The sequence below is a fragment of the Kribbella sp. VKM Ac-2569 genome (genome assembly GCF_004216905.1).
Classification (GTDB): Bacteria; Actinomycetota; Actinomycetes; order Propionibacteriales; family Kribbellaceae; genus Kribbella.
On the sequence record NZ_SGXJ01000006.1, the window covers coordinates 57,672 to 169,412 of the forward strand.

115 protein-coding genes, 7 tRNA genes and 1 pseudogene (2 of these 123 running past the window's edge) are annotated in these 111,741 nt (G+C 67.9%); 54 read left to right on the forward strand and 69 right to left on the reverse strand.

The window, feature by feature from the left end; all coding sequences use genetic code 11:
- From EV649_RS34280 to EV649_RS34290, 3 genes are all read right to left on the reverse strand, one after another.
- Positions 1-827: the 5' end (the start) of a 2Fe-2S iron-sulfur cluster-binding protein gene (locus EV649_RS34280; protein WP_130387854.1), read on the reverse strand. Its footprint begins 976 nt before the window's first position; 827 of the gene's 1,803 nt are visible here — the first part of the coding sequence; the start codon lies at positions 825-827; its stop codon lies off the left edge, out of view.
- On the reverse strand, positions 824-1,984 hold the full coding sequence (locus EV649_RS34285) for an FAD-dependent oxidoreductase (RefSeq protein WP_130387855.1): 1,161 nt from the start codon (positions 1,982-1,984) through the stop codon (positions 824-826). Before EV649_RS34285 ends, EV649_RS34280 begins: the two co-directional genes overlap by 4 nt.
- A 110-nt stretch (positions 1,985-2,094) precedes the next feature.
- A complete protein-coding gene (locus tag EV649_RS34290; protein WP_241999129.1) occupies positions 2,095-2,679 on the reverse strand; it encodes an XRE family transcriptional regulator in 585 nt (194 codons plus the stop codon).
- An 86-nt stretch (positions 2,680-2,765) separates the two neighbouring features.
- On the opposite strand from EV649_RS34290, the gene EV649_RS34295 reads away from it, so the two are divergent.
- Positions 2,766-3,653, forward strand: a complete 888-nt coding sequence (locus tag EV649_RS34295) for a hypothetical protein (RefSeq protein ID WP_130387857.1) — start codon at positions 2,766-2,768, stop codon at positions 3,651-3,653.
- On the opposite strand, the gene EV649_RS34300 is transcribed toward EV649_RS34295, so the two are convergent.
- Positions 3,654-4,706, reverse strand: a complete 1,053-nt coding sequence (locus EV649_RS34300) for an SDR family oxidoreductase (protein ID WP_130387858.1) — start codon at positions 4,704-4,706, stop codon at positions 3,654-3,656.
- Between the two features lie 70 nt (positions 4,707-4,776).
- Here EV649_RS34300 and EV649_RS34305 point away from each other — a divergent pair, with 70 nt between their 5' ends.
- On the forward strand, positions 4,777-5,673 hold the full coding sequence (locus EV649_RS34305) for a LysR family transcriptional regulator (protein ID WP_130387859.1): 897 nt from the start codon (positions 4,777-4,779) through the stop codon (positions 5,671-5,673).
- A complete protein-coding gene (locus tag EV649_RS34310; RefSeq protein ID WP_130387860.1) occupies positions 5,666-6,598 on the forward strand; it encodes a cation diffusion facilitator family transporter in 933 nt (310 codons plus the stop codon). The genes EV649_RS34305 and EV649_RS34310 overlap by 8 nt, the downstream gene beginning before the upstream one ends.
- Here EV649_RS34310 and EV649_RS34315 read toward each other — a convergent pair.
- Positions 6,583-6,771, reverse strand: a complete 189-nt coding sequence (locus EV649_RS34315) for a DUF3099 domain-containing protein (RefSeq protein WP_130387861.1) — start codon at positions 6,769-6,771, stop codon at positions 6,583-6,585. The genes EV649_RS34310 and EV649_RS34315 overlap by 16 nt on opposite strands.
- A gap of 1 nt (position 6,772) precedes the next feature.
- Entirely contained in the window at positions 6,773-7,222 is a 450-nt protein-coding gene (locus EV649_RS34320) for a MarR family transcriptional regulator (protein WP_130387862.1), read from the reverse strand.
- A gap of 118 nt (positions 7,223-7,340) precedes the next feature.
- Between EV649_RS34320 and EV649_RS34325 the strand changes: the two genes are divergently transcribed.
- Entirely contained in the window at positions 7,341-8,525 is a 1,185-nt protein-coding gene (locus tag EV649_RS34325) for an MFS transporter (RefSeq protein WP_130387863.1), read from the forward strand.
- Positions 8,525-9,352 (forward strand): aldo/keto reductase, encoded by an 828-nt coding sequence (locus tag EV649_RS34330; RefSeq protein ID WP_130387864.1) that lies wholly within the window; start codon positions 8,525-8,527, stop codon positions 9,350-9,352. The genes EV649_RS34325 and EV649_RS34330 overlap by 1 nt, the downstream gene beginning before the upstream one ends.
- 13 nt (positions 9,353-9,365) lie before the next feature.
- On the opposite strand, the gene EV649_RS34335 is transcribed toward EV649_RS34330, so the two are convergent.
- Positions 9,366-10,064, reverse strand: a complete 699-nt coding sequence (locus tag EV649_RS34335; protein ID WP_241999042.1) for a class F sortase — start codon at positions 10,062-10,064, stop codon at positions 9,366-9,368.
- Positions 10,065-10,110: 46 nt separating this feature from the next.
- Positions 10,111-11,031 carry a hypothetical protein gene (locus tag EV649_RS34340; protein WP_241999044.1) on the reverse strand — a complete coding sequence of 307 codons (921 nt, stop codon included), beginning with the start codon at positions 11,029-11,031 and terminating at the stop codon, positions 10,111-10,113.
- A 358-nt stretch (positions 11,032-11,389) separates the two neighbouring features.
- Between EV649_RS34340 and EV649_RS34345 the strand changes: the two genes are divergently transcribed.
- Positions 11,390-12,094 (forward strand): TetR/AcrR family transcriptional regulator C-terminal domain-containing protein, encoded by a 705-nt coding sequence (locus tag EV649_RS34345; RefSeq protein WP_130387866.1) that lies wholly within the window; start codon positions 11,390-11,392, stop codon positions 12,092-12,094.
- On the opposite strand, the gene EV649_RS34350 is transcribed toward EV649_RS34345, so the two are convergent.
- The 3 genes from EV649_RS34350 to EV649_RS34360 are packed head-to-tail and all read right to left on the reverse strand — an operon-like array spanning position 12,091 to position 15,448.
- Positions 12,091-13,377, reverse strand: a complete 1,287-nt coding sequence (locus EV649_RS34350; RefSeq protein WP_130387867.1) for a dihydrolipoamide acetyltransferase family protein — start codon at positions 13,375-13,377, stop codon at positions 12,091-12,093. The genes EV649_RS34345 and EV649_RS34350 overlap by 4 nt on opposite strands.
- Positions 13,374-14,360, reverse strand: coding sequence for an alpha-ketoacid dehydrogenase subunit beta (locus tag EV649_RS34355; protein ID WP_130387868.1), 987 nt, complete (start codon positions 14,358-14,360; stop codon positions 13,374-13,376). Before EV649_RS34355 ends, EV649_RS34350 begins: the two co-directional genes overlap by 4 nt.
- Positions 14,360-15,448: a thiamine pyrophosphate-dependent enzyme gene (locus EV649_RS34360; protein ID WP_130387869.1), complete on the reverse strand. Its 1,089-nt coding sequence runs from the start codon at positions 15,446-15,448 to the stop codon at positions 14,360-14,362. The genes EV649_RS34355 and EV649_RS34360 overlap by 1 nt, the downstream gene beginning before the upstream one ends.
- A 120-nt stretch (positions 15,449-15,568) precedes the next feature.
- Here EV649_RS34360 and EV649_RS34365 point away from each other — a divergent pair, with 120 nt between their 5' ends.
- Entirely contained in the window at positions 15,569-16,057 is a 489-nt protein-coding gene (locus EV649_RS34365; RefSeq protein WP_130387870.1) for an Lrp/AsnC family transcriptional regulator, read from the forward strand.
- Here the strand turns inward: EV649_RS34365 and EV649_RS34370 are convergent.
- On the reverse strand, positions 16,054-17,013 hold the full coding sequence (locus EV649_RS34370) for a LacI family DNA-binding transcriptional regulator (RefSeq protein ID WP_130387871.1): 960 nt from the start codon (positions 17,011-17,013) through the stop codon (positions 16,054-16,056). The genes EV649_RS34365 and EV649_RS34370 overlap by 4 nt on opposite strands.
- 78 nt (positions 17,014-17,091) lie before the next feature.
- On the opposite strand from EV649_RS34370, the gene EV649_RS34375 reads away from it, so the two are divergent.
- Entirely contained in the window at positions 17,092-18,408 is a 1,317-nt protein-coding gene (locus tag EV649_RS34375) for a Gfo/Idh/MocA family oxidoreductase (RefSeq protein WP_130387872.1), read from the forward strand.
- A gap of 84 nt (positions 18,409-18,492) precedes the next feature.
- Here EV649_RS34375 and EV649_RS34380 read toward each other — a convergent pair whose 3' ends face one another.
- Positions 18,493-19,497: a magnesium and cobalt transport protein CorA gene (locus EV649_RS34380; protein ID WP_130387873.1), complete on the reverse strand. Its 1,005-nt coding sequence runs from the start codon at positions 19,495-19,497 to the stop codon at positions 18,493-18,495.
- Between the two features lie 151 nt (positions 19,498-19,648).
- Here EV649_RS34380 and EV649_RS34385 point away from each other — a divergent pair, with 151 nt between their 5' ends.
- Complete coding sequence (locus EV649_RS34385; RefSeq protein WP_130387874.1) at positions 19,649-20,611, forward strand: 2-hydroxyacid dehydrogenase; 963 nt, start codon at positions 19,649-19,651, stop codon at positions 20,609-20,611.
- Positions 20,612-20,696: 85 nt separating this feature from the next.
- Here the strand turns inward: EV649_RS34385 and EV649_RS34390 are convergent, their stop codons facing one another.
- On the reverse strand, positions 20,697-21,353 hold the full coding sequence (locus EV649_RS34390) for a hypothetical protein (RefSeq protein WP_130387875.1): 657 nt from the start codon (positions 21,351-21,353) through the stop codon (positions 20,697-20,699).
- Positions 21,354-21,389: 36 nt separating this feature from the next.
- Between EV649_RS34390 and EV649_RS34395 the strand changes: the two genes are divergently transcribed.
- Positions 21,390-22,802, forward strand: coding sequence for a serine hydrolase domain-containing protein (locus EV649_RS34395; protein ID WP_130387876.1), 1,413 nt, complete (start codon positions 21,390-21,392; stop codon positions 22,800-22,802).
- On the opposite strand, the gene EV649_RS34400 is transcribed toward EV649_RS34395, so the two are convergent.
- Complete coding sequence (locus tag EV649_RS34400) at positions 22,799-23,683, reverse strand: RNA polymerase sigma-70 factor (protein ID WP_130387877.1); 885 nt, start codon at positions 23,681-23,683, stop codon at positions 22,799-22,801. The genes EV649_RS34395 and EV649_RS34400 overlap by 4 nt on opposite strands.
- A 167-nt stretch (positions 23,684-23,850) precedes the next feature.
- On the opposite strand from EV649_RS34400, the gene EV649_RS34405 reads away from it, so the two are divergent.
- Positions 23,851-24,339 carry a carboxymuconolactone decarboxylase family protein gene (locus EV649_RS34405; protein ID WP_130387878.1) on the forward strand — a complete coding sequence of 163 codons (489 nt, stop codon included), beginning with the start codon at positions 23,851-23,853 and terminating at the stop codon, positions 24,337-24,339.
- A 1-nt stretch (position 24,340) separates the two neighbouring features.
- Here the strand turns inward: EV649_RS34405 and EV649_RS34410 are convergent, their stop codons facing one another.
- Both EV649_RS34410 and EV649_RS34415 read right to left on the reverse strand, forming a co-directional pair.
- The gene (locus EV649_RS34410; RefSeq protein ID WP_130387879.1) at positions 24,341-24,862 is read right to left on the reverse strand and encodes a DinB family protein; all 522 of its coding nucleotides are present in this window, start codon (positions 24,860-24,862) and stop codon (positions 24,341-24,343) included.
- A gap of 63 nt (positions 24,863-24,925) precedes the next feature.
- On the reverse strand, positions 24,926-25,336 hold the full coding sequence (locus tag EV649_RS34415) for a VOC family protein (RefSeq protein WP_130387880.1): 411 nt from the start codon (positions 25,334-25,336) through the stop codon (positions 24,926-24,928).
- Between the two features lie 119 nt (positions 25,337-25,455).
- Between EV649_RS34415 and EV649_RS34420 the strand changes: the two genes are divergently transcribed.
- The 4 genes from EV649_RS34420 (at position 25,456) to EV649_RS34435 (ending at position 29,837) form a co-directional block, all read left to right on the forward strand.
- Positions 25,456-25,830: a VOC family protein gene (locus tag EV649_RS34420; protein WP_130387881.1), complete on the forward strand. Its 375-nt coding sequence runs from the start codon at positions 25,456-25,458 to the stop codon at positions 25,828-25,830.
- Between the two features lie 166 nt (positions 25,831-25,996).
- Positions 25,997-26,833, forward strand: a complete 837-nt coding sequence (locus EV649_RS34425) for a GDSL-type esterase/lipase family protein (protein WP_198682852.1) — start codon at positions 25,997-25,999, stop codon at positions 26,831-26,833.
- A 55-nt stretch (positions 26,834-26,888) separates the two neighbouring features.
- Positions 26,889-27,644 carry a hypothetical protein gene (locus EV649_RS34430; RefSeq protein WP_241999047.1) on the forward strand — a complete coding sequence of 252 codons (756 nt, stop codon included), beginning with the start codon at positions 26,889-26,891 and terminating at the stop codon, positions 27,642-27,644.
- 300 nt (positions 27,645-27,944) lie between these two features.
- Positions 27,945-29,837: a heparinase II/III family protein gene (locus EV649_RS34435; protein ID WP_130387882.1), complete on the forward strand. Its 1,893-nt coding sequence runs from the start codon at positions 27,945-27,947 to the stop codon at positions 29,835-29,837.
- Here the strand turns inward: EV649_RS34435 and EV649_RS34440 are convergent.
- On the reverse strand, positions 29,830-30,417 hold the full coding sequence (locus EV649_RS34440) for a DUF664 domain-containing protein (RefSeq protein ID WP_130387883.1): 588 nt from the start codon (positions 30,415-30,417) through the stop codon (positions 29,830-29,832). The two genes, EV649_RS34435 and EV649_RS34440, sit on opposite strands and share 8 nt — an antisense overlap.
- A gap of 59 nt (positions 30,418-30,476) precedes the next feature.
- Between EV649_RS34440 and EV649_RS34445 the strand changes: the two genes are divergently transcribed.
- Complete coding sequence (locus EV649_RS34445; protein ID WP_130387884.1) at positions 30,477-30,947, forward strand: NUDIX hydrolase; 471 nt, start codon at positions 30,477-30,479, stop codon at positions 30,945-30,947.
- On the opposite strand, the gene EV649_RS34450 is transcribed toward EV649_RS34445, so the two are convergent.
- A complete protein-coding gene (locus EV649_RS34450; protein ID WP_130387885.1) occupies positions 30,910-31,518 on the reverse strand; it encodes a hypothetical protein in 609 nt (202 codons plus the stop codon). The two genes, EV649_RS34445 and EV649_RS34450, sit on opposite strands and share 38 nt — an antisense overlap.
- Positions 31,515-32,069, reverse strand: a complete 555-nt coding sequence (locus EV649_RS34455) for a GNAT family N-acetyltransferase (RefSeq protein WP_130387886.1) — start codon at positions 32,067-32,069, stop codon at positions 31,515-31,517. Before EV649_RS34455 ends, EV649_RS34450 begins: the two co-directional genes overlap by 4 nt.
- A 129-nt stretch (positions 32,070-32,198) precedes the next feature.
- Here EV649_RS34455 and EV649_RS34460 point away from each other — a divergent pair, with 129 nt between their 5' ends.
- Genes EV649_RS34460 through EV649_RS34475 form a run of 4 tightly spaced genes read left to right on the forward strand, consistent with a single transcriptional unit; the run spans position 32,199 to position 33,970 of the window.
- Complete coding sequence (locus EV649_RS34460; RefSeq protein ID WP_130387887.1) at positions 32,199-32,558, forward strand: YciI family protein; 360 nt, start codon at positions 32,199-32,201, stop codon at positions 32,556-32,558.
- A 21-nt stretch (positions 32,559-32,579) separates the two neighbouring features.
- Positions 32,580-33,125: a GNAT family N-acetyltransferase gene (locus EV649_RS34465; RefSeq protein ID WP_130387888.1), complete on the forward strand. Its 546-nt coding sequence runs from the start codon at positions 32,580-32,582 to the stop codon at positions 33,123-33,125.
- A 49-nt stretch (positions 33,126-33,174) separates the two neighbouring features.
- Positions 33,175-33,723: an NUDIX hydrolase gene (locus tag EV649_RS34470; RefSeq protein WP_130387889.1), complete on the forward strand. Its 549-nt coding sequence runs from the start codon at positions 33,175-33,177 to the stop codon at positions 33,721-33,723.
- Entirely contained in the window at positions 33,683-33,970 is a 288-nt protein-coding gene (locus EV649_RS34475; protein WP_130387890.1) for a hypothetical protein, read from the forward strand. The genes EV649_RS34470 and EV649_RS34475 overlap by 41 nt, the downstream gene beginning before the upstream one ends.
- Positions 33,971-33,983: 13 nt before the next feature.
- On the opposite strand, the gene EV649_RS34480 is transcribed toward EV649_RS34475, so the two are convergent.
- Positions 33,984-34,451: a hypothetical protein gene (locus tag EV649_RS34480; RefSeq protein WP_130387891.1), complete on the reverse strand. Its 468-nt coding sequence runs from the start codon at positions 34,449-34,451 to the stop codon at positions 33,984-33,986.
- A 12-nt stretch (positions 34,452-34,463) separates the two neighbouring features.
- A complete protein-coding gene (locus tag EV649_RS34485; protein ID WP_130387892.1) occupies positions 34,464-34,739 on the reverse strand; it encodes a hypothetical protein in 276 nt (91 codons plus the stop codon).
- Positions 34,740-34,815: 76 nt separating this feature from the next.
- Here EV649_RS34485 and EV649_RS34490 point away from each other — a divergent pair, with 76 nt between their 5' ends.
- Entirely contained in the window at positions 34,816-35,406 is a 591-nt protein-coding gene (locus tag EV649_RS34490; protein ID WP_130387893.1) for an XRE family transcriptional regulator, read from the forward strand.
- A 10-nt stretch (positions 35,407-35,416) separates the two neighbouring features.
- Here the strand turns inward: EV649_RS34490 and EV649_RS34495 are convergent, their stop codons facing one another.
- Entirely contained in the window at positions 35,417-36,175 is a 759-nt protein-coding gene (locus tag EV649_RS34495) for a DUF4389 domain-containing protein (protein WP_130387894.1), read from the reverse strand.
- Between the two features lie 616 nt (positions 36,176-36,791).
- Between EV649_RS34495 and EV649_RS40970 the strand changes: the two genes are divergently transcribed.
- On the forward strand, positions 36,792-37,388 hold the full coding sequence (locus EV649_RS40970) for a hypothetical protein (protein ID WP_157996363.1): 597 nt from the start codon (positions 36,792-36,794) through the stop codon (positions 37,386-37,388).
- Positions 37,385-38,323, forward strand: a complete 939-nt coding sequence (locus tag EV649_RS34500; RefSeq protein ID WP_157996364.1) for an NAD-dependent epimerase/dehydratase family protein — start codon at positions 37,385-37,387, stop codon at positions 38,321-38,323. The genes EV649_RS40970 and EV649_RS34500 overlap by 4 nt, the downstream gene beginning before the upstream one ends.
- A gap of 217 nt (positions 38,324-38,540) precedes the next feature.
- Here EV649_RS34500 and EV649_RS34505 read toward each other — a convergent pair whose 3' ends face one another.
- Entirely contained in the window at positions 38,541-38,891 is a 351-nt protein-coding gene (locus EV649_RS34505) for a hypothetical protein (RefSeq protein WP_130387896.1), read from the reverse strand.
- A gap of 86 nt (positions 38,892-38,977) precedes the next feature.
- Between EV649_RS34505 and EV649_RS34510 the strand changes: the two genes are divergently transcribed.
- Positions 38,978-39,133, forward strand: coding sequence for a tyrosine-type recombinase/integrase (locus EV649_RS34510; RefSeq protein WP_130387897.1), 156 nt, complete (start codon positions 38,978-38,980; stop codon positions 39,131-39,133).
- Between the two features lie 413 nt (positions 39,134-39,546).
- Here EV649_RS34510 and EV649_RS34515 read toward each other — a convergent pair whose 3' ends face one another.
- From EV649_RS34515 to EV649_RS34530, 4 genes are all read right to left on the reverse strand, one after another.
- Positions 39,547-40,029, reverse strand: a complete 483-nt coding sequence (locus tag EV649_RS34515; RefSeq protein WP_157996365.1) for a GNAT family N-acetyltransferase — start codon at positions 40,027-40,029, stop codon at positions 39,547-39,549.
- A 223-nt stretch (positions 40,030-40,252) separates the two neighbouring features.
- Positions 40,253-40,612, reverse strand: coding sequence for a hypothetical protein (locus tag EV649_RS34520; RefSeq protein ID WP_130387899.1), 360 nt, complete (start codon positions 40,610-40,612; stop codon positions 40,253-40,255).
- 135 nt (positions 40,613-40,747) lie between these two features.
- Positions 40,748-41,635: a hypothetical protein gene (locus EV649_RS34525; RefSeq protein ID WP_130387900.1), complete on the reverse strand. Its 888-nt coding sequence runs from the start codon at positions 41,633-41,635 to the stop codon at positions 40,748-40,750.
- 215 nt (positions 41,636-41,850) lie between these two features.
- Positions 41,851-41,926, reverse strand: a tRNA-Thr gene (locus EV649_RS34530).
- Between the two features lie 671 nt (positions 41,927-42,597).
- On the opposite strand from EV649_RS34530, the gene EV649_RS34540 reads away from it, so the two are divergent.
- The 5 genes from EV649_RS34540 (at position 42,598) to EV649_RS34555 (ending at position 43,548) form a co-directional block, all read left to right on the forward strand.
- Positions 42,598-42,673, forward strand: a tRNA-Pro gene (locus EV649_RS34540).
- A gap of 92 nt (positions 42,674-42,765) precedes the next feature.
- Positions 42,766-42,839: transfer RNA gene (locus EV649_RS34545), tRNA-Arg, on the forward strand.
- A 2-nt stretch (positions 42,840-42,841) separates the two neighbouring features.
- Positions 42,842-42,915, forward strand: a tRNA-His gene (locus EV649_RS40975).
- Between the two features lie 40 nt (positions 42,916-42,955).
- Positions 42,956-43,029: transfer RNA gene (locus tag EV649_RS34550), tRNA-Leu, on the forward strand.
- Positions 43,030-43,101: 72 nt separating this feature from the next.
- Positions 43,102-43,548 carry an HNH endonuclease gene (locus EV649_RS34555; RefSeq protein WP_130387901.1) on the forward strand — a complete coding sequence of 149 codons (447 nt, stop codon included), beginning with the start codon at positions 43,102-43,104 and terminating at the stop codon, positions 43,546-43,548.
- Between the two features lie 119 nt (positions 43,549-43,667).
- Here EV649_RS34555 and EV649_RS34560 read toward each other — a convergent pair whose 3' ends face one another.
- Complete coding sequence (locus EV649_RS34560; protein WP_130387902.1) at positions 43,668-44,366, reverse strand: hypothetical protein; 699 nt, start codon at positions 44,364-44,366, stop codon at positions 43,668-43,670.
- A gap of 354 nt (positions 44,367-44,720) precedes the next feature.
- On the opposite strand from EV649_RS34560, the gene EV649_RS34565 reads away from it, so the two are divergent.
- The 6 genes from EV649_RS34565 (at position 44,721) to EV649_RS34595 (ending at position 49,726) form a co-directional block, all read left to right on the forward strand.
- Positions 44,721-45,866, forward strand: coding sequence for an RtcB family protein (locus EV649_RS34565; protein ID WP_347233164.1), 1,146 nt, complete (start codon positions 44,721-44,723; stop codon positions 45,864-45,866).
- A 41-nt stretch (positions 45,867-45,907) separates the two neighbouring features.
- Positions 45,908-45,998: transfer RNA gene (locus tag EV649_RS34570), tRNA-Ser, on the forward strand.
- Positions 45,999-46,121: 123 nt separating this feature from the next.
- Positions 46,122-46,949 carry an alpha/beta hydrolase gene (locus EV649_RS34575; protein ID WP_157996366.1) on the forward strand — a complete coding sequence of 276 codons (828 nt, stop codon included), beginning with the start codon at positions 46,122-46,124 and terminating at the stop codon, positions 46,947-46,949.
- A gap of 419 nt (positions 46,950-47,368) precedes the next feature.
- Positions 47,369-47,451: transfer RNA gene (locus tag EV649_RS34585), tRNA-Tyr, on the forward strand.
- A gap of 93 nt (positions 47,452-47,544) precedes the next feature.
- The gene (locus EV649_RS34590) at positions 47,545-47,685 is read left to right on the forward strand and encodes a hypothetical protein (RefSeq protein WP_241999057.1); all 141 of its coding nucleotides are present in this window, start codon (positions 47,545-47,547) and stop codon (positions 47,683-47,685) included.
- Between the two features lie 127 nt (positions 47,686-47,812).
- Positions 47,813-49,726 carry a heparinase II/III family protein gene (locus EV649_RS34595; RefSeq protein ID WP_130387906.1) on the forward strand — a complete coding sequence of 638 codons (1,914 nt, stop codon included), beginning with the start codon at positions 47,813-47,815 and terminating at the stop codon, positions 49,724-49,726.
- A gap of 72 nt (positions 49,727-49,798) precedes the next feature.
- Here EV649_RS34595 and EV649_RS34600 read toward each other — a convergent pair whose 3' ends face one another.
- Genes EV649_RS34600 through EV649_RS34635 form a run of 8 tightly spaced genes read right to left on the reverse strand, consistent with a single transcriptional unit; the run spans position 49,799 to position 61,493 of the window.
- Entirely contained in the window at positions 49,799-51,082 is a 1,284-nt protein-coding gene (locus tag EV649_RS34600; RefSeq protein ID WP_157996367.1) for an alpha-L-fucosidase, read from the reverse strand.
- A complete protein-coding gene (locus EV649_RS34605) occupies positions 51,079-52,452 on the reverse strand; it encodes an FAD-linked oxidase C-terminal domain-containing protein (RefSeq protein ID WP_130387908.1) in 1,374 nt (457 codons plus the stop codon). The genes EV649_RS34600 and EV649_RS34605 overlap by 4 nt, the downstream gene beginning before the upstream one ends.
- The gene (locus tag EV649_RS34610; RefSeq protein WP_130387909.1) at positions 52,442-53,308 is read right to left on the reverse strand and encodes a U32 family peptidase; all 867 of its coding nucleotides are present in this window, start codon (positions 53,306-53,308) and stop codon (positions 52,442-52,444) included. Before EV649_RS34610 ends, EV649_RS34605 begins: the two co-directional genes overlap by 11 nt.
- The gene (locus EV649_RS34615) at positions 53,305-54,609 is read right to left on the reverse strand and encodes a DUF2088 domain-containing protein (RefSeq protein WP_130387910.1); all 1,305 of its coding nucleotides are present in this window, start codon (positions 54,607-54,609) and stop codon (positions 53,305-53,307) included. The genes EV649_RS34610 and EV649_RS34615 overlap by 4 nt, the downstream gene beginning before the upstream one ends.
- Positions 54,609-56,429 carry an IlvD/Edd family dehydratase gene (locus EV649_RS34620; protein ID WP_130387911.1) on the reverse strand — a complete coding sequence of 607 codons (1,821 nt, stop codon included), beginning with the start codon at positions 56,427-56,429 and terminating at the stop codon, positions 54,609-54,611. Before EV649_RS34620 ends, EV649_RS34615 begins: the two co-directional genes overlap by 1 nt.
- The gene (locus tag EV649_RS34625) at positions 56,426-57,877 is read right to left on the reverse strand and encodes an aldehyde dehydrogenase (NADP(+)) (protein WP_130387912.1); all 1,452 of its coding nucleotides are present in this window, start codon (positions 57,875-57,877) and stop codon (positions 56,426-56,428) included. The genes EV649_RS34620 and EV649_RS34625 overlap by 4 nt, the downstream gene beginning before the upstream one ends.
- Positions 57,874-58,767 (reverse strand): fumarylacetoacetate hydrolase family protein, encoded by an 894-nt coding sequence (locus EV649_RS34630; RefSeq protein ID WP_130387913.1) that lies wholly within the window; start codon positions 58,765-58,767, stop codon positions 57,874-57,876. Before EV649_RS34630 ends, EV649_RS34625 begins: the two co-directional genes overlap by 4 nt.
- A gap of 11 nt (positions 58,768-58,778) precedes the next feature.
- The gene (locus EV649_RS34635) at positions 58,779-61,493 is read right to left on the reverse strand and encodes a UxaA family hydrolase (RefSeq protein ID WP_130387914.1); all 2,715 of its coding nucleotides are present in this window, start codon (positions 61,491-61,493) and stop codon (positions 58,779-58,781) included.
- Between the two features lie 120 nt (positions 61,494-61,613).
- On the opposite strand from EV649_RS34635, the gene EV649_RS34640 reads away from it, so the two are divergent.
- Positions 61,614-62,294, forward strand: a complete 681-nt coding sequence (locus tag EV649_RS34640) for a GntR family transcriptional regulator (RefSeq protein WP_130387915.1) — start codon at positions 61,614-61,616, stop codon at positions 62,292-62,294.
- Entirely contained in the window at positions 62,291-62,698 is a 408-nt protein-coding gene (locus EV649_RS34645; protein WP_130387916.1) for a hypothetical protein, read from the forward strand. The genes EV649_RS34640 and EV649_RS34645 overlap by 4 nt, the downstream gene beginning before the upstream one ends.
- A 2-nt stretch (positions 62,699-62,700) precedes the next feature.
- Here the strand turns inward: EV649_RS34645 and EV649_RS34650 are convergent, their stop codons facing one another.
- The 16 genes from EV649_RS34650 to EV649_RS34725 form a co-directional block, all read right to left on the reverse strand.
- Complete coding sequence (locus EV649_RS34650; RefSeq protein WP_130387917.1) at positions 62,701-63,039, reverse strand: VOC family protein; 339 nt, start codon at positions 63,037-63,039, stop codon at positions 62,701-62,703.
- Positions 63,040-63,061: 22 nt separating this feature from the next.
- The gene (locus tag EV649_RS34655; protein ID WP_130387918.1) at positions 63,062-64,258 is read right to left on the reverse strand and encodes a Gfo/Idh/MocA family oxidoreductase; all 1,197 of its coding nucleotides are present in this window, start codon (positions 64,256-64,258) and stop codon (positions 63,062-63,064) included.
- A 166-nt stretch (positions 64,259-64,424) separates the two neighbouring features.
- A complete protein-coding gene (locus tag EV649_RS34660; RefSeq protein WP_130387919.1) occupies positions 64,425-65,099 on the reverse strand; it encodes a glycerophosphodiester phosphodiesterase family protein in 675 nt (224 codons plus the stop codon).
- Positions 65,096-66,415 carry an ABC transporter substrate-binding protein gene (locus tag EV649_RS34665; protein ID WP_157996368.1) on the reverse strand — a complete coding sequence of 440 codons (1,320 nt, stop codon included), beginning with the start codon at positions 66,413-66,415 and terminating at the stop codon, positions 65,096-65,098. The genes EV649_RS34660 and EV649_RS34665 overlap by 4 nt, the downstream gene beginning before the upstream one ends.
- Before the next feature lie 2 nt (positions 66,416-66,417).
- Entirely contained in the window at positions 66,418-67,230 is an 813-nt protein-coding gene (locus EV649_RS34670; protein ID WP_130387921.1) for a carbohydrate ABC transporter permease, read from the reverse strand.
- Entirely contained in the window at positions 67,227-68,177 is a 951-nt protein-coding gene (locus EV649_RS34675; protein WP_241999066.1) for a sugar ABC transporter permease, read from the reverse strand. The genes EV649_RS34670 and EV649_RS34675 overlap by 4 nt, the downstream gene beginning before the upstream one ends.
- Positions 68,174-68,974, reverse strand: coding sequence for an inositol monophosphatase family protein (locus EV649_RS34680; protein ID WP_130387922.1), 801 nt, complete (start codon positions 68,972-68,974; stop codon positions 68,174-68,176). The genes EV649_RS34675 and EV649_RS34680 overlap by 4 nt, the downstream gene beginning before the upstream one ends.
- 77 nt (positions 68,975-69,051) lie before the next feature.
- A complete protein-coding gene (locus EV649_RS34685) occupies positions 69,052-69,747 on the reverse strand; it encodes an MgtC/SapB family protein (RefSeq protein ID WP_130387923.1) in 696 nt (231 codons plus the stop codon).
- Between the two features lie 21 nt (positions 69,748-69,768).
- A complete protein-coding gene (locus EV649_RS34690) occupies positions 69,769-70,788 on the reverse strand; it encodes a 2-hydroxyacid dehydrogenase (protein ID WP_130387924.1) in 1,020 nt (339 codons plus the stop codon).
- Positions 70,785-72,245: an FGGY family carbohydrate kinase gene (locus tag EV649_RS34695; protein ID WP_130387925.1), complete on the reverse strand. Its 1,461-nt coding sequence runs from the start codon at positions 72,243-72,245 to the stop codon at positions 70,785-70,787. The genes EV649_RS34690 and EV649_RS34695 overlap by 4 nt, the downstream gene beginning before the upstream one ends.
- A gap of 12 nt (positions 72,246-72,257) precedes the next feature.
- Positions 72,258-73,058 carry a DeoR/GlpR family DNA-binding transcription regulator gene (locus EV649_RS34700; protein ID WP_130387926.1) on the reverse strand — a complete coding sequence of 267 codons (801 nt, stop codon included), beginning with the start codon at positions 73,056-73,058 and terminating at the stop codon, positions 72,258-72,260.
- A complete protein-coding gene (locus tag EV649_RS34705) occupies positions 73,055-73,672 on the reverse strand; it encodes a histidine phosphatase family protein (protein WP_130387927.1) in 618 nt (205 codons plus the stop codon). Before EV649_RS34705 ends, EV649_RS34700 begins: the two co-directional genes overlap by 4 nt.
- A complete protein-coding gene (locus EV649_RS34710) occupies positions 73,669-75,003 on the reverse strand; it encodes an FGGY-family carbohydrate kinase (protein WP_130387928.1) in 1,335 nt (444 codons plus the stop codon). Before EV649_RS34710 ends, EV649_RS34705 begins: the two co-directional genes overlap by 4 nt.
- 140 nt (positions 75,004-75,143) lie before the next feature.
- A complete protein-coding gene (locus tag EV649_RS41345) occupies positions 75,144-75,377 on the reverse strand; it encodes a hypothetical protein (RefSeq protein WP_198682853.1) in 234 nt (77 codons plus the stop codon).
- A 298-nt stretch (positions 75,378-75,675) separates the two neighbouring features.
- On the reverse strand, positions 75,676-78,318 hold the full coding sequence (locus tag EV649_RS34720) for a hypothetical protein (protein WP_130387929.1): 2,643 nt from the start codon (positions 78,316-78,318) through the stop codon (positions 75,676-75,678).
- Between the two features lie 26 nt (positions 78,319-78,344).
- Positions 78,345-78,572 (reverse strand): hypothetical protein, encoded by a 228-nt coding sequence (locus EV649_RS34725; RefSeq protein WP_130387930.1) that lies wholly within the window; start codon positions 78,570-78,572, stop codon positions 78,345-78,347.
- A gap of 119 nt (positions 78,573-78,691) precedes the next feature.
- Between EV649_RS34725 and EV649_RS34730 the strand changes: the two genes are divergently transcribed.
- Positions 78,692-80,095, forward strand: a complete 1,404-nt coding sequence (locus EV649_RS34730; protein ID WP_130387931.1) for a glycoside hydrolase family 43 protein — start codon at positions 78,692-78,694, stop codon at positions 80,093-80,095.
- Here the strand turns inward: EV649_RS34730 and EV649_RS34735 are convergent.
- The 5 genes from EV649_RS34735 to EV649_RS34755 form a co-directional block, all read right to left on the reverse strand.
- The gene (locus EV649_RS34735; RefSeq protein WP_130387932.1) at positions 80,092-80,769 is read right to left on the reverse strand and encodes a hypothetical protein; all 678 of its coding nucleotides are present in this window, start codon (positions 80,767-80,769) and stop codon (positions 80,092-80,094) included. The genes EV649_RS34730 and EV649_RS34735 overlap by 4 nt on opposite strands.
- Positions 80,770-80,903: 134 nt before the next feature.
- A complete protein-coding gene (locus tag EV649_RS34740; protein WP_130387933.1) occupies positions 80,904-81,674 on the reverse strand; it encodes a hypothetical protein in 771 nt (256 codons plus the stop codon).
- 51 nt (positions 81,675-81,725) lie between these two features.
- Entirely contained in the window at positions 81,726-82,547 is an 822-nt protein-coding gene (locus EV649_RS34745; protein WP_130387934.1) for a carbohydrate ABC transporter permease, read from the reverse strand.
- A complete protein-coding gene (locus tag EV649_RS34750; RefSeq protein WP_130387935.1) occupies positions 82,544-83,476 on the reverse strand; it encodes a sugar ABC transporter permease in 933 nt (310 codons plus the stop codon). The genes EV649_RS34745 and EV649_RS34750 overlap by 4 nt, the downstream gene beginning before the upstream one ends.
- Positions 83,473-84,768 (reverse strand): extracellular solute-binding protein, encoded by a 1,296-nt coding sequence (locus EV649_RS34755; protein WP_130387936.1) that lies wholly within the window; start codon positions 84,766-84,768, stop codon positions 83,473-83,475. Before EV649_RS34755 ends, EV649_RS34750 begins: the two co-directional genes overlap by 4 nt.
- Positions 84,769-84,963: 195 nt before the next feature.
- On the opposite strand from EV649_RS34755, the gene EV649_RS34760 reads away from it, so the two are divergent.
- The gene (locus EV649_RS34760) at positions 84,964-85,686 is read left to right on the forward strand and encodes a hypothetical protein (protein ID WP_130387937.1); all 723 of its coding nucleotides are present in this window, start codon (positions 84,964-84,966) and stop codon (positions 85,684-85,686) included.
- Between the two features lie 87 nt (positions 85,687-85,773).
- A complete protein-coding gene (locus tag EV649_RS34765; RefSeq protein WP_130387938.1) occupies positions 85,774-86,496 on the forward strand; it encodes a hypothetical protein in 723 nt (240 codons plus the stop codon).
- Here EV649_RS34765 and EV649_RS34770 read toward each other — a convergent pair.
- Positions 86,493-87,230: a winged helix-turn-helix domain-containing protein gene (locus EV649_RS34770; protein WP_241999067.1), complete on the reverse strand. Its 738-nt coding sequence runs from the start codon at positions 87,228-87,230 to the stop codon at positions 86,493-86,495. The genes EV649_RS34765 and EV649_RS34770 overlap by 4 nt on opposite strands.
- A 57-nt stretch (positions 87,231-87,287) precedes the next feature.
- Here EV649_RS34770 and EV649_RS34775 point away from each other — a divergent pair, with 57 nt between their 5' ends.
- Complete coding sequence (locus tag EV649_RS34775; RefSeq protein WP_130388221.1) at positions 87,288-88,430, forward strand: MFS transporter; 1,143 nt, start codon at positions 87,288-87,290, stop codon at positions 88,428-88,430.
- A gap of 139 nt (positions 88,431-88,569) precedes the next feature.
- Here EV649_RS34775 and EV649_RS34780 read toward each other — a convergent pair whose 3' ends face one another.
- On the reverse strand, positions 88,570-90,075 hold the full coding sequence (locus EV649_RS34780) for a serine/threonine-protein kinase (protein ID WP_241999068.1): 1,506 nt from the start codon (positions 90,073-90,075) through the stop codon (positions 88,570-88,572).
- Between the two features lie 93 nt (positions 90,076-90,168).
- Here EV649_RS34780 and EV649_RS34785 point away from each other — a divergent pair, with 93 nt between their 5' ends.
- From EV649_RS34785 to ptsP, 6 genes and pseudogenes are all read left to right on the forward strand, one after another.
- Positions 90,169-90,729, forward strand: a complete 561-nt coding sequence (locus EV649_RS34785) for a sigma-70 family RNA polymerase sigma factor (protein WP_130387940.1) — start codon at positions 90,169-90,171, stop codon at positions 90,727-90,729.
- A gap of 38 nt (positions 90,730-90,767) precedes the next feature.
- Complete coding sequence (locus tag EV649_RS34790; RefSeq protein ID WP_130387941.1) at positions 90,768-91,997, forward strand: MFS transporter; 1,230 nt, start codon at positions 90,768-90,770, stop codon at positions 91,995-91,997.
- A 45-nt stretch (positions 91,998-92,042) separates the two neighbouring features.
- The gene (gene dhaK / locus EV649_RS34795; protein WP_130387942.1) at positions 92,043-93,047 is read left to right on the forward strand and encodes a dihydroxyacetone kinase subunit DhaK; all 1,005 of its coding nucleotides are present in this window, start codon (positions 92,043-92,045) and stop codon (positions 93,045-93,047) included.
- A gap of 2 nt (positions 93,048-93,049) precedes the next feature.
- On the forward strand, positions 93,050-93,670 hold the full coding sequence (gene dhaL / locus EV649_RS34800; protein WP_130388222.1) for a dihydroxyacetone kinase subunit DhaL: 621 nt from the start codon (positions 93,050-93,052) through the stop codon (positions 93,668-93,670).
- Positions 93,667-94,047: pseudogene (dhaM, locus tag EV649_RS42160) on the forward strand (dihydroxyacetone kinase phosphoryl donor subunit DhaM); the annotation flags it as partial. The gene dhaL and the pseudogene dhaM, both read left to right, overlap by 4 nt.
- Positions 94,048-94,122: 75 nt before the next feature.
- The gene (gene ptsP, locus EV649_RS34805; RefSeq protein WP_347233165.1) at positions 94,123-95,967 is read left to right on the forward strand and encodes a phosphoenolpyruvate--protein phosphotransferase; all 1,845 of its coding nucleotides are present in this window, start codon (positions 94,123-94,125) and stop codon (positions 95,965-95,967) included.
- On the opposite strand, the gene EV649_RS34810 is transcribed toward ptsP, so the two are convergent.
- From EV649_RS34810 to EV649_RS34820, 3 genes are read right to left on the reverse strand one after another with little or no spacing between them, the layout of a single operon-like run.
- On the reverse strand, positions 95,946-96,596 hold the full coding sequence (locus EV649_RS34810) for a hypothetical protein (protein WP_130387944.1): 651 nt from the start codon (positions 96,594-96,596) through the stop codon (positions 95,946-95,948). The two genes, ptsP and EV649_RS34810, sit on opposite strands and share 22 nt — an antisense overlap.
- A complete protein-coding gene (locus tag EV649_RS34815; RefSeq protein WP_130387945.1) occupies positions 96,593-97,135 on the reverse strand; it encodes a GNAT family N-acetyltransferase in 543 nt (180 codons plus the stop codon). Before EV649_RS34815 ends, EV649_RS34810 begins: the two co-directional genes overlap by 4 nt.
- Before the next feature lie 14 nt (positions 97,136-97,149).
- Entirely contained in the window at positions 97,150-97,635 is a 486-nt protein-coding gene (locus EV649_RS34820) for a hypothetical protein (RefSeq protein WP_130387946.1), read from the reverse strand.
- Positions 97,636-97,963: 328 nt separating this feature from the next.
- Here EV649_RS34820 and EV649_RS34825 point away from each other — a divergent pair, with 328 nt between their 5' ends.
- Entirely contained in the window at positions 97,964-98,554 is a 591-nt protein-coding gene (locus EV649_RS34825; protein WP_241999070.1) for a sigma-70 family RNA polymerase sigma factor, read from the forward strand.
- On the forward strand, positions 98,541-99,374 hold the full coding sequence (locus tag EV649_RS34830; RefSeq protein ID WP_130387947.1) for a hypothetical protein: 834 nt from the start codon (positions 98,541-98,543) through the stop codon (positions 99,372-99,374). The genes EV649_RS34825 and EV649_RS34830 overlap by 14 nt, the downstream gene beginning before the upstream one ends.
- Here EV649_RS34830 and EV649_RS34835 read toward each other — a convergent pair.
- Positions 99,367-101,682, reverse strand: a complete 2,316-nt coding sequence (locus tag EV649_RS34835) for a beta-L-arabinofuranosidase domain-containing protein (RefSeq protein ID WP_241999071.1) — start codon at positions 101,680-101,682, stop codon at positions 99,367-99,369. The two genes, EV649_RS34830 and EV649_RS34835, sit on opposite strands and share 8 nt — an antisense overlap.
- Before the next feature lie 183 nt (positions 101,683-101,865).
- Between EV649_RS34835 and EV649_RS34840 the strand changes: the two genes are divergently transcribed.
- Positions 101,866-102,837, forward strand: a complete 972-nt coding sequence (locus tag EV649_RS34840) for a LacI family DNA-binding transcriptional regulator (RefSeq protein ID WP_130387949.1) — start codon at positions 101,866-101,868, stop codon at positions 102,835-102,837.
- Here EV649_RS34840 and EV649_RS34845 read toward each other — a convergent pair.
- The gene (locus tag EV649_RS34845; RefSeq protein ID WP_130387950.1) at positions 102,826-103,308 is read right to left on the reverse strand and encodes a DUF1707 domain-containing protein; all 483 of its coding nucleotides are present in this window, start codon (positions 103,306-103,308) and stop codon (positions 102,826-102,828) included. The two genes, EV649_RS34840 and EV649_RS34845, sit on opposite strands and share 12 nt — an antisense overlap.
- A 196-nt stretch (positions 103,309-103,504) precedes the next feature.
- On the opposite strand from EV649_RS34845, the gene EV649_RS34850 reads away from it, so the two are divergent.
- A complete protein-coding gene (locus EV649_RS34850) occupies positions 103,505-104,137 on the forward strand; it encodes a hypothetical protein (protein ID WP_130387951.1) in 633 nt (210 codons plus the stop codon).
- 41 nt (positions 104,138-104,178) lie between these two features.
- On the opposite strand, the gene purL is transcribed toward EV649_RS34850, so the two are convergent.
- From purL to purS, 4 genes are read right to left on the reverse strand one after another with little or no spacing between them, the layout of a single operon-like run.
- Complete coding sequence (gene purL, locus EV649_RS34855; protein WP_130387952.1) at positions 104,179-106,440, reverse strand: phosphoribosylformylglycinamidine synthase subunit PurL; 2,262 nt, start codon at positions 106,438-106,440, stop codon at positions 104,179-104,181.
- Between the two features lie 10 nt (positions 106,441-106,450).
- On the reverse strand, positions 106,451-108,487 hold the full coding sequence (locus EV649_RS34860; protein ID WP_130387953.1) for a hypothetical protein: 2,037 nt from the start codon (positions 108,485-108,487) through the stop codon (positions 106,451-106,453).
- A 16-nt stretch (positions 108,488-108,503) separates the two neighbouring features.
- A complete protein-coding gene (purQ, locus tag EV649_RS34865; protein ID WP_130387954.1) occupies positions 108,504-109,172 on the reverse strand; it encodes a phosphoribosylformylglycinamidine synthase subunit PurQ in 669 nt (222 codons plus the stop codon).
- On the reverse strand, positions 109,169-109,420 hold the full coding sequence (purS, locus tag EV649_RS34870) for a phosphoribosylformylglycinamidine synthase subunit PurS (RefSeq protein WP_130387955.1): 252 nt from the start codon (positions 109,418-109,420) through the stop codon (positions 109,169-109,171). Before purS ends, purQ begins: the two co-directional genes overlap by 4 nt.
- Positions 109,421-109,532: 112 nt before the next feature.
- On the opposite strand from purS, the gene EV649_RS34875 reads away from it, so the two are divergent.
- The 3 genes in view from EV649_RS34875 to EV649_RS34885 are tightly spaced (each overlapping or abutting the next) and all read left to right on the forward strand, a layout consistent with a single transcriptional unit that may run on beyond the window.
- Entirely contained in the window at positions 109,533-110,051 is a 519-nt protein-coding gene (locus EV649_RS34875; protein ID WP_130387956.1) for a PadR family transcriptional regulator, read from the forward strand.
- Positions 110,051-110,725 (forward strand): ABC transporter ATP-binding protein, encoded by a 675-nt coding sequence (locus tag EV649_RS34880; protein ID WP_130387957.1) that lies wholly within the window; start codon positions 110,051-110,053, stop codon positions 110,723-110,725. The genes EV649_RS34875 and EV649_RS34880 overlap by 1 nt, the downstream gene beginning before the upstream one ends.
- Positions 110,725-111,741, forward strand: the 5' portion of a protein-coding gene (locus EV649_RS34885; protein ID WP_130387958.1) for an FtsX-like permease family protein. The gene runs 306 nt beyond the window's last position; only the first 1,017 of its 1,323 coding nucleotides appear in the window; the start codon lies at positions 110,725-110,727; its stop codon lies beyond the right edge, outside the window. Before EV649_RS34880 ends, EV649_RS34885 begins: the two co-directional genes overlap by 1 nt.

A 111,741-nucleotide genomic window follows, 5' to 3' on the forward strand; every position in this document is an offset into this window, starting at 1 on the left:
AGGACACGGTGGCCGACGGCGATCCGCTGCCCCTTGGCGAGGGCTTGCGCGGCACCGGCGGTGTAGACGCCCGGAAGATCCCAACCAGGAAAGGGAAGCACGCGATCGTACGCACCGGCAGCCAGCACGACGGACTGTGCGTCGATCGCGAACGGTTGCCGGCCACTGGCGTCTGCCGGACCGGTCTGAGCCCAGAGCCGGAGTCCTTCGATTGCCCACACCGAGGTGTCGGGCAGGTACGTGATCCGCGGATGGCTGACGAGCCGGTCCCGCTGCTCGGCGAACACCTTCCACTCATGCTGCAGCCGATCCGGCCGCCGAGCAGCAAACTCCACCGGCAACTGCCGGTTGTACTGCCCCCCGACCGCCCGCCCGCTGTCCACCACAAGCACTTCAGCGCCCGCATCCCCCGCCGCAACCGCAGCCGCAACCCCCGCCGGCCCAGCCCCCACCACCACAACCTCAACAACCCTGCGCGTCTGCTCCCCCGCAGTTGCTGCTGCGGACGAGGTTGTGGGTAGGACTGCCCCTGTCTGGGTTGCTATCGCGTCGCCGGGGGTGATGGTGCGTTGGCAGGCGCGGACGTCGGGGAGGCCGTTGACTGTGACCAGGCAGTCCTGGCAGGCGCCGATTCCGCAGAAGACTCCTCGAGGGCGGTCGTGCAAGCGGGTGGTCCGCCAGGTGTCGCGACCGTTGGCCAGGAGTACGGCGGCCACCGTCTGACCCGCCTGAGCCGCGACCGGATGCCCGTCGACGGTCACGTCCACGGCCGTCGGCGTACCGATCTCGGCCGGATCACCCGACCGCGGGCGGAGGTATGCGCTCATGCGGCGATCACCGCCGGACGGTCGACGCGGAACGGGGCTGGATCGACATGCGGGGTGAGGCCCAAGAACTGTTCCGTGATGAGGCGGCCGGTAGAAGGAGCCAGACCAATACCCGCACCCTCATGTCCCGTCGCGTGCCACAGCCCGTGCACGCGCGGATCCGCGCCGATAACCGGCAAATGATCCGGTGCATAAGGGCGAAACCCGCCGTACGTCCGCATCACCGGCACGTCGCCGAGGAACGGAAACAATCCGACAGCCTTCCGCGCCAACTCCCGCAGCACCCGGACGCGAACAGCATCATCGAACCCGATCCGCTCCCGGCTCGATCCGATCAGTACAGTCCCGGCCCGCGTCGACTCGACCACGGTGGACGTCTGCAGGTCGGCGTCCCCGCTGCCGACCGCGCCGACGTAGTCCGCGTCGTACACCTTGTGGCGCACGCACTCCGGCAGCGGCGCTGTCACGAGGATCATCCCGCGCCGGGGCAGCACCTCGATCGGCGCACCGGCCGCAGCACTGAACGCGCCCGCCCACGGCCCGCACGCGTTGAGCACCGCACCACAGGCAATGTCGCCGTCCGACGTGTCCACACCGACAACGCGACCACGCGACTGCCGGATCCCGAGCGCGGTGACCCCCGATCTCACTTCGCCACCGCGCTCGCGAACTGCTGCCAGCAACGCCGTTGCCGCCAGCACCGGCTGCACCTGCGCGTCATCCGGGTAATGCACCCCGACCGTCACCCGTGGCGTGACCAACGGCTCGAGCTCGAAGACCTCCGCGGGCGTGATCACCCGCGCGGTGACTCCGGCCGCGCGCTGCTTCGCCGCGAACGCGGTCAACGGCTCCGGGTCACCGGTCGCCACCACGACGCCGCCCTTCGCCTCCCACTCCACGTCGGCGACCCATTCGGGCAGCCGACCGCGGACGATCTCCCACTCGGCCCGGGATGCGATGGCGAGCTCCAACTCCGGCCCCGGCTCCTTGTCCGACACCAGCACGTTGCCCTCGCCGGATGCCGTCGTGCCCGCGGCCGGGCCGTCGCGGTCGATCACCAGCACCCGCACGCCGGCCGCCGACAGCGCCTCCGCGCACGCGGCCCCGACCATGCCTGCGCCGATCACGACCACGTCGGGTGTCGCGGACCGGTGCATGGCGGGCCTCCTCGGCAGGCGTTCGCTAAAATGAACGATACCGAGCGTACGCGTGCTCCGGGCGGCCGGTCAATGCACGCAACCGGACCTCATCCGGACCTTTCCCGGAACTATCCCGGCAGGTGCGGCCCGCCGGCCGCCGTCGGGTACACGTCCGGCGGGTACTCGAGCAGCAGCACCGACCGCACCGGCCCGTCCACAGCCTCGTACGAGTGCGGGCCGGCCGCGCGGAACGCCAGGTAGTCGCCGGGCCCGAGTTCCTCGATCTGCCCGTGAGCGTTGATCCGCAGGCATCCCGACTGGACGATGTGATGCTCGGTCCCCGGATGACCGTCGGACTGCTGGACCGCGTCCGGCCGGATCTCCTGGTTGTAGATCTCGAACAGCCCGCCCGGGTGCTCCAGCCGCCGCAGCATCCGCAGGTCGATCGCGTCGCCGGACAGTACGTCGACGTCCGCGGACCGCACGAGCACCACGTCGGAGGCCGGCGAATCGGCCAGCAGCGCAGACACCGGTACGCCGAGAGCGTTCGACAAACTGAACACTGTCTCGATCGTCGGGTTGCCCGCGCCGGACTCGAGCTGCGACAGCGTGCCCTTCGCGATCCCGGACCGCCGGGCGAGCTCGGACAACGAGATGCCCTGTTCGTCCCGCCGCGCCCGCAGGTTCGTCCCGAGAAGTTTTCCCGCACCCATCGCCGTCACAGCCCGGAGCATGCCACATGGAAGCGGTAACTTCGGATCCGTTGCGCGCATCAACCTCATCGAGAGGAATGGTGACGATGATCTACCCGAAGCTTCTGCGAGGCCTCGCGGCGCTCGCTTTGCCCTTGTCCCTGCTGATTTCCCCGAGCTCTGCGACGGCCACGCCGACCGCGACCGCCTGCACCATGGACCTCGGTTCCGTGACCAGCCAGGGTGTCGTTCAATACCGCACCGTGACCGCCACCCAGCCCCTGTCCGTCTCCGCGGTCCAGCGGCAGGTCAAAGTCTTCAGCCCCGGCGAGGCTCGGTTGAGCACGATCTGGAACTGGAGCAGCAACCTGCCGTCGCTCGAGTCCGGCATCGCGGTCAAGAACACAGGTGTCATCGGACAGGCGTCGTACAACTCCAACACCGCCGAGCCGGCGGACCCGACGTTCACCCAGATCAGCGCCGGCTGGGGCGGGTACTCGGCCATCGGCCTGTCGGTCGACGAGGACCGCCGTACGGCGCGGAACCAGTTCTACGGGCTCAGCAACGGGACGATCCGCCGTTGGGTCATCAACTCGTTCGGCTGGACCCCGACCGGGCAGACCGGTGGCTTCAGCGCCGTGAAGACGTGGGCGTTGCTCGGCCAGTCCACGACATACGACACGTTCCTGGCGACGACCCGCGGGGGCGCGCTGTACACGGTCCGGCTGCCGCTGACCAAGACGATGACGCCGGTGGTCAAGCAGGTCCGTTCGCGGACCTGGCAGGCGTTCGACTACCTGATCGCCCAGCGATGCGGCCAGATCAGCACGCTCCTGACCGCAATCGACAAAGACACGGGCGCCGCGTACCTGTACGCCATGAGCCACGCGAACGGCCCGTCGACGGTCATCAAACTGCTGGGCAAGCTCCCCGGCACGTACACCGACCCGATCTACTTCCTCCGCACCCACGGCACCTATCTACGCGGCGAGTGACTACGGGATGATGCGGCGGCTGCGCAGGTCGGCGAAGATGGCGTAGAACATCTGCTCGGTGTCGACGTACTCGTGGAAGCCGGCCCGGCGCGACTTCGAGGCGTCGGCGAAGAAGTCGTAGTCCCACCCGAACACGAAGTCGGCGAACGGCCAGGACGACACCTCGGCGAACGACGTCGAGGTCAGGTCGTGGGACGCCTGCAGCTGCTTCCAGACCGGCTCCTTGTCCGCCATCACGTCCTGCAGTGACAGCTGCAGCGGGGGCGCAACCTCCAGCCCGAACCACGCGCCGAGCTTGGGCCACAACTCGCTCCAGCGGAACAGGTCGCCGTTCGTGATGTTGAACGCCTGGTTCGCCGCCGCCGGCGCGGTCGCCGCCCAGACCGTTGCCTTCGCCAACAATCCGGCGTCGGTCAGCTCGAGCAACGAGTGGTACGCGCCGGGCTTGCCGGGGAAGCGCAGCGGTACGCCGAGTTCCTTCGACAGCGACGCGTAGACAGCGATCGCGACCGCGAGGTTCATCGGGTTGCCGAGCGCCGACCCACCCACTACGGACGGGCGGAGCGCCGACCACGTCCACGTCTTGCCCTGCTGACGTTCCTCCAGGAAGCGCTGCTGATCGACGTTGAACTCCGGCGGCAGGTGCGGCGGATCGTCCTCCCGGGCGGGTGTCTTGAACGGCCCGAGATGCGCGCCGTACACCTTGTAGCCCTGCATCAGGCTGACGTGCCGCAGTCCGCGTGCGACCGGCTCGATCGCGTCGACGACGTTGACCAGCATCGCGAGGTTCGGCGCGACGAGCTCGGCCCAGGTCGGCCGATCCTGGTAGGCGACGTAGAAGACGTGCGTCACGTCGGTCAGCCCGGACAGCTTGTCCCGGGTGTCGTCCGGGTCCAGCAGATCGACGGCGACCTGCCGCACCCGCCCGGGGACGTCGGTACCGCCGCGACGCGACAACCCGATCACCCGCCAGTCGGGCAGCGACGCCAGATGCTCGACCAGATTCGTCCCGATCACGCCTCGGGAACCGACCACCAACGCAACGTTCTCCATGCCAACAGCCTCGCTGACCTGCGAAGATAAAACCAACGCATAGTTTTCACCGAAGCCATAAGCTGAAGTCATGGCAACGCTCAGGCAGCTCGAGTACCTCGTCACCGTGGTCGACCAGGGCTCGTTCACGAAGGCAGCCGAGCTCCTCCACGTCACCCAGCCCGCGCTCTCACACCAGATCCGCACCCTCGAACGTTCGGCCGGCGGACCGCTGCTCGAGCGACTTCCTCGCAGTGTCCGCCTCACCCCGACGGGCCGCGCGATGCTTCCGCACGCGCGCGCCACACTGGCCGACGCAGAACGGGCTCGCTGCGCCGCCCGGCAAGCCGCCGGACTCGAGGTCGGCGAGCTGCAGATCGCGACGCTCTACTCGATCACCCTGGGCGTGCTGCCGGCCGCGCTCCGCGAGTGGCGACGGACCCGCCCGAACGTCGGCATCCGCCTGTTCGAGCACCGGCATACCGACGAACTCGTCGACGCGATGAACGCCGGCGAAGCAGATCTCGCCGTCGGCCCCGAGCCGCCGCACTGGCCCGGCGTCACGCGCGCGCTCGGCACCGAGGAACTCGTCGTCGTGGTCGCCGCCGACGATCCGGCCGCGACCGGAGGAGACACCGTCAAACTGCAGGACCTGGCGGACCGCTCCTGGGTCCACTACGCACCAGGTCACGGCCTCGCCGACGTCCTCGACAACGCTTGTGCACAAGCAGGATTCGAACCGCGCATCGCCGTACGGACCGAACAGACCGCCGCGGCGCCCGCGCTGGCTGCGGCAGGTCTCGGCCCCGCTTTGGTCCCCGACAACATCCTGCCGAAGGACTTCGACGGCCACATCCTGCACCCGGAGCCGGCGGTACGTCGGACGCTCACGGCGTACACGCGCGGCGAACCGGATCCGCTCGCCGCCGCCTTCATCGACGTACTGTTTCGATCCGCCGGCATCCGGGCACGCGAAGGTGATGGCTGACGAAGCGTCGGACGCCACAGTCCTCCTGGCCGGTACGGCGAATCTCGCGATCGCGATCGCGAAGGTCGTCGCCGGTCTGCTCTCCGGCTCGACCGCGCTGCTCGCCGAGGCGGCGCACTCGGTCGCCGACACAATGAATCAGGCGTTCCTGCTGACCGCGCTACATCGGAGCCGTAAGCCTGCCGATGCGCGGCATCCCTTCGGCTACGGGATGGAGCGGTACTTCTGGTCGTTGCTCGCCGCGGTCGGCATCCTCGTGCTCGGCGCCGGCTTCTCGATCACGGAAGGCGTTCGCTCGCTCCTCGACCCGCAGCCGATCGCGGCGCCGCAGGTGATCTACCCAGTGCTCGCTGTCTCGTTCCTGTTCGAGGGATCGTCCTGGCTGCGCGCCGTACTCCAGTTGCGGCGAGAGGCCCGCGAGGCAGGCATATCGCTCCGCCAGCAGCTGCGCATCGCCGAACCGGCCGTCAAGACGGTCGCCTTTGAGGACTCGGCCGCGCTGATCGGTCTGCTGATCGCCGCCGTCGGCGTCACCATGGCCTTGGTCACCGGCGAACATCTCTGGGACGGTGCGGCATCGATCGCGATCGGCGTTCTCCTGATGGTGGTCGCATTCACGCTCGGCCGCGACAACAAGGCGATGCTGATCGGGCGCGCGCTACCGGCCGAAACCCAGAGCGGGCTGCGCGAACTGATCGGCAGCAGGCCGGGCATCGACGCAGTCGTCGAGCTGCTCACGTTGCAGTTGGCGCCGGACCAGGTCCTGGTCGTCGCGACCGTCGACCTGAACGACTCCGAGACCACCGGCGCCGCCATCGAGCAGCTTGCCGAGCAGATCGACAGGGACGTGCGCGAGGCGTTCCCGATGGTGCGGCACCTCTACCTCGACCCGACCCCCGCGGACGTGCGTCAGCGTTTGTCGTGACCCCAGTTCGCGACGATGGCGGCGACCGGAGGGAGTACGGCGGCGACTGCGCTCATCCCGACGGCTGCCGGGATCGAGAACAGGCGCACGACGAACCAGGCCAGGATGATCAGCGTCAGGCAGCTGCCCATCAGCAGGATGTAGAGCTTGCGGTTGTCGTAGCGGCGCGCCATGTCACACCGTCAGCGCGAGCTTCCCCAGCGCGGTGACCAGCGGGGACAGCTCAGGTAGCTCGGCGGCACGCTCCAACGCAGACGTCAGTACGGCGTCGTGGGTCGGCTGCGCCTGGTCGAGCAGCTCGCGACCGGCCTCGGTGACCTCGGTGTAGATGCCACGCCGGTCCGTCGGGCACAGGTACCGCTGGAGCAGCTTGCGGTCCTCCAGCCGGTTCACCAGGCGGGTAGTGGCGGACTGGCTGAGCACCACCGCGTTCGACAGCTGGTTCATCCGCAGGTGGTAGTCGTCCTGCCGCGCCAGCACGTCCAGCACGCTGTACTCACTCACCGACAGCCCGTGCTGCTTCTGCAGCGCGCGCTCCAGCTCGTCCTCGATCCGGGCGTGCAGCGCCGCCAGGGTTCGCCACCCCTGCGCCCGCGCCTCCGCAGCGTCATCCGGTAGTCCCACGGCACCTCCACTTGAACTTCACACTTGCATGCGCAATCATAGCGCTTGTGCAATAGCCCGCGTGTGCAACTATCGCGCACGCCGGTAATAGTCATCAGCTTACCTTCGAAGGAGCGTTATGCCAGCGGCTCTGCTCGCACTCGCGATCGGTGCGTTCGGGATCGGCACCACCGAGTTCGTCATCATGGGGCTGCTGCCCGAGGTTGCCACCGACTTCGGCGTCAGCATCCCGTCCGCCGGACTGCTCATCTCCGGGTACGCGCTGGGGGTCGTGGTCGGCGCCCCGCTGCTCACCGCGATCGGCTCCAAGGTGTCCCGCAAGACCGTGCTGATCGCGCTGATGGGCGTCTTCATCGCCGGCAGCCTGGTCTCCGCGGTCGCTCCGTCGTACGGCGTTCTGATGACCGGACGGATCGTGGCGGCGCTTTCCCACGGGGCGTTCTTCGGCGTCGGGTCCGTGGTCGCGGCGTCGCTGGTTCCGAAGGCGAAGCAGGCGAGCGCGATCGCTTTGATGTTCACCGGGCTGACGGTCGCCAACGTGCTCGGCGTGCCGGGTGGGACCGCGCTCGGTCAGCAGTTCGGCTGGCGGTCGACGTTCTGGGCGGTGACTGCGCTTGGTGTGATCGGGCTGCTCGGTATCGTGCTCCTGGTGCCGCGGCAGGACACTGCGGAAGGTCCTGGGCTGCGCAGCGAGCTGGCGGTGTTCAAGAACCTGCAGGTGTGGCTGGCGTTGGCGATGACCGCACTGGGCTTCGCTGGGGTGTTCGCGTCGTTCACCTACATCGCACCGATGATGACCGAGGTCGCGGGCTTCTCCTCCGGTGCGGTGACCTGGCTGCTCGTGCTGTTCGGCGGTGGGCTTGTCGTAGGCAACCTGCTGGGCGGTCGAGCAGCGGACCGCTCGCTGATGCCGAGTCTGTACCTGATCCTCGCGCTACTGGCCGCCGTACTGGTCGTCTTCGTGTTCACCGCGCACGCCAAGCTCCCCTCTGCTGTGACGATCGCGCTCTTCGGTGCTGCTGGGTTCGCCACAGTCGCTCCGCTGCAGAAGCGGGTGATGGACAAGGCGCAGGGCGCTCCGGCGCTGGCGTCCGCGGCCAACATCGCCGCGTTCAATCTCGGCAACGCTGCCGGCGCGTACCTCGGTGGACTCACCATCGAGCGCGGCCTCGGCTACACCGCGCCCAACTGGGTCGGAGCTGCACTGGCTGTCGCCGGTCTGCTCGTCGCCCTCGCCTCCGGTCTGCTCGACCGCCGTCACACCAGCCAAGCTCCCGCACTAGTACTTGAAGGAAGCCACTGATGATCCCCACTGTGAAGCTCAACAACGACGTCGAGATGCCTCAGCTCGGGTACGGCGTCTTCCAGGTCCCGAGCGACGAAACGGCCGCTGCCGTGACACATGCACTCGAGGCCGGCTACCGCAGCATCGACACTGCAGCGGCGTACCAGAACGAGGCAGGTGTCGGGCAGGCGCTCGCTGCGTCCGGAATCGACCGGAGCGACCTGTTCATCACCACCAAGCTGTGGAACGCGGACCAGGGGTACGAGTCCACCCTGAAGGCGTTCGACCAGAGCCTGTCCCTGCTGGGCCTGCAGTACCTGGACCTGTACCTCATCCACTGGCCGACCCCAGCACGCGACCTGTACGTCGACAGCTGGCGCGCACTGGAGAAGCTGTACGCCGACGGTCGCGTCCGCGCGATCGGCGTGTCCAACTTCCAGCCGGAGCACCTGGATCGTCTCGCGCAGTCCTCCCGCATCACCCCGGCCGTCAACCAGGTCGAGCTGCATCCGTACCTGCGACAGGACGCGGTCCGCGCGTACGGCGGTGACTTCGGCATCCGTACCGAGGCCTGGAGCCCGCTGGCGAAGGGCGGCACACTGCTCGACGAGCCGGTGATCGCCAAGCTGGCAACGCTCTACGGCCGCACGCCGGCCCAGATCGTCATTCGCTGGCACCTGCAGCTCGGCAACATCGTCATCCCGAAGTCCGTCACCCCGTCCCGCATCCGCGAGAACCTCAACGTCTTCGACTTCACCCTCACCGAAGACGACGTCACCGCCGTCAGCAATCTCCACCGCAACGAACGCACCGGCCCCGACCCGGACACCTTCAACGTCGCTTAGTGGTCCAGTTTCGCTACGTCGTGGGGACGGCAATCACAACGGCGTTGCTGAGGTAGCCCGTGCCGTCCCAGTCCTCGCAGGTGACGAGCACGAGTCGCCCCGGGACACCCTGGCTGAAGACCTGCTGGGCCCGCTTGGCCAGGGTCTTCTTGCGATAGATGGCCACCGCCGTGACGACGTACTTGATCGTCCCGTGCCGAGTCGTCACGGAGACCGCGTCCCCCACGCCTAGCCGGTCCAGATCGTCGAACGCACCTCCACCGGTGTGCACGGTGTGACCGGTGATGACCGCGGAACCCTTGGTCGCTCCGGGCCGGGCGCCGTCGGACCACCAACCAACCACCCGCGGGTTCGACGGCGGGATGAGCGAACCACCACGGGCGCGGATCGACAGCACGCGCGCGGACACTCCGAGACTGGGCACCGACAGCGAGATCGGGTCCCCAGGCCGGACCGGGGCCGTGCTCAGGACCTCCGCCGGGGGTGTGTCCTGCGGCGTGGTCGGTTGCGTGGTCGGTTGCGTGACCTGCTTCGAGGTGGAGCCGGACGACGTCCGGCCCGGTACGACGGATGTCGTGCCGGGCCGTTGCGTCGCCGAGGACGGGCCGGCAGTGGTCTGCTGCCGACCCTCGTCAGAGTTGTTCATCCTGATCTGGACGTAACCGCCGACCAGGAGGAGTACGACGCCGACCGCCAGAGCCGAGATCGTCAACCACGACGACCGGGCACGACCCTGGCGGCGGCGTTTGCCGGATACCTCAGGCAGAGTGCTGCCCGCTACGCTGCCGGAACTTCAGAACACCGGCGAACACGAGCAGGCCGCCGAGGGTCAGCAACGCGATACCCCACGCGCTCTGGCTGCTGGTGGTCGCAGACGCGTTCTTCATCCCACCGGACAGACCAGCGTCGACATCGGTCGGAACCCCGACCGGGGCGCTGCTGGTGGTGCTGGTCGGGCTGACGGTCGGCGACTCCGACGGCGTCGCCGTCACAGTCGGGCTCTCCGAAGGCGTCTCGCTCGGGGTCTCGGACGGCGTCTCGGACGGAGTCTCCGAAGGCGTCTCGCTCGGCGTCTCCGAAGGAGTCTCCGACGGGGTCTCGCTCGGGGTCTCCGACGGCGTCTCGGACGGAGTCTCCGAAGGCGTCTCGCTCGGCGTCTCCGAAGGAGTCTCCGACGGCGTTTCGCTTGGGGTCTCCGAAGGAGTCGTGGTCGGGGTTTCCGTCGGAGTCGGAGTCGGAGTCGGCGTGGTGCCCGGCCCGACGCAGAAGCTCAGGTGGCTGAGGCCGTAGTACTTCACGCCGCCATTGCCGCTCTCGTTGACCGGCGTGTGCAGGCCGGCGCCGACGATCGTCCCGCCTGGACGGTAGTCGTAGAAGTTCGCGTTCGGGCCACCTTTGACGATGGCGCCGAGCACCGTGCCGCCGGTAGCGGTGAAGTTGATCAGGTCCCCGGTCTGGGACCAGATCACCGTCACGCCCGCGGCCGAACCCGAGCCCGAGGTGGGCATCGGCTTGTCCTCGAACTTGATCTCCGTCGAACCCGGGATCAACGTCGCGCACTTCGGGTTGCCCGAGATCGTCGTCACCGTCTCGGCCGACGAAGCCGACGGGGCCGTCGCGAGGGTCACACCTCCCACCGCGAGTGCGAGTGCTCCGGCGCCGCCGAGCAGGGCGATCACGCGTGAGTTCTTGAGGCGCCCGCTTGCGCCTACCGATGTGTCTTTCACAGTCTCCCCTAGGTTGAATCCGGTCTCTCGCGACCGGCAGCTCGCCGGCAAACCCCGAGCTTCATCTCCAGGGCTGCACCAGGCGGGTCCGTTCGTCGTCCTTCGATCCGGTCGGATCGGTCCCCCGACAGAACTCGACCTTGGCGATTGTGGTGATTCGGATCACCGGACGCAAGTCTCACGACCCCGACTCGCCGTGTTCATTACATTTCGCGACACACCGTTGCCGATGTGGACGAGGAGTAGTTGCCAGTCGCTACTAATACACCGTTTTAGGATCTGAAACGCCGTATTCGCTATGCTCCGGCGGATGGCGCGCGAAGCGGATCGACGGACCGCCCTGGGATCGGTGTGGCTGCGCGAGGAACCACCTCCGACGCGGGCGCGGCTGAGCCGGGAGGACATCGTCCTGACGGCGATCAAGGTGCTGGACCGCGAAGGTCTGAACACGTTCTCGATGCGGGTGATGGCGGCTGAGTTGGGTACCGCCGCGACGTCCGCGCTGTACTGGCGGATCGCGACCAAGAACGACCTGCTCGAGCTCGTCGTCGACACCGTGCTCGGCGACGCACTGATCCCGGCGGAGGGCGACTGGCGCGAGCAGGTGACTGCTGTCGTGCAGGCGGCGTACCGGGCGCTGTGGGAACACCCGTGGGCCGCGCAACTCCTGCCGACGCACGCGGGGCTCGGGCCGAACTACCAGGCGCTGACCGAACGCGTGCAGTCCATCCTCAACGACGCCGGCTTCAAGGGCACCCACCTGGACTCGGCGGTGTCGGCGATCTTCCACTACCTGATCGGGTCGGCGGTGACCGATTCAGCCTGGCTGTCGGTCGTACGGCGAAGCGGGCTGAACGAACTGCGCTGGGCAGACAGGTCGGCGGACCGGATGGGGGTCGATGCCGCGCACCTCGCCGCGTACCTCAACCGCGAGAGCACCGCCGGCCCGGAGGCACGCTTCGCCTCCGGGCTGCGGGTAATCCTCGTCGGCCTGCGGCCTCGCGAGATCTCCTAGAGGTCGGCGAAGGCGGACGCGGGGTTCTCGAAGGCGTCGGCGACGAAGCGGAGGAAGGCTGCTGCCGTACCGCCGTCGCAGACGCGGTGGTCGAACACCAGCGACAACTGGGTGAGCTTGCGGATGGCGAGCTCACCGTCGACCACCCACGGACGGTCGATGATCCGGCCGACGCCGAGGATCGCGACCTGGGGGTGGTTGATGATCGCCGCACTGCCGTCGACCCCGAAGCTGCCGTAGTTGTTCAACGTGAACGTCCCGCAGGTCAGCTCCTGCTGAGTCAGCCGACCGTCGCGCGCCGACGCGGTGAGGCGGCGGATCTCGGCGTCCAGACCGCGCGTCGTCAGCGCGTGAGCGCCCGCGACAGCCGGGACCATGAGCCCGCGATCCGTCTGCGCCGCGAGACCGAGGTTCACGCCGTCGTACTGGACGAGTTCCTCGCGTTCGGTGTCGACGTACCCGTTGAGCTCCGGATACTTCAGCAGTCCCGCGACCACGAACCGCGCCATCAGCGCGAGCAGCCCCGGCCCGGGGTCCGTTGCCGATCGCAACGATTCGCGGAGGTCGATCAGGGCGGTCGCGTCGACATCGACCCAGGTGGTCGCCTCGGGGATCTCGGCCCGGCTCCGGCTGAGCGTTGCGATCACGGCCTTACGGAACCCACTCATCGGAGTACGCCGCAACTCAGGCAGGCCGGTCCGCGACTCAGCCGACTGCACTACAGCAGGTTGGGGTAGGGCGGGCTGCGGCTCCGTTTGGAGGCGGCGGGCGATTTCCAGCTCGACGTCGCGGCGGACGATCAGGCCGTCGGGGCCGGAGCCCGTCAGCGCGCGCAGATCCACCTCGGCGTCGCGTGCCAACCGGCGTACCAGCGGGGAAACCACCAGGGGAACGCGGTTTTCCGGAACCTTTTCCGCAGCAGGCGCCATATTTCTTTCGGAAACCCGAGGCCGACGCCGGCGCCCAGCCCCGGAAGACTCGGACGTCCCATACCCGACCAGCACGTTCCCCGACCCGGCCCGCTCCTCAGCGCGGTACGCCGCACCATCCGGATCTCCCACCGTGATCAGCGGCTTCCCAACCGGGACCGTCGTACCAGCCTCGCCATGCAGCTCCTCGATCACCCCCGCATACGGACACGGCAGTTCGACGATCGACTTCGCGGTCTCGACCTCTGCGATCGGAGTGTCGACCGCGACCACATCGCCGACCTTCACGAGCCACCGGACGATCTCCGCCTCGGTCAGACCCTCGCCGAGATCCGGGAGAAGGAACGTGTTCACGAGTCCTCCCACTGCAGGTCGTCGACCGCGTCGAGGATCCGGTCGACGCTCGGGAGCTGGTACTTCTCCAGCTTCGGCGGCGGGAACGGGATGTCGAACGCGGTCACCCGCCGCACCGGAGCGGCCAGCGAGTGGAAGCACTTCTCGGTGACCCGGGCAACGATCTCCGACGACACGCTCGCGAACCCGCTCGCCTCGGCCACCACAACGGCCCGTCCGGTACGCCGTACCGCCGCGCACACCGTCTCGTCGTCGAACGGCACCACCGACCGCAGATCGACCACGGTCAGCTGCCGCCCCTCAGCTGCGGCAACCTCGGCCGCCTCCAACGCGACCGGAACGGCCGGACCATAAGCAATCAACGTCGCGTCCGCACCATCCCGCCGTACGACGGCCGTGCCGATCCCCGGCTGCGACTCGGTGAGGTCGACCTCTTCCTTGGCCCAATAGAGCTTCTTCGGCTCCATGAAAACAACAGGATCCGGAAACTCGATTGCCCTACGCAACAACCCGTAAGCGTCCGCGACGGTTGCCGGCGTCACCACAGTCAGCCCGGGCGTGTGCGCGAAGTAGCTCTCCGACGAGTCGCTGTGGTGCTCGACGCCGCCGATGCCGCCGCCGTACGGGATCCGGATCACCATCGGCAGCTGTACGCGGCCGCGGGTCCGGTTGCGCATCTTGGCGACGTGCGAGACGACCTGCTCGAACGCCGGGTACCCGAACGCGTCGAACTGCATCTCGACCACCGGGCGCATCCCGTTCATCGCCATCCCGACCGCCATGCCGACGATGCCGGCCTCGGCCAGCGGGGTGTCGAAGCACCGCTTGTCGCCGAACTCCGCGGTCAGCCCGTCGGTGATCCGGAAGACACCGCCGAGCGCGCCGACGTCCTCACCGAACATCACCACCGACTCGTCGGCCGTCATCGCGTCCCGCAGTGCCTGGTTGAGCGCCTGCGCCATCGAGATCTTCGTGTGCGTCATCAGGCCTCCTCGCGGGCGAGCTCGTCGCGGAGGAATGCAGCCTGCTGCTGCAGTTGCTGCGTCTCCGCGGCGTACAGGTGGGCGAACAGATCCGCCGGATCCACCTCCGGCTCCGGCATCAGCCCGTCACGCAACTGCGCGGCGACCTCCACTGCGCCGGCCTCAGCAGTCACCCGAACGTCGTCGTCCAGCCAGCCCTGCTGCTCGAGGTACGTCGTGAGGCGCTCGATCGGATCGCGGTCCAGCCACGGGGCGACCTCGTCGTCCTGGCGGTACCGGGACGCGTCGTCCGCGTTGGTGTGCGCCTGTACGCGATACGTGTGCGCCTCGATCAGCTGCGGGCCTTCGCCGGCGCGGGCCTTGTCGACGGCCTGTCCGAGTACGGCGAGGAGGCCGGCCAGGTCGTTCCCGTCGGCGCGTTCGCCCGGGACGCCGTACCCGATGCCCTTGTGCGCAAGGGACGGCGCGGCGCTCTGCCTCGAGAGCGGCACGGAGATCGCGTACTCGTTGTTCTGAATGAAGAACACGACCGGCGCCTGGAAGACCGCCGCGAAGTTGAGGGCTTCGTGGAAATCGCCCTCGCTGGTGCCGCCGTCGCCGACGAGCGCCATCACGACCGTGTCCTCGCCCTTCAGCCGGGCCGCATGCGCGACGCCGACCGCGTGCGGGAGCTGGGTCGCGAGTGGGGTCGCCTGCGGCGCCACCTTGTGCTCGTACGGGTCGTAGCCCGAGTGCCAGTCGCCGCGGAGCAGCGTCAGCGTCTCGATCGGGTCGACGCCACGGCTCATGATCGACACCGAGTCGCGGTACGTCGGGAACAGCCAGTCGCCGTCGCGCAGCACCATCGTCGCCGCGAGCTGACAGGCCTCCTGACCGAAGGACGACGGGTAGACCGCGAGGCGGCCCTGGCGGACCAGAGCGCTCGCCTGGTCGTTGAACCGGCGGCCCCGGATCAACTGTGTGTAGCCGTCGAGCAGGGCTTCCTTGGTGGGCAGCCGGTACGACGGGTGGTCGTGCGGTACGCCGTTCTGATCGATCAGACAGACGGGTTCCGCGGAGGGGAGCAATTGCTCCTCGACGGTGGTCATGAACCCTCCAGCGCAGGAGACGGACGGTAGCCACATCGTCGTCCCTCCTGGCCAAGTGGATCTATAGCTGGAATTATTGAGAGACGTTTGGCCCGCATCCGAGCCGAGGAGGTCGTGCGAATGTCCGACGAGGTGATGGTCCACCGGGCTGGTCCTGGACAGATTGTCGTCGCTCCAGCGCTCGACGAGATCGATCGACAGATCATCGAGGCGCTCGGCCGGGACGGACGGCTGTCGATCCGGGCCCTCGCCGACGAGGTGCACATCTCCCGGGCGAACGCCTACGCGCGGGTCGAGCGGCTCACGAACACCGGCGTGATCACCGGTTTCACGGTCACCGTCGACCCGCTCAGACTCGGTCTGGCAACGTCGGCGTACGTCACTCTCAGTCTCCGCCAGAGCTCCTGGCGCACCCTCCGCAAGCAGCTCCAGGCGATCCCGGAGATCAAGCACATGGCGCTGGTCGGCGGTGACTTCGATGCGATCCTGCTGGTCCGCGCCGCCGACAACGAGGGCCTCCGCCGCCTCGTTCTGGAGAAGCTTCAGGCGATCCCCGAGGTCCTCGCGACCCGTACGGCGCTGATCTTCGAGGACGTCGGGACGCTCTAGCAGCCGCAGGACCTGCGCAGGATCAGTTCGGTCGGCACGGTCAGGGCCTCCATCGACTCCTCACCGTCGATCAGCCGGCGGACGGCCTCGCGCGCCACCAGCTCGACCGGTTGGCGTACGACGGTCAGCGGCGGCCAGGTGTACTCCGTTTCAGGAGTCCCGTCGAAGGCCACGACCGCGATGTCATCCGGCACTCTCAGGCCCGCTTCATGGAGGGCTCGCAGTACACCGATCGCCTGCAGATCCGAGCTCGCGAAGATCGCGGTCGGCTCCGCCTCCAGCAAGGTCTGCGCTGCGCGGTACCCGCCTTCACGAGAGAACGTCGTACGCGCGATCGGACCCTCCTGCAGACCGGCGGCCGCCAGCGCGTCGCGCCAGCCGAGCTCGCGTTCGGGGTGGCCCGCGCCTCCGATCACCAGGCCGATCACGCGATGACCGTGCGAGATGAGGTGCTCGACACCCGCCCGGGCGCCGTCGCGGTACGCCGGCCGCACCGAGCTGACCGTCGGCAGCACGCGGTTGATCGCGATCACCGGAACCTCGACGTCGTCCAGCGACGGATCCGCGGTGGGCGCCACCAGCACGAGCCCACTGACCTGGCGCGTGAGCAACTCGGCGATCTTCGCCCGCTCGGTGACCGGGTCCCCGTCGGCGCTCGTCTGCAGTACGACGTACCCGCGCGCCGCCGCCTCGCGGTCGATCGCCTTCGCGAGCTCCGCGAACAACGGGTTTCCCCCGTCCGGCGTGATCAGCCCGAACGTCCGCGTCGTACCCATCCGCAACGCCCGCGCGGTCGCGTTCGGCCGGTACCCGAGCGCGCGGATCGCGTCGAGCACCCGCTCCCGGGTCTCCGGGGCGACCTTCCGCGGGCCCTCGTTCACGACGTAGCTGACGACGGCCGTACTGACTCCGGCGTACTCCGCCACGTCGTTGCGGGTCACCGGATCCTTGGGCATGCAGTGATGGTACGACGGTTGACCGGTCTGGAAAGCGATTGCTAGCGTCGGTGTCTACACGAGTAGAAGGAGTCCACCGTGGCCAGACGCTATGCAGTCGCCGGGACCGGTTCGCGAGCGCAGTCGTACATCCGCGCGATCCTCCAGGAGCACCCCGAGGAGGCGGAGCTGGTCGCCCTGCTCGACCCGAACCCGGGCCGGCTGGCGTTCCACCAGGGCAAGCTGACCGAGCTCGGCGGCCCCGAGCTCCCGCAGTACGGCGCCGACGACCTGGAGCGGATGGTCAAGGAGCAGGCCGTCGATCGTGTCGTCGTGACCAGCCCCGACTACACCCACGCGTCGGTCGTGTCGCGGCTGCTGCGGGCCGGTGCGGACGTGATCGTCGAGAAGCCGCTGACCATCGACGCGGACGGGACCCGGCAGATCGTCGACGCGATGAACGAGTCGGGCAAGTCCGTGGTCGTCACGTTCAACTACCGCTACTCACCGCGGAACAGTGCGCTGCGGCAGCTGATCCAGGACGGTGAGATCGGGCAGGTCACCAGCGTCGAGTTCCAGTGGGTGCTCGACACCCGGCACGGCGCGGACTACTTCCGCCGCTGGCACCGCGAGAAGAAGAACTCCGGCGGTCTGCTGGTCCACAAGGCGTCCCACCACTTCGACCTGGTGAACTGGTGGATCGCCTCGACGCCGACCCGCGTGTTCGCGTCTGGCGGGCTCGCGTTCTACGGCTCCGAGAACGCGGCGGCCCGCGGCCTCGGCGAGCGTCCGGCGCGCGGCACGATCGACGGTGCCGCCGACGACCCGTGGCTGCTCGATCTGCGCACCGACGACACGAACCGGCAGTTGTACTACGAGAGCGAGAAGTACGACGGGTACCTGCGCGACCAGGACGTGTTCGCTCCGGGGATCACGATCGAGGACAACATGTCCGTGATCGCGGAGTACGCGAACGGCGCGCGGCTGAGCTACTCGCTGAACGCGCACTCGCCGTGGGAGGGGTACCGCGTTTCCGTCAACGGCACCCTCGGCCGCGCCGAGCTGGAAGTGGTCGAACGGGCTGCGGTCGTCGACGACCAGATCGACCCGAGCTACCCGTCCGACCGCGTGATCGCCGGTGACGTTCGCACCAACGGCGAACGGCTCGTGCTGCAGAAGCACTGGGCACCGGCCGTCGAGGTCGAGATCCCCCGCGGCGAAGGCGGCCACGGTGGCGGCGACAAGCTGATCTACAACGACCTCTTTGTTGGCCCCGGCAACGATCCGCTGGGTCGCGCCGCCGACGTCAACGACGGCGTCCGCGCCGTCGCGGTCGGCATCGCAGCCAACCAGTCACTCGCCACCGGCCAGCCAGTCGTCGTCACCGACCTCAACCTCGGCGGCTGGGGCGCCTAACCCGGTCTCCCGAAGGATCTGCTGGACGGTCACGTCGATCACCGTCTCGCACGGCCACTCCAGCAGATCCCTCGGCCGGGTACCTCAGGCGGCTTCTCGCCTTGCTGCTCGTTGGCGGCGGAACCAGATCGCCAGGGCGATGCACGGGATCAGAAGTCCGCCGACGCCGAGGACGATGAAGTCCCATTCGGCTCCGATGTGGTCGACGAGCCAGCCGAAGTTCTGGCCGAAGAAGCCGGTGACGAAGGTCAGTGGGAGGAAGACCGTGGCGAGGATGGTGAGCTGCTCGATCGTCGCGTTCTGCCGGACGCTGACCTTGGTCTGCTCGACACCGATCACCGCCATGTTCGCCTCCAGGACGGTGGCGAGCAGGTCGCGCTGAGCGGCGACCTCCTCGTTCACGAGCACGAGGTGGTCGTGCACGTCCCGGAAGTAAGGCAGCAGGGCGGTGTCGCGGGCACCGCGCTCCAACGTGGCTAGCACTGCTAGCAGCGGGTGTACGGCGCGGTAGAAGTCGGTCACCTCGCGGCGCAGGAAATAGATCCGCTCGGTCGGGGCGACCGACCCGGCGAACACCGTCCGCTCGACCTCCTCGATGTCCCGCTCCAGTTCCGCGACGACCGGGCCGTAGCCGTCGACGACCTGGTCGAGGATCGCCCAGAGCACCGAACTCGTGCCGCACTCCAGCAGCTCGGGCCGCTGCTCGAGCCGGATCCGCGCGCCGTGCAGGTCACTGGCCACGCCCTGACGGACGGTGATCACGAACGCCGGCCCGACGAAGACGCTGACCTCGCCGAAGTCCACTTCCTCGCGCTCGTCGTCGTACCGGGCGGTGCGGAGGATGACGAGGCGGATGTCGCCCTCGTACGGCTCGACCTTGGGGCGGAGGTGAAACGTTTGCGCATCCTCGACGGCCAGCTCGTGCAGGCCGAAACTCTCCCGGACCTCGGTGAGTTCCTCGGCGGTGGGCTCGTACATGCCCAGCCAGACGAACCCGCCGGCCCGGCAGCTCGCGGCGGCGTCCGCGACCGACATCGCCTCGACGTGCTGGCGGCGTCCGTCCCGGTAGTAAGCGCAGTCGATGATCATGGTGGCCTCCTCCCCTGATCGTCGTCGCTTTGGGCGCCGAGGCAACAGTGGCTCGGGCGAAGCGGGGGTGAACATCGGGTTCCTGTCCAGGCCGTGAGAAATCCGGGTCGGGTTGCTGGTCCGGCCGCAGATGGTCGACAAGGATGAAGGCATGGGACTACCAGTCGTACTGATGCCAGGACCGATGCACGAGGCCGTCGCCCCCGGGTTGGACGGTCACTGCGAGCTGATCCGGCTCTGGGAGGAGAGCGACCCGGACGCCGTACTCGCGGCCCGCCGGGACGAGATCGTCGCCGTCGCCACGGGCGGTACGGCGATCGACGGCCCGTACCTCGACCGCCTGCCCGCGGTCCGCCTGGTCGCGAGCTTCGGCGTCGGCTACGACCGCATCGACGCGACCGCCGCTGCCGAGCGCGGGGTCATTGTCACCAACACTCCGGGCGTCCTGGACGACGAGGTCGCGGACACCGCACTAGGTCTGCTGCTGATGACCGTCCGCGAACTGGGCCAGGCCGAGCGGTACCTCCGCGACGGCAAGTGGGCCGGCGGCGGACCGTACCCGTTGACCCGCGCAACCATGCACGGACGCCGGATGGGCATCCTCGGCCTCGGCCGCATCGGCCAGGCGATCGCGGACCGCGTCCAGCCCTTCGGCATCACCGTTGCCTACCACAACCGCAACCCGAAGGACGTCTCGTACCAGTACTACCCGTCGCTGGTCGAGATGGCCGCCGACGTCGACGTACTGATGATCGTCATCCCCGGCGGCGACACCACCCGCCACCTCGTCAATGCCGAAGTACTGAAGGCCCTGGGCCCCGACGGCATCGTCATCAACGTCGCCCGCGGCACGGTCGTCGACGAACAGGCTCTCGTCGACGCCCTCCGCACCAACACCATCCACGCCGCCGGCCTGGACGTCTTCGAACACGAACCCAAGGTCCACCCCGACCTCCTCACCCTCCCCAACGCCGTTCTCCTCCCCCACGTAGGTTCCGCCACCATCCCGACCCGAACCGCGATGGCCAACCTCGTAGTCCAAAACCTCACCACCTACCTATCCAAAGGCACCCCCGTAACCCCCGTCCCCGAGTCCACCGCCCTACTCCCCTAACCGCAGTCGGGGTCCGGGTGGGGAATGCAGCGCACCTGGAACGTCCAGCAGGAGTCCCCGGTCATTGCTGCGCAAACAGCTGTAGTCACGGCGAGGTTGGGTGGCCGTACTGCGTGACGTACGACTGCTGGTTCGGGGTCAGCGGGGTTCGGTCGACTGCGGTTCGGTAGAAGATTTCGTTGTCCATCCACCAGCGCCAGGTGAACTCGGCGAACGAGTTGGCGACTACGACGTACTCGCTGGGTTCCTGCTGGTCGTCGTCAGGGTCGGGGGTGAAGCCGGCGGAGGACGTTGTGCCGACCACGGCGGAGGTGCCGTCGTCGCCGAGGTAGAGCAGCCAGTGGTAGACCCATTGGGAGTCCGAGATCAGGTGCAGGAGGCGGCCGCCGTCGACTGGGACGGTGAAGTCGCCGAGGTCGAAGTACGAGTCGGTGGCACTTCTCAGTCGGTCACGTAGCCCTTCGTCCAGGAACCGTGCGAAGTCGTCGGGCACGGTCGCGCGATCCCCGAGAAGATCAGCCACAGCCTGCACCGACAGATCCCGGACGGCATCTTCGGAGGCACCCGCCAGGTAGTCCTCGGGATGGCGGGGCGCGTCGCGCAGCCATCCGAGGTCGGCGACATCGATGGGCGTGGGCGGGAGCTCGTGGTAGCCGACGTACGTGGCGAGGATTCGCTCCGAGTACGTGCCGGGGACCTGGATGGTCACCCATCGACGCGGCAACTGGGCCAGAAAAAGCACAGGCCTACCGTCCCACAGCGTTGTTAGTGTTCCTGGATGCCTGCCCTGTTGCCGCGCTCGACGCCCACCGCGGCGGGCGTTTCGGCCCGTTCGATCGTCGAGCTGCTGGATCGGCTCGAAGCAGAGTCCGTCGAGTGTCACTCGATCATGGTCGTACGTCGCGGTCACGTCGTCGCGGAAGGCTGGTGGGCGCCGTACTCGGCCGAACGCCCGCACCTGCTCTACTCGCTGACCAAGTCGTTCACCTCGATCGCTGTCGGGCTCGCGATCGCCGACGGACTGCTCGCGCTGGACGATCGGTTGGTCGACGTACTGCCCGACCACGTTCCGGATGACGTCTCCGAGCAGGGCCGCCGGATCACCGTTCACCACCTGCTGTCCATGACGGCCGGCCACGCCGAGGACAGCCTCGAACAGGCCTGGCAACTGGAGCCGGGCGATCTGGTGAAGGGCTTCCTCCGTACGCCGTTCGCCGCGCCGGAGGGAACGCAGCACACCTACGACAACTCGACCACGTTCATCCTGGCCCGGATGGTGGAACGGGTCACGGGCCGCGACCTCCGGGAACTGCTCGACGAACGCATCTTCCAGCCGATGGGCATCGACCACGCCGAATGGGACCGGGTGGCGAGCGGCGCCGCGTTCGGATTCCACGGGCTGCACCTCACCACCGAGGCCGTCGCCGCCTTCGGTGAACTGCTGCTACGCGGCGGCCTCTGGCACGACCGCCAGCTCGTCCCGCGCGAGTGGGTGGAGCTGGCGACCAGCCGGCACATCGAGACCCTGCAATTGGCGGACGGCTCGCTCGACGCCGACTCGACTGCCGGATACGGGTACCAGTTCTGGATGTCGCGTGACGGGTACCGCGGCTACGGCTCCTTCGAGCAGCTTTGCATGGTCTATCCCGAGCAGGATCTGGTCGTCGCCGTGACGGCCGGCGATGGCCCGTCAGGGGCAACGCCCAACGCCGTTCGGGAGTGTCTGCTGCCCGGCCTGGATGACGCCGGAAGCACCCGGGACGACGAGATCCTCGCCGATCGGCTGCGGCAGTTGTCGTTCGCACCGGTGCCGGGTTCGGCCGCCCCGGAGCGTTCTGTCAAGGCGAGACTCGACGGCTCCGCAGCGGATTCGCCGCTGCCCGACGGCACCACCGTGACCGTCGATCCCGTGGGCGGTGGATGGCGACTGCGACTCGGGCCTCTCGACTTCGAGGTCGGTCACGGCGAATGGCGGGAGAGCTCGCCGCTCGGCCGTCCTGTGATCGCGACCGGCGCCTGGCAGGACGACACGTTCGTCGCCGAACTGTTCGTCATCACCACCCCGCACCGGGTCCGCCTGGCAGTAGAAGCGGGGACCGCGGTCGCGACCTGGAACACCGTGCCCCTGACCGGTCCCAACCTGGTGCTGCATGTGCAGTCGCCATTGATGACCCGGCCTGACGTCTCCTAGCGCGTCAGGAAGGTCTCTTCCGTGAGGTGGGCGAGCTTGGCCGGATTCCGTACGGCGTACAGCCCGGCGATCTTGCCGTCTTCCACGTGGAGAACGGTGACCGTGTCCACCTCGTCGGTGAAGCGGAGGATCAACGCGGGTTGCCCGTTGATCTGGGTGATTTCGAGGGAACCTTCGGCCAGACGTTCCACGGCCAGCGCGAGGAGGCGGGCGACCTTCTCGGCGCCGACGACCGGCCGCGGAAGGGCCTGGACCACGCCGCCGCCGTCGCCCAGGAAGACCACGTCAGGGGCGAGGATGTCGACCAGGCCCTGGATATCGCCGGTGTTCACAGCGCGCTGGAACGCTTCCAGGGCGTCGCGGGTCTCGTGGGCGGAGACAACGCCGCGCGGGCGGCGGGCGGCCACATGGGAACGGGCACGGTGGGCGACCTGGCGGACGGCTTCGGGGGTCTTGTCGACGGCCTTGGCGATCTCGTCGTAATCGAGGCCGAACACCTCGCGGAGCACGAACACGGCGCGTTCCGTCGGCTTGAGTGTTTCGAGGACCAGCAGCATCGCCATCGAGACGCTGTCCGCGAGTTCGACGTCCTCGGCGACGTCCGGGGCGGTGAGCAGCGGTTCGGGTAGCCAAGGGCCGACGTACGACTCCTTGCGGCGACCGAGGGTGCGGAGGCGTTGGAGGGCCTGGCGGCTGGCAATCCGGACCAGGTACGCGCGGTGGTCCTGCACCGTGTCGAGGTCCACCTTGACCCAGCGCAGCCAGGTCTCCTGCAGTACGTCCTCGGCGTCCGCGGCCGAGCCGAGGAGTTCGTAGGCGACGGTGAACAGGAGGTTGCGATGGGCAACGAAGGCCTCGGTGGCCCGGTCCGTACCGGTCATGGTCTGGTCTCCTCGTACGCGCGTGTGTCACCCATCAGATGCCGCTCGGCCGGATTCTGTGACATCTCCGGCGGTATGGCGCTCGTCACGTTGTCAGGTCGTCACGGGAGTCGCGCCGGCGGCATCTCGTGTTCGTCCAGTACATCCCATGAGTGAGGACGACGACGATGGAACCCCGTATCGACCTGATGCAGAACGCACTCGGCGGCAAGCTCGCGAAGCGGCTGTTCGCGGTCCACACCCTCCTGCAGGAGACCGGCCTGCCGACTGCGACCCAGAACCTGGTGATGCTGCGGGCCAGTCAGATCAACGGCTGCGGACACTGCATCGACATGCACGCGAAGGAGGCCGCGGCCGAGGGTGAGACCGCGACTCGCCTGAACCTGGTCGCCGGATGGCGCCACTCGACGGTGTTCACCGAGGAGGAGCAGGCTGCGTTGGCGATGACCGAAGAGGCGACCCGGCTCGCCGACGCGTCCGAGGGGGTCTCGGACGAGACCTGGGCCCGGGCCCAGAAGTACTACGACGAGAACCAGCTGATCGGGCTGGTCACGCTGATCGCCATGATCAACGCGACCAACCGGATGGCCGTCACCCTCAACCAGCTCGGCGGCTCCTACGAAGCCGGCCTGGCGGCAACCGTGATCAGCAGCTGACCTACTCCGCCGCGGCGGCCGCCGGAAGGTCCCAGATGCGCTCGGTCTCCCAGGCGTATTCCCAGGCTTGGATGTCGGGGGGCTCGATGCCCATGCCGGTGAGGATGGCGCAGACCTGTTCGCGGTGGTGGTTGGCGTGGTTGATCGCTTGGGCGACGAAGATGCCGGCGCGGGTGCCGCGGGTGTTGTCGTCGACGATGATCACGCGTTCGACGTCGAACGGCTGCGTCAGGAAGACCTCCCACAGTGCACCCAGGTCGGCATTCCAGCGACCGAGGGTTTCCAGGTCGGTCGCCGGTTCGCCGTCGACGAATTCGACCGGCCGGTCGACGATCCGGCGCAGGTAGCTGCCGTCGCAGCGGACGATGTGGTCCAGGGTCGCGAGAATGCCGCCGTACGTTCCGACGCCGGTCATCTCGAGTTGCTCAGCGGTCAGGTTCTGGGCGAGGCAGAACCTGATCAGGCTCCCGGTCGCCCAGTTGTTGTGCCGGATCGGGTCGTACAGCACGTCGTTGAGTCCCATACCCGACCAAGGTAGCCGCGCGACGCTCCCCGGGGACACCGAATTTCCCCGGGGAGGCGGGTGTCAGCTCGCCGCGATGTTGACCATCCAGTTGATGCCGAACCTGTCGGTGACCATGCCGAACTCGTCGCCCCACATCTGCTTCTCGAGCGGGACCGTCACCTTGCCGCCGTCGGCGGACAGCTTCTCGTAGTAGCCGCGCAGCTCGTCGCCGTCGCCGCTGAGGCTGATCACGATGTTCTCGCCCGGGTTGTACGGCATGCCCTGCGGCGTGTCGGCCGCCATCAGGGTGAACCCGCTCGGGGTCTCCAGCTGGCTGTGCATCAGCTTCTCGTCGTCGTCCGGTCCGTGACCGGCGCCGAACTCCTTGAAGGTGTTCGAGGACACCTCGCCGCCGAAGACCCCCTGGTAGAACTCCATCGCCGCACGCGCGTCGCCATCGAACTGGATGTACGGATTGAGCCGAGATGCCATCGAACTGTCCTTCCCCCAAACGGCCGGACCCTCTGGCCCGGCGCCCTGTTCCGCACAGTAGACCCGGCCGCCGACAGTTCGCGACCCCCTGAAACCCGCCGTCCGGTTAAGGTCTCGGCATGTTGCTGCGACACATCACGATCGATGCCGGAGACCCCTACAAGCTCGCGCAGTTCTGGAGTACCGTGACCGGCTGGCCGGTGGCCGACGGGGACGTGCCCGGAGATGACGAGGTACTCGTGCCGGCGCCGGCGCCGGTTCCCGGGCTGCTGTTCATCAAGGTCCCGGAAGGAAAGACCGTCAAGAACCGGGTGCACCTCGACTGGGGCCCGACGGAGCGTACGCGGGACGAAGAGGTCCAGCGGATCCTGTCGCTCGGCGGCACGATCTACGAGGACCACCGGGTCCCGGACGGCCGTGGCTGGGTCACGATGCACGACCCCGAGGGCAACGAGTTCTGCGTCGAACGCAGCGAGGCGGAGCGCGCAGGCTGACCTACTCGTCCCGCAATCTACCCAGGATTTGGGTCTTCGGGGATCCTGGTGTGGGGAACCGGGGGGTTCGCTCCGGGGTGTTGGGGGTAGGAGCATGCAGCGAATTCGGGGGTCACCGCGTCATGTGTGTATAGGGACACGGCGACGGAGGCTGGGGGGCGTCAGGATGTTGCATCAGGTACGGGAACAGCCGGGTCACGCACAACATGGGAAGCCGTCCGCGCTGCGGGCGTTCCTGGGGTCGGTCGTCGCGATCGTCGTGACGCTGCTCGTGGTGGCGTTGCTCGGCGGCGTGCTCGTCGTACTCGATCCGCGGTCGACGAGCGCCGACACCACGGTCGGCGGGTCGTACAGCGTTCCGTCGAGCGGGCCGGGGCGCTACGGATCGGGCACGCTCGGCCCGTGGCAGAAGCTGATCCACCGGATCAGTCCCGAGGACCAGATCCGCGAGGTGCTCGCGTTCGACGGGGTCTTCATGTTCGGCGACAGCATCGCCGTACAGGACAGCTCCGCGCTCGAGCGGTTGCTGGCCGATCGCACCGGCGACTCGATCGCCTTCCACGACTGGTCCGGGCAGTCGGCGTCGGCGGCGGTCGACGCACTCGAAGAGTGGTCGCGTAGCTACGGTCTGCCGCGGCGGATCGTGATGGCGGTCGGTACGAACGACATCTTCGACCCACCCGCGTTCGCGGCACAGGTCGAGCGCGCGCTGCGGATCGCGGGGCCGGACCGGACGGTGTACTGGGTGAACGTGTACGTGGACCGCACCAAGCATCCGGCCGCCGTACGGGATGCCGATCTCGCCAACAGCGCGTGGATCAATCAGCAGCTGCAGGACGCGGCGCTCCGGCACCCGAATCTGCGGATCATCGATTGGTCCGGGTTCCTCATGTCCCGGCCGAACCGCCCGGCGCAGTACCTGCGCGACGGCGTCCACACCAGTCAGCCGGTCGGCGGCTCCGCCCGCAACGAACTGATCGCGGACGCCATCCAAACTCGCTAGCCCGCGTGCCAACCGCAGGGCCGACCTCCGCGTGAACAGAGCTGAGGAGGTAGGCATGTTCATCAAACGCTGGTCGGCCTCGGCCGCCGTCATCGTGGTCCTGACCGCGTTCCTCCTGGCGCTGCTGCATCTCGAAGCCCCGTCCGCGCATGCGAAGGCCGCCGCACCGGTCGTCAGCTCGGGAACGTACGGATCCGGCGCGCTTGGATCCTGGCAGGCGAACAACCGCGTGATCTCGAGCAGCACGGAGGTCCGCCACGTCGTCGCCGCCGACGGCGTAGTCCTCTTCGGGGACAGCATCGCCGTACAGGACGGCGCGGCTCTCGGGCGGCTCCTCGGACAACAGCTGGGTACGTCGTTCGCGCAGTACAGCTGGGCCGGCCAGCCGACGTACGCCGCTGTCGACGCGATGGAAGCCTGGGCTCGCGAGTACGGCCTCCCGCGGCGGATCGTGATGGCGGTCGGGTCCAACGACATCTTCGACCCACCCGCGTTCGCGGCACAGGTCGAGCGCGGGCTCCGGATCGCCGGCCCGCAGCGGACGGTGTACTGGGTCGACGTACAGGTCTCCCGCACCGACGAACCGACCGCGGTCCAGCTCGCCGATCAACGCAACAGCGAGTGGATCAACCTGCAACTGGCGCAGGCGGCACTGCAGCACCCGAACCTGCGGATCGTCCATTGGGCCGAGTTCCTCGCAGCACGTCCCGACCGGCTGCACACCGACCTGCGCGACGGCCGGCACACGACCGTGCCGGACGGCCAGAACGCGCGGAACGCCCTGATTCTGCAGGCGATCCGGCCCAGCTGACGCTGCCCTTCCGGGCAATCGGGAACCGAAGTCGCCGATCCGCGCAACTTTTCGGACCACTCGCGACATCTATGAGGTAGAGGAATCAATCTGACCTCGGGGGGAACCGATGGCGACGTACCTGACAGGAGCTGACCGGCAGATTTGATGCCGGGTGCAACCTTCGACGACTCGCTCCGCGTTTTCCGAAGTACCGCGACTCAGCGACACAACCACCTGACTCTGTCCCGGGGATCGCCCCACCCGAATTCAGGTCTAGGCCAGAATAGTCATGCCTTCGGGTATAGGGGGAGGACCACGATGCCTGCGAGACATCTGCGCACGTCCAGTACGACGCTGCGACTCACGATCGCGTTGCTCGCGAGCGTCGCCGTGCTGGGCGCCGTACTGGTGATCCCGTGGGGCAGCTCCGAGCCGGAGGCCGCTCCGGACCCGACCGTGAGTCACACGCCCGAGCCGCCGACCGCCCCACCGGCGCCGGTGCGGCAGAACGTCTACACGTGCCCGGCGTACAGCGGAATCGACCACAAGAACCCGGTCGCCAACCTCTACAAGGACACATTCACGTGGGGTACGACGGCGCCGACCAAGGTCGGTGACGGCAAGGGGAACATCAACTGGCGGATGAACCCGCCCAACAACCCCAGCTGGTACATGTGGCTGCACTCGCTTCGTTGGCTGGGGCAAGGAATCGACGCCGCCGCGGCCGGCGACAAGGCCGCGCTGCAGCGGGTCAGCGCGATCACCCACGACTGGGTCAAGGACAACCCGTACTCATGGAAGTCCGACGTCGGCGCGTACGAGTCGACGATGCACCGCACCAACGTGCTGATCTGCCTGCGGCAGGCGGTTTTGTCGGGGCTGCACGTGGCGCGGCTGCCGCTGACGTACGCGTGGCTGGACAAGGCGCTGATGCAGCACGCGTGGTTCCTGCAGAAGAACTACAGCGGCGACTGGAACCACGGCACCGACGAGAGCCTGGCGTTGTTCGGGATCGGGTGCACGCTGCAGCGCGACGATCTGAAGAAGATCGCGTCCGACCGGCTGACGAGTGCGATCAAGACGTCGATCGACACGCAGGGTTCGACGAACGAGCAGTCGACGGCGTACGCGCAGTTCAACTACGTGCTGTGGGGACGGGCGATCGACGTACTGCGTAAGTGCGGAGTCGACCCCGGTACGACGATCACGGCACGCCGGCGGGAACTCGCGAAGTGGCTCGCGCTGGCGACCAACTCGCTCGGGAACCTGCCGCAGCTCGGCGACTCCGAGGTGGTGCGCACGGTGCCCGTCACCGGGACGGTCCTCGAGTACGCCGGTACGCTCGGCGCCCGCGGGATCCGGCCGACGCAGCGGATCGGGATCTTCGACGCCGGGTACATCTTCGGACGGACCGGATGGGGCGAGAAGCGGCCGTTCACGCAGGAATCGACGTACAGCATCCGGTTCGGGCCGTCGCAGAAGCTGCACGGGCACAACGACCACACGTCGATCACGTACACCTCGCGCGGGCGCGACATCCTGATCGACGGCGGGCACGCCGGGTACAAGGTGGACGACTGGCGGTTCTGGGCGAGGAGTCAGTTCGCGCACAACGAGATGGTCGTGAAGTCGGCGACCGGGCATCCGGAGACCAAGCTGGTGCGGTCGTCGATCAAGGCGACGTCGGAGTTCTACGAGCTGCACGACTCGCCGGGCGCCGGGATCGACCGGACGCGCGACGTGCTGGTACTGAAGGATCCCGATCTGATGGTGGTGCTGGATCGCGGTTCGTCGGCTGCGGAACAGGAGTACTCGACGCTGTGGCATCTGCCTGCGGACCAGAAGGTGGTTATCAGTGGCAACGATCGGGCGGTGGCCGCGCGGCCGGGTGACAAGGTGAAGACGACGCTGCTGCAGATCCCGTTCCAGCAGGAGACGACGCCGATCGAGGTGACGACCGGGCAGCAGGATCCCATCCAGGGCTGGCACTACACGACGATCGACAAGCGGCTGCCGTCGCCGGTGGTGAAGTTCAACCGGTCCGGGCAGAACGCGAGCATCCTGTCGGTGATCGCACCGACCCGCACCAACGCGACAGTGTCGTACACGACGTCCTTGCAGGGCTCGCGGATGATCGTGAACCTGACGGTCGACGGCGTGACGACGGTGATCGGCGTCGCGGCGAACGGGACTCTGCAGCGGATCAAGTAGTCGTCTTGGGGCCGACCGGCTTCCAGTCGCTTGGCGGGTCCTCGCCGACGCGGCCGTCGACGGCTTCGCGGATCAGGTCGGCGTGGCCCGTGTGGCGGCCGTACTCCTCGATCAGGTCGCAGACCAGGCGGCGGAGGCTCGCGTGCCGCCCGTCCGGCCAGGTGATGTCGGCCGGCTGGTCGAGCCCGCCGTCGGCGATCGCCGCCGTCAACGTCTCCCGGGACCGCGCGACCGCACCGTCCCACAGGGCGTACAGCTCGGCCGGCGAGTTGTCGGCGGCGGAGTTGAACTCCCAGTCGTTGTCGTCGCGCCAGCCGTTCTCCAGCCACGGCCCGCTCATCGGCTTCCCGCGGAACTTCACGTCGAACATGTAGTCCTCGTTCGCCGCCAGATGCTTCATCAACCCGCCGAGCGTGATCGACGACGCCCCGATGCGGGTGTTCAACCCGTCCGCGTCGAGCTCGTCGACCTTGTACCTGAACGTCGTACGCAACCGGTCCAAAGCCCCCACCAGGTGCTCGACGTCACTCCCCGCCAACGGCGGCTCCCACCACGGCGAAACCCACGCATTCTCACTCATGACAGCACGGTAGATCCGATTCCGGACGCTCCCCTTCCGGAACTGCAATACTCGCCCGCATGCAGCGATATGCCGGTGTGATCGCACGGTACGACGGGATGGTCGCGGTGGTCCGGGAGCGGTACGAGGCCTGGGATGCGCCGTACTGGAATCTCCCGAGCGGGGCCGTCGAGGACGGTGAGAGTCCAGCGGAGGGGGCGGTGCGGGAGCTGCGCGAGGAGTCGGGGCTGGTCGCCGCGGCGGGAGATCTCGAGCTGGTGTGGACGACCCGGACGACAGCTGAGGGTCGCGTGACGTCGCGGTCCTGGAACTACGTCGTGGACGTGAGCGATCCCGCGTTCGCGGTCGACGATCCGGACGGGTCGGTGATGGAGGTTCGGTGGGTCCCGGTCGAGGAGGCCGTGCTGCTGTTGGGCAAGATGCCGTACCCGCCGATCGCCGTACCTGCGGTCGACTACCTGGCGTACGGCGTCCGCGGGCGGGACTGGGGATTCACTCTCGACGGGGAGACGTGGAGCTGGAATCAGTGAGCCAGCCGGTGCGTTCGTAGATGTTGCGGTCGCCGAGCCAGTCGCGGTATTCGTCGTACGACGATGCGCCACCGTCCAGCACCGCCTGGTACAGCCAGTAGCCCCGTGCGCGCTCGCCTCGGGTCGCGGCCTCCTCTTTGATCGCGAGGATCGTGTCGCGGGTGGCCGGCGTGAGTACGTCTCGGAGCGCTTCGGCCAGCGGTCCGCCGCCGATCGCCTCGGGGCCGAACACCCAGATGTCCACTGTCCACGTGTCATCGGGCGTTTCGTATTCGAGCTTCCAGTACTGGCCTTGCTCGTGGCGGTCGCGCGCGTCGAGATAGGTGATCCGGCGTACCTGCGGGAGCTCCGCGAGGACGCTCATCACGGCGAACCCGTCCGCGACGCATGGCTCTTCCGAGCGGATCTCCAGGTCGATGTCCGGGTCCACGACTAGCTCGATCGCCACGGAGCCGACGACGGCCACCTCGCCGTACGCGCTCCACCGCTCGATCAGGTCCAGGTTCCGCAGCAGCTCGTGCGCCGCCTGCAGTCTTGCCTCCGCGCGGGCGGCGCGGGCTTGGGCGTTCACAGGCTTCGGCGTACGACGACGTTGCGTTTGGCCGACGTACGGTCCTCGGCGTACGTCGTGAAGCCGGCGGCGAGGAACGTGCTGAGTACGCCGCGGCCGGGATCACCGGGCAGCGCCTTCACCGGGTACGCCTCCACGATCCGCGCACCCGAGTTCCGCGCGTACTCGACGGCCGCGTCGACCATCGGCGAGGTCAGCCCTCGCCCGCGGTACCCAGCCTTCACGAACAGGCAGTTGATCGCCCAGATCGTCTCGTCGTCCGGCTCGTCGATCGGCAGCGTCCGCGAGTGGACGATCGCGTAGTACTCCGTCCGCGGGGCGACGGCGCACCAGACCGCCGGGCGTTCATCGACGTACCCGATGAGCCCGACCGGGACGCCCGCCTCGACGAAACCCTCAAGTGTGGCGCGGTTCTCGGCGTTCCCGTTCGCGGCAACTGTTGCTGCTGGCAGCCGACGGGCCATGCACCAGCATCCCCGCGTCCCGCCGCTCGGCCCGAACAACTCGACCAGGTCCTCCCACCGCGCCTGATCAACCGGGTGCGCCTCCATCCGCGCATTCAACCACGCACCACCGGCCTGCTTCGGGTGATTTGCGGCGTCGTGTCGGATCCTGGGTTCGCCGTTCGTTGCAGGGGTGAGCGGCGACCAAAGGAGGTCGCCGAGACGAGGAGTGACGAGATGCCGCGATACCTGATCTCGTTCGAGAAGGGCGCGATGGACCACATCCCGGAGGAAGACTTCCCCGAGGTGGGCAAGGCCTCTCGCGCGGTGTGTCAGGAGGCGAAGGACGCCGGCGTGTTCCGGTTCGGCGGCGGGCTGAGCTACGACGACGGCGACGTCGAACACGCGGTGGTCGGCACCGACGGACTGGTAACGGACGGCCCGGACCCGGAGAGCAAGGAACTCATCGGCGGCGTCCTGATCGTCGACGTCCCGACCCGCGAAGAGGCCCTGAACTGGGCCGCCAAGATCGCCACCGCCTGCCGCTGCCCCCAGGACGTCCGCAAATTCATGTACGACCCCGACCCGATCGAGTGACGCGCGGCTAGGGTGGCGGCGATGAAGAGCGAGCTCGAATCCGTCGCCTGGCCGCCCGACCCGATCAAGACCGCGCGCCTCGTGCTCCGCGAGCCCGAGGCGCGCGACCGTACGGCGATCATCGAGCTGCTCGCCTCGCCGGAGGCAGGCACGTACATCGGCGGCCCGCAGTCCCGCGACGATCTCGAGCGCACGATTCCGGAGGTACCGCGGCGACGTACCGGCCTGTTCGTGGTCGACCTCGACGGAGCGATGCTCGGCATGGTCACCCTCTACCAACGCGACCCGAACCACCCCGACCAGGTCCGCCCGGAACTCGCGTCGGTCGAACTCGGCTACCTCTTCCTACCGTCCTCCTGGGGCCACGGCTACGCCGCCGAATCCTGCGCCGCCACCCTCACCTGGTTCACCACCGCCCGCCCCGGCGAACCCGTGGTCCTAACCACCCAGTCCGCCAACCTCGCCTCAATGCGCTTCGCAACCAAACTCGGCTTCACCGAGGCAGCCCGCTACGAAGCCTGGGGCGCCGAACAGTGGCTCGGCCTCTGGACTCCGCCCAACAACTGACAGACCCCAGGTCAGGAGACGTCCACGCGAGTTGTGGTTGGCTGGCAGCGTGAGCGATGACGGTCATTTCACCGCGAGACTCCCAACCAAACGTATGGCTGCCGACTGCTTGATCACGGATCAAGCGAACCGGTTGCTCGTGCTCAAGCCGCCTTACAAGCCGACCTGGGATATCCCGGGCGGAGTTGTCGAACGCGATGAGTCGCCGCGCCTCGCCGCCCAGCGTGAGGTTGTGGAGGAGATCGGTCTCTTGGTCGAGCCAGGCAGGCTGCTCGCCGTCGATTGGATCCCGCAGTCAGGAGACTTCACGGAGATCGTCGCGTTCCTGTTCGACGGCGGGGTGCTGGCACCGGCCGACATCGAGCGGATCGTGCTCCAGCCGACGGAGGTCACGTCCTCCAGGTTCGTCACACTCGATGAGGCCGCGCATCTTCTCGACCCAGAACAGTTCGCACGCGTCGCGGCCGGCTTCAAGAACCGACGGACGCCGGACGCCGTGTACCTCGAGAACGGCGTTGCGAGTACCTCGGCAACCGTCGTACGCGAGGATTGTGGCCATGGAGATCAGTCCGCGGCTAACTCGCTGGATCAATCGTGAGTTCCTCGAGGGCACTGCGGAGATGGTGTTGGCGGAGCTTCGTGAGTTGCCCGAGCAGGTGATCGGCGGCCAGGACCCTGAACGAATCCACGCTGCACTCGTGATCCGCACAGCCGGCGACTGGTACCGGTTCCAGCAGTACGTCGCTCTCGCCAAGTCGGACTGGAGAGACCTCTTGATGGGCGCCGACCTGGGCCACGAAGACTGGCCGGATCGGCTCGACGCAGTGCTTGGAACCGACAAGTAGGCGCATCACCCTGTTAGCGCCAGGCGTCGCCAGGGGTCCGGGCGTAGCGCCGCCAGGTGTAGCGCCACGGGATGACGGCCACGATGAAGACGACGACGGTGCAGTTGATCAGGACGCCGCGTGCTTCGGTGCTCAGGTCGTTGGCGATCAGGTGCGGAATCCCGACCGTACCGACCCAGATGACCTTCCAGGCCACCTCGAACAGCAGGATCGGCAGCATCCGCACCGGGTACCTGAGCCCGAGGAAGGCCAGCAACGACATGCCCGTCAGCAGACAGGCGACAACTCCTTCCATCACCGGCAGCGATCGAACGTCCTGAACCACAATCGGCCACTTGACGATCGCCAGCCCCACCCCCATCAACGCGTACCCGAGCCGCATCACGTTCATCCGCCGGACAGTCAGTTCCTGGTCGCGAGGTGCGCCGGGCGCCCGTACGCGCGGTTCGCCGCTAACGGCGGTGTTGTCTCGTGCACTCATGACGTTCCCTTCCTAGTGATGGTTGCGGGTCAGCAGGCGCCGGCGCAGCCGGTGCAACTGCGGCATCAGCCCGTAGATCACGATCGGTACGGCGATGGTCGCCAGGACGAACGTCCGCACGACCGGCGTCAGCGTGCCGAGCCAGTCGCCGAGAACGAGGTTGAGAGCGGTAAGGGTCGGGAACACGGCCAGCCAGATCATCAGGGCCAACTGGTGCTTGGACGGCGGTCCAGGTGTGGCGGACTGCGACGTCGGAATGGGCTTCGAACCGAGCGATGGTGTGGTCATGGTCCAAGGCTGGCGCTGAGTCGGAGGTTCGGCTACGAAGGTTGCTGTTTGTGGGAAATGGGCGTCAGATGAGCTTGTGGAGGACACCTCAGCGGCGGAGATCGCCGCGGTGCTCGAGAGGGTCGGGGGACGGCTCAAGCGACTGCGCGCGCAGCGCAGGATGACCCTGGCCGAGGTTTCGACAGCGACGGGGATCTCGAAGAGCACGATGTCGCGGCTCGAGACCGGACAGCGGCGGCCGACCCTGGAACTGCTGCTGGCGTTGTCGCAGGTGTACAGAGTGCCGCTCGACGACCTCGTCGCCGCGCCGGTGCAGGGCGATCCGCGCATCCGCCTCAAGCCGGGTCGCGTCAAGGGCCGGACAGTGATCCCGCTGACGCAACAGGCAGAGGGCACGCAGGCGTGGAAGATCGTCATTCCGAGCAGCAAAGGCACCCCCGAGCTCAGGGCCCACGACGGCCACGAGTGGATCTACGTGCTGTCCGGCCACATGCGCCTCGTCGTCGGCGACGACGACTGGGTGCTCGGACCCGGCGAGGTCGCCGAGTTCAGCACCCAACAGCCGCACTGGTTCGGCAGCACCGGCCACGAACCCGCGGAGATCCTCAGTATCTTCAGCCGCCCCGGAGAACGGATGAGTGTCCGGGAAACGACACCGCACGCTTAGCGCAGGTGGCTCAGGGTGTGCCGCCCGGAGCCGCGTCAGCGTCCGACGCCCTGAGCATGTGCTCGGAGCTTGGGTCGCGTGATGGAGGCGGTACGGCGAGGATGGGATCGCTGCCGCCTTGGTCGAGGCGGAACGGCGGGTACACATCGGTCATCAGGGCCGCGTAGCCCGCGACCCGGAGAGCCCAGCGGTTCATTCCCAGGATCACGTCGTACAGGGATCGAGGGTAGGCGCCGGTGAAGGCCAGGATGACGGCGGCGATGATCACCAGGATTCCGACGAGGCCACCGCTGCCGCCGATGTTCCATTGCCAGTTGTCGGACCGGTTCGCAGCCCACATTCCACCGCCGACGAAGATGCCGACGATGATGTAGTGCGGTATCGCGAGCAGCCACCACTTCACCAGAACGAGGCCTCGGGACAGGTGTTCGGGGTAGTCGACCGACAGGTGCGCGGGATAGTCCTCGACCTCGGCCAGCGTGAACGGCGGGTACTGGTCGGTGCCGAGTGCTCCATAGGCGTAGTAGTTCACGCGCCACGACCACCGCATCACGCCGACGTTGTAGTTGAAGATGGCGCGTGGATAGCGGCCGGTGAACAGGATCGCGAAGAACGCCACGACCGAGCTGACCATGAAGCCGATCCACAGGAACAGCAGGACGACGTAGTGCGGGATCACAAGGATCCACTTGACCAGCCAGAGCCACCTGGACGATTTCGGATCCGGCGCGGCGTTCACATGCACCGGGTACACAACAGATGTTGTCATCAGAACCATTTCTCCAAAGGGCTTGCACAACGGATGAAGCGGGGTCGTCTGCTTCTCACCCCAGAGGTACCGGGGTGTGTCCTTCGACCTCAGGAGATCTCGTCGCTGTGACCGTTGACGGCTTGAAGCCCTTGGCGATGAGCCAGACGGCAAAGCTGACCTTCTGAGCTCCCTTGCAGGCAGCACAAGACCCCGGCGTCCGTGTCCGTCAACGACGAACACGCCCGACACCCCCACCCACATACGCCCCGTGTTGCTCACCATCCTCGGGAGAACCATCCCTGTCAACGTTGAGGTCAGCCGTCCGAGGGAGGGCTGGGCGGTGGGTTGACGCGTGCTGGTCACGGACAGAGTTGATGGTGGGGCCCATGCTGAGGTCAGCGCGGTCAGATCTTGCGCTGAGTGACCGTCAGGTCGCCACAGCCTCTTTGGCTCGGTCTGGTCGCGAGTGCTCTGTACTTCTTCAACCAGGGCGACATCTTCGCCACGGCCGTGTCCGGATTCCCTGTCCGGGGCAGCCTCTTCGGCAGCTACCTGTGGCTGATCCTGCTCGGTGTTACCGCGCCATACGCATCACAATCCAGCCGGCTATTGCCGAGCTCAGGAGTTGAGCACGATGAACGGAATCTCTACACCACAACCAAGCTTCCTACGTACCTGGCTGCTCTGGACCGCAGGCTTCCTCGCCTTCCCCATCGCAGGTATCGCCGGCGACCTGGCAGCGGGCCGCGTCAACGACGCCGTCGCCGCGTTGCTCGGTGGCGTGGTCACCGGCGCCGTACTCGGCACCGGACAGGTACTGGTCAGCCGCCGACGGCTCGACCCACGCCGGTGGATACCGGCCACCGCGATCGGCATGGGCCTCGGGCTCCTCCTCGGCGCGGTCGTGGTCGACTACGGCACATCGCTCGGCGACCTCGCTCTCATGGGCTTCCTCGCCGGCATCGTCCTGGGCGCGGCGCAGACATTCGCTCTACCGGCTCAGATCCACCGGCGGTGGGCATGGGCCGCCGCCCTGCCGCTCCTGTGGGCGCTGGGCTGGACCGTCACCACCCTCGGCGGCATCAGCGTCGAAGACCAGTTCACGATCTACGGCGCTTACGGAGCAGTCACCTTCTCCGCGCTGTCCGGCGTACTGCTCCACTACCTGCTGCCGTATCGCGCCGAGGCCGGCCCGACTCCGACACAGCCACGGATCGAGACCAAGGCATGAGCACACCCCAGCACGTCATCTTCGGCGCCGGCGCGATCGGCCTCGCACTGCTCGACGCGCTACGGCAACGCGGCGAGACCGCCCGGCTCGTCAACCGTTCCGGACACGCACGCGTACCCGACGAGGTCGAAGTCGTCGGCGGTGACGCCCGCGACCCCGACTTCACCACAGCCGTCGCCAAGGGTGCGCGTGTCGTCTATCAGACCCTCAACCCGCCGTACCCCGAGTGGACCGCGCAATTCCCTGCCCTGCAGGCCGGTGTGCTCGCCGCAGCCCAAGCCTCCGGCGCGCGGATGGTCAGCATGGAGAACGTCTACATGTACGGGCGTCCCGACGGTCGCATCCTCACCGAAGATCGCGCGTACGACGCACACACCAAGAAAGGCCAACTCCGGGGACGCATGGCACACGAACTCCTCGCCGCCCACACAGCCGGCCGCGTCGAGGTCGCTATCGGCCGCGCATCCGACTACTTCGGACCCCGCGGCGGAGCGCAATCCAATCTCGGTGACCGCGTCTTCCCTGCCGCCCTGGCCGGCAAGACCGCCACGGTCCTCGGCGACCCCGACCAGCCGCACACGTACACCTACATCCCCGACATCGGCGAAGCGCTCGCCGTACTCGGCGAACACCCCGACGCCCCCGGTCAGGTGTGGCACATCCCGAACGACCCTGACACCCGCAGCACCCGACAGTTGGTCGACCTCGCCTACCAGCACGCCGGACAACCCCGCACGAAGCTTCGCTCCATGCCACCGCTGATGCTCCGCGCTCTCGGCCTGTTCAATCCAACAGTCCGGGAACTCACCGAGATGCAGTACCAGTTCGACGAACCCTTCATCGTCGACAGCACCAAGATCACCAACAAACTCGGCGCCCACGCCGCACCGATAGACCAAGCCCTGATCAACACCCTCGCGACCTACCGAGCCTGACGACGCCCGTCACAGCGATCGGGGCTGGGAACGACGAACCCCCAGCCTCAGAGAGTGCCCTCTGACCTGGGGGTTCGTGTGGAGCCGCCTGTCGGAATCGAATCGACGACCGGTACTGCAACTGCATCGTGGACGGTCCGGTGGCCTGCCGACTCCTCTTTCCCCGTTGCTCGCTGTGGCTCGGGCCACGGTCTGGAGCGGTGGGCCGCCGGACGTGCTATCGCACCGGCGGCACGGGCGCCCGTACCACGGTGGCGGTGCCGTCCGGGTCCGTCACCGTGCAGCTGACCGCGTTCGAGGCAAGGCCAGTCTTCTTGCCAAATGTCTTGGCGACGATTTCTACGCCCCCGGTAGGCGTAAAGGTGATTAATAGCAAGACCATGTGCTGGTCGTCGATCCACCGGCTCGCCGAGTCGCCGGGCGTGCCGACGACGGTGATCGCGCCCTCTGCGCAGGCGACGGTGAACGTCTCCAGACCATGTCCGGGCGGGGCGTCGGCGACGGCTGGCAACGCGGGCAACGCGACCGCGGCGGCCGTTAACGCGCCAAGTGCGAGAAGTCGCGTCATGTGTGTTCCCCTCCGGTGAGTGTGGCTTAGGCATCCACTATCCCGCGGGCAACGTGTTCCAGTCGGTCAAGTCTCGGGTTTGAGCGGTGCTGATTGAGCTCGGCGTACACGTCCGGATCGTGCAGGAGATCCTCGGCCACTCGGACATCCGACTGACGCAGCGGTACACACACGTTGCGTCACCGATGGCGGTTGACGCAGCCCAGCAGATGGGCCGCGCGCTCTGGGGCGGTACACGGTGAGAGTGACCGAACTGCAACTCGAACTGCAACCGGGCCGGCTGCCCGGTCCCGCGTCGAACCGGGTTTGCGCAGGTCAGCGCGTACTTCTAGTGGAGCCGCCTGTCGGAATCGAACCGACGACCTTATTACGAGTCCGTTGCCGTAAGCACCAACCATGCGACGACTCCCGGCCTGGGGCTGTGATCGTGCCTAGTGGCCAGGGGTCGTTGACGGCTGTTTAGGGCAGTCCGGGGGCATCTCGGGGGCACCGCTCCCCCTCGGCGTAGCCAGTTTGGAAGTGCGGCCGCCCGCCCGCGTAGCGGTAATCTCGGCGCCTGAAACCGATGCCTACAGCACCCCCTGAGTGACCGCCACTGACCACCGGTTAGGGCACGATGCACGCCCTGGTCGTCATTGCGAACTCAAAGGACCAGTCACGGTGTCTTCGTTGGAAGCGGCATCCACAATCGGACCTCATCGAAGACGAGACCATCGTGATCGTGGTAGCCGCCGGGCAACTGACCCCACACCTGGAATCCGAGTCCGATGTAGGCCTTCTCGGCATGAGTGCCGCCGCGACAGCTGACCTCAAGGATCGAGCAACCCCAGTTACTGGCGTGACTGCCCGCAGCGTCCACAATCCTTCGAGCGAGACCTGTCCCACGAGCGACGGGAAGAATGACAAGGCCGCCCAGCTCGGCCCGATGCCTGCACAACCGATGCTCCAGGCGCTTTACCGTGGTCATCCCCACCACGCCGCCGTCCTTTTCGGTCGCGACGAGAAAGCGGAATTCGCGCCCGTGTTCCTCGTCGATCGCCGACAGGACCAGTGTGGGGGTCTCGTCGATGGTGAGCCCGCACAGACGGTTTTGGTGAAGGCTCTCAATGTCGCTCTCACGAACGGGGCGAATGATCACTTGGCCGACGATAGTTGCGCTGCCCCGAGCGTGGCCAAGGACTTTCGTCCGTCAGCGTCTCCACACCTGCCCCGTCCCCCTCATAGCTGCCAAACCCAGGCCAGCGCGGCGCATGTCAAGAGTCGGCGGCGAGCTCGACTGTCCTCCGTAAGGTGATGGGCGACACTTGTCCGCCAGGTGATCTGCGACTGTCGAAAGCACGGATTGCGGCATGTCCGTGCGTTCAGCCGAGCGCGACCCGTTCTGCGTCGATCTGATCCGCAGGCCAGACGGTGTCGGCAGAATCGACGAACCAGATGGGCGCATCAATACCTCGGGCCAGGATCTCCCCCACCTCTGCCACCCAAGCGGCGGAGCGACACTCAAGCACCAAGGTCGACATGGTTCGCGGGTCAGGCATTCCACCTGTCGAGTCCCAGTCCTCCCATTCGGCGGGGTTCACGTCGACGGCATAGATGTTCGTCAGTGGTGCGGCTGCGCCGTCACAGTGGATGGTGTCGCCGGCGTCGATGAACCGACTGTCAGCCAAGAGGGTCCGTCGCACGTCGCCGAACAGGTCGGCGTTGCTGCCGAGGACGATCACGTATCGGGACACGCACGGAGGATATCGAGCCGGACCCGCATGTGATCGGCATAAGCACGATCCGCGGCATGTGCGGACGATTCGTGGAGCGAACGGATGCAGCCCCGGCGAGTTCTCGAGAGGCCCCCGGCGAGGTCAACCTAGCGGCCGCATCATCCAATGCCACGCACTGTGCGGGGTGTAGCCGAGTTGGTCATTGACGTGACGGATGCCCGCGTTGCTCTCCTCGTTCTCGGTGAGTGCCATCCGGATGCCCAGGCCGTGCGCGTGGGTATGCAGGAACGCCTTGGTCCAGCGGGCCAGGGCTCGACCCCGCTGGCTCGGATCGACTCCGGTGTACATCAGGTGCATCTGGTCGCCGTCGGCCAGGGCAAAGGAGATCGCGCCAGGTCGCCCCTCGACCCGGGTGAGCACCGCCAGGGGCCGTTGTCCGGGCGCCGCGGTCCCACGCAGGCCAGACAACGTGAGGACCAGCCCGAGATCGGCCTCGGGGTTCGTCTGGCTGGCGAGAAGCATGGCCTCAACGGCCTCCTCGTCGTCGAAGACCAGGTCGTCGCACACCTCGACGGTCACACCACCGGGCGGCGCGACGGACACCGCGTCGTCGAGGACACACGCGCTGGTGATCGACGTCTGTTGGCGCTCGAATCCCCAATGCAGCGCCACGTCCATGGAGACCTGGTCTCCGTCGAGAACGCACCCCACCAGACGAGTCACGTCGTCGCCCGGCTCCGCCCGCGCGGCCGCGAACAAGCGCGCGCCGAGACCTCGCCCGCCGCGGTCGGCCCGGGTGCTCACCATGACGAAGAGCGCACCCGCCGGCAGGGTGGCAGCGGTCTTCGCGACAGCCACGCCTGCCAGCGCACGGTCGGGTTCACGGGCCACCATCACACGGAGGCTTCGTGCGGTGCCCTGGTCCAGATCCGAGCGGAGGATCGCCCGGTCCTGTTTCGGGGTTCGCTTCACCACGAATTCGACGATCTCGTCGACGTCAACCGGAAGACGAGCCTCGGTGATCTCCATGTGTGCATCCTGACGGACTCGGCTGACCGCGATCCACCAAGCCGCGCAACACATGACGCTACGAGGCATCTGCTCATCGGCAGATCCGTGCGCTCGCCGGGTCCTTCAGGGGGCGCCCGGAAGATCGGGGGGACCTCGGGGGCACGGCGGGCGCTTGAGGCTGGAACGACAGAACCCCCAGCCGAGGAGAGTGCCCTCTGACCTGGGGGTTCGTGTGGAGCCGCCTGTCGGAATCGAACCGACGACCTTCTCATTACGAGTGAGACGCTCTGCCGACTGAGCTAAGGCGGCGGGTGCCGAGGCAAGAGTGTAGCGGGAGGAGGGGGAGGATTCCGAATCGGATCCTTGGGGAGGGGTACGGCGGGGTGCGGGGTGTGGTCGCGGTCACCCCGGGAGGACGGGCGGGCGATCGCGCCGTACGCCGGAACCCGGGGTGGGCCGGCGTGCCGGAACCAGTATGGGGCGGCGTACGTCGGAGGGGCGTTGGAATAGCGGGGGAATGATTGTTTTGGGAAATGCGTTGACTTAGTTGTCGGTGTTGGGTCAGACTATTTCCCGCAAGACCAAAGACCTTGAGGAGAAGATCGTGTACGGAACGGACATCCTGAACGAAGCCTGGCGGCCCGGCCGCATGGCTTTGTCGGCGTGCCTGCGATCCGTGGGCGACGAGGCCTTCTACCACCAGCTCAGCCCGAGCATGGGCGGTTCATCTGGGTGATCTCCTACTGGGGAGACCTCCAGAAGCCGTCTGAGCCGGGCACCGGCAGCAGGCGGCTCTTTTCTTTTGCCCGAACCACGGGCCATCGCCGATGTGCAATGGTTGCGGACCGGACTCCAAACCCGCGTCATGAGGGTTCGATTCCCTCCATCGGTGCTTTCCGGTATTCACGGATATCGGCACGAACAATGACAACTGGACATTCATCGCATTTCTCCCGGCCCTTCGCGGAGCCGGGAGAGGACCAGTTGTAGGCCAGCGGCCAGGCCACCTCATTTGGGTTGAGGGGATCGGGGGTTCGAGTCCCTCCAACTGGACCAGGCGCCCGCAGGATGCTCAGCTACCGGCCGAGCGGGCGCCACAAGCGTGCCCTGCGACGGAAATCCGCAGTACATCCGGCGCAGGGCACCGGACGCCCGTGGCTCAACCGGACAGAGCGCCTGCCTACGAAGCAGGAGGGTGCAGGTTCGAATCCTGCCGGGCGTGCTGTGTCCGAAGCAGAAGCGGGCGATGCGCCGGGACGTGACCCCGGAGAAAGCGGGTTCGAGCCCCGCCGGACACCCTCGAGTACGACGTGCTCACGCAGCGTACGTCGTACGCCCGCGGCTCTGGCCCAACTGGGAGAGGCACCTGGCTTAGAACCAGGAGGTTCAGGGTTCGAATCCCTGGGGCCGCACCGACTGACCGACACCGAGATCGCCGACCTGCTGACCGCGGGTCGGGCACACTGGAAGGGAGGAGGAACCAGATGAGCGGTGTGATCGTTCTGAACGCCTCGTACGAGCAGCTGCACGTCGTGTCGATCCCGCACGCCATCCGGATGCTCGTCCGGGAGGTCGCCGTCGTCGAGGAAGCGCACGACGGCGCCAGCATCGGACCGTTCCCCCTCCCCCGCGTCCTGCGTCTCGTCCGGTACGTCGTGATGAAGTGGCGCTACGCCTCCGGCCGGCTGCAGTACACGCGGGCCGGCGTACTGAAGCGCGACAAGTACACCTGCGCGTACTGCGGCCAGCTCGGCGCCACCACGATGGACCATGTGATCCCACGATCACGCGGCGGTCGAGGTGAGTGGCTGAACGCCGTCGCCGCGCACGCGGGGTGCAACGAGAGGAAAGGCTCGCGAACACCGGAAGAGGCCGGCATGCCGCTGCTCTGGCAGCCGTGGGTCCCTTCCCGTGCCGAGATAGCGCTCTGACGCGACACCCACCGGTGCCGCCGACGAGCGCGATGCCAGGTGGGCGCCGGTGACCCACCCTCGGTTCTGACCCGAGGCCCCGCAGGTTCGACCCCTGCCCTGGCAGCCGTACGCCGTACTCAATGACCTGAACCGGGGATCGCGGGATCTCCAGCGTCAGCGAGCCAGCGGGAGCTCTTGGACCACTCGTAGATGGGCCACGCTCGCGCCCCTCGGCGCTGCAGCAGCCAGGGAAGGATCTCTGGTAGTACGCGTCGAAGGTTGCCGCGGCCACGGATCGCCAAGAGTGTCGCCGGCTTCCAGTGCTCCTTGCGCGCGGCCTGGTGGTATAGGTCGCCACCGGTCAGGTCGTGCACTCGCTCGACGATGTAAGCATCCGTCGAGCTCTGATCAATCCGTCCACCATGACGCCTCGTCAAGCTGAAGCAGCCTTCACCCTCCAGAATGCCCGCAACCCACGCCGCAGCGGGACCAGACAGCTCGATGGGAGGTACGGAGATCTCCGGCCATGAGACCTGCCGGAGTGTCTTGCAGGACGCCATCTGGTCCCGGCGACGCGACCCCATCAGCGGCCACAGCAGTTTGGCGAGTGGCTCGAGATGCTCTCGTCGTTTCACCTGCCACCCATAGGCCTGCTTGTGGTGCGGCTTCCTGCTGGCGATGGACCGGATGTACCCGACGCCGGTGATCCGCTCGATCCTCTCGAGTACGTCCAGATCGGTCATGACCACTCGCAGAACCGACGAGGAGGTCGAGTTGGTGAAGGTCCCCTCGCCCTCAACCAGGCCTGCAAGCCAGGCCAGCGCCGACGGGGACATCTCCCGCACCGGTGGTTGCGGGCCGCCGTTGGCACAGGTGCGGCACCGCGCGGCGGTACGGGATCTGCGGCCGCCACAGTCGGGACATGACGCGTGCCCCAGGGACGACTCGCGGCATGGCCAGCACATCCAACGTGACCAATTTGTCACGAAGACATCGCCGCACAGACGGCAGGTTCGAGACTCTGGAGCGGGGAGGCGAGAACTCATGGTCAAGTACTACCGATCGCCACCGACAGTTTCTGTGTTTCAGATCCCTTGAAAACAAGGCAGGAACGGACGATTCAGAAGGAGAGTGGGGAGATGAACGTGGAGCTTCCTGTTGAGTTGAGTGGGGCCAAGAGCTCCACGCTCATGTGGGCGCAGGAGTACGACGTGGATGCGAAGGCGCTGCAGCAGCTGCGGAACATTGCGGCGCTGCCGTGGGTACACGGGGTCCGGGTGATGCCGGACGTGCACCTCGGTAAGGGTGCGACCGTCGGGTCGGTGATCGCGATGAACCAAGCCGTGTCGCCGGCCGCGGTCGGGGTCGACATCGGGTGTGGGATGGAAGGTGTCCTGACCTCGCTGACGGCTTCTGACCTTCCGGACGACCTGTCGGCGATCCGTTCGCGGATCGAGGCCGCCGTACCTGTGGGCTTCCGGGCTCACGAGAACCAGATCGGCGTACGACGGCTTGGGCTGGACCCACGTCCGTGGGACAAGCTGTGGGGCGAGTTCACGAGTCTGCACGACGGGGTGCAGGACCGGGAACGCAAGGCCAAGCAGCAGATGGGTTCGCTAGGCTCCGGCAACCACTTCATAGAGGTCTGCCTCGACGACGAGGACCGCGTGTGGCTGATGCTGCACTCCGGTAGCCGGAACATCGGCAAGGAGCTCGCGGAGCGGCACATGCGGATCGCCCGGGACCTGCCGCACAACGCGGACCTCCCGGACCGTGATCTGGCGGTGTTCCTGTCCGGTACGCCGGAGATGGACGCGTACCGTCGCGACCTCACGTGGGCCCAGGAGTACGCCGCCCGGAACCGGGCCGTCATGCTCGCGCTGGTGATGCAGGCGGTGCGGGAGTCGTTCGAGGTCGACGTACGGTTCGAGCAGCCGATCTCGTGCCACCACAACTACGTGGCCGAGGAGCACATCGACGGGCTCGACCTGCTCGTCACCCGCAAGGGTGCGATCCGGGCGGGGCGCGGGGACCTCGGGCTGATCCCGGGGTCGATGGGCACGGGTTCGTACGTCGTCCGTGGGCTCGGCTCGGAGCGCTCGTTCTACTCGGCCTCACACGGGGCAGGCCGGCGGATGAGCCGCAACGAGGCGAAGCGCCGGTTCACCGTCGACGACCTGGTCGCTCAGACGACCGGCGTCGAGTCCCGCAAGGACGCCGGCGTCATCGACGAGATTCCGGCAGCGTACAAGGACATCGACTCGGTCATCGCCGCCCAGTCCGACCTGGTCGAGGTAGTGGCCCACCTCAAGCAGGTCATCTGCGTCAAGGGCTGAACAGGTTTCTGCCGTGGTCAGGGAACGCGGCAGGAACCTGTGGTGAGGTCCGCCTGTTGGTAGGGGCAGCGGTTTGCTAAACCGTCGGTCGGCTGACATGTCGGCTCGCGAGTTCGAATCTCGCTCTCACCGCTGGGCGGCCGGGAAAGACCGGCCGCCCTGCCAGCTGGTACGTGGTTGTTCGCAGTTCCGCGCACAGTGGTTTGGGTAGTTCTTCCGAAGCGGATGTACGTCAACGAGTCCTACGTTGATCTCATGATCGAGCGTGAGCGGCTGCTCCAAGGCCTGCCGGTCGACGAACGGCGGATCGACGTCAACGACGTGTCGACAGTCGTTCTCGAGGGCGGGGACGGACCGCCGCTCGTTCTCCTGCACGGCGGTATCGAGTGTGGCGGAGCGTATTGGGCGCCGGTGATTCCACGGCTCGCGGAGCAGCACCAGCTCGTCGTACCTGATGTGCCAGGGCTGGGCCAGTCCGATCCGGTCGCTCGGTTGGACCAGGCGACGTTCGACAGCTGGCTGAGCGCGCTGCTCGAACTGACCTGCGATCAGCCGCCGACCTTGATCGCGCACTCGCTCGTCGGGACCTTGGCCGCACGGTTCGCGGCGACTCACGGCGAGCAACTGCAGCGGTTGGTGCTCTACGGCGTACCTGGGGTCGGGCCGTACCGGTTGCCGATCGGGCTGCAAGTGATCGCTGTCCGGTTCGCGCTGCGTCCGTCCGAGGCGAACATGGAGCGCTTCGAACGGTGGGCGTTCCACGATCTCGATTCCGTACGACGCCGCAACCCGGACTGGATGCACGCCTTCAGCACCTATACGCGGAGCCGCGCCCGCGTACCGCACGTCAAGCGGACGATGCGCTACCTGGTCACCACCTGCACCAAACAGGTCCACGACCAGATCGATGTCCCCACGACGCTGCTCTGGGGTGCGAAGGACCGATTCGTACCGCTGCGCCTCGCCGAGGAGGCACGCACCAGGCTCGGCTGGCCGCTCAAGGTGATCGGCGACGCCGGGCACGTCCCGCACATCGAGCGACCCGCCGCATTCCTCGAGGAAGTCACACGAACCGCCAGCTGACGAACATCCCGATCCCCGAAGCCAGTCTGGCCGGGATCGCGGCCGGCCTCGCGCTCGAGCAGGTACGCCCGTGGCGAGTCGGAAAACACCCCGCCGGATGGTCGCTCATCGCCGCCGGAAGCCTGGTCATCGCGACCGCGGTGCGAGCAGCACGAACCACTGACCTCTCCAGCCCCGAAAGGCTCGTCACCAGCGGGCCGTATGCACTGAGCCGAAATCCGATGTACGTCGGATGGGCGCTGGCGTACCTGGGCATCGGACTGGCGACCGGGTCGGGGTGGACGTTGGCGACCCTGCCTGCCGCTGGCCTGTGGATCCACCGGGATGTTGTCCGGGAGGAACACCGGCTGCAAGAGAGTTTCGGGGACGAGTACGAGCGCTACTCGGAAAGGGTCGGTCGCTACCTCCCCAGGCGATGAGCAGAAGCGCCGTCGTTGGAGAGGCGGGGCGGGCTGTAAACCCGTTGCCACGCGCTGAGCAGGTTCGAATCCTGCCTTCTGCACGCAAGACCAACAGATATGACAAGAGAGGAGGACCGGCCATGGCCGACCTCAGGAACAGGAAGAGAGTGCCTGGCGGCAGGACCGGTGCTCCAGTGAAGCAGGGTCATGCGCTGCGCCGGGTACGGCTTGCCTGCGGGCATGTGCAGCGAGACCGGATCGCCCACGCCGGCGATCACGTGTGGTGCGAAGCCGACTGCTCCGACTGGACCCGCGTCGTCGCCGTCGAGGAGTAGTCACTCGGTCACGCCCCCCAGCAAAAAGAAGCCCACCGCAACTTTCTCCGCCCTCTGACCATCGTGGCGGGTGTACAGGTTGTCACCGCCGGCTGGGGGGCCGCGGGCGAGCGGGTGGGGAAAACGCATGATCAGATGGTTGTCGGTGTTCGGGCTGGTCGCCGCGGGGCTGGCAGGCGCCGGCGGAGCCGCAGCGGCCGGGCCCGAGCCCGGGATCGCGATCGCCGCGGATCTACCGGAGCCGGAGGCAGCGCAATTCGTGCCGGGGGCAACGAACGTGATCCCGGCGACCGGCGTGTCGGCGAAGAGCGCCCAAGCGGCAACTGCCGGGGCAGGCGGTACGTACACCTGCCCCGGCTTCAGCACCGTCGACGACGCGACACCGCTGTCGTACGTCCTGCAGGACACCTACTCGTGGGGCGGATTCAAGCCTTACAAGGTTGGTGACGGCGCCGGCAACATCAACTGGAAACTCAACCCGTACAAGAACCCCAGCTGGTACATGTGGTTCCACTCGCTTCGTTGGCTCGGCCAAGGAATCACCGCCGCAGGACAGGGTGACGCCGCCGCGATCGACCACGTGACGACGATCGTCAAGGACTGGGTCCGCGACAACCCGTACTCCTGGAAGGCAGACATCGGCGCCTGGGAGTCGACGATGCACCGCACGAACGTGATCATCTGCACCCGGCAGGCGGTCCTCGCCGGTTTGCACATGACCACGCTCCCGCCACAGTACGGCTGGCTCGACACGGCGCTGCTCGACCACGCCAGGTTCCTGGTCAACAACTGGAGCGGCGCCTGGAACCACGGCACCGACGAGAGCGTCGCGCTGTTCGGCGTCGGCTGCACGCTCGACCGCTCCGACTACATGACGCTCGCACAGCAGCGCCTGAACGCCGGCATCACGACCTCGATCGACAGCGAGGGTTCGACCAACGAGCAGTCGACCGCCTACGCGCAGTTCAACTACTCCCTCTGGGGCCGTGCCGTCGACGTACTGCGAGCCTGTGGCGCCGACCCCGGTACGACGATCCCCGCACGCCGCGCCCTGCTGGCGAACTGGCTCGCCCTGGCCACGAACTCGCTGGGCAACCTGCACCAACTCGGCGACTCCGAGGTCGTCCGTACGACGGCTGTCGCCGGAACACCTCTCGAGTACGCCGGAAGCCTCGGCGCGACCGGGATCGCGCCGACCCAGCGCGTCGGCATGTTCTCGGCGGGCTACGTCTTCGGCCGATCCGGGTGGGGCAAGTTCGCGGACCAAGCGTCGTACAGCATCCGGTACGGGCCGGCGCGGCAACTGCACGGTCACAGTGACCACACGTCGCTCACCTATACCGCCCGCGGGCGGGACATCCTGATCGACGGCGGTCACGCCGGCTACCAGAACGACGTCTGGCGGACCTGGGCGAAGAGCCCGTTCGCGAGCAGTGCGATGACGACGCCGCTGTCGGCCGACCTACTGCCGGCGACGAAGCTGACCCGGTCCCAGCTGAAGCCGAACGCCGACTTCTTCGAGTTCTCCGACGTACCCGGGACCGGCATCAGCCGCGTCCGCGGCGTCCTCGTGCTCAACAATCCGGACCTGGTCGTCACGCTCGACCGCGCATCCTCCAAGACCGCCCAGCAGTTCCAGACGTTGTGGCACCTGCCGGCGGACCAGCAGGCGACGGTCTACTCGCGGACGACTGCCCTGGCGAGGAAGCCGGGTGAGGACACCCGGACGATCCTGTTCCAGGTGCCGTATCGGCAGGCGCTGCCGCCGGGGGCGATCCTGCTCAAGCAGGCGCAGACGCAGCCGATCCAGGGCTGGACGTATCCGAACATCAACACCCGGCTGTCGGCGCCGACGCTGATGTTCGCGCGGTCCGGCACCACGGCGTCGATCCTGTCGTTCATCGCACCGGTCAAGGCCTCTGGTGCTGTCACGTACGCGACCCGCTGGTCCGGTACGACGTACGTGGTCGACCTGAGCGTCGCCGGCGTACGCACTTCGATCGGCATCACCGCAGGCGGCGCGCTCGTCCGCCTGACCTGAACCCCCCTGGTGACGGAATCTCGCCGGGCCCTCCGAAGGCTCGGTTCCTGGTTCGACTCCAGGCAGGGGGACTCAGCGGTCGGACAGCAGCGGGTCGAAGTGGACCGCCAGGGAGACGGCGGTCTCGGCGCGGGCGGACAGGACGCGCACCCGTACGTCGTCCGGCGTGATTGGTGAGTCCAGCGTGAGCAGCCGCCGATGGCCGATCGTCGTACCGCGGGCGATCTCGGTCCACGCACCATCAACCAAAGCGTCCACGGCGAACGATTCGACCTGCTGACCGGCCGTGATGTCCTCGCGCAGGTCAAGCACGTTCACCTCGCCCGGCAGCGCGACCGGGGTGTTGTAGTACTGCCGCACCGCCACACCGAACGCGGCCAGCGCCTCCACATCCGGATCCGCGAACAACCCACGGCGATCAGGCGGGATGTTCAGCAGCAGTGCGGCGTTCCGCCCGACCGACTTGCGATAGATGTCCAGGAGCTCCGGCAACGACTTCACCGCCGCGTCCTCGGACGCGTGGTAGAACCACCCGGGCCGGATCGACACGTCGACTTCAGCCGGATACCACCGCAGCTCGTCAGCCTGAGCCAACTCATCAGGCCCGGCCACAGAACGCGCCGTCTGATCAGCCACCATCTGCCCGTTCAGGAACGGTACGACGCTCCACTCCGTCTCCCGCGCGAACCCGTCCTCGTTGCCGACCCACCGCACGTCCGGCCCACCGATCGCGATCGTCGCGTCGGGCGCGAGCCGCCGGATCAGATCGAACCACGCCTCGTACGAATAGCTCTGCGCACTGCTCGTCGGATTCGCCCCGTCCAGCCAGACCTCGGCGATCGGCCCGTACGACGTGAGCAGTTCGTGCAACTGCTGAAGATAGAACCGGTTGTAGTCGTCCACGACGTACGAGAATTCGCCGATCTGCGAAGCGACAGCAGGACTGCCGTTGCCGTAGTACCCACCAGGCGCCTTCTCCTGATAGAGGTCCGCCGGCGACAGATACACCCCGAACCCGAGCCCACCAGCCTGGCAAGCGGCCGACAGCTCCGCGACGACATCGCCCTGATACGGCGACGCGGCAACGGTATGCGGCAGGTACTTGCTCGGCCACAAACAGAACCCGTCATGGTGCTTGGCCGTCAGGATCACGCTCTTGAACCCCGCGGACACCAACGCAGCAACCCACTGCGAACAGTCCAGCGACGAAGGATCGAACACCGCCGGATCGTCGACGCCGGTCCCCCACTCCAGGTCCGTGAAGGTGTTCGGCCCGAAGTGCACGAACGCGGTCTGCACCTGCCGCTGCCATGCGAGCTGCCGCGGCGACGGGCGTACGGCGGAAGCATCGATCACAGCAGCACCTTTCCAGGATTGAACAAGTTCCCGGGATCGAACGCAGCCTTGATCCGCCGATGCAGTTCGAGGCCGACCGGCCCGAGCTCGGTCTCCAGCCAGCGCGCCTTCAGAGTCCCGATCCCGTGCTCGCCGGTGATCGTCCCGCCGAGCCGCAGCCCCAGCTGCATCACCGCGCCGAACGCCTCCAGCGCCCGCGCCTCAGCCGCCGCGTCGGCGGGGTCGAAGACCACGGTCGGGTGCATGTTCCCGTCACCTACATGCCCCGGGCAACAAATCAGTACGTCGTACTTCGCGCCGATCTCCGCGATCCCGCGCAGCAGCGTGATCAGCTGCGACCGCGGTACGGCGACGTCGTCGATCAGCGTCGTACCCAACGGCTCCAGCGCGGAGTTCACCAGCCGGCGCGCCTCGAGCAGCATGCCGGACTCTTCCGCGTCGGACGCCTCGGCGACGTCGATCGCGCCGTGCGCCGTGCAGATCTCCGCGATCCGCCCGACGTCCTCGGCAGCACGCGACCCACGGTCGGACTGGGCAAGCAACATCGAGCCGACATCCTCCGGGAGGCCCATGTCCCGGTAGTCCTGGATCGCCCGCAGCGTCGGCTGATCCAGGAACTCGAGCAACGACGGACGCAGACCCGAGGCCATCACGGCCGCAGCGGCCGCGATCCCGTCCTCGACGGAACGGAACGTCGCCGCCGCGGTCAACGCCGCCTCGGGCGCCGGGCGCAACGCCAGCGTCGCCTCGGTCACCACCCCGAGAGTGCCCTCGGACCCGACGATCAGCCGCGTGAGGTCGTACCCGGCGACGCCCTTCGCCGACCGCCGCCCGGTGCGCACCACCTCACCGGACGCCAGCACCACTTCGAGGCCGCGCACGAAGTCCGCGGTCACGCCGTACTTCACGCAACACAACCCGCCCGCATTCGTCGCGATGTTCCCGCCGACCGTCGACATCTCCCACGACGACGGATCGGGCGGATAGAACAGGTCCTGGTCCAGCACAGCGCGCGACAACTGAGCGTTCACCACGCCCGGCTGGACCACCGCAACCTGGTCCTCGGCCGAGATCTCCAGGATCTGCGCCATACGCGACGTCGACAGCAGCAAACACCCGTCGATCGCATTCGCCGCACCCGAAAGCCCGGTACGCGCGCCCTGCGTCACGATCGGGACGCCGAGCTCACCAGCAGCCCGAACCACCTCGACGACCTCCGCGGTCGACGACGGACGCACGAGCGCCCGCGGTACCCCGGCGGTGCAGAACTTCGCGTGATCGTTGCGATGACTGTCCAGTACGTCGGGATCGTCGACGACAGCGTCATCTCCGAGGACCGACCGCAGCCGGTCCACGAGCTCATCCCTCATCTTGCTCCGCGAGCAACCGCAGGATCAGCTCCGCTCGCCGGACACGTTCCCGTCCGAGTGCTTCCGCAGTACCGATCAAATGCGCCCCGACCGGGTAGATGTTCGGTGCGTTCCGCAGCCCCATCTTCAGATAAACGGGCGCCGCGGTCCGGACGATCTCCGGTACGTCGTAGAAGCGGACGTGGCCGCCCTGGTCGTCGGGGACCTCGATGTACATGTCGATCGGGACCGTCGTCACCGACCGGATCTCCGCGAGCACCGGCACCGGCAGGTCGGTCGATACGTTCAGGCTGGTCGCGCCAAGACGCTCGTACAGCCGAGCAGTAGGTGCATTGGGCAACGGCATCAACACCGAGGTCTTCAGCACCAAGTCCGCAGGCAGCTCACCCTCGATCTTCAACTGCCCCAGGATCTCGAGTACGCCGATATCGCCGACCAGCAAGCTCCGTACGCCGAGCTCGACCGCGCGGAACGCGTCACACAACGATGCCGCCACCTGCTCGTTGCCCCGCGCAACACCACCGACCGCGGCCGACACCTTCGCCTGACCGCCGATATCCCAAGAACCCCGCGGCCCGAGGAACAGACACACCTCGACGCCCGACGAGGCGCCGAGCGACAGCATCTCCTCGATCTCGCCGTCGGTCAGCATCATCACGCCGCTGCCCTGCGACACCCGGTCGATCGTGATGCCGCGAGACTTGGCCTCCTCCAGCACCGCAGTCATCACCCGCGGCCCTTCACAGGAAGGGATCTCGACCTTGTACGGCGACCCGTCGGGGAACGTACGGGTCGACGTCTCGCCCGGCCGGAAACCACGATCGGCAAGCAGGGCACGTGCTTCGCGAAGATTCATGTCTCGCTCCAAGGTCCGAGTCGCCCGGCCGACGTCAGGTCCCGCGCCGTACCGGTGATCTCCAGGTCGAATCGTTCGGCCGCCTCGGTCAGCAGCGCCGGCGTCACCATCAACTCGTTCGGCGACAGCGTGTCCTTGATCCGGGCCAGCCGGAGCTCGGACCAGTCCCGCCGTCCGCACATCGTCACAGCCGCGAGTACGGCGGCCTCGTCGTCCTCCATCACCATCGGCAACCGCGAACGGCGCGCACCGCCGGCGCCCGACGTCAGCGCGTTCACGTAGCTCGCCCGCAGGTCGATCTGTTCCAGCAACCGGGCCGGGATCGCGTCGGCGAGGCCGAGCCCGGAGGCGTTGCCGTGCGAGGCCGGCGACAGCGAATGCACGCTGATCGCGGCGATGGTCGGCGACTCGAACTCGGGGATCCCGTGCACCCAGCACCGGCCGATCACGTTGGTGTCCATGCCGGCGCCGGACTTGTCCTTGCCCAGTTCGTCGACGACCAGGACGTCGAGCTCGTCGAACGGCAGCCGTCCGAGCAGGCTGGAAGCCCTTTGCAGCAACGCGTTCTCGGCCGCTTCGGCAATCCCGTCGGCCGCGAGCAGCTCGACCGACGCGGTCTGCTCGCGCGCGTTCTCGAGGATCGCGAGGCCGCCGAGGATCTTGCCTTGTGCAACCACCATCCGGGCAGCGGCCTCGATGTTGGCGCCGAGCGACGGGATGCCGCCGGCGTGCAGGGAGGCCGCGCCGAGATGGTTGCCAAGTCCGATCGCGAGGATCTTCGCGATCCCGCTCTCGATCGGGCCCCGGAAGTCGGTGTGCGGTTTGACCCGGTTCACCAGCAGTACGCCGTCCGCCTTGGCGGCGATCGCGTCGTGGTGGACCTCGGTGCCGTCCGGCAGCGCGCCGACGACCACGGTCTCCATCGTGGCTTCGATGGGACAGCCAACGGTCTCCGGGGTGATGCCGAGGCCTTCGAGCATCTCCCGCTGGCCGTCGGCGGTCGCGCCACCGTGTGAACCCATCGCGGGGATCACGAACGGCGCAGCGCCGACGTCCCGCAGCCAATCCACGGCCGCCTTCACCACCGGTACCAGATCGTGAATCCCCCGGCTGCCCGCGGTCACCGCGATCCGGGCGTCCGGCACGATCCGTCCCCGGAGCGGTTCGAGCGCCGCACGCGCGTCGGCGTACGGGTCGGCCGACACCGGCAGATCCGAGAGAATCCGCCGGATCGGCGTCACCTGCGGGAGAGTCCCCGACGGCCGCAACCCTCGGATCGCCTCGAACGGTCCCCAGCTCATCAGTGGCTCTGGCGGGCGACTGCGGAGCCGGTGCGGCCTACTAGGAAGTCGAGGTCGCAGCCCTGGTTCGCCTGGGTCACGTGGTCGACGTACAGGCGGGCCCAGCCGCGATCCGTCGGCGGCGCGGGCGGCTGCCAGTCGGCGCGCCGCTTCTCCAACTCCTCGTCCGGTACGTCGAGATGCAGCCGCCGCGCCGGTACGTCGAGCTCGATCCAGTCCCCCGTCCGCACCAGCGCCAACGGCCCACCAACGGCAGCCTCCGGCGTGACGTGCAGTACGACGGTGCCGTACGCCGTACCGCTCATCCGCGCGTCCGAGATCCGCACCATGTCGTCGACGCCGATCTCGGCGAGCTTGCGCGGGATCGTCATGTTGCCGACCTCGGGCATCCCCGGGTACCCGCGCGGCCCCGCGTTCTGCAGGACCAGCACAGTGTCCTCGTCGACGTCGAGATCCGGATCCTCGACCGCCTTGTCGTAGTCCTCGATGCTGCTGAACACAAGCGCCTTGCCACGGTGCCGCGACAACCGCTCGGACGCCGCCGACTGCTTGATGACCGCACCGTCCGGGGCGAGATTCCCCTTCAGTACGGCGGTTCCCGCGCCACTGCCGAGCGGATCGCCGACCGGGCGGATCACGGCGTACGTCTCGCTGCCGGGAGCGGCACCGGGGTACGTCGCCTCGATCCGCTCCGCGTTGGCGACGTTCTCGCCGATCGTCTTGCCGGTGACCGTGATCGCGTCGGTCTTGAGCAGCGGCAGGATCTCCTTCAGCACCGCGGGCAGGCCGCCGGCGTAGTAGAAGTCCTCCATCAGGTACTTGCCCGACGGCTGCAGGTCGACCAGCCACGGGACGCCGCGCGCCCACTCGTCGATGTCGTCCAGCGTCACGTCGACGCCGACCCGGCCGGCGATCGCGAGCAGGTGGATGACGAAGTTCGTCGAGCCGCCGATCGCCGCGTTCGCCCGGACCGCGTTCGCGAACGCGTCGCGGGTGAGGATGTCGCTGATCTTCAGGTCTTCCTTGACCATCTCGACGATCCGCTGCCCGGACTTCTGCGCGATCACATACCGGCGGGAGTCGACCGCCGGGATCGCCGCGGACCCGGTCAGCTGCAGGCCGAGCGCCTCGGCCATGCAGGCCATCGTGGACGCCGTGCCCATCGTCATGCAGTGGCCGTTGCTGCGCGACTGGCCGGCCTCGGCCGCCGCGAAGTCCTCGGCCGACATCCGGCCGGCGTTGAGGTCCTGCGTGAAGCGCCAGACCGCCGTACCGGAGCCGATGTCGCAGCCGCGGAATTTACCGTTCAACATGGGACCGCCGGTGACGACGACGGTCGGCAGATCGACGCTGGCCGCGCCCATGATCGAGCCGGGCGTCGTCTTGTCACAGCCGGTCAGCAGGACGACGCCGTCGATCGGGTTGCCGCGCAACGACTCCTCGACGTCCATGCTGAGCAGGTTGCGGAACAGCATCGCGGTCGGCCGCAGCAGCGTCTCGCCGAGCGACATGACCGGGAACTCCAGCGGGAACCCGCCGGCCTGCCAGACGCCGCGCTTCACCGAGTCGGCGAGCCGGCGCAGGTGCGCGTTGCACGGGGTGAGCTCGGACCAGGTGTTGCAGATGCCGATCACCGGGCGCCCGTCGAACGCCTCCTCGGAGAAGCCCTGCGACTTCATCCACGACCGGTGGATGAAGCCGTTGCGACCGTGCTCACCGAACCAGTGGTCGAAACTCCGCCGTCCGGTCGACGCCGGAGCCCCTTCACCGGCCAGGACGTCACCCTCGGCCGGGTCGTTGGTCGGAGGTACATCAGTCATCGCGACACCTCACCTGTGGTCACGGTTCCGTTCACCCGGCGCGTGATCCCGGCCGGGTTCGAGTCCTTCAGTACGTCGGGCAGCACCGCATCGGGAGCGTCCTGGTACACGACCGGACGCTGGAACCGCCGCGCCGCGGTCACCCCGACGCTGGTGTGGATCGAGCCGACCGTCGACGGGAACGGCCCGCCGTGATGCTGGGCCCACGACACTGCGACCCCGGTCGGCCAGCCGTTCCACAGAACGCGGCCCGCACGAGCGGTCAGCAGCGGGAGCAGGTCGCGCGCGAGCTCGGCGTCCGCGTCCTCCGCGTGCAGCGTCGCGGTCAGGTTGCCGTCGAAAGCCTCGATGGCTGCGCGCAGCTCGTCGGGCGAGGAGTACTCGACGACGACCGAGACGGGGCCGAAGCACTCCTCGAGGATCTCTTCACGGCGGGCGAGCAGCTCGGTCACCGTGGTCTGCAGGAGGGTCGCGCCGCCGGAGGCCCAGACGCGTACGCCGTCGACCTTCTCCAGCCGGTCGAGGCCCGAGGTGAAGCCGTGCTTGATGCGGTCGTTCAGCATCGGCGCCTCGGCGACGGCACCGGCCGCCTCGGACAGTTGTTCCTGCAGACCGTGGCCGGCCGGGAGGAAGAGCAGGCCGGGCTTGGTGCAGAACTGTCCGACGCCAAGCGTGAACGAACCGACGTACCCGCTCGCGATATCCTTGCCGCGGGCATCAATCGCTGCCTGGGTGACGAAGACCGGGTTCAGGCTGCCGAGCTCGCCGTAGAACGGGATCGGCTCCGGGCGCGTCACGGCGATCTGGTGCAGTGCCTTGCCGGCCGGGACGGAACCGGTGAAGCCGGCTGCGGTGATCCGCGGGTCCTTGAGGGCCGTGACGCCGACGTCGAAGCCCGCGATCAGGCCGAACGTCCCGTCCGGCGCACCGGCTGCCTTCAGCGCCTCGATCATCACCTCGGCGGTCCGGGCGGACAGCTCCGGGTGACCCGGGTGCGCCTTGACGATCACCGGGCAACCGGCCGCGAGCGCGGACGCGGTGTCTCCACCGCAGACGCTGAACGCGAACGGGAAGTTGCTGGCGGCAAACACCAGCACCGGGCCGAGGGGGACGAGGACGCGGCGGAGGTCCGGGCGCGGGACCGGCTTGGCCTGCGGGTCCAGGGTGTCGATGGTGACTTCCAGCAGGGAACCTTCTTCGAGCGCGTCTGCGAACATCCGCAGCTGGCCGGTGCTGCGGGCGACCTCGCCGGTCAGACGCGCCTGCGGCAGCGAGCTCTCACGCATCGCGATCGGCACCAGTTCGTCGGAGGCCGCGTCGAGCGCGTCCGCAACGGCGCGGATCCACCCGGCCCGGACGGCCGGCTCCGACGTACCAAAGGCAGGTGCCGCCGCAGTCGCCGCTGCCAGGACATGCTCGAGCTCGGCGGGGGTGGTGTCCTGCGTCATCGGATTCCCTCCAGGTTGTCGGTTGCCAGGAACGCGAACGGTTCCCGGCCTGCGGCCACGGTATTCGTGAGGGTGCCGACCTCGTCGATGGTGATCGTGATGACATCGCCCTCGGCCAGTGCGAAGTCCAGCTCGGGGACGATCCCGGTGCCGGTCGCGAGGATCACGCCGTCGGGGAAGTCGTTCGGCAGGAACAGTGCGTCGATCAGGTCCTGGAGCTCGCGGACCAGCTTCTCGGTGGACGTCGTACCGGTGAACACCTCGTCGCCGCCACGACGGATCACCAGGTTGATGCCGAGCTTCTTGGGGTCCGCGACCTCCCAGACCGGCCGGATCCCCGACGCCAGCGCACAACCGCCGGCGAACAGCTTCGCCTGCGGCACGTACAGCGGGTTGACGCCTTCGATCGACCGCGAGCTCATGTCGTTGCAGACCGTGAACCCGACGATCTCACCGTGACTGTTGGCAACGACCGCCAGCTCCGGCTCGGGTACGTCGTGACCGGAGTCGGACCGGATCCCGACCGGCTCGCCGTCGACGACCACCCGCCAGGCCGGCGCCTTCTGGAACAGCTCGGGCCGGTCGGCGGTGTAGACCTTGTCGTAGACCGACTGCTCGCTGCTCTCCTCCATCCGGGCACCGCGCGAGCGCTCGTACGTCACGCCCGCGCACCACACCTCGCCGCGACCGTCGATCGGCGGGAGGAACGTCAGCCCTTCGACGGGCACCGCCTCACCGGCCTTGTCGACCTCCGCCTGCAGCTCCTCGCGGGTGAGCCGGAGCAGTTCGGCGAAACTGTTCACGCCCGGCAGCGAAGCCACCGTGTCCCCGGTGCGCACACCAGGGGTCGGGCGGCCGTCGACTGGGGACAGATAGCGGACCAAATGCATGGACAGGCCTTTCACATTGACGTACCGAGCAGACCACGGGTGATCTGGAAACCGACGTTGCCGGAGGCAACCGCCTTGGGAACGAGCCGGCGACCGGCGACCGCAGCCACGATGTCCAGCCCGATCCGCGCCTGTTCGGACGCGTCACCGGTGGCCACCGCGTCCAGGTCGTCGCCGTACGTCGCGACCGTCTCCGGGTCGTTGCTGAACTCGACCACCGGAACGAACCGCTGCGCGGACAAGGTGCCGCCCGCGACATGCGCCAGAATCTGCTGGACACCCGTCGCGCCGAAGCCGGTCGCGGTCTCCATCCAGTCCGTCCCCGGCATCCGCATCACGTGCCACCCCGGCTCCGCGAACCGCTGCCCGTGCGCGACCGTCGGGCCCACCGGGTCCGCCGATCCGAACGCCGCAGTACGGAATCCGTCGTGCGCCAGCAACGCGCCACGTGACGACAGTACGACGGAACCGCCGGAGCCGACGATCTCGCGGCCGATCAGCGCGAGCGCCTCGGCGGTCTCGTCCGAGAACGGGCCGCGGGCCTCTAGGCCGATCGTCAGCGCCCCGAGATCACCGGACTGCGCGACCGGAGCCGACAGGTCGAAGCTGCTGAACCAGTCCCGAACCCTGCCGCCGACCGCTTCGAGACCGCCGTCCGCCTGGATGCTCGCCCAGCCGAACCGGGACGGATCCTTGCCCGCCTCGACGAGCCGGGACCGGAAGTAGTCGTTGTGCGTCTTCTCGCAGCCGTGCTCGAGAAGCAGGGCCATCCGCGTGTTCGGGTGCAGAAGGTAGCCGAGCATGATGCGCGCGAACGTCTCCTCGGACGCGCCGCCGCTGCTGCCACAACCCTCGGTGTGCGGGAGCGCCACCATCCGCGTGACGGCGTCACCGGCCCACTTCTCCAACTCCGCCTGAGCCGCGATCCGCAGGGCCACCTGGCCGGAGCAGAGGCTGGTCGGCAGGATCAGACCAACTGCCTCAGGCACCAACCGGTCGTCGACCTTTAGCAGCTCGGCGAGCGTGCGGCCGTCGGAGGTCAGGCCGCGGTGCGGGAGCCCGTCGAGCGGGGCGTCGCGGTCCTCGCCCGGGAGGTCGGAGAGCTTTCGGCTCATTCGGCCGTCGGTGGTGATCGAGATGCCCTCGCGCGGGCCGGTCTGCTTCCAGTTCCGCCAGATCGACACCTGGCTGTGGCCGGCCCGCTCGCCCGCGCTCTTCTCACCGGACGCGACACGCACCACGAGATCGAAGGTCTCCGCGGTCAGGTCCGCCATCGACGTACCGGTCAGGTACTTGCCGGCGTCGACGTCCATCTCGGCGTGCAACCGCTCGTACCGCGCGCTCGTGGTGACGAACTTCAGCGTCGGGACGAACGGGAAGTTGGTGATCGACCCGTTGCCGGTGGTGAAGAAGATCAGGTTGCAGCCGCTTCCGATCTGGCCGGCGACCGACTCGAGGTCGTTGCCAGGGCTGTCCATGAAAATGTAGCCGTCGCCGGGCAGCGGCTCGCCGTAGTCGATCACGTGGTCGAGCCGGACCTCGCGCGGCAGTTTGCGCGCGGCGCCGATCGACTTCAGCACGATGTTGTAGAGCCCGCGGTACACGTTGCCGCCGGACGGGTTGCCCTCGGCCGTGTGCCCGTGCCAGCCGACGCGTTCCTTGAACGACTTGATCGTGGCCAGGAAGCGCTTGGCGGTCGCGAGGTCGCGGACGTTCTTCAGCACGTACGGCTCGGCGCCGATCAGTTCGTCGGTCTCCGCGAGCACCGCCGTACCGCCGTGCCGGATGACCTCCGCGCTGACCTGACCGGCGAGCGGGTTGGCCGAGATACCGGAGAAGGCGTCGGATCCGCCGCATTGCAAGGCGATCTTGAGGTCCGCGAGCGGGACCTCCTCGCGCTGCTGCGCGTCGACGACCGGCAGCCACGGCTCGATCAGCGCGCCGGCGGCCGTCAGGTCGTGCTCGAAGCCTGCGCTGCGGGTGAAGTAGGCGTGCGGCACCTTGATCGACGGGTAGCCGTTCTCGGCCAGGAAGTTCTTGATCGCCTCGCCGGAGACGACATCACCCTCGGTGTCGACGATCAGGACGGCGCCGACGTTCGGGTTCAGCGTGAAGCCGCCGAGCGTGGCGAGCAGGAAGTGCAGATTGTTCGGGACCTCGTCCTCGCCGCCTTCGGTGTGCGCCACCGGTACGACACCGTCGCCCGCGGCCGCACCGTCGAAACGCCGGGCCAACTCGGTGACGAACCCGCTGCTCCGCGAACTGGTCGCCAGCAGTACGACGTGATTTCGCGTCCCGGCCGGGCCCTGCTCACGGGGGTAGCCGAGGAACGTGCCGGACTGCTCGACGCTCGTCACCTGGGCGCCGAAGTGCAGCGCCGACTCGTCCAGCTCGAACGGGTCGAGCGGCTCGTTGGTCGCACTCGGCGCCTCGGGCAGGCCGTCCACACCGCGAGCGGTAACCGCTGCGAGGCTGGTCGGCGTACAGACGTAGTCGCCTGGGATCAGGTCACGGGAGGCGCGCGCGAACGCGGTGTTCCACGAGGTCAGCGCGTCGCCGGTCGCAACCGGAACGACCACGAAGCGGTGCCCTTCGAGCACGGTGTGCGGCAGCGTGATCGTCGTACCGTCGAGCTCAACCTCCGTGCCGGCGTCCAGCCGCCGGGAGGCGATCGCGACGTTGTCGCCGGGCTCGGGCAGGACGCCGATCTGTTCGAACCTCACCATCGTTCGTGCCTTCCCATAGCTTGCTCTCGCCCGAATCGTGCATGATGCATGATTACCAGTGTTACCCTGCCGAAACCGAACGGTGGGGTCAACCCCGCGACCAGATTCCGGAGACACCAGATGAGCGAGCCAGTGGCACCGGTGGACCGGCGGCTGCTCCGGCGGCAGATGCTCGCCGACGACGTGTACGAGGCCATCAAGACGATGCTGATGGACCACGTCATCCGGCCCGGGGCGCGGATCTCGATCGACGGGCTCGCGCGGGAGTTCCAGGTGTCGTCGACACCGGTGCGGGAGGCTCTGGCCCGGTTGGAGTCGGAAGGACTGGCGGTCAAGGAGCCCCTGAAGGGTTATCGCGCCACTCCGCTCCTCTCGCTCGAGGAGTTCGACGATCTCTACCGGTTCCGGCTCCTGCTCGAGCCGTGGGCGGCGCGGCGGGCGGCCGAGCTGATCTCCCCCGAAGGCGTGGAACGGTTGCGCGCCGAGCTGGCGAACGCGGTCGAGCCGACCTCGATCGACTACGCCGGGTACAAGTCGCTGACCGTGCACGACAACCGGTTCCACTCGCTGATCGCGTCGCTGTCCGGGAGCGAGCAGGTTCGATCGGCCTTCGAGCGGACCCACTGCCACCTGCACATCTTCCGGTTGCACTACGACCGCGACATCGGCCCCGAGGTCCTCACCGAGCACCGCGTGCTGGTCGAGGCGATCACCTCGGGCGATCCGGCCGCGGCCGAGTCGGCGATGACCCGGCACATCGAGAACTCGATGACCCTGCGGTTGCGCCGCCTCTACGAATGACCCGTCGCCCTTTCCCGCTGGCAGTGCCGCCGGAGCTCACGGCGTACATCCTCGACTTCCACTGGGACGTCGAACGGCTGCACGCCCTCGACCTGCCGACGGTTGATCTGCGGGTTGCCGGCCTGGCTCACCATCTCGACCTGCCGTTCTGGGCGTACGACGACCGGCCCTTCCAGGTCACGCCCCGCCAGGTCGCCGCGGATCCGGTCACCTACCGGGCGCAGTACGAACGCACCCTCGCCGCCGACCTCCGCCACCCCATCGACGTCGTCCACCGCCCCGACGACCGCATCACCATCCTGGACGGCGTCCACCGACTACTCCGGGCAGAACTCGAACACCACCCGAGCATCACCGCGCGAGTCCTGCAGTGGTCCGAGCTGGACCACATCGCCGTACCGTAACGTCACTCCACCGGCGCGCCGCCGTACGAGACCTCGTTGCCGTCCGGATCGTAGAAGGTCGCATGCCGTACGCCGTTCTCGTATGTCTCCCGTACGGCGGGCTCCAGGCCGCGCTCGGCGATCGCACCGAGCGCGGCGTCGAAGTCCTCGACGAACAACGTGTGCTGCGCATGGCCGGCATGCTCCGGAACGACCTCGATGTAGAGGTACCGGTGCTCCCCGACCTCCCACACCGCCTCGATGTCGTTCGGCAGAAAACTCGGCGGCGCCCCGAGAAGCTTCTCGTACCAGGCGACCGCGACGTCGTAGTCCCGAACAGAAATCCCGGCGAACAGATCCATACCGGATCTTATCGGCAGGAGATCACTCCGGGGCGTCGCCGTGGTCGGGGATCTCGAGTTGTACGCCGCCTTGCAGGGCGGACTGGTGGGCGTAGATGCCGGGGAGGGTGTAGCGGGCGGAGACCCAGGCGTTGATCGGCGGGAGGGTCTTGTCGGCGACCGCGCGGACGAAGTCGTCGGCGAGGAAGTGGTGCGAGCCCTCGTGACCGTTGTGCAGGCCGGCGAACTCCTCCGGGAGGCGGGAGCGGTCGTGGACCGGGGACAGCCCGGATCGGAACGCGTCCCGCAGCGCCGGGTCGACGTTCGCCAGGTCGGCGTCGTCCCCGGAACCGCTCGGCTTCGTCTCCATCAGGTGGCTGACGTCCTCGACGCCTTGCTTGTTCTGCCACAGCGTCGTGGTGGCGAGCTGCTCGAAGCTGCCCTCGGTGCCGAACACCCGCAGCCGCGACTCCCGGATGTGCGACGGGTACCCGACGCGGCGCATCTCGTTCGTCCGCATGATCCCGCCGTCGGCGAGCTTGAACAGCGCGGTCGCGTTCGAGAAGTCGTTGTCGAACTGGCTGATCTCCTTGTCGAAGACGCCGTCGCCGCGGTCGTCCTTGACGCCGATCGCCGACACGTGGGTGGCGTGCTGACCGGTCACCGAGAGAACGTTGCCGACGGCGTGCGTCGGGTAGAGCAGCGGCGGGAACGACGCGGTCTTCTTCCAGTCGTCGCCGCCGGAGTACTGGTACGCCGCGTAGAACCCGAGGTCCATGTCGTGGACGTAGTCGCCCTCGGTGTAGAACACCCGGCCGAACTCGCCGTCCGCCAGCTTCTTCCGGCAGTACACCGACGACGGGTAGTAGTAGCTCGTCTCACCCATCATGTAGGTGAGGCCGGTCTCCTTCACCAGCTCGATGATGCGCGCGATCTGGTCCGCCTCGATCGCCATCGGGACCGTGGAGTACACGTGCTTGCCGGCCTCGAGCGCCTTGATCGCCATCTCGCCGTGCAGCCACCGCTGCGTGAAGATCGCGACCGCGTCCACGTCCGACTCGAGCATCTCCTCGAACGACGCATGCGTCACCGTGATCCCCTGCTTGGCGGCCATCTCCGCCGTCCGCTCCGGGACGACGTCGGTCAGTCGCACATCGGACACGTCCGGATGCGCGGACCACAGCCGCAGGAACGAAGGGGCGAACTGGCCGGCTCCGACCACACCGATGCTGATTCCCATGCGGAAGAGCCAATCACACATTTATGTTCCACGGAAGAACATATTCACACGTTGAAACGTGTGACCGCGACCACGCCGCCCACCCGCCCGAGGCACCTTGAGCACCCACCAACCATTCTCACGGCGTCAAAACGGTTGGTGGGTGCCCAAAGTTGGGCGGGGTGGGTTAGGGGTGTGGGAGCAGGTGGGGGTTGTCGGTGGTGATGCCGTTTACGGCTAGGGCGGTGGCCTTGGTGAGGGTGTCGGCGTCGGGGACGGGCCAGGCGGTGACGGAGAGGCCGGCGGCGTGGAGGTCGGCGACGGCTTCTGGGGTGAGGCCGGCGATGCCGCAGAGGGACCAGCTCGCGCCGGCTGCGCGGGTACGGGTGATGACCTCGGCGGTGTCCGGCGTACGGCCGAAGATGTGGCCGGTCGTCACGTCCGGGAACGCCTCACGGACGGCGAGCAGGATCTCCGGGTGGAACGACGTCACCAGGGTCCGCTCGGCCAACGCCGGGTCCGACTTCAGCGACTGGGCGAGCAGCGGTACGGCGGCCTCCGCCTTGACCTCCGCCTGGAACCGTACGTCGATCGCCGCGACCGTCTCGGCCCACGTCGGGACCTGCTCCCGAAGACCGGCATCCAAGGCCCGCAGCTCGGCGAGCGTCAGCTCCTCGACCGCACCCGAACCCGACGTGGTGCGGTCGACGGTGGCGTCGTGCATGATCACGAGTTCGCCGTCCGCGCTGACACGGAGGTCGAGCTCGATCTCGTCGCAGCCGTCCGCGACCGCCCGGCGGAACGAGCGCAGCGTGTTCTCCGGTTCGGTCCCGAGTGCGCCCCGGTGGCCGGTGATGATCACAGCACCTTCTCCTCGTAGAGACGTTTCACCTCGTCGCCGATCACGTCGAGCCGGCGCGCGACGGAGGCGAAAACCTTCTTCGGCTGCGCGTTGTCGGCGTAGATCTGCTGCAGCCCGGTGTAGATCTGCACGTTCGCGTTCCGCCCGTACAGCCGGATCGCATCCTGCTGCCGCGCGTTCTCCAGCTGCGCGATCGCGACGCCGTAGTTCGGCTGCTCCGCGATCAGCTTCTTCAGCTCGGCGTCCTCGCGGGCCTTGTTCACGACCGGAAGGTAGCCGGTCTGCGTCGTCCACCACGCCGAGTTCTCCGGCAGGGCGAGGAACTGCAGGAACGTCGCCGCGGCCTGTTTCCGCTCGGTCGAGATGTTCCGCAGCATCCCGATCCCGCCGCCGCCGGTGGCGATCCCGGCCGCGACCTCGGACGGGATGAACCCGGCGCCGACCTTGAACTTCGCCTTGGAACCGATGGTCTTCATCGCACCGGTCGACTCCTGGATCACGCCGACCAGCCCGTTCGCGAAGTCCGTACTCGGGCTGCTCGCCATGTACGCCGCCCCGAGGTCGTGCACCATCTCCCGCTGCCAGTCGCCCGCGGCGACCGCACCGGCCTCGTCGATGGTGACGTCGAGGCCCTTGGAGTACGCGCCGCCGAACTGCCACACGTTGCCCTGGAACTGCCAGTCGCCGTCGATCTTCGCGAAGGCGATCGTCCGCAACGACCGCCCGCCGGACTGCACCTTCGCGAGTTCGGGCACCCACGACCGCAGCTCGCTCCAGGTCCGCGGCACCCGGTCCGGCAGCCCGGCCTTCGCGAACGCGTCCCGGTTGTAGTACATGATCGGCGTACTGCGGGCGAACGGAACGGCCCAGCTCTGCCCCTTCACGACGTACTCCCCGAACAGCTTCTCCTGGAACACCCCAGGCCCGAAACCGTCGGTGAAGTAGCCGTTCAGCGGTTCGAGCGCGTCGTTCAGGAAGAACCGTTCCCAGGTGACGTCGGACAGTACGGCGAGATCGGGCGCCTGCTTCGCGACCAGCGCGGCCGCGACCTTCTGCGCCACGTCGTCGTAGCTGCCCTGGAACTGCACCTCGACGTACACGTCCTGCTGCGAGTCGTTGAACTTGGCAACGAGCTTGTCGACCGCCTTGCCGTTCACGCCGCCGTACGGCGACCAGAACACGACCCGCGTGCGGTTCGCGTACTGCTTCGGAACGGACCCGGCCGGCTGCGAGTAGATCGCGTCCACCGAACGGTAGCCGCAGCCCGCCAGCGTGGCGCCGGCCGCGAGCCCCAGGAACATCCTGCGCTTGAGCATGCTCATCCCTTCAGAGCTCCGGCCGTGATCCCACCGACGATGTAGCGCTGGGCGATCAGGAAGATCAGCAGCATCGGTGCGAGCACCAGCAGCGTGCCGGCCATGATCGTTCCCCAGGCCGCGAGGCCTTCCTCGTCCTTGAGGATCAGCAGCCCGACGGGCAGCGTCCGCATCGAGGCGGTGTTGGTGACGATCAGCGGCCAGACGAAGTTGTTCCACTCCTCGACCGCGGTGATCACCACGACGGTGATCAGCATCGGCCGCGACATCGGCAGGACGACGCGCCACAACGTGCGCAGGTGTCCGGCGCCGTCGACAGCGGCCGCGTCCGTCACCTCTGTGGGCAGGGTGAGGAAGTGCTGCCGCATCAGGAACGTCGCGAAGGCGGACCCGATACCGGGGATGATCAGGCCGGCGTAGGTGTTGATCCAGCCGAGGGTCGCGACGGTCAGGTAATTCGGCAGCAGCGTCACGTGGCCGGGCACCATCATCGCGCCGAGCACCGCGAAGAACAGGATCTTCTTGAACGGGAACCGCAGGTAGGCGAAGGCGTACGCCGTCAGCACGGCGTTCACCACCTTCAACGCGGTCCCGATCACGGTGATGATCGTGGAGTTCAGGAAGAACCGGTCGAACGGCGCGGCCTTCCAGGCCAGGCTGAAGTTCTCCCAGGTCAGGTGCGGCCACCAGGCGGGCGGCCACTGGTAGATCTGGGTCGGCTGCTTGAACGCCGTGGACAGCAACCAGTACAGCGGTCCGAGGAACACGGCCGCCACACCGATCAGTACGACGTACTGGATCGCGCGTGTCTTCATCGGTAGTGCACCCGCCTCTCCATCACCCGGGCCTGCACCGTGGTGACGACCAGCAGGATGACGAACATGATGATCGACAGCGTCGCCGCGCGGCCCGCGTTGAACGCCTGGAAGCCCTCGTTGTAGATCGACCAGCTCAGCGTGGTGGTGGCATCACCAGGGCCGCCACCGGTCATCACCGCGATCACGTCGAACGCCTGGAACGTGCCGATCACCGTGGTGATCAGCAGGAAGAAAGTGATCGGGGCAAGCAACGGGAGCTTGATCGACCGGAACCGCGTCCAGGTCGACGCGCCGTCGATCGCGGCCGCCTCGTCGAGCTCCTTCGGCAGACTCTGCAGGCCGGCCAGGTAGATCAGCGCGGCGAACCCGACGTTCTTCCACAGGTAGACGATGACCAGACCCGGCAGGGCCCAGTCGGAGCTGTTCATCCAGTCCGGCGGCTCGGCGCCGAACGGCTCGATCAGCGCCCGCATCAGGCCGTACCCGGGGTCGAAGATGAACGCCCAGATGGTCGCGACCGCGGCACCGGACAGGATGTGCGGCGCGAACGCGATCGTCCGGACCGCACCGCGGCCCTTCAGCGGCAGGTTGAACAGGAACGCCAGCGCGAGCCCGATCACGAGGCTGCCGACCACGATCAGCCCGGTGAACACGACCGTGATCCACAGCGTCTTGTGGAACGCGGGGTCGGTCAGCGTCCGGCCGTAGTTGGCCAGGCCCACGAACTTCGGGCGGGCCGCGATCATGTTCCAGTCGGTCAGGCTGAGGAACGCGTTGTAGATGATCGGCCAGTACGCGAAGACCGCGATCACCAGCAGGTTCGGCGCGACCAGCAACGCGAACAGCCCGTACTCGCGGCGTCGTCGGCGCTTCCGCTGATCATTGCCGTCAGCAATCGTTCGTTCGTCCGGATGGGTCCGGGCCGGCAGGTCAACTACCGTCACACCGACCTCCTCGTCAGTAGCTCGAGCAACGCGGCGGCCACTGGGGGCGTGGACGCCAGGATGCCTTGTGGGAAAGCAGTTTCAGGTCCGCGGACGACGGTGGCGCCGGCCTCGCGGGCGATCAGCGCACCGGCGGCGACGTCCCAGGGCTGGATCAGGTGCTCGTAGTACGCGTCCGCCGTACCGTCGGAGACCGAGCACAGGTCGAGGGCGGCCGATCCGCCGCGGCGGATGTCGCGGACGACCGGCAGCAAGTCTTGCAGAAGCGCTGCCTGCTCGGCCCGGCGATTCGGGAGGTACGAGAAGCCGGTAGCCACCAGAGCCGACTCCAGTGGAGCCCGTCGCAACGGCCCGAGCCGCTGGTCGTCCCGGAAGGCGCCGGCATCGCGTACGGCGGACCACGTCGTACCGGTGCGCGGTTGGTGAACAACGCCTACGACTGCACCGTTCTCGTCCTCGACGGCGATCGACACGCTCCAGTCGAGGCGGCCGTAGAGGTAGTTGACCGTGCCGTCCAGGGGATCGATCACCCACGTCAGGCCGGTGCGCGAGCGGCGCGAAGCACCTTCTTCACCGAGGAGTCCGTCGCCGGGACGGGCCGCGGTCAGACCGTCGACGATCAGCTTCTCGGACGCGCGGTCGGCCGCGCTGACCGGGTCGTTGGCCGAGCTTTTGGTCTCGACACCGGCCGCGTCGATCGACAGACTCCGCTGACGGGCCAGGAGTTCCTCGCCCGCCGCGATCGCCAACCGGACGGCCAGCTCTCGCAGGTCAACGAGGTTCGGAGCAGCGAACATGCCGGTGAAATTATCACCGAACGATGGTTAGGTATAGAGAATGAGTGTGATTTTCTCACCGAAATCACATTCGTAGCTCAATCGTCATCGTCATTGCGCAGCCGTACGCCGGTGACGCCGTCGAGGTCGTCCAGCGCGAGCACGAGGTTCTGCAGCGGTGCGCGCCCGGAGAACCGCATCGCCGCTCGGACCTGCGGGCGTGCTCCGTCCCGGTGTACCTCGGTCCCGAGCACCGACGCCTCGAATCCCATCGACGTAGCGGTCGCCAGGATCGCCCGCAGTACGCCGGCTCCGTCGTCGTACCGCACCGTGACGATGCGGCGGCGGTCCGGCGAGGGCAGGAACCGGCCGAGCCGCGCGAACGGGCCGACGGCAACCAGATGGAGCACGGTGGCCGCAAGCGCGAGGACCGGCATCCCAGCACCGCAGGCCATGCCGATCGCGGCGGTCATCCAGATCGTGGCCGCTGTGGTCAGCCCGCGGACGACGTCCCGGCGCATGAAGATCACGCCGGCGCCGAGGAAGCCGACACCGGACACGATCTGCGCCGCGATCCGGGACGGGTCGAGATTGACGTCGGTCCCGAGGACGGCGCTGAAGCCGAACCCGGACACCAAGGTGAACAGTGCCGCCCCGGTGCCGACCAGCGTATGCGTACGCATGCCGGCGCTCTTCTGCCGCACCTGACGCTCGATGCCGATCACCATCGACAGCACGAACGCGATCAGCAGCAGAAGCAGCTCGGTCCAAGTAGTAGAGGTCGCTAGCTTCATGATCCCTGCCCTGTGCCCCGCCTACGCGGAGACCAGTCCAGCGGGGTCCTTTCCGGTCAGGAAGGCGGCGACGGCCTCCGCCGCGATCGAGCCGGCACGGTGGGCGGTCTGTCGCGTGGCGCCGGCGAGGTGCGGGGTCATCACGATGTTCGGCGCGGTCAGTAGCCGCGATCCCGCGGGCACCGGCTCCGACGGGAACACGTCGAACGCCGCCGCTCCCAGCTGCCCCGACTCCAACGCGTCCACCGTCGCGTCGTAGTCGAGCAAACCACCACGAGCTGTGTTCACCAGTACGGCGCCGCGCGGCATCGCAGCGATCTGCTTCGCACCGATCATCCCGCGAGTCTGATCGGTCAGACGCGCATGCAGACTGACCACGTCCGACTGCCGCAGCAACTCGCCGAGCTCGACGAGTTCGATGCCCTCGGGCGCTTGTTCGACGTACGGATCGGCGACCAGGACGCGGGAGCCGAACGCGAGCATCACTCGGGCGACCCGCTGCCCGATCGCGCCGTACCCGACCAGGCCTACGGTCGATCCGTCGAGCTCCAGCCCGCACTCGTCGTACGCGTAGAGATCGGAGCGCCACTCACCCTGTTCCAGTGTCCGCTGCAACCGTGGAAGGTTGCGCAAGGCACCCATCATCAACGCGACCGCATGCTCGGCGGCGGCGACCGCGTTCCGGCCGGGCGTCGACGCCACGGCGATCCCCCGCTCGGCCGCCGCGGCCACGTTCACGTTCACCGGACCGCCACGGCACACGACCAGGAAGCGCAGATCGTGCGCGGCGTCCAGCACCCGCTCGGTGAACGGCCCCATCTGCGTCACCGCGAGCTCGACCCCGGCCAGCGCCTCGATCAGCTGGTCCTCCGCGTCACTCGCCTCGTCCACCTCGGCAACCCGTCCGTACGGCGTCAGCGGCCAGGGCAGCGTGACCTCACGGAACTCGAACGCGACGTCCGGAATCGTGGTGAGCGCCGCGGCCAGCAGGTCGTTCCGCACGAAATGGTCGCCGGCGAGCAGCGTCTTGACGGTTCTCATCGATCTCCTGTGAACGTAGGTGCTGGGTCGGACCAGCGTGGGCGGGCCGACTCGATGCGGCGCAGGTAGTGGGCGTAGCCCTCGGCGTAGAACGCGGCGCGGGCCGGGTCCGGGTCGACCTGGCGGGTCTCCGCGATCCACTCGGCGCCGGCGCTGTCCGGGTCGATCGCGCGCCGCGCGCAGATCACCGCACCCCGCGCGGCGACCTGCTCGGCCTCGGCGGTGTGCAACGGCGCGTTCAGTACGTCGGCGAGGATCTGGGTCCACTCGCTGCTCCGGGCGCCGCCCCCGCACACGGTGACGCGACCGGTCCAGCCGGCCGCGTCGAGGCAGTGGCGTGCGGCGTACGCGATGCCTTCGCAGGTCGCGCGGACCAGGTCGGCCGTCGTCGTGGACAGCGAGATGCCGTCGATCGTGCCGCGGGCGCGGGTGTCCACGAACGGGGCACGTTCGCCCGCCTCCGACAGATAGGGCAGGACCGTGACGCCGGACGCGCCGGACGGGCTGTCCGCGAGCAGCGACGGCAGCTGGTCGGTGGTGACGCCAACGAGCGCGAGCACCCGGTCGAGAGCCGCCGTACCGACCATCGCGGGCATCGCGCGGAGCCAGACTCCTGGCGTCCAGGTGCCGAGGAACAGGCCGGCGGGCTCGTCGTCGACGGGCAGGTCACGGGTGATGACTTGGCAGGCCAACGTCGTACCGACGGTCAGCAGGGCGTCGCCTGGTTCGGTCACGCCGGCGCCCGCCGCAGCGGCCGGGAGGTCGTACGGGCCGGCGGAGACGCGGGTCCCGGGCGCCATACCGGTCGAGTCGTCGCGCAGCTCACCGATTGGTCCGGCAGCGGCGACCGGCGCGAGTAGATGGCGCACGTCGGACAGGCCCGTGGCCGCCAGTGCCTGATCGTCGTAGCTCCCGGTCCTCGGGTCGAGGAACGGCGCCGACGCGTCCGACACGTCCGTCGCGCGGACACCGGTGAGCGCCTGCATCACGACGTCCTTGCAGTACGCCGCCGTACCGGCCCGCTCGATCACGTCGGGTTCTTCCGCGAGTACGGCGGACAGCAGCGGGCCCGATGCCCCGGGGAACATGCGGTTGCCGGAACGCCGGAACACGTGTTCCGCGACCCCGTCCGCGGTCCACCGCTCGAGGATCGCGCTGCTGCGCGCGTCCAGCCACGAGATCGCCGGGCGGACCGCCGTACCGTCCGGATCGACCAGCCACAGGCCGTCGCCCTGCGCGGTGATCGCGAGGACATCGGGACGCGTTCCGACGACGGCCGCCAGCTCCCCGACCACCTCGTTGACCGAAGCAACGATCTCGGCGGTCTCGTGCTCGAACCGTCCCGCACCGGGACGGACCAGGCGCGTCGGTCGAGATGCCTCGGCCACCGGACGGCCGTCGCCGTCGAACGCGACGGCCTTCGTGACGGTTGTCCCTACGTCAACGCCGACGTCCATGCACTACCCCTCCTAGAGTTTGGCGACCTCCACCGTGGCGCCGTGGTCGCGCAGCGGTTCGATCAGGTCCTTCGGGGTCTTCTCGTCGACGATCACGAGGTCGAAGTCGGTCAGCGGAGCGAGCCGGTGCAGAGCGGTACGCTGCAGCTTGGCGTGATCGACCAGCAGCACCTTCGTCCTCGCCGAGCGCAGCATCGCCCGCTTGACCAGGACGATCTCCTCCTCCTGGTGGAACGCGTGCGTCGACGACACCGCGGACACCGAGCAGAACAGCAGGTCGGCGTGCAGCGCCTCGACGGCCTCGGCACACGGCATACCGCCGAACGAGTCGTGGGTCGCCGAGTAGATTCCGCCGAGCGCCAGCAGCGTGACGTCCCGCAGTTGCGCCAGCTTGGTGATCGCCGGCAGGAAGTTCGTTGCCACCGTCAACGGAGCGATGTCCTCGAACAGGTCGACCAGGGCCAGCGCGCTGGTCGAGTCGTCGAGCATCACCGACATCCCCGGCTCGATCATCGCCCGCGCGTGCCGGGCGATCGCGGCCTTCTCCGCGTGCGCGGTGTTCAGCCGGTACGCGACGTTGCTCTCGAACACGCTGGTCGGCTGCGCGCTGACCCCGCCGCGGTACTTCCGGACCACGCCTTGCCGCTCGAGCTCGTCCAGGTCGCGGTGCACGGTCATCACGCTCACGCCGAACGCCTCGACCAGGTCGTTCGCCGAGACCGAGCCGTGCTTCACGACGTACGCCGCGATCTCGGCCTGCCGGCGCGCGGGACGACTCAGTTCGGTGGTGTCGCCATCGACATCCGTTGTCATGCCAGGGTCTCCAAACGCAGAGGAGGAACGTTGTACGCCTCGAGACCCACTGTGCCGTCCTGCCGGCGCAAACGCACCAGCGCCGCGGGACCGAGCGCAGGTAGCAGTCTGCGGTAGTCGTTCAGTCGCAGTCCGAGCACCCTGCACACGAGCAGCCGGATGAGCGTGTTGTGCGCGACCACGAGGACCTTCTGGCCCTGATGCCGCTGCCCGATCTCGTCGAAGACCTCGCGGACCCGATCGGCCGCCGCGGCCGGGTCCTCGCCGCCCGGGAGGTGGTCCCGCACGGGGTCGAGCTCGAACGCCTTGCCCACCGCCGGCGGCAGCTCACTCAGCATCTTGCCCTCGGCCGAACCGAAGTCGACCTCGCGCAACCGGGCATCCAGCGTGGGCGTCAGGCCGAGCATCTCCGCGGTCGGCGTGATCGTCTGCCGCGCACGCAGCATCGGCGACGCCCACAACGCATCCGGCTCATAGTCCGCGGCCCAGTCCTTGAGTTGCTGCGCCTGCCGGACGCCGACCTCGTCGATCGGGAGGTCCGTGGAACCGGTGTACCGGTTGCCCTGGTGCCATTCGGTCCGGCCGTGGCGGGCCAGCACGATCGTCGTTCTCATCCCCGGTACCCCCGCCGGTCGAGTTCGGCGACGAACTCGCCGTACAGATCGTCAAGTCGTTCGCCGCGCGGCTCCAGGACGTGGTCGACGCGGACCATCCGTCGCGCTGTCCCGGTGAGATCGGTCCCACCGGACGCGGCCAGGATCGCCATCCCGTACGCCGGGTCCGGGACGGCGGGAAGCTCTACGGGTACACCGAGGACGTCGGCGCGGAGCTGGTTCCAGTAGCCGGCCCGGGTGGCGCCGCCCGTGAGCGAGACCGAGCGGACCGGGTCGGCGCCGAGCGCCTCCAGGTGCTCGAACGCGAGTCGCTCGATGAACGCGACACCTTGCAGCACAGCGGCGTACGTCTGCAGGTCGTCGGAGGTGCTGCCGAGCGTGAACCGTTCGGCCTGCGGTGCGACGAAGGGGAATCGCTCGCCGGTTTTGGTGAGGGGGTAGATGACCGCATCGATCGGGTGGGCGGCACGATCCAGCGCGTCGAGGTCGGCGCCGGGAAGCAGTTCGGTGAGTACGCCGGCGCCGGTGCTGGACGCGCCGCCCGGAAGCCAGCCACCGTCGGGATGACGGTGGCTGTAGACAGCTCCGGTCGGGTCGGTCAGCAGCTCGGTGCTGACGCCTTTGAGGACGAGTGTCGTGCCGAGGACCGAGTTCCACGCGCCAGGAGCGAGGGCGCCGGCGGCGATCTGGGCCGCGCAGCCGTCGGTCATACCGGCGTACAGGGGGACGCCGTCCGGCGTGCGGCCGAGCTCGGTACCGGGGCGGACGACCTCGGGGAACGCGGCGAGCGGGAGACCGAGTTTGTCGAACGCGGCGGCCGGCCAGGCGTCGGCGATCAGGTCGTAGCCGGTCTTGAGTGCGTGGCTGGTGTCGGTCGCGACCGGGTGGCCGACCAGGTGCGCCGCGACGAAGTCGGCGCTGTGGACGACGCGGCGGTCGGTGAGGTCGAGATCGAGGATCTTCGGGAGCGCCCAGGTGGGTTGCATGCTGGTCGCCCAGCGATCCGGGTCGGCGTCCACGATGTGGTCGCGACGGGCGGCCGCGCGCGCGTCGTCGTACATCAGGGCCGGTGTGACGGGGCGGCCGGCGCGGTCGGTCAGCAGGAAGGTGCCGGAGGTCGAGCAGATCGCGATGCCGTCGAGATCGGTGGCCCCGACGTCCGCGAGGACCGCGTCGACGGCGGTCAGCCAGGACTGTGGATCCTGCTCGTGACGGTCGCCGTCACGGTGGCTGACGAGCGGACGCGTTGCACGGGACAGAACCTGGCCCTTGGCATCGGCCAGCACGGCACGCACACTTTGCGTGCCGAGGTCGAGCCCGATCCAGCCCACGAGGCGCCTCCCGGATGAGTGTTATCTACATTGATAACATAACACCAGAAGACGATAAGAACGCACCAGCCTCTGACCGAAGACGGACACAAAACAGCTCCCGCACACCAGTCGGCCGCGGGAGCTGTAAAGGATCAGTGTCAGGAGTGCATCAGGACCAGGGCGGGGTCGGCCGTGGCCAGCTCGAGCCGGCCGGCGTCGACAGCGCCGTACGCGCCGATCGGGCCGCTGCTGCGGCGACCGTTCCGGTTGAGCCAGAAGCGCCAGCCCGCGGGAGCCTCGGGCCAGGTCGGGTCGGGCGTCCAGCCGAGCGGCGGGCGCCAGCCGGCCGTCGGCGGCTGCGGCCACTCCGGCGGCGGGTTGAACTTGTGCACGGCGGTCCCTCCGGATTCCCCAGCGATCCGCTGAGCGCGAACTGTCTGACAGATCAACGATCTGGCGCACCGAATGTCACGGATAAATCTTCGTAAAGTTTCATCGGCGTACGGGGACCCATCTCAGCACCGAAACAGCGTCTCGGCAACCGTTCTCTCAGCTACCGGACTGCACGTGCATCGGCAGAGGCTTTTGTTGCCTCCTCCACAGCAAACACCCCAGTTGTCCACAGCAACCGCCTACCTATCCACAGCTCAAGCCTGTTATCCACAGGCGAACTTGTGGACATCCCGCCTGTTACTCGTCGTACAGGCGGTCGTGCACGCGGTGATGGTCGGTGAGGGACTGGGCGAGCGCGTGGCCGAGGGAGCGGTACGCCTCGAAGTCCCACTCGTCGTAGAACTGGTCGCCGGTCGTACGGCGCGGGAAGTCGGCGTGCTCGACGGCGTACTGCTCGAGGTCCCAATCGAGGTGGCCGGCGAGGACAGCCTTCACGAAGAAGATCTCGGTCTTGTAGGGCTTCTCCTCGCCCTCTTCCAGCGGGTGCGTCGCGATGCCGTAGGCCCAGGCGCGGTCGGCGCGGGACTTACCGCCGCGGAGCATCGGGGACGGGTCGAGGGTGATCTCGATCCCGTGGTCCATCCGGGCCGTGGCGATCGCCTCGGCGAGCGCGGTGAACCGGTCCTCGGCGTCGTTCGAGGCGTCGATCGTGATCACCTGCGCGGGTTTGCGGCGGAGCGCCTCGACCAGACCGAGGTTGTCGTAGTGCCCGCCGTCGGTCACGTAGATCCGGCGTTCGTACATGGACGGCGACCCGACCGCCTCGTGCAGCAGCCGGTACGGTCCGGGCTTGTCGATCACGCTGCCGAAGTACCGCCGTACCTTCGGGACGAAGCCGGTCCGGTCCGGGAAGGCTGGCTCGGCGCGGTTGTTCCAGTAGGGGTTGGGCAGCCACACACCGAGCCGTGCGTTGAGTACGGCGAGCAGCAGGCGCACCGGCCGCGTCCGGGCATTCACCCGTCCAGTCAGCGGGCTGAACGCGGCGCCGCTGATCGCCATCGCCGCGGCCACCGTGACCTCGCGCTTGAGTACGTCGGCCTCGCGTTCGTAGTCAGCCGTCTCACGCCGCCCGCCGTCCGGCAGCGAGCGGTCCCCGACGATCCCGATCTGCTCGGCGTCGAAGACGAACGGCACGCAGTCGCGCTGCGTCGGCACGAAGTCCGGGTCGTCGACGTTCGCGACACCAGCGATGACGAGCTGCGGGCCGCCGTCGTTCGGCTTCGCCCAGTCCGAGTACCGCAGCCGCAGGTGGTAGTCGAGCCCGACCGCGGCGCCGTTGTCCTGCCGCTTCACCAGGAACGCGCGCGACAGCCGCTCCCGGTAGAAGGAGTGCAGCGAGGTCCGGTTCGCGTCGGTGAGCACCTTGATGGCGAGTGCGATCGCAACCAGGATCAGCGCGACGTTCCAGTCCTCCTGGTACGACGTGTCGGTCGCATAGCCGCCCGTCCAGCGCAGCAGCACGATGACGGCGGCGATCACGATGATCGCGCTCCCCGTCCATGGTGCGAGCTTGGTCCGCGCGAACACCAGCAATCGGGCACGCAGTCCGGTCGCTGCCTTGCCCTCGACGGTCAGTCCGTTCCAGACCGATTTGCCCAGGCCGATCAGTACGACGACCAGCGCGCTGAACGACGCCACGCCCTGCTTCGTTGGGTCGACCAACGCCAGGAGCGCCGACGGCAGACTCGGTTGGTCGATGGATTCGCCGGGGACTTTCCCCAACAGATAAAGGCCTCCCGGCACACCGAGCAAGAGGATGGCCACCGGTACGCCGTACCGCAGGGTCACGTTGCCGACCGTGGTGAGGATCGTGCGGACGAGATCCGGCATCCGCGCCCAGCGATCCCAGACCTTCTCGATCAGGAACATCATCGCGCTCACCGCGAGCAGCAACACGGACATGCCGACGAAGAACCAGGAATCGTTCGGGCGCCAATCCACCTGCAGGCCGGTCGTGATCACCTTCTGATCCGCGAGGAACCATCCGAGGACCCAGGCGATCGCGCGCAGCGTGATGCCAATCAGCAGCAGGTTGACCACCAGGCCGAACAGCACCGACAACGCCGCGCGGAACATCGCGCGGCCGCCGGACAGGAGGTAGCGGGTCTGGCGACGCAGGCGGGCCAGCTCGGGTGACCCCGGCGAGAACGGGTCGGCGCAGGTACGACGAAGTACGTGGAAGGCCGCGGCCATGTACCCGCCGCCGCTGACGCCGATGACGGTCGACGCCTTGTCGTACAGACCGCGCTCGCGCAGCAGCTGCAGTGCGCCGAGGCAGAACGACGCCGAGCGGATCCCGCCGCCCGAACAGGTGATGACGAGGCGGCCGGTGTCCTTGCCGTCACGCTTCGCCCGGCGGAACGTCGCGGGCGGCGTCGGCTCCACGCCGTACCACATCCGCTGACCGAAGCGGCTCGTCGCGGTCAGGCTGACGGCGAGGATCAGTACGCCGGCGACGAGGACGACCCACACCAACCAGGTCAACCAGCCCGTGGAGAGGTCGGCGCACGCGGCGGACGCGAAGTCGCCCCAGAGGGTCAGATTCTCGGCGATGTCGAGGACGGCGGCGACCAGGACGAACCAGGACCCGACGCCCGCGACCCGCTGCCAGGACTGGAGATTCAGGAACTTGACGTACTTGTACGCCCGGTACGCCGCGTACACGCCGGCCAGCACGAACGCCGAGTCGACGAGGATCGAGAGCCGCCCCGGCGCCTCGCAGCCGGCCGCGGAACCGGCCGCTTCGTGGACCGCGACCCGCATCGGCACCTGCACGATCGCGAGGACGACGGCGAGTTGGAGCGTCTTGGTGAAGGTCCGTCGGCGGCCGATCTGCTCGATCGTGGCTTCGCCCTTGGTGCCGTCCGAGTCCCCGAGCATCGCCCCATCATGCCGGGGGCGAGGGTCTAGGCGACCCGAGTGAGGGTCTCGCTGATTCGGGGCGGTACGTCGCCGTCGGCGACCGCTTGGTCGAGTGCGGCGAGCTCGGTGCAGGCGAGGGCGATGGCCTCGGCCTGAGTGCGGCAGCCGTCGGCGTACCAGAACGGGTCGTCGGGCTGCCGATCGTCGGCGTCGTCGATGTCGGCGTACCAGCAATCGTGCCGGTAGTGCACGACCCGAACCTTGAGCTTCATGTCTGGTGAGACGCCGGCTGGAGGGCATTGGTTCCTGCTCTGAAGGGTTTACAACGTTGGAAGTAGCCGGTACAACCGAGAGCGAGACTGGTCCGCCCCCAGGTTTCGAGAGGTGTGTCATGAGGATCTTCCGTGCCGCCCTGGTCGCCGTACTGCTCTGCGGCCTACTCGCTCCGACCGCGTCCGCAGCCGAGAAGCAGGAGAAGGCAGTGGCCTCCCAGACGTTCCGGAACCCGGTGAATCCTTCCGCGGATCCGTCGCTGATGTTCTACAACGGCAGGTACTACGTCGCGACGACGCGCGGCGACCGGATCGGGATCTGGTCGTCGACCAGCCTCGCGACGCTGCTCGTGCAATCCGAGCAGGTGGTGTGGCGGGACTCGGACACCAGCCGCAACACGCAGATGTGGGCGCCGGCGTTCCGGCATGTCGGAAACCGCTGGTACATCTACTACACGGCCTCCGACGGCGTCGACGCCAACCACCGGATGTACGTGCTCGAGTCGGCCGGCGACGACCCGCTCGGCCCGTACAGCTTCAAGGCGAAGATCGCGGACTTCGGTGAGTACGCGATCGACGGCGAGCCGATCACGGTCAACGGGCAGCAGTACTTCGTCTGGACCGGCCCGGGCCGCGGGCAGGGCGGACCGGCGCAGCTGTACATCGTCCGGATGAGCAACCCGTGGACCGCGACCGGCGACCGCGTCGCGATCCCGGCCGACGGAGGGTGCACCGAAGTACGGGAAGGGCCGACCCCGCTGTACGGCGCGACGCGCACCTTCCTGACCTACTCGACGTGCGACACCGGCAAACCGGACTACCAGCTGTGGACGAAGAGCATCGCGAACGGGGCCGACCCGATGGTCGCGGCGAACTGGGTGCAGCACCCCGGCCCGATCTTCTCCCGCAACGACGAGACCGGCGTGTGGGGTCCCGGGCACCACTCGTTCTTCAAGTCACCGGACGGGACCGAGGACTGGATCGCCTACCACGGCAAGAACACCAGCACCTACACGTACTCGTACCGCACGACGCGGGTCCAGAAGATCACCTGGAACGCCGACGGTACGCCGAACCTCGGCCGGCCGCTCGCGGCGGGCGCGACGCAGAACCTGCCGTCGGGCGACCCGGGTTCGCCGAACTACTGGATCAACGACACCGACGCGGCCGTCGCCTACACCGGCGCGTGGAGCTCCGGGTCCGGTTGCGGCAACCAGTGCTTCTGGGGCAACGACCACTGGAGCGGGGAGACCAACGCGACCGCGACGATCCAGTTCACCGGCACCCGTGTGGCTTTGCTGAGCGTGGCGGACGTCGGCAACGGGATCGCCGCGATCTCGGTCGACGGCGGACCCGAGCAGCGGATCGACTACTACAGCTCGATCCGCGTCGGCGAGCAACTGATGTACATCAGCCCGGCCTTACCGTCCGGCCCGCACACCCTGAAGGTGCGCGTGACCGGCGACAAGAACCCCGCGTCGACCAGTGCGGTCATCAGCCTCGACCGCATCGAGGTCTATTAGACGAACGTCTTGACGACCGTGCGGCCGTTGACCATGCGGAGATGGCCGTCGTCGGTGAGCTGGAGGACGCTGCCGGCGCGGCGGGTCTCGTACATCCAGCTGATGTCGCCGAAGTTGTTGAACGTGTAGAACGTGCCGTCCGGTCCGACCGACCCGTACGACTCCGGTGCGTTCTTCTTCCCGGTGCTCCACAGGACGGTGGTGCCGTTCTTGAACAGCACCAGATTGCCGGTGGTCAGGAACTTGAGCGTGTAGATCCGGTTGACGGAGTACATGATCACTTCACGTCCGGCCGGGTCCGGGGCATGGAGCTGGCTCTGCGGCATCAGCGTGCCGATCACCATGTGCCGGTTCCAGTTGGCCTTACCGCGGGTGTTGTAGATCGCGAGATTCCCGGTGTCCGGCAGCACCAGCTTGGCGCCGGCGCTCTTGATGCTCATCGACCAGAACTTCGTCCGGCCGTAGATCATCTGCAGCGTCCCGTCCGTGCCCATGACCAGCACGGAGCCCGCGCGCCAGGTCCCGGAGCTCCACAACCGCCACGACACCCCGCGCTGGTACAGCTTCGCCTCCCCACGCGTGTCCATGATCAACGTGAAGACCCCGCTCCGCGACCGGATGTACTGCCCGGCCATCAACTTCTGACCCGGTAGCAGCGTGTCCGACACCGCCACCGTTCTCGCCTCGGCCGGTTCGCTTCCGACCAGCACAGCCCCACCCAGTAGCGTCCCGACAGCCAGAACCCCGGCCAACAGTCGACGTACCATTCATGCCCCCGCGGTTCGATTGTGAGTGCTCAGTGTGACAACTAGACGAACGTCTTCACGATGGTGCGGCCGTTGATCAGCAGGAAGTGGCCGTCGTTGCGGATCTGGACGACAGTGCCCGGCCTGCGGGTCGAGAAGTCCCACGTCCCGTCACCGGCGCGGTTGTAGGTGCCGAAGAGGCCGTTCGCGTTGATGTTCGCGGACGACTCCGGATACCCGGTCTTGCCGGTGCTCCACAGCACGGTCGTGCCGTTCTTCTGGAAGACCATGTTCCCGCTCGTCAGCAACTTCAGCGTGTAGACGTGGTCCAGGGAGTACATCGTCACGTCGCGGCCGAGTGCGTCCGGTGCTTGCAGCATGGCGCCCACCATCAGCGTGCCGATCACCATGTGCCGGTTCCAGACCGCCTTGCCACGGGTGTTGTAGATCGCCAGCAGACCGGTGTTCGGCAGCACCAGCTTCGCCTGCGGGCTGGCCGCACCCATCGACCAGATCTGGGTCCGCCCGTAAATGATCCGCATCGTGCCGTCGGCCGCCATCACGAGCACGGACCCCGGCCGGTACGTTCCGGACATCCACAGCGCCTGCCCCACGCCGCGCTGGAGCAGCGTCACGTTCCCGTTGCGCTGCATGGTCAGCGTGAACACACCACTCGCCGACTTGATCGACTGCAGTGTCGTCAACTTCTGACCCGGCAGCAGGGTGTCCGACACCGCCGCCGTACTCGCCTGGGCCGGTGCGCTTCCCACCAGCACGGCCCCACCCAACAGTGCCCCGACGGCCAGGACCCCGGCCACCAGTCGACGTACCATTCCACGCCCCCCTTGTTCGTTTGTCAGCGCACAGTGTCCTAGGCGAAGAGGTCATCCCTTCAATCCGGAGGCGAATCCGCGGATCACGTAGCGCTGCAGGACGAGGAAGAGCAGCAGGATCGGGAGCGCTGCGAGGACCAGCCCGGCCGCCACCAGGCCGTAGTTCGAGGTGTACTCGTTGACGAAGGCGAAGACGCGGACCGGGACCGTCTCGCGGCCGGATCCACCCAGGTACAGCAGCGGGGTGAAGAAGTCGTTCCAGATGTGTACGGCGTTGAGGATGAGCACTGTGCCCGTGATCGGCCGCAGCAGCGGGAAGATCACGTGCGCGAACGCCTGCAGATGTGAGGCGCCGTCGATCAGCGCCGCGTTGGTGTAGTCGGCCGGCAGCGAGCGGATGAACCCGGTGTAGAGGAACACCGTGAACGGCAACTGGATGCCGGTGTAGAACAGGATCATCCCCTGGTACGTGCCGAGCAGGCCCAGGTCGTTGACCATCTGGTAGAGCGGGATCATCCCGAGCTGGAACGGCAGGATGATGCCGACCAGGAACACGATGTAGAGCGTGTAGCTCAGGCGCGTCGCCGTACGGGCCAGGAAGTACGCCGCCAGCGAGCCCAGCACGATCAGCACGAGGACACTGCTTGCCGTTATCAGGGTGCTGTTCAGCAACGCCGAGCCCAGTGACGCCGACTGCCACGCCTCCCCGAAGCTCCCCACCGATGGCGGATCCGGAAGCGACAGCGGCTTGTTGGCGATCTGTCCGGGGTCCTTGAACGCCAGTGTCACCAGAGCGTAGACCGGGAAGAGGAAGGCGATGGCGACCGCCACCATGACGACTTCCAGCACGAAGGTACGGGGCTTGTATTTCATGCCGCGGTCTCCCTCGAACGCAGGTACCCGATCTGGATGAAGGACACGGCCGCGACGAAGATCGCCAGTACCAGCGCCACCGCGGTGCTGTAGCCGAACTTCCCGAAGACGAAGGCCTGCTTGTAGAGGACCGTCGACAAGGTGTCGGTCGCGTACCCGGGACCGCCGTTCGTCATCGCGATGATCTGGGTGAACAACGTCAGGCCACCGACCGTGGACAGCATCAGGTTGATCGTCACGGCCGGTGCGAGCAACGGCCAGGTGATGTGCCGGAACCGGGCCACGGTGCCCGCACCGTCGACCATCGCGGACTCGTGCAGCTCGGCCGGCACGCCCTCGAGACCGGCCAGGAAGATGACCATCGAGTACCCGGCGCACTGCCAGATCACGGTGAAGGCGACCGACCACAACGCGATCGACGGATTGCCCAGCCAGTCCTGGCGCAACCCGCCGAGACCGATCGCCCCGAGCGCCGCGTTCAACCCGGCGTCCGGCGCCGGGTTGTACACGTACTTCCACAGGAACGACACCATCACCGGACTGACCACGACAGGCGCGAAGAAGATCACCCGCAGCACCATCCGGCTCTTGATGCCGGTGTGTACGCCGAGCGCCAGCAGCAGCCCGATCCCGTTCTGTACGACGACGATCGCCACCGTCAGCAGCAACGTGTTGCGCAACGCACCGAGCGCCTGGTCGTCGCGGAACAACTGCTGGAAGTTGTCCAGCCCCACGAACGACCGTTGCGCCCCGACCCCGGACCAGTCCGTGAACGCCGACCCGGCCCCGGAAAACGCTGGATACAAGACAACCAGCGCATAAATCAGCAACGCCGGCACCGCGAACAACCACGGCGGCGCAATCCCGCCGCCCCGACGCCGCGGTGCCTTGACAGCGTCCCGACGTACCGCTTGAGCTGTGACCGTCATGCCGTCTTCCGGTAGGCCTCGTCCATCTTCTTCAGGGCGGCCGGGACCGTGCTCTTGCCGCCGAGGAGCTCTTGTACGACGGCGAAGTGGGTCGGCTGTACTTCGGCGTTCGGCCAGCGCTGGTCCATGAACGGGACCGCCTTGTTGTCCTTCAGGTACGGGAGGAACGGCTTCAGCACCGGGTCGACCTTGGCGTCACCCTCGGAGTACAGCGGGACGCAGGCGACGGCTTCGGCCCAGGCGTTGACGACCTCTGGCTGACCGCAGTACTCGATGAACTTCTTCGCCGCGTCGGCCTTCTTGCTCTTCGCGCTGACCGCGATGCCGACCACCACGCCGCCGGGGATCCAGTTGTCGGCGGCGACATCCGTGGCCGGGAACGGGAACATGCCCAGGTCGTCCGGCGTCGGCGACGCCGCGCGGAACGCCTGCAGGACCGCCGACACCTGGACGGCCATCGCGGCCTTGCCGGTGCCGACCATCGAGGTGGCCTGCTCGTACGTCGTCCCGTTCGGGTTGTCGTTGAAGAAGCCCTTCTTCTGCAGCTCGAGGTACTTGTCCATCGCGTCCGCCCAGCCCGAGTCGGCGAAGGACGCGCTGCCGGCGGTCATCTTGTCGTCGAAGTCCGGTGTCTTGGCGTAGACCGTGCCCGGGACGAGCGCGTAGTCGATGAGCTGCGTGACCCACGGGGTCTGGGCACCGAGCGCGATCGGCACGATGCCCTTCTTCTTCAGCTTGTCGCACACGGACAGCAGCTCCGACCAGGTGGTCGGTACGTCGACGCCCGCGGTCGCGAACGCCTTCTTGTTGTAGATCGCGCCGAGCACGCTGGTTCCGGGCGAGAAGATGAACGTCTTGCCGTCGTTCTGGAACGCGCCCTTGAAGCCGGTCGGGATCTTCTGCGTCCAGGACTGGCTGCTGAGGTCCGCGAGCAGGTTCGCCTTGCTCAGCTGGACCATCGACATCGCGCTGCCGTTGCCCGGGTAGACCGCGTGCAGGTCCGGGGCGTTGCCGGCCGCGAGCTGCGCGCGGAGCGCGGTCTGCAGCTGGTCGGCCGGCGAGAACGAGAGGTTGAAGTCGAAGTCCGAATGCGCCTTCTTGTAGTCGTCGAGCGCCTTCCGCAGGCCGGCCTCCTGGCTGCCGGCCCCGATCACCTTGAGGGGGCTGCCGGACGACGAGCTGCCGTTGCCACCGCCGCACGCCGACAACGCACCGGCCAGGCCGGCGGTGACGGTCGCCCCGCCGACGAGTTGCAGGAGCCGCCTTCGGCTGACGGACCGATCGAGTGCCATGGTTCCTCCTGAGCGCCGAAGTACCGGCCAAGAATGTGAAGTAACCGCAGGATCGTGTTACTTTTGTCACGGGGACGGTACGTACGGCCCGGGAGAGTGTCAAGACCTCGTTGAAAGGATTCAGTCCGGACCGGTGTGAAAAGCCCTCCACCGGGGTTTGGGGCCCGGCCCACCTCGCCTGAGAAGATGGCCCACGTGCGCGTGAGACGAGTCCTCCTGGCCGGCCTCCTGCTGCTGGCCCTGGCACTCGGCGCCGGCAGCGGCTACTACGCGGGCGACTACTTCGACACCCCACAACCAACCGCCTCCGGCACCGCCGGCCCTCTCGGCGACATCTCCCCGTCCCCCACGCCGACGCCGACCGAGCCCTCGCTCCCGGTGAAGACCCCGATCCCGAGCACCGTGGAACCTCTCGAGATCGGGCTGGACTACACCGACCACACCTTCACCGTGACACCGAAGGACGCAGAGCCCGTCCAGCTCTCGATCGAGACCCCCCAGGGCTGGAAGATCGCGCCCAGGGACCCGAAGCGCCCCGGCGAGGTCAAGTACCTCGACAAACTCAGGGAACGCGGCGTACGCGTCGAAGCGGTCGCACCGGCCGAGGAGACTCCTGCGGACGCGATGGCCCAGCTCATCGTCGACCTCAAGAAGAGCCAAGCACCGGAGAACGATGTCCGCGTCACCAGCCAGACCACCGACGTGGTCACCGGCGACGACGGCGAATCCCGCTCGATCGCCACGCTGATCTACACCTTCATCCCGGGCGAGACCCTGCGCTACGTGATCGTCCGCTGGATCGCGATCAACGGCGAGCTCACCAACGTGGAGATGAGCATCACCGGCCTCCCCCAGGACGCCAAGGCCCTCGACGAGGTCCTGCAGCGGGCGACCGCCTCGGTCAGCGAGGTCGGCTGACCCTTTTCACAGAATCGTTACGTATCCGGTGCAACCTCTGCGGGGGCTGAGGTGTCTTCTCTTAGTAGACCTGTGGGGAGGTGGGGCATGGCGAGGACGGTGAGCAGGCGCGCGATGCTCGGCGCCGGTCTGCTGACGCTCGCGGGGGTCGGCGGAGCGGGCGGCTACGGCGTCGGCCTCTTCCTCACCGAGGAGCCAAGCCTGGCCGGTACGGCGGCACCGCTCGCGGTCGGTTCTACCCCTGGTACGACGCCTACCCCGACGCCGACACCACCACCGCGCAAGGTGACGTACGACGACTCGCCTGCGCTGGACGTGGATGATCTTCGCTACAAGAGCCAGACGTTCGATGTGAAGAGCGTCGTCAAGTCACGGGTGTCCGTGCGGATACCGAGCGGATGGAGCCTGACCCAGCCGGACCCGCCGAAGACCGGCCGGTTCACCGACCCCACCGGAAAGCGATGGATCCGGATCGAGGCGGGCTTCACGATCAAGCGCCCGCCCGTGACGTCGATGCAAGCCCGCATCGCCGAGCTGAACCGTCTGCCCGCCAACCAGATGCTGCACCTGATCTCGCAGCGCGTGGACGCCCGTTACGCCACCATCGCGTACACCTATGTACCGCCTCCGGAGCAGTCCCCCGAAGGCGTTCTGCGCTACGTCATCGTGCGCTGGGTCGCGGACGACAGCGGCAACTGCGCGGTCGAGATGAGCTCCACCGGCCTCCCGCAGGACAAGGACGCCTTGCTCGACGTACTGGACCACGCAGCTGACAGCGTCGAGCGGCGGGACACTCCGCTATCGGGTTAGAGCAGTTGCGCGAGCCCGCGGCGGCCTGCGTCTGACAGGTGTACGGCGCGTTGGTGGGGGCGGCGGTGGAGCCAGTTGCGGTTCAGTAGCGCCTCAGCGATCGCAGCACCCAGCTGCCCGGACAGGTGGTGGCGCTGCTCGCTCCAGTCGACACAGAACCTGAGCAGTGGCCGGCGCGACGGCTGGGCGGCGAGGTCGACTCCTAGTTCAGTCAGGACCTCTGTGGCGTTGGGCCCGAGGGCATACGGGCCGTCCGGGAGTTGCTGAGCCAAGGGGTCGCTCGGGCGCCGCTCTGTGCCTGTGCCGCCGTCGGTGCGCGTCAGGGCGTCACGACGTACCAGACCTTCCAGGAGAGCGACACCGAGACGACCGGCCAAGTGGTCGTAGCAGGTACGTGCCTCGCGGAGCGCTGCGGCCCGAGTGCTCTGCCGCAGCGACGTGATCGGCTGTGGCTTGGCTATGCGGGCCAACGCTTCCACAGCCGCGGCCACCTCGGGCCCGGACAGTCCGTAGTACCTGTGCCGGCCGGACTGCTCGACCGTGACCAGACCGCCCTCCAGCAGCTTGCGCAGGTGCGCACTGACCGTCTGCGGCGACACTCCGGCCTCGGTGGCCAGCAGGGAGGCGGGAAGTGCACGGCCGTCCGCCAACGCCATCAGGACCTTCGCCCGTGCGGGCTCGGCCATCAGGCCGGCGACGTGGGCGACATCGGCATCTCCGTCCATGCTTCCCATGCTCACACCTTCACATTTCGACGCGACCCGAAGTGTTGCGGTGCGAACGTGGACAGCATGCTTCTCGCGTTGCTGTGTATCGGAATCTTCCTGGTCCAGCTGGACGTGACCGTGGTGAATGTCGCGCTGCCGGCCATCCGGAGCGGTCTTGATACCAGTGCAGCCGGGCAGCAGTGGGTCGTGAGCGGGTACATGATCGTGCTTGCCACGCTGCTACTCGTCTGCGGAGCGCTGGGCGACCGGATCGGTCACCGGCGGATCGTGCTCGCGGGGCTGTCAGTGTTCGGTGGCGCGTCGCTGGTGTGCGGCACAGCCCCTGGCATCGCGCTCCTGGTCGCGGCCCGGGCGGCACAAGGTGTCGGCGCGGCTCTGCTGCTGCCAGGCACGTTGGCCGTCATCACCGATCAGTACGTCGACAAAGCCGCGAGAGCACGTGCTGTCGGGATTTGGGCCGGTGCCGGTGCGCTGGCCCTCGTTGCGGGTCCCACGCTCGGCGGGGTGCTGGTCAGCGATCTCGGCTGGCGTGCCGTGTTCCTGATCAACCTGCCGATCATCGCGGTCGCACTCCCGGTTGCTTGGCGCATTGTGCCGCGGCGCCAGATCGCTCAGCGAGAGACCACGCGCAGGGTGCGCATCGGCGCCGACTTCATCGGCGCCAATGTGGTCGCCGGCCTGATGAATCTGGTCGGTCTGGGCACACTGCTCGCGCTGACGCTCTACTTGCAGGAGTACCTCCACCACAGCGCGCTGCGCGCCGGGCTGGAACTGATTCCGGTTCTGCTGCCGTTGGCGGTCCTGGGGCCGGTCTCCGGACGGGTCACGGCCCGGTACGGCTCGCGGCTACCGATGTCGTTCGGCCTGGCGCTAGGCGCCGTCGGGTCCTTCTGTCTGCTCGCCGTACAGCCCACCAGCCGGTACGCCGCAGTTGTCCCGGTCGAGCTGTGCCTCGGCATCGGCATGGGTTTCCTCACCGCAGCCGTGGTCAACGCCGCCGTCGCCGCTCTGCCTCCGGACCGCGCTGGTCTGGCCAGCGGAGTCAACAACACGGCACGGCAAGGCGCCGGCGCGGTCGGAGTAGCCCTCTACAGCACCGTTCTCAGCCACTCCACTCCCTTCACCACCGGCCTCCACACCTTGGCCTGGTTGGGCGGCGCCCTGTGGGTGCTGGGCCTCGGAATCACCTGGCTCACCGTGGAGTGACTGTGGAGTGACCTCAGTCGGCGGGCCAGATGGTGCGGAAGATGGTGGAGCGGAGGCGGTAGAACCTGCGGCGGGCGGACTGGAGCAGCGCCGGCGACGGCCGGAGCCGTTCGGTCGGAAAACGCATGGGGACACACCCTCAGTCGGAGTACTGCACCGAATCGGCGATCTCCGTGGCTCGGGTGACATCCGATCCGGGAACGACCACCTGTACGAGTAGCGAGCCGCCGTCCCCGTGATCGACGACCCGTTGGAGCAGCACGATATCGGCACCGAAGCAGTCAGCGGACAACCGGTCGGTTACTGAGAGTTCACGAACCATGTGCGGCTGCGGAGTGCCTTCGGTGCCGCACTGCTTGCCGCTCGGGACCGCCAGCTTCGACTTCGACACACCGATGAACACGCCCGGCGTCTTCCCCGACCAGTCCGAATCGCGGCTGACGCGGAACGCGGGAGCGCTCCCGGTGCCGCCGGGCGCGGTCCAGTCCGACTGGGCCATCGACTGCGCCCAGGCCTCGGGCAGGGTCACCGAGAATTGGCCCTCCGAGACCTGGATCATCTTCCGGCCCGTGAGGTACCAGTGTCCGCCGTACCCGACGCCGCCGCCGACCAGCAGCGCCAGCAGGGCGGCCACCACCCACCGCCCGCGCCGCCGCTTCCTCGGCGCCGCCGTCTCAACTGCGACGGTCTCAGCCTCAGCCTCAGCGGCGGGCTCCACCGCGGCACTCTCGACGGCCACAGTCTCGGATTGCTCGGCGGGTTTCACGATCGTCGGCTGGTTCTCGTCGCTGAGCGCCGTCTTCGCGTCCAGGTCGTCGGACGCGACGGTCACCGTCTCGCGGGCCGACAGCGGGAAGTCCCGCGTGGTCTCGTCGAGCGCGCCCACGAGCTCCCGCGTGAACGACTGCACGTCCGGCCAGCGCTTCTCCCGGTCCGGGTCCAGCGCCCGGACGATCGCCGCGTCGACCTGACCCGGCAGTTCGAACCCGAGCGAGCTCGGCGGTGCCGCCACCTTGACCCGGCTCGCGGCGCCCAGCCCGTCGACCTGGTGCGGGGACCGGCCGGTCAGAGCGGCGTACGCGACCGCGCCCAGCGAGTACTGGTCGGCGCGCTGGTCCAGCCGCTCACCGAGCGCCTGCTCAGGAGCGACGTACGACGGGGTGCCGCCGGGCATCGTGATGCGGGAGATCTCGTCGAGGGACTTGCCCAGCCCGAGGTCGGACAGCACCGCCCGCTCGCCGTCGTCGGTGCTGCGGAACAGGACGTTCGCCGGTTTCACGTCGCGGTGCAGCAGGCCGCGCCGGTGCAGCGCCTGCAGGCCGCGACCGACCTGGACGACCACGTCGACCGCCGCGGACAGCTCCAGCGGCGCCTTCTTCAGGCGGTCGGCCAGCGTGCCGCGGTCGGCGTACGTGAGCACCAGGAACGGCCGGCCGTCCTCGAGTTCGCCGACGTCGTGCACCTGGACGACGTGCTCGGACTCGACGCGGCGCAGGAACCGGCCCTCCTCGAGGAACCGCTGCCGGACCGAGTCGTCGTGCCCCCAGTTGTCAGCGAGCACCTTGATCGCCACCTCGGCGTCGAGCTGCTCGTCATGAGCGAGCCACACCGTGGCGAAACCACCCGAGCCCAGGCGTCGGCGCACGACGTATCGACCGAGTCTGGTTGGGACCCCCATACAGGGCATTATGGGTCATTGGAGTGTCCCTACCGGGGCCGATCGAGAGCAAAGGCGCAGATGAGCGACAGCACCAGTCCGGCCGACGACCTCGCCACCCTCGCGGAGCAGGCGCAGGCGGGCGACAAGAACGCGATGGACGACCTGCTGCGGCAGGTGCATCCGCGCGTCCTGCGGATCTGCCGCAGCGTCCTGCCGTACTCGGCCGACGCCGAGGACGCCGCTCAGGAGGCGCTGCTCAACATCGCCACCAAGATCAACTCGTTCTCCGGCCGGAGCAGCTTCTCGACCTGGGTCCACTCCGTCGCGGCGAACTCCGCGCGCTCGACGTACCGCAAGCTGAAGCGCACCGCCCAGGCCGCACATAACCCCGAGCAGATGGAGAAGCCGGACCCGCGCACCACGAGTGTGATCGCCGGCACCCGCCTGGACCTCCTGGAGGCTCTGGAGACCTTGGAGCGGGACCGCCCGCAGATGGTCACTCCGCTGGTACTGCGGGATGTCTACGGCCTGTCGTACGAGGAGATCGCCGCCGTGGTCGGCGCCCCGCTCGGCACCGTCAAGTCCCGGATCCACGACGCCCGCGAGGTCGTCCGCCCGCTGCTGCGCCCCAAAGACTGATCCAAGGACTGACCTGACACCGGCATACCCTCGCGGCTATGACCGCCCGGGGGCTGCTGCACAACGGTGACTACCTGAAGCTGCTCACCGGGCAGACGATCAGCTCGATCGGCTCCTCGATGAGCTCGTTCGTGTTCACCCTGCTAGGCCTGGCCATCACGGGCTCCCCGGTGCAGGCAGGTCTCGTCGGTACGTCGGCCGCACTCGGCGGGATCCTGGCGGCGTTGCCGGGCGGCGCGCTGGCGGACCGGTGGAGCCGGCGCAAGATCCTGATCGGGTACAGCCTGCTCGGCACCGTCCTGTTCGGGTCGGTGGCCGTCGTGGGCTGGCTCGGCCACCTGACCCTTCCGCATCTCATGGTCGTCGGCCTGGTCAACGGCGCGGGCTACGGCCTGTTCATGCCCGCCGAGACGGGTGCGCTCCGGCAGATCGTCCCGCCGGAGGACCTCGGCACCGCGCTCGCGGCCGCGCACGGCCGGCAGAACCTGGCGGGGTTGGCCGGTGCGCCGCTCGGCGGGCTGCTCTACTCGATCGGCCGGGCGATCCCGATCGCGGTGGACGCGGTCTCGTACCTGGTGATGGCGATCATGCTCACCACGATCCGTCATCCGTTGCCCGCCACGAAGCCCGAAGGCGGCGCGCACGAGCCGATGCTGAAGGCGATCCGATCCGGGTTGACCTGGCTGTTCCGTCAGCGCGACCTGCGGACGATCGCGGTCGTCGCGACGCTGCTGAACTTCGCGGCGAACGGAACGATCCTGGTGCTGATCCTGAGCATGCAGCAGCGCGGCGTACCGGCCTCCGTGATCGGCCTGTTGGAGACCGCGATGGGGGTGGGCGGCCTGGCGGGCGCGTTCCTGGCGCCCAGGCTGCTGGCCAGGTTCAGCACCGGCCGGATCACGATCGTCGGCGCCTGGATCATCGCGGTCACGTTCGCGAGTACGGCGGCGACCACGCAACCCGTCGTACTGATCCTGCTCCCGGCGCTTGCGATCTTCCTGCTGCCCGCATTGAACTCCGGCCTGTTCGGCTACCAGATGCTGATCACGCCGGACCACCTGCAGGGCCGGGCGCAGAGTGCGTTCATGTTCCTGTCCAACGGCGCGGCCCCGCTGGCGCCGTTCCTCGGTGGCCTGTTCCTGGAAACGCTCGGCGCGCGGGGCGCTCTGCTGATCTTCGGCGGTCTGCTCGCGATCGGCTCCGTACTGCTCACGATCAGCCGCTCGATTCGCTCGATCCCGTTGCTCTCCGAGGTCGAGGCGGCCTGATTCGGGGGCTCCCGTTCCGGGCCCGGGTGTGCTCAGATGGGGACCATGAAGAAGCTCATCAACGACCCGGCCGATGTTGTGAGTGAAGCGCTGCAGGGGATGGCGGCGGCGCATCCGGACCGGCTCCGGGTGGACCTCGAGAACCGGATCGTCTATCGCAAGGACGCGCCGAGACCCGGCAAGGTCGGGCTGATCTCCGGTGGCGGGTCGGGGCACGAGCCGATGCACGGCGGGTTCGTCGGGCTCGGGATGCTGGACGCGGCCTGTGCGGGTGAGGTGTTCACCTCCCCGGTGCCGGACCAGATGATGGCCGCGACCAAGGCGGTCGACGCGGGCGCCGGCGTACTGCACATCGTGAAGAACTACACCGGCGACGTGATGAACTTCGAGATGGCCGCCGAACTGGCTGCCGCCGACGCCGGCACCGAGGTGCTGTCGGTGGTGACGAACGACGACGTCGCCGTCCAGGACAGCCTCTACACGGCCGGCCGCCGAGGCGTCGGCGTGACCGTGCTGCTCGAGAAGATCGTCGGCGCGGCCGCCGAGGAGGGCCGCCCGCTGCAAGAGGTCGCGGACCTCGCGAAGAAGGTCAACGACAACGGCCGCAGCATGGGTATGGCGCTGACGTCGTGCACCGTCCCGGCCGCGGGCAAGCCGACGTTCGAGCTGGCCGAGAACGAGATGGAGGTCGGCATCGGCATCCACGGCGAGCCCGGCCGGCAGCGGCTGCCGCTGGCTCCGGCGCGCGACATCGCCGCGATGCTGGTCGACCCGGTGGTCTCGGATCTTCCTTACCAGCAAGGCGATTCGGTGATCGCGTTCGTCAACGGCATGGGCGGTACGCCGCTGCTCGAGCTGTACCTGATGTACAACGAGGTCGCTCAGCTCCTCGACCGCGCGGGCATCACGGTCGCCCGCTCGCTGGTCGGCAACTACATCACCTCGCTGGAGATGGCCGGCTGCTCGGTCACCCTCCTGAAGGCGGACGACGAACTGGTACGTCTCTGGGACGCCCCGGTGAACACCCCCGGCCTACGCTGGAACGCGTGAGCATGGGAGTCGATTCCTTCGTCAGCTGGTTGCGTGATGTCGCCGGTTCGCTGCACGACAACTCGGCGTACCTGACCGAGCTGGACTCGGCGATCGGGGATGCCGATCACGGCGCGAACATGGATCGCGGGTTCCAGGCGGTGGTCGGGATGCTGGACGAGACGTCGTTCGACGGCACTGACGAACTGCTGAAGAAGGCCGGGATGACGCTGGTCAGCAAGGTCGGCGGGGCGAGCGGGCCTTTGTACGGGACGTTCTTCCTGCGCTTCGGGACTGCGCTCGCCGGGGCCGACCTGACGCCGGAGGCGATCGGGAAGGGGCTGCACGCCGGGGTCGAAGGGGTGCTTGCCCGCGGCAAGGCGGAGCTCGGGGACAAGACCATGTACGACGCCTGGGCGCCGGCACTGGAGGCGTACGACGCCGCGGTGGCGGGGGGATCAGACCTCGGTACGGCGTTGACCGCTGCCGCCGAGGCCGCCGCGAAGGGCCGGGACGCGACGATCCCGCTGGTCGCGCGGAAGGGTCGCGCGAGCTATCTGGGTGAGCGCAGCGCCGGGCATCAGGATCCCGGCGCGACGAGCACCACGCTGATCTTGGAGTCCGCGGCCCGAACGCTGTCATGATCGGGATCGTGGTGGTGTCGCACAGCCGCGCGCTGGCTGAGGCGGCGGTCGGGCTCGCGACGGAGATGGTTGCCGAGGACAAGCGCCCGGTGATCGCGATCGCCGCCGGGCTGGACACGACGACGTTCGGGACCGACGCGATGGCGGTCTCGGAAGCTCTTGGTACGGCGGATAGTCCGGACGGCGTACTGGTGCTGCTCGATCTGGGTAGCGCGGTACTGAGTGCCGAGATGGCATTGGAGTTCGTCGATCCCGAGATGGCCGCGCGGGTGCGTCTGACGAGTGCGCCGTTGGTCGAGGGTCTGGTGGCGGCGGTTGTCACCGCGTCGACCGATGCGTCCTTGGATGCGGTTGCTGCGGAGGCTGAGCGGGGGTTGGTCGGGAAGCAGGATCACCTCGGCGTGGCCACTGCCGACGCTGCTCCAGTTGTTGAGGCCGATCGGACCGTCGAGGTGGTTGTCGGCAATGAGCACGGCTTGCATGCCCGGCCGGCGGCGCGGCTGGTGGGGCTGGTCAACGGCTTCGACGCGGTCGTGACACTCACCGATCTGGACAACGGTAAGGGGCCCGTCGACGCGGGCAGCTTGAGCATGGTCGCGACGCTGAACGCCCAGCAGGGCCACCGATTGCGGGTGGGTGCGAGCGGCGTTGCGGCCGATGCGGTGCTCGCCGCGGTCGAGGACCTCGCAGCGCAGAACTTCGGGGATGCGGTTGTGGAGAAGGCCGCTCCTTCGCCGGGTGGGTCCGGGTTGGATGTCGCGATCGGGCCAGCGGTACTCGCGGGTGCTCAGGTCAGTCTTGGTGATTATGTTGCTGGGGACAACGAGCTTGGCCGACTGGACGAGGCTCTCGCGACCGCGGGCGAGCAGCTCGACGAACTGCGGGACAACCACGGCGACATCTTCGCAGCGCATCTCGCCTTGCTGGGCGATCGCAAGGTACTCGACGACGTACGTGCTTCGATCGCCGCTGGTGCATCGGCCCCGGCCGCGTGGAAGCAGGTGTACGGCGAGCTGGCGACTGCCTTCGAAGGGCTTGATGACGAGTATCAACGCGAGCGCGCGCAGGACGTCCGCGCCGTACGCGATCGGGTACTGCGATTGCTGGTCGGAGTGACTGAGGTAGCGCCGACGGACGGCATCCTCGTCGTACCCGAGCTGGATGCGGCGACCGCTGCCACCCTCGACGCGACCCGGATCGCGGGGATCGCCGTCCGGGCAGCCGGGACGACCGGGCACGGGGTGATCGTGGCTCGGTCGCGTGGGATCCCGTTGATCACCGGGATCGGGGACGTCGACGTGCCGCCGGGTGCGGTCGTCTCGTTCGACGCTCGAACCGGATCGTTCGAGGTCGCGCCCGACGAGGAGCGGGTCCGCGCAACGATCACCGAGCGCGAAGGCGAGCGTGCGCAGGCGATCGCGGACGCCGACCTACCCGCCACCACCCGCGACGGCCGGACGATCGACGTACTCGTGAACGTGGGCGTCGTGCAGGATGCTGTCGACGCGCGCGGTGCGGACGGGTCCGGGTTGGTACGGACCGAGGTGCTCTTCGGGGATCGCCGTACGGCGCCGACCGTCGACGAACAGGTCGACGCGTTCCGCGCGATCGCACAAGCCCTCGGTGGCAAGCCGATCACGATCCGGACTTGGGACATCGGCGGCGACAAACCGCTCCCATTCCTGCCGCAGGACCGGGAGGCGAACCCGTTCCTCGGCGAACGCGGCCTCCGCGTCTTCCGCCGCCGCCCCGAACTGCTCCGCGATCAGCTCGAAGCGATCCGGCGTACGGCGGCCGAAACCCCGGTGCACGTGATGTTCCCGATGGTGACGACCGCCGACGAGGTCGCGTGGGCGTTGCAGGAGCTCGGCCCGCGGGACGGTCTCGAGGTCGGCATCATGGTCGAGGTGCCCGCGGCGGCGCTGCGCGTCGGCAGTCTCGCCACGGAACTCGACTTCGTCAGCATCGGCACCAACGACCTCACGCAATACACGACGGCTGCCGACCGGACCAACGCTGCGGTCGCGCCGCTCGCCGACGGTCTCGATCCCGCCGTACTCCAGCTGATCGACCACGTCGTCCGCAACGCCGGCGTACGCGTCGCAGTCTGCGGTGACTTGGCCAGCGACCCGCACGCCGCCGTACTGCTTGCTGCCCTCGGTGTGAGCGAGCTGAGCGCTGTCGGACCACAGGTGCCGTTGGTGAAGGCCCAGCTACGGCAGGCCGACCTGGGACGGGTCGACACTGCTGCTGTGCTGGCGGCTCGGGATGCGGATCAGGTGCGCGGCCTGCTGTAGTAGCGCAGCTCTACGAGGTTGAAGCCGGAGGTGCGCTCTGGCTTGGCTGGGAGCGTGTAGCTCTCGCCGGGCTCGAGGTAGGTGACGTCCGGGCTCGCCAGGTCCAGGTCGACGACCAGGGCCGGGTAGGCGCCGGTGCGCCAGGTGTACGACTCGCCAGCTTCAGGGGTGACGTGCTGGACGCGTACGTCGTCCTCGTCGACAACCACCTTGGCGGGGATCTCACCGGCCTCTTCGAACCCTGCCCCAGCTGTGTCGACACCGAAGTACGGGTCGCCGGAGGCCTCTTCGCCGAGGTCGAGCACCTCGATGAGGCGGTTGAGGTACAGCGCGTCGCCGTGGTTGGTGAGCATGTGCACCGGCGACACGGGACGGTAGACCGAGCCGCCGACCGTCTCACTCAGCTGCCGCGCCGGGCTGCCGTCCAGCCAGTCCATGTGGCAGGGCGACGTCGAGAGGCACAGGACGACGTACGGGTTGTGGTGCAGGTGCCAGCCCTGGGCCTCACCGGGCTGCAGCTCCACCTCCCAGACGCGCACGCGCGAGTTCTTCAGCAGCACGCGGGTGCCGATCTCACCGAGCACGACCTCCGTGCCGTCAGGAGCGGTGACAGTAGTACCGGCGGTCATGCGGTCTCCTCAATTGGTCGTTCCATCGCGACACCGGCCAGGGTGATGCCGTCGGGCATCGGCAGCTTGGCGGGCTCCACCTCCGTGAAGCCGAAAGCCTTGTAGAGCGGTACGCCGGGCAGCGTCGACATCAGCGCGAGCCGGGTGAACCCCTCCGCGCGGGCCGCCTCGGTGCACGCGGTCAGGATCGCCCGGCCGAGTCCACGCCGCGTCCAGTCCGCCCGGACGAACATCGCCCGAATGCGGGCCGGCTCAGTTGCAGGGTCGAGGAGCCGCTCGTCCGCTCCCGCCGTACTCGCATTGAACAGCTTGTTCCGCCGGCTCCACCCACCACAGGCGACGACCTCACCACCCGCCTCCAGCACGTAATAGGTGCCGTCGTCAATCAACGTGGTGTCCAGCGTGGTGATGTGCTTGGCCGCGCTGGCCGTCTCTTCCGCGTCGTAGTACGCCGGGAACTGGGTCTCCACCGCGGCCCGGGCCAGCTCGGCCACCGAGGGCCCGTCCGCCGCCACCGCCAACCGCAACACAGCCTCCACACCCACAGGCTAGTTCACTTCGAACGGCGCTTCTTGGCCCAGTCCCGATACGCCAAGAACATGTTGCCTCCCACCACCACGAGGAGCACCAGGAGCAACACCATGCTGGGGTTCGTCAAGATGATGACGCCCGCGAACACCACCCCGACACCGAGGATCTTCGCCAGGTTCACGACCAACTCACGGTCCACCTGCGCCGGCTCAGCCGCAAACTTCACCGCGGACTTCCGACGGACCGTGGACTTCGCGCGGGCTGTGGACTTCGCCGCACGGGCTGGTGTGGACAGGACGGGGAACGGCACGCCTTCGAAGACCTGCTTCAGGTCGCCGCGGGTCCGGGCTCTCTCGAGCAGCTCCAGGCGGTCGGACAACTGCGTCTTGTCGATCTCGCGGCGGAAGTACAGCTCCGCCAGTGCCAGATCGCACCGCGCCCGATCTGCCTGGCTCAGCGGGGGACCCGTGCGTCGTCGGGGCCGGATCGGTGCGCGGCGCTTTCTCATGGCCTTCGCCTTCCGCTTCTGCGGAACTTCCAGGTCAAGGCGCCGGCCTGGACCCGTTGGTTGCCCATCCCGGTACGGCGGACCAACTCCGCCTGGGTCAACGGTGCGAACCGCAGGTGCTCAAGAAGCGCGTGCTCCAACCCCGGATCGCTCCCCACAGATCTCCCCCTCAACTGGCCCCACCCTGATTCTCGCAGGTACTCGTGGTCATCGAACCCATACAGAAAGCTGCAGGAAGCTGCAATCTCGGCGGGGTGAAATGGGTGGACGGGCTGGTGGACATCTACCGGGTATGACGCTGATACCGATCGAGGCTCGGAGTGGGCCGGTGAGTGAGGGAGTCGTGCACGACCCACCACCAGATGCGCGCCGGGAGCGGTTCGAGCAGGTCTTCGCGACGCATCGGGAGGCGGTGCTCGGGTACCTGCGCCGCCGGACCGACAGCGGCCACGACGCCGCGGACCTGCTCGCCGACACGTTCCTGGTCGCCTGGCGCCGGCTGGACGACGTACCGCTCGACCCACAGACCAGACCATGGCTGTACGGCGTAGCGCGCCGGGTACTCGCCAACCACCGCCGCGGTGAGGGCCGCCGGCACGCACTGGCGACCAAGCTGCGTGACGAGCTCAGTGACGCCGAACCGGTGCACCCGCTGCTGGACGACACTCCCGCGGCACGTGCCTTCCGCGCACTGCCGGAGCAGGACCGGGAGCTGCTGTCACTGGTCGCGTGGGAGGAGCTCGACACAGGCCAGATAGCCACGGTCCTCGGCATCTCGCGCAACGCCGTACGCATCAGGCTGCACCGCGCCCGGAAGCGGTTCGCCAAGTTGCTCACCGCCCCACTCGCGAACCGCATCGTGGTCGCTCTCAGCACTGAGTCCACCCTGAAAGAAGGGGCTTCCCATGAAGACGCATGACATCGACGCCGCTGTCCGCGGCCTCAACCCGCACCAGTCCACGGACCTCGTCTCCGACAACGCCTGGGACGAGCTGGCCGACGCCGTCACCACAGACGAGTCGTCTCCGGTCGTACGCCCCCTACGCCGTTCGCAGCCGCGCCGCCTCGTGCTGGCCGCTGCCTGCACGTTGCTGATCGGCGGTGTGGTCGCGGCGACCGTGGTCAACCGCCCCGACCAGAGCCAGCCGCAGGCGCTGTCATTCACCGAACGCGGCGACAAGCTGATCGTCCGGGTGGTCGACCCGAACGCGGACCCGAAGCGCTACAACGCCGAGTTCAAGAAGATGGGCCTGGACGTGACGGTCCTGAGCGTCCCGGTCAGTCCGCCGTGGGTCGGCAGGATGATCAGCTTCACCGGCCGCAACGACAAGGACATGAGCCAACTCAAGATGCTCGAGCCCGGTGAGCAGTGCAATGGAACGCTGAACGCTTCGGACCCGGGCTGTCAGGAGGGTGTCGAGCTGCCGAAGAACTACGACGGCAAGACCGAGATCCAGTTCGGCCGCGTCGCGAAGCAGGGCGAGCTGTACGTCCACACCTCGTCGTCGGCGACGGACAAGGGTGAGGTGCTGGCCGGGCTGACGGTGAAGAACAAGACCATCGACCAGGTGCTGCCGCTGGTCAGGTCCCGCGGTGTCCGCGAGATCGAGTACCTGACCAGCGACGGTCCCAACCACGAGACGGTGAAGTCCCCGCCTGGCAACTGGTACGTCGACGACGCCTCCGCATTCGCGGAGGGCGAGGTCTCCTTGTTCGTCAGCCCGACACCCGTCAAGTAGCTAGGAGCTGCAGCAAGCCTCCGGAGTACGTCGGACGCAGTACGGCCTCCACCCGGACGTACTGCGTCCGCACCGGTGTGAACGCCGTCGTGTTGAGCCGGTCCACCGCTACGTCGTACGGCGTGGTGTTCTGGACCGGCCGCCACGTCTCACCGTCCAGCCACAGCACCTGCCAGGACTGCGGGACACGACACTGACCGGAGCCGGTGTCGTCGAACCAGTACGCCGAGACCTCGGACAGCTCCCGTACTGAGCGCAGGTCGTACTCGATCCATTCCGTCGTACCGCGGCGGTCCCACCAGGTGAAGCGCGGAATCGACGTGTCCGCAGAGGATTCCGGCGTACGTCCGGAGTCCGGCGCCTCGAGCGAGTCACCGTCGTTAACGTGGGACGCGGTGATCCTGGCGCGGTAGGTCCACTCCTTGCCGTCTGCAGCGAACTGTGGGAACGACGTGACCCGCAGGCGGGCAGCACCCATCGGTATGAGGGTCACTGTCTCCACAGGTTCGTCCGACCGCGCCGGCCCCGGCTGGAGCAGTCCGACGACGTCCTCGGTGTCTGTCTCCCACTGCGGGATCCGCTGGGCCAGCGTGGTCAGTGCGAGCGGCACTCCGTCCGTAGTGAACGGGTTGTCGCCCGCCTCCCGTCGTACGACGTCGATCGGAGCGCCAGCGACCAGCCCGTAGTTCCATGGCGATTCCGGGTAGACGGAGAGCTCCGGCCACTCGTCGGTGCCGCCGATGCGCTCGTAGCGTTCGTCGATCTGCAGCGAGTAGGTCAGAGGGCCACGGTCGACGGACACCGAGTGCTGGTTGTCGTCCCACACCCGCGTCGTGGTGCGCATCGGCAGGGTGAGCTCGACGCGATCACCTGTGTGCCAGGTGCGGTCCAGCTTCATCCAGTCACCTGACGTCTGCACCTGCTGTCCGTTGACCTTCACTGTGGCGCCTTGAGCCCAGCCAGGACGCCTTAGATAGAAGGGGAATCGGACCGGTCGCTGCGTCTGCACGGTGAACGTGATGGTGTCCAAGAACGGGTACTCCGCGTCCTGGACGACACTGACGGTCTCACCAGCTCCGACCGTCGCAGTGACCTTGCTGGCGGCGTACATCGACGCAGCGAGCCCGTTGTCCGTCGTGGCCAGCCAGAGCTCCTGCACGTAGTACGGCCAGCCCATGCCGTAGTTGTGCGGGCAGCAGCGGTACTGGTGTACGCCGTACTTGTAGGACTGCATCGGGAACGGGTTCTGGAACTGCCCGTGCTTCGGCCGGTCGTCGAGCTGCACGCTGTTGGCACAGGTGATGTAGTGCATGACCTGCTGCTGCGGGTCGTACGACGCCGGCAACGAGTTGAACGCCAGCTCCTCACACCTGTCCGTCCACGCGACGTCACCCGTGAAGCGGGTGAGCAACTCGCAACTGTGCATCAGCTCGACGATGCCGCACGTCTCGAACCCCTGCCGCGGGTCACCGAACCCAGGCCGCGAGTTCTCGTCCCCAGCGAACCCGCCACCCGGGAACTGGCCGTAGAGCCCCATGACCGTCGCATAGTTCCGGTACGTCGCGTCTCGGTGCTTGGCGTCTCCGGACAGCAGCCAGTACTGCAGCGGCTCCCGGAAACCCTGCGCCAGGTTGACGTTGTGCCAGTTGGGAATGCCGTTGACGTAGTCCGCGGACCCGTTGTGCATCTTCGTCACCAGGTCGAGCAGCCACTGCTCTCCGGTGCGGTTGTAGAGCCAGTACGCACTGTCGATGTTGTCGCCCCAGCGGAACGCACCCCACGACCGGTTGAACACCTCCGGCGGCTGCGTGTTCTGGAACCGCAGGTACTTCGTCATGAACGGAATGACCCGCTCGTCACCGGAGTACTCGTACCAGGACCGGAACGCGGCCAGCAGCGGCATGCCCGGCCAGAAGTCCGGTCCGTTCTCCAGCGAGGTCCGCAATCGCTCCGGACCGAACCACCCGTCGGCTGCCTGTGTCGCGAGGATCCCGTCCATCCACCGCTGCGTCCGGGTCAGTACGCCGCTGTCGCCGGTGACGTAGCCGAGGTCACCGAAGCCACGCAGCCAGTACGGCAGTTCCTCCCAGGCTCCCAGCGCCGGGTCGACCCAGCCGTTGGTCTCGTACACCAGGAAGTCCGAGATCTCGTCGTACCGGCCGCAGAGCCCGTCGACCTGCAGCGCGAGTTGCTGCGCGAGCCAGCCGCGCGGCTCGATCGCACCGGGCGGGAGCTTCTGGAACGGGACCGGCCGCAGCGGGGCGCGCTGCGGGACGTAGTGCCCGCCGCGGCCGGCAGGTTCAGGCATAGCCATGGTTGTCGGGCCTCTCGGGTGACAGGGCGGACATCACTTCAACGGAAAGACCGCACACGTTTTCCGTCGTTGACAACGTAGGACTGCGATCCGTACCGGTCAAGATCAAAGCGCAGGTCAGAAAGGTCTTCAGGGCGATCCTGATAGGCTTCGCCGAACGACCGGAAGGAAACAAGGATGAAGAGGCCAGGCGTGCGGATGGTGGATGTCGCCGCGCTCGCCGGGGTGTCCGCCGGGACCGCGTCGAAGGCCCTCAGCAACACCGGCCAGCTGAGCCAGGAGACCAGAGATCGGGTACGCCGGGCCGCGGCGACGCTCGGGTTCACCCCCGATGCCCGTGGTCGTGCGCTCTCGTCCGGCCGGACGTACACCGTGGCGCTGCTGACCACCGACAGCTCGGGCCGCTTCAGCATCCCGATCATGCGCGGGGTCGAGGACGTGCTCAGCGCGGGCGAGCTGGCGACTGTCCTCTGCGACACCCGCGACGACCCGCTGCGCGAGCAGACCTACCTGCGTTCTCTCGTCGCGCGCGGCGTCGACGGCATCGTCGTCACCGGCCGCCGGACCGAGCCGCGGGCGCGCATCGACGTACCGCTGCCGGTGGTCTACGCACTCGCCGCCTCGACCGACCCGACCGACGCCTCGGTGATCGTCGACGACGCAGCCGGTGCCGCCGCGACAATCGCCCATCTACACGGTCTCGGCCGGACCCGGATCGCCCACATCACCGGCCCGGCTCACCACCGCTCCGCAGCGGAACGTGCTGAAGCTGTGGCGGCTGCCTTGTGTACCGAGCCGCTCTACGGCGACTGGAGCGAACGCTGGGGCCGCCAAGCCACCGATCTGGTACTGCGTCAGAACCCGGACGCGATCAGCTGCGGCAGCGACCAGATCGCCCGCGGCGTCTGCGATCGCCTCCGCGAACTCGGCCACTCGGTACCCGAGGACATCGCGGTCACCGGCTACGACAACTGGCCCGTCATGGCGCTCGCCAGCCGCCCGCCACTCACCAGCGTCGACCTCCGCCTGGAAGACCTCGGCCGCCGCGCCGCCACGCTCCTCCTGGAAGCAATCGCCGGCAAACCACACCACGGCGTACTGGAACTCCCCACGCAGCTGATCACGCGCGAGTCGACCCTAGGAACCTGACTCCCGCCGCGGCTTGGAAGCCCACCGGTACGCGTAAGCAACCCAAATCACCGCCGGTACGCCGAAGATCGCCGCCGCAATCTCTCGCCCGAACACCAGCAACAGCAACCCCGCCAGCACAAATGGCACCGCCAGCCACACGGCCCCCGCGAACGCCGCCCACCGCCACTTCCCAGCCTTCCGCGCCGCCGGCGTGTACAGCGAGGACACCGGCAACCCGGCCAAGGCAGGCTCCAACTCCCCATGCGTCGCCGCGGTGTTCAGCAGGTCGACGCGCCGATGCAGCTCCCCTTCGTCCAACCGCCCGATCGCGAACTGCTCGGCCAACTCATCCGCGACAACCCGACGATCCTCGTCGGTCAACCGGATCGTGGCCATCCGCCGCCGAGCCGCCACGACCCGAGCTTCCTGCCCCGCAGCCGCAGCCATCCCCACCAAATCGGACGGCTTAACCGGTCGCCGCTCCGCCATCCGCCTCACCTCACACTCGTCCCTCCGAGTGTGCCAGACGCGCCAGAAGGCGTCTTCCGACGCTGCGTCCGCGCACTTGGTTGCCGGGTCCGGCGGAGACGCTGATCACAAGATCCGCGCTCAACGCCGCGGCGGCATCAAGTCATCTCTGATCTCGACGGGCCGAACGGAGCCCCTTGACGATGGAGAAGACACCATGAAGAAGACCCTCACCGCTCGCGTTCTGGCCGCCGCCGCGATCATCGGCGCCGCAGGGCTGGTTCTCGGGATCGCGCCGAGCGACGCCGCCGTCCCGGCCCGGACCGCCGCCGTCACCACGCACGCCAAGCCCGCACTCAAGCCGGCGAGCCTGCACTTCAGCTACAAGTGCTGGGGCCGCGGGAGCCACTGCAACGTCGCGGTGTACGCGCCGACGGGCTGGAAGTTCACCCAGCTCAGCCGGGAGCAGGCGAAGTTCACCGACAGCTCGAACACGTGGATGCTGCGCGTCAACGGCGGCCTCGGCGGCAAGGTCAGCACGAGCCGCGCGGCCGACCAGCGGGTTTACGCGCTGCACGGCGTCACCGGTTTCAAGCTGAAGTACCGCGGCAACGGCAGCACGCCGTCGAAGGTCGGCTGGGACGCACCGCGCGTCGCGTATACGCAGATCACCTACACCTACCGCGACGGCGCCCGTGGTCAGCGTTGGGTCGCCACCCGCTTCGTCGACACCTACGAGAACGGCCGCCGCGCGTACATCGAGATCACCGTCGCCGGTCGTCCCCAGGACCAGGCCGGACTCAACAAGGTGCTGACCGAGGCGACCCAGCGGGTGGCGCTGGTCGGCTGACAGGTGACCCGGGCACCAGCGGCGCCCGGGTCACACAACGGTCAGTTGAGGACGGCGGGGAGGGTTGCCGTCCAGGCCTCGCGGAGTTCGGTGAGCGGGAGCTCGAACTGGTCCTGGACGTCGAGGGTGTCGCCGGTGATGACGCCGATCTTGGCGTGCGGGAAGCGGCGGGCGGTGCACATGTCGGTGAACCGCACCTCCTCGGTCCGCGGTACGGCGACGACCGCACGGCCGGCCGACTCCGCGAACAGGAACAGGAACGGGTCGAGCCCGTCCGGGGCCCAGACCCGCGCGCCGACGCCGCCGCGCAGCGCGGACTCGACCAGCGTCTGGGCAACGCCGCCGTCGCTGACGTCGTGCGCCGCGTCGATCAGCCCGTCGCGGGACGCGTTGATCAGGATGTCGGCCAGCTGCTGTTCGGCCGCCAGGTCCACCGCCGGCGGCCGCCCGCCGAGGTGCCCGTGGACGACGTGCGCCCATTCGGACCCGGACAGCTCCTCCTCGGTCTCACCGAGCAGGTACAGCTGGTGGCCCTCCATCTCGGCCGTGAAGCCAATCGGCGTACGGCGGGTGACGTCGTCGATCACGCCGAGCACACCGACCACCGGGGTCGGCAGGATCGCGGTCTCGCCGGTCTGGTTGTAGAACGACACGTTTCCGCCGGTGACCGGGATGCCGAGTTCCTTGCACCCGTCGACCAGGCCGCGGATCGCCTCGGTGAACTGCCACATCACCGCCGGGTCCTCGGGCGAGCCGAAGTTCAGGCAGTCGGTGACCGCGACCGGGCGGGCGCCGGTGGTCGCGACGTTCCGGAAGGACTCGGCGAGCGCGAGCTTGGCGCCGGTGTACGGGTCGAGCTTGGCGAACCGGCCGTTGCAGTCGGTCGACACCGCGACGCCGAGGCCACTGGTCTCGTCGACCCGGATCATCCCGCTGTCCTCGGGCTGCGCGAGCACCGAGTTGCCGAGCACGTACCGGTCGTACTGATCCGTCACCCAGGACTTGTCACAGAGGTTCGGCGAGGCGACCAGCTTCAGCAGCGTGTCCCGCAGCTCCGCGCCACTGCTTGCCCGCGGCAACTTCTCGGCGCCGTCCGCCTGCAGCTCGTCCTGCCAGGACGGCCGCTCGTACGGGCGGTTGTAGACGGGGCCCTCGTGCGCGACGGTCTCCGGCAGTACGTCGACGACCCGCTCGCCGTGCCAGTCGATCTCCAGCCGCCCGGTGTCGGTCACCTCGCCGATCACATCGGCCTGGACGTCCCACTTCTCGCAGATCTTCAGGAACGCCTCGACGTTCTCCGGGGTGACGCAGGCCATCATGCGTTCCTGCGACTCGCTCATCAGGATCTCTTCGGGCGACAGCGAGGCATCCCGCAGCGGCACCTTGTCCAGCGACACCCGCATGCCACCGTCGCCCGCGCTGGCGAGCTCGGAGGTCGCGCAGGACAGGCCGCCGCCACCCAGGTCCTGGATGCCCTCGACGACGTGTGCGGCGAACAGCTCGAGCGTGCACTCGATCAGCAGCTTCTCCATGAACGGGTCGCCGACCTGGACCGCGGGCCGCTTGGTCGGGCCGCCCTCCGCGAAGGTCTCCGACGCCAGCACCGACACTCCGCCGATACCGTCGCCGCCCGTCTTGGCGCCGTACAGGATCATCTGGTTGCCGACGCCGGTCGCGTTCGCGAGGTGCAGGTCCTCGTGCCGCATCACACCGATGCAGAGCGCGTTCACCAGCGGGTTGCCCAGGTACGTCGGGTCGAAGACGACCTCGCCGCCGATGTTCGGCAGCCCGAGGCTGTTCCCGTAGCCGCCGACGCCGGACACGATGCCCGGCAGCACGCGCTTGGTGTCCGGAGCGTCCAGCGGGCCGAAGCGCAGCGGGTCCATCACCGCGACCGGGCGGGCGCCCATCGCGATGATGTCGCGGACGATGCCGCCGACCCCGGTCGCCGCACCCTGGTACGGCTCGACGTACGACGGGTGGTTGTGCGACTCGACCTTGAACGTGACGGCGTACCCCTCGCCGATGTCGATGACGCCGGCGTTCTCACCGATACCGGCCAGCATCTTCCCGGCCGGCGTCTCCTGCGGGATCTCGCCGAAGCGCTTCAGGTGCACCTTGGACGACTTGTACGAGCAGTGCTCGCTCCACATCACCGAGTACATCGCCAGCTCACAGCTGGTCGGGCGCCGCCCGAGGATGTCCCGGATCCGCTGGTACTCGTCCGGCTTCAGCCCGAGCTCAGCCCACGGCTGCTCGACGTCCGGGGTACTCGTAGCGTTGCTGACGGTGTCGGTGGACACGTTAGGACTCCTACACTAGGTGGGACTCAGGTGAAACGGTAGCGGGCTGGTGTGAAGCCATCAGATGGGCCACCAGGAGTGGGAGGGCGAAGCCGGTCATGATGGCGGGTAATGCGACGCCGGCGTCGTTGAGGAGCATGCCGACGAGGCCGCAGGTCGACAGCGCCAGCAGGGTGGGGCGGACCATCGGAAGGCTGTCGTAGAAAGTGCGGTACGACTCCGACGGCACGCGGTGCGGCAGGAGCGTGCCCACCATGCAGAGGATGACAGCGATGAGCATGGCCCAGCCGGCCGGGCCGCTGAAGAACTGCACTGCCATCTCCAGCTTGCGGATCAGTACGTCGCTAACGTCGCCGTCGAGGAGGCGGGCGACGAACGCGCCGAAGTGACTGCGCTGGTCCGGCGGACGCAGGTAGTCGAGGAAGGCAACCGCAGCAACTGCCAGTACGCCGGCCACACCCACACCGATCAGTGCGCGCAGTGAAATGCTCCCGCGCCACGTCAGCCAGGCCATGAGCAGCACGGCCGGGGTCAGCGCGATGATGCCGCCGAAGTCCGTCCCCCAGCCCGGTCTGCCGTCCACAACGATCGCAGCACCGCCGACGACCAGTACGGCGATCGCAGCCTGCACCCTGCTCTTGCTGATGAGCCTCTGCGCCGCGAAGCCCGCAGCGACGAGTGCTCCGACCGCCAGCGTCGCAAAGGTGGAGTTCCCGAAGCCGTAGAACCTCCCACCGATCACAGGCCCGTCAGCAAACATGCTGCCGACCTGCAGCGGCGTACCGAGCACGCCGTCGATCAGCAGGATCAGGTACGCCGCTATTGCGAGTCCGAGGTACGCGTACTTCTTCAACACGACCTGTGCCGCTAAAGCAGCCAGCGCACTGATCCCGATGATCACGCAGTACAAGGAGAACCCGGGTGACGGCCAACGCCACCAGACGGTCAGTGTGGACAGGAAGACCGCGAGGTAGAACCCGCCCTGCATCAGCAACGTGAACACTGCGGTACGTCGGGACGCGGGCGAGCGCCGGAACCAGAACCAGAGCAGCGCGAGCACCTCGGCCGCCACGATCGTCAGCGCCACCGCGAACAGCATCGGCCGTGGCTGCTCGAACCGCTGGTTGGCGTCCAGCCGGTCCTCGATGACGGCCGCCGCGTCGGTGTGACGGTCTCCGGTGAAGTGGATCTCGTTGCCGTCCAGCGGACTCGCGTCGGCGGACCCTGCCGGGTCGACGTTCGCCGGTGTCCGCTCCTTGAGGACGGTCGCCGTCACGTCGGTGAGCTGGATCAGCCCCGGACGGCGGGTGCTGTCGCTGGTCAGCCAGCGCGGTCCGTTGTCCGGGGGCAGCTGCATCGCAACCAGCGACTCCTGGTGCGCGTTCGCGAGCTCCTGGCTGACACCGACGAGCAGGACCCAGCCGCCGGCCGCACGGGCCTGCGTGACCAGCTGAGCGACCTTCTGGCGCGCCTCCGCCCGCCCTTCACGTGGCGGCAGCGCACCGGCGTCGATAATCGCGTCGCCGCAGTCCGGCTTGGCCAACTGGGAGGCGTCGAACTCAGGCTGCCAGTTGCTGACAGAGCCGTCCGTCCGGGCCAGTGCGATCGCAGCGCCTGGACCGAAGCCGCAGATGGGGTACCCGGTCTGGCCGAGGCGGCCGATCGGTGCGCCCGTGTGGTGCTCGGCCTGGCGGTCGACGTACGTCTGCCAGTCGTTCACCTTGCCGTTGGTCACCGCAGGCAGGTCACCGCACGACTGGTCGGCCACGCTCCCCCACGCCCGCGTGCCCGCGCTGATCGTCAGCCACCCGTCGATCGGACAGGTGTGCGGCCCGGCCGTCTTCACCGAGATCGAGCCCACGTGCGACTGGTTCACCAGCGCGGTCAGCTCCGGCGACGCCTTCACGTCGTTCCAGGTCAGTCCGGGTACGCCGATGACCACGACCTTCGCGAACAGACCAGTAGGCTGCGCGGCCGCCGTACCGCTACTGAGGAGCAGGACCGCCGCCGTCAGCAGGATGGCACGGACCAGTCCGGTGAACCTCATCAGACGGTGTATCTCATTAGGAAGGGACGACGGCCTTCAGCACCGAGGTGAAGAAGCCCAGGCCGTCCGTGGTCGGGCCGGTCAGTGTCTCGACGGCGTGCTCCGGGTGCGGCATCAGGCCGACCACGTTGCCGCGCTCGTTGGTGATGCCGGCGATGTCGCGGTACGAGCCGTTCGGGTTGCCCAGGTAGCGGGCCACCACCCGGCCCTCACCCTCCAGCCGGTCCAGCGTCGCCTCGTCGGCGACGAACGAACCGTCCTGGTTCTTCAGCACGATGGTGATCTCGTGGTTCGCGTCGTAGTCGCTGGTCCACGCGGTGCTGTTGTTCTCGATCCGCAGCGCCTGGTCCTTGCAGACGAACTTGCGGTGGTGGTTCTTGATCAGCGCGCCGGGCAGCAGGTGCGACTCGCAGAGCACCTGGAAGCCGTTGCAGATGCCGAGCACCGGCATCCCCTCGCCGGCCCGCTTGATGATGGTCTCCATCACCGGCGCGAACCGTGAGATGGCACCGGCCCGCAGATAGTCGCCGTACGAGAAACCGCCGGGCAGGACGACCGCGTCCACGCCGTGCAGGTCCTCGTCGCCGTGCCAGAGCGCGACCGCCTCGGCACCGGCCACCGCGGCCGCGCGGCGGGCGTCGGCGTCGTCCAGCGAGCCCGGGAAGGTGACGACCCCGATCTTCACTGCCCGTTCTCCACGTGCAGCGTGTAATCCTCGATCACCGGGTTCGCCAGCAGAGTGTCGGCGGCCTTCCGGATCTCGGCGACCCGTTCCTCGGTCGCCTCACCGTCCAGGGTGATCTCGAAGCGCTTTCCCTGCCGGACGTCGGCCACGCCGTCGAAGCCGAGCCGGCCGAACGCGCCGTGCACCGCCTTGCCCTGCGGGTCGAGGATCTCGGGCTTGAGCATGACGTCGACGACAACGCGAGCCACTGACTACTCCAGGTTCGTTGCGGGGTGACGCCTGAATCCTACCGACCACGGCGTGGATTGCCGCATCCTGGACTATTCACTGAGTACATACACGCGATGTATAGTTCTGGTCATGGCCACTGCTGAGCTCGTCCTCGGGCTGCTGTCCGCCGGCCCGGCGCACGGGTACGACGTGAAGCGGGGCCATGACGCCTGGTTCCCGGACAGCCGGCCGCTCGCCTTCGGACAGGTGTACACGACACTTGGGCGACTGGAGCGCGACGGACTGGTCGAGGTGGTCGACAAGACGTCCGGCGGCGGACCGGACCGGACGGTCTACGCGCTGACGAGCAAAGGCCGCGACCATCTGAGCGACTGGCTCAACGACCCGGTGCCGCCGGCCTGGGGCAGCGCCGACGAGGTACTGCGGAAGCTCGTGGCAGCCATCCGGACCGGAGGCGACGCGGCGGGGTTCCTCGCCCGCCAGCGCGCCAGTCACTTGCGCCGGATCCGTGAGCTGCGGGAGACCCCGGCCGACGACGACCCGACCTCACCACTGGTCCGCGAGTACATCGTGGCCCACTTGGACGCTGATCTGCGCTGGCTGGACGGCGCACTGGACCGCATCTCCGAGCAGAGGGGGACTCGCTGATGAATGCTGCTCTGGAACTGGAACGAATCGAGTACGCCTACCGACGGAACACGGCCCTCCGCGGCGTCAGCCTGCAACTCAAGCCCGGCGAAGTCGTCGCGGTGACCGGTGCGAGCGGATGCGGCAAGTCGACTCTGCTGCACTGCGCGGCCGGCATCCTCACCCCGGACGCCGGTGCTGTGCACGTGGACGGCCAGGACCTGGCTGCTCTGCCGGAGGAGCAGCGTGCGGCGCTTCGACGTACGAAGGTCGGCATCGTGCTGCAGTTCGGTCAACTGGTGCCGGATCTGCCACTGGTCGATAACGTGGCGCTGCCGCTCCTACTGGGTGGCCATGAGCGCGGTGAAGCACACAAGGCCGCGATGAACTGGCTGGACCAGGTGGGCATCGCCGACGACGCTGACGCGGTTCCGGGCGAGCTGTCCGGCGGCCAGACGCAGCGTGCTGCAGTAGCGCGCGCACTGGTCACCGGTCCGTCCGTAGTACTCGCCGACGAGCCCACCGGCAGCCTGGACAGTCGGGCCGGCCAGGAGCTGCTCGACGTACTGCTGGAGGCTGCCCGCTACCGCGGCGCTGCTCTGCTCATGGTGACCCATGACAACCTGGTGGCAGCGTCAGCAAACCGCGAGATCCGGCTGCGCGACGGCCTGATCCAGCACGAGGTGTCGCTCTGATGACGCTCGAGACGCTGGTGCAGCTGGCGCGTTCACGGACCCCGGCCGACCGCAGCCGGGTCCAGCTGGCCACTGCAGCACTCGCACTCAGTGGAGCCCTGCTGCTCGGCGCGCTGCGCATCGCCCGCCTGGGCAAAGGTGAGCTGGGCAACGATGTCTACAGCAACTACGTCGCCGAGAGCGGCCTCCGCTCCGGGCTGATCGCGATCCTGATCATCCTGGCCGCACTCACCGGAGGCCTGGCGGTCCAAGCCTTACGACTGGGTACGGCGGCCCGCGAGCGGCGACTGACTGCGCTACGCCTGGCAGGTGCCTCCCGGAAGCAGCTACGACAGCTGACCGTCACCGACGCGGCCATCGCCGGTCTGGCCGGTGGACTGCTCGCTGGACCTGCCTACCTGATCCTCAGCCTGCTTTTCGGTGCACTGCCCCTGATGGCTCGGGTCCTGCCCGGTGCAGAGCTGATGGACGCGGTTCTGTGGATTCCGGTGGTGGTGATGATGACGGCGGCCGGCGCGGTGATCGGAAGCCTCCTGCACCGAGATGGGCCCGTCTCGCGGCAACCACAGTCCGCGGCGCAGCGTCGTACCGGCATCATCGCTGGACCGGTACTGATCGCGCTCGGCCTGCTCGCCTCGCCCTACACGGGCTACGTGGGCTCCACGGTCCTGCTCGCCGGCCTGGCGCTCTTCTTCCTCAGCACCTCCGGAGTCTGGATCCACCGGTTGGGGCGGCGGCTGCAGCGGTCAGGCGACCCGGCCAACCTGCTCACCGGTCTCCGGCTGGTGACCGACTCCCGGCCCGCCTCCCGGATCTGCATGCTGCTGGGCTGCTGCGGCTTCCTCGTCGGCACTATGGCCAACGGGATCGCCAGCATCGTCTCCGACGACATGGTGGCGTCTCCGACGTTCTACACAACCGGTTTCGGGCTGACGATCGCCGGCCTCGTTCTGGTCGTGCTGACCGCGATGGCCGCGCTCATCGTCGGTGTCGCGGACCAACTGGTCGACCAGCGT

Coding starts and splice junctions, on each gene's coding strand:
- EV649_RS34285 (WP_130387855.1), bottom strand. CDS start 1,984: ATGCACCGGTCCGCGACACCCGACGTGGTCGTGATCGGCGCAGGCATG.
- EV649_RS34290 (WP_241999129.1), bottom strand. CDS start 2,679: ATGGGTGCGGGAAAACTTCTCGGGACGAACCTGCGGGCGCGGCGGGAC.
- EV649_RS34295 (WP_130387857.1), top strand. CDS start 2,766: ATGATCTACCCGAAGCTTCTGCGAGGCCTCGCGGCGCTCGCTTTGCCC.
- EV649_RS34300 (WP_130387858.1), bottom strand. CDS start 4,706: ATGGAGAACGTTGCGTTGGTGGTCGGTTCCCGAGGCGTGATCGGGACG.
- EV649_RS34305 (WP_130387859.1), top strand. CDS start 4,777: ATGGCAACGCTCAGGCAGCTCGAGTACCTCGTCACCGTGGTCGACCAG.
- EV649_RS34310 (WP_130387860.1), top strand. CDS start 5,666: ATGGCTGACGAAGCGTCGGACGCCACAGTCCTCCTGGCCGGTACGGCG.
- EV649_RS34315 (WP_130387861.1), bottom strand. CDS start 6,771: ATGGCGCGCCGCTACGACAACCGCAAGCTCTACATCCTGCTGATGGGC.
- EV649_RS34325 (WP_130387863.1), top strand. CDS start 7,341: ATGCCAGCGGCTCTGCTCGCACTCGCGATCGGTGCGTTCGGGATCGGC.
- EV649_RS34330 (WP_130387864.1), top strand. CDS start 8,525: ATGATCCCCACTGTGAAGCTCAACAACGACGTCGAGATGCCTCAGCTC.
- EV649_RS34345 (WP_130387866.1), top strand. CDS start 11,390: ATGGCGCGCGAAGCGGATCGACGGACCGCCCTGGGATCGGTGTGGCTG.
- EV649_RS34355 (WP_130387868.1), bottom strand. CDS start 14,360: ATGACGCACACGAAGATCTCGATGGCGCAGGCGCTCAACCAGGCACTG.
- EV649_RS34360 (WP_130387869.1), bottom strand. CDS start 15,448: ATGACCACCGTCGAGGAGCAATTGCTCCCCTCCGCGGAACCCGTCTGT.
- EV649_RS34365 (WP_130387870.1), top strand. CDS start 15,569: ATGTCCGACGAGGTGATGGTCCACCGGGCTGGTCCTGGACAGATTGTC.
- EV649_RS34370 (WP_130387871.1), bottom strand. CDS start 17,013: ATGCCCAAGGATCCGGTGACCCGCAACGACGTGGCGGAGTACGCCGGA.
- EV649_RS34380 (WP_130387873.1), bottom strand. CDS start 19,497: ATGATCATCGACTGCGCTTACTACCGGGACGGACGCCGCCAGCACGTC.
- EV649_RS34385 (WP_130387874.1), top strand. CDS start 19,649: ATGGGACTACCAGTCGTACTGATGCCAGGACCGATGCACGAGGCCGTC.
- EV649_RS34395 (WP_130387876.1), top strand. CDS start 21,390: ATGCCTGCCCTGTTGCCGCGCTCGACGCCCACCGCGGCGGGCGTTTCG.
- EV649_RS34400 (WP_130387877.1), bottom strand. CDS start 23,683: ATGACCGGTACGGACCGGGCCACCGAGGCCTTCGTTGCCCATCGCAAC.
- EV649_RS34405 (WP_130387878.1), top strand. CDS start 23,851: ATGGAACCCCGTATCGACCTGATGCAGAACGCACTCGGCGGCAAGCTC.
- EV649_RS34410 (WP_130387879.1), bottom strand. CDS start 24,862: ATGGGACTCAACGACGTGCTGTACGACCCGATCCGGCACAACAACTGG.
- EV649_RS34415 (WP_130387880.1), bottom strand. CDS start 25,336: ATGGCATCTCGGCTCAATCCGTACATCCAGTTCGATGGCGACGCGCGT.
- EV649_RS34420 (WP_130387881.1), top strand. CDS start 25,456: ATGTTGCTGCGACACATCACGATCGATGCCGGAGACCCCTACAAGCTC.
- EV649_RS34425 (WP_198682852.1), top strand. CDS start 25,997: ATGTTGCATCAGGTACGGGAACAGCCGGGTCACGCACAACATGGGAAG.
- EV649_RS34430 (WP_241999047.1), top strand. CDS start 26,889: ATGTTCATCAAACGCTGGTCGGCCTCGGCCGCCGTCATCGTGGTCCTG.
- EV649_RS34435 (WP_130387882.1), top strand. CDS start 27,945: ATGCCTGCGAGACATCTGCGCACGTCCAGTACGACGCTGCGACTCACG.
- EV649_RS34440 (WP_130387883.1), bottom strand. CDS start 30,417: ATGAGTGAGAATGCGTGGGTTTCGCCGTGGTGGGAGCCGCCGTTGGCG.
- EV649_RS34445 (WP_130387884.1), top strand. CDS start 30,477: ATGCAGCGATATGCCGGTGTGATCGCACGGTACGACGGGATGGTCGCG.
- EV649_RS34455 (WP_130387886.1), bottom strand. CDS start 32,069: ATGGAGGCGCACCCGGTTGATCAGGCGCGGTGGGAGGACCTGGTCGAG.
- EV649_RS34460 (WP_130387887.1), top strand. CDS start 32,199: ATGCCGCGATACCTGATCTCGTTCGAGAAGGGCGCGATGGACCACATC.
- EV649_RS34465 (WP_130387888.1), top strand. CDS start 32,580: ATGAAGAGCGAGCTCGAATCCGTCGCCTGGCCGCCCGACCCGATCAAG.
- EV649_RS34475 (WP_130387890.1), top strand. CDS start 33,683: ATGGAGATCAGTCCGCGGCTAACTCGCTGGATCAATCGTGAGTTCCTC.
- EV649_RS34480 (WP_130387891.1), bottom strand. CDS start 34,451: ATGAGTGCACGAGACAACACCGCCGTTAGCGGCGAACCGCGCGTACGG.
- EV649_RS34485 (WP_130387892.1), bottom strand. CDS start 34,739: ATGACCACACCATCGCTCGGTTCGAAGCCCATTCCGACGTCGCAGTCC.
- EV649_RS34495 (WP_130387894.1), bottom strand. CDS start 36,175: ATGACAACATCTGTTGTGTACCCGGTGCATGTGAACGCCGCGCCGGAT.
- EV649_RS40970 (WP_157996363.1), top strand. CDS start 36,792: ATGAACGGAATCTCTACACCACAACCAAGCTTCCTACGTACCTGGCTG.
- EV649_RS34500 (WP_157996364.1), top strand. CDS start 37,385: ATGAGCACACCCCAGCACGTCATCTTCGGCGCCGGCGCGATCGGCCTC.
- EV649_RS34505 (WP_130387896.1), bottom strand. CDS start 38,891: ATGACGCGACTTCTCGCACTTGGCGCGTTAACGGCCGCCGCGGTCGCG.
- EV649_RS34525 (WP_130387900.1), bottom strand. CDS start 41,635: ATGGAGATCACCGAGGCTCGTCTTCCGGTTGACGTCGACGAGATCGTC.
- EV649_RS34555 (WP_130387901.1), top strand. CDS start 43,102: ATGAGCGGTGTGATCGTTCTGAACGCCTCGTACGAGCAGCTGCACGTC.
- EV649_RS34560 (WP_130387902.1), bottom strand. CDS start 44,366: ATGTCCCCGTCGGCGCTGGCCTGGCTTGCAGGCCTGGTTGAGGGCGAG.
- EV649_RS34565 (WP_347233164.1), top strand. CDS start 44,721: ATGTGGGCGCAGGAGTACGACGTGGATGCGAAGGCGCTGCAGCAGCTG.
- EV649_RS34575 (WP_157996366.1), top strand. CDS start 46,122: ATGATCGAGCGTGAGCGGCTGCTCCAAGGCCTGCCGGTCGACGAACGG.
- EV649_RS34595 (WP_130387906.1), top strand. CDS start 47,813: ATGATCAGATGGTTGTCGGTGTTCGGGCTGGTCGCCGCGGGGCTGGCA.
- EV649_RS34605 (WP_130387908.1), bottom strand. CDS start 52,452: ATGAGGGATGAGCTCGTGGACCGGCTGCGGTCGGTCCTCGGAGATGAC.
- EV649_RS34610 (WP_130387909.1), bottom strand. CDS start 53,308: ATGAATCTTCGCGAAGCACGTGCCCTGCTTGCCGATCGTGGTTTCCGG.
- EV649_RS34615 (WP_130387910.1), bottom strand. CDS start 54,609: ATGAGCTGGGGACCGTTCGAGGCGATCCGAGGGTTGCGGCCGTCGGGG.
- EV649_RS34620 (WP_130387911.1), bottom strand. CDS start 56,429: ATGACTGATGTACCTCCGACCAACGACCCGGCCGAGGGTGACGTCCTG.
- EV649_RS34625 (WP_130387912.1), bottom strand. CDS start 57,877: ATGACGCAGGACACCACCCCCGCCGAGCTCGAGCATGTCCTGGCAGCG.
- EV649_RS34630 (WP_130387913.1), bottom strand. CDS start 58,767: ATGCATTTGGTCCGCTATCTGTCCCCAGTCGACGGCCGCCCGACCCCT.
- EV649_RS34635 (WP_130387914.1), bottom strand. CDS start 61,493: ATGGTGAGGTTCGAACAGATCGGCGTCCTGCCCGAGCCCGGCGACAAC.
- EV649_RS34640 (WP_130387915.1), top strand. CDS start 61,614: ATGAGCGAGCCAGTGGCACCGGTGGACCGGCGGCTGCTCCGGCGGCAG.
- EV649_RS34645 (WP_130387916.1), top strand. CDS start 62,291: ATGACCCGTCGCCCTTTCCCGCTGGCAGTGCCGCCGGAGCTCACGGCG.
- EV649_RS34650 (WP_130387917.1), bottom strand. CDS start 63,039: ATGGATCTGTTCGCCGGGATTTCTGTTCGGGACTACGACGTCGCGGTC.
- EV649_RS34655 (WP_130387918.1), bottom strand. CDS start 64,258: ATGGGAATCAGCATCGGTGTGGTCGGAGCCGGCCAGTTCGCCCCTTCG.
- EV649_RS34665 (WP_157996368.1), bottom strand. CDS start 66,415: ATGCTCAAGCGCAGGATGTTCCTGGGGCTCGCGGCCGGCGCCACGCTG.
- EV649_RS34670 (WP_130387921.1), bottom strand. CDS start 67,230: ATGAAGACACGCGCGATCCAGTACGTCGTACTGATCGGTGTGGCGGCC.
- EV649_RS34680 (WP_130387922.1), bottom strand. CDS start 68,974: ATGTTCGCTGCTCCGAACCTCGTTGACCTGCGAGAGCTGGCCGTCCGG.
- EV649_RS34685 (WP_130387923.1), bottom strand. CDS start 69,747: ATGAAGCTAGCGACCTCTACTACTTGGACCGAGCTGCTTCTGCTGCTG.
- EV649_RS34690 (WP_130387924.1), bottom strand. CDS start 70,788: ATGAGAACCGTCAAGACGCTGCTCGCCGGCGACCATTTCGTGCGGAAC.
- EV649_RS34695 (WP_130387925.1), bottom strand. CDS start 72,245: ATGGACGTCGGCGTTGACGTAGGGACAACCGTCACGAAGGCCGTCGCG.
- EV649_RS34700 (WP_130387926.1), bottom strand. CDS start 73,058: ATGACAACGGATGTCGATGGCGACACCACCGAACTGAGTCGTCCCGCG.
- EV649_RS34705 (WP_130387927.1), bottom strand. CDS start 73,672: ATGAGAACGACGATCGTGCTGGCCCGCCACGGCCGGACCGAATGGCAC.
- EV649_RS34720 (WP_130387929.1), bottom strand. CDS start 78,318: ATGCTCGGGGACTCGGACGGCACCAAGGGCGAAGCCACGATCGAGCAG.
- EV649_RS34725 (WP_130387930.1), bottom strand. CDS start 78,572: ATGAAGCTCAAGGTTCGGGTCGTGCACTACCGGCACGATTGCTGGTAC.
- EV649_RS34730 (WP_130387931.1), top strand. CDS start 78,692: ATGAGGATCTTCCGTGCCGCCCTGGTCGCCGTACTGCTCTGCGGCCTA.
- EV649_RS34740 (WP_130387933.1), bottom strand. CDS start 81,674: ATGGTACGTCGACTGGTGGCCGGGGTCCTGGCCGTCGGGGCACTGTTG.
- EV649_RS34745 (WP_130387934.1), bottom strand. CDS start 82,547: ATGAAATACAAGCCCCGTACCTTCGTGCTGGAAGTCGTCATGGTGGCG.
- EV649_RS34750 (WP_130387935.1), bottom strand. CDS start 83,476: ATGACGGTCACAGCTCAAGCGGTACGTCGGGACGCTGTCAAGGCACCG.
- EV649_RS34755 (WP_130387936.1), bottom strand. CDS start 84,768: ATGGCACTCGATCGGTCCGTCAGCCGAAGGCGGCTCCTGCAACTCGTC.
- EV649_RS34765 (WP_130387938.1), top strand. CDS start 85,774: ATGGCGAGGACGGTGAGCAGGCGCGCGATGCTCGGCGCCGGTCTGCTG.
- EV649_RS34770 (WP_241999067.1), bottom strand. CDS start 87,230: ATGGGAAGCATGGACGGAGATGCCGATGTCGCCCACGTCGCCGGCCTG.
- EV649_RS34775 (WP_130388221.1), top strand. CDS start 87,288: ATGCTTCTCGCGTTGCTGTGTATCGGAATCTTCCTGGTCCAGCTGGAC.
- EV649_RS34785 (WP_130387940.1), top strand. CDS start 90,169: ATGAGCGACAGCACCAGTCCGGCCGACGACCTCGCCACCCTCGCGGAG.
- EV649_RS34790 (WP_130387941.1), top strand. CDS start 90,768: ATGACCGCCCGGGGGCTGCTGCACAACGGTGACTACCTGAAGCTGCTC.
- dhaK (WP_130387942.1), top strand. CDS start 92,043: ATGAAGAAGCTCATCAACGACCCGGCCGATGTTGTGAGTGAAGCGCTG.
- dhaL (WP_130388222.1), top strand. CDS start 93,050: ATGGGAGTCGATTCCTTCGTCAGCTGGTTGCGTGATGTCGCCGGTTCG.
- EV649_RS34810 (WP_130387944.1), bottom strand. CDS start 96,596: ATGACCGCCGGTACTACTGTCACCGCTCCTGACGGCACGGAGGTCGTG.
- EV649_RS34820 (WP_130387946.1), bottom strand. CDS start 97,635: ATGAGAAAGCGCCGCGCACCGATCCGGCCCCGACGACGCACGGGTCCC.
- EV649_RS34830 (WP_130387947.1), top strand. CDS start 98,541: ATGAAGACGCATGACATCGACGCCGCTGTCCGCGGCCTCAACCCGCAC.
- EV649_RS34835 (WP_241999071.1), bottom strand. CDS start 101,682: ATGCCTGAACCTGCCGGCCGCGGCGGGCACTACGTCCCGCAGCGCGCC.
- EV649_RS34840 (WP_130387949.1), top strand. CDS start 101,866: ATGAAGAGGCCAGGCGTGCGGATGGTGGATGTCGCCGCGCTCGCCGGG.
- EV649_RS34845 (WP_130387950.1), bottom strand. CDS start 103,308: ATGGCGGAGCGGCGACCGGTTAAGCCGTCCGATTTGGTGGGGATGGCT.
- EV649_RS34850 (WP_130387951.1), top strand. CDS start 103,505: ATGAAGAAGACCCTCACCGCTCGCGTTCTGGCCGCCGCCGCGATCATC.
- EV649_RS34860 (WP_130387953.1), bottom strand. CDS start 108,487: ATGAGGTTCACCGGACTGGTCCGTGCCATCCTGCTGACGGCGGCGGTC.
- EV649_RS34875 (WP_130387956.1), top strand. CDS start 109,533: ATGGCCACTGCTGAGCTCGTCCTCGGGCTGCTGTCCGCCGGCCCGGCG.
- EV649_RS34880 (WP_130387957.1), top strand. CDS start 110,051: ATGAATGCTGCTCTGGAACTGGAACGAATCGAGTACGCCTACCGACGG.